Consider the following 113592-nt stretch of genomic DNA (forward strand, 5'->3'; position numbering starts at 1 on the left):
ACCGGCGGCCGCGTCGAAGAATGACCGCGTATCGAGTGGTTAAGAAGAAAAGGGCGCACGGTGGATGCCTTGGCACTAGGAGCCGATGAAGGACGCGACGAACGGCGAAACGCTCCGGGGAGCTGTACGTAAGCTTTGATCCGGAGATGTCCGAATGGGGGAACCCGCCTTCCGTCATGGGAAGGCGTCCGGCCGCTGAACACATAGGCGGCGGACGGTAGACCCGGAGAACTGAAACATCTTAGTACCCGGAGGAAGAGAAAGCAAACGCGATTTCCCGAGTAGCGGCGAGCGAAACGGAATCAGCCCAAACCGGGATGCTTGCATCCCGGGGTTGTAGGACCCCCGCACGGCAGGCGGGGAGGATAGGCGAAGCGGCCTGGAACGGCCCGCCAGAGACGGTAACAGCCCGGTAGCCGGCATCCTCCCCCCGCCGGGGGTATCCTGAGTACGACGGGACACGAGAAATCCCGTCGGAAGCTGGGAGGACCATCTCCCAAGGCTAAATACTCCCTAGTGACCGATAGTGAACCAGTACCGTGAGGGAAAGGTGAAAAGCACCCCGGAAGGGGAGTGAAACAGATCCTGAAACCGTGTGCCTACAAGAAGTCGGAGCCCGTTAAGGGGTGACGGCGTGCCTTTTGTAGAATGAACCGGCGAGTTACGCTCGTCTGCAAGGTTAAGCCGCAAAGGCGGAGCCGCAGCGAAAGCGAGTCTGAAGAGGGCGATCAAGTAGGCGGGCGTAGACCCGAAACCAGGTGATCTACCCATGACCAGGGTGAAGGCCAGGTAACACTGGCTGGAGGCCCGAACCCACGCAAGTTGAAAATTGCGGGGATGAGTCGTGGGTAGCGGTGAAATGCCAATCGAACCTGGAGATAGCTGGTTCTCCCCGAAATAGCTTTAGGGCTAGCCTCGGGTACGAGAGTCCTGGAGGTAGAGCACTGATTGGACGAGGGGTCCTTCCCGGATTACCGAATTCAGTCAAACTCCGAATGCCAGCGACTTGCTGCCCGGGAGTCAGACGGCGAGTGCTAAGATCCGTCGTCGAGAGGGAAACAGCCCAGACCACCGGCTAAGGTCCCTAAGTCTGCGTTAAGTGGAAAAGGATGTGGAGTTGCTTAGACAACTAGGATGTTGGCTTAGAAGCAGCCATCATTGAAAGAGTGCGTAATAGCTCACTAGTCGAGTGACTCTGCGCCGACAATGTACCGGGGCTAAACGCAGCACCGAAGCCGTGGACTCTCCCGCATGGGAGAGATGGTAGGGGAGCGTTCCAGGGGCCCCGAAGCCGGACCGTGAGGACCGGTGGAGCGCCTGGAAGTGAGAATGCCGGTATGAGTAGCGAAAAGAAGGGTGAGAATCCCTTCCGTCGAAAACCCAAGGTTTCCTGAGGAAGGCTCGTCCGCTCAGGGTTAGTCGGGTCCTAAGCCGAGGCCGATAGGCGTAGGCGATGGAAAACAGGTTGATATTCCTGTACCACCTCCGTTCCATTTGAGTGATGGGGGGACGCAGGCAGGCACGGCCGCGCGCTAATGGACATGCGCGTTGAAGCTGGCAAGGCCGGGGGAGCGGCAAATCCCTCCCCCAGACGGCCAAGCGGTGACCAGGAGGGCCCTACGGGGCCCGAAGGGCCGGCACCTACCCTGCCAAGAAAAGCCTCTAGCGAGGAACGTGGTGCCCGTACCGTAAACCGACACAGGTAGGTGGGATGAGTATTCTAAGACGCGCGGGAAAACTCTCGTTAAGGAACTCGGCAAAAGGACCCCGTAACTTCGGGAGAAGGGGTGCTCCCCGGGGTGCATAGCCCCAGGGAGCCGCAGTGAAAGGGCCCAAGCGACTGTTTATCAAAAACACAGGTCTCTGCGAAGCCGTAAGGCGAAGTATAGGGGCTGACACCTGCCCGGTGCTGGAAGGTTAAGAGGAGGCGTTATCCCCCTCCGGGGGGAGAAGCGCCGAATTGAAGCCCCAGTAAACGGCGGCCGTAACTATAACGGTCCTAAGGTAGCGAAATTCCTTGTCGGGTAAGTTCCGACCCGCACGAAAGGTGCAACGACTTGGGCACTGTCTCAACGAGAGACCCGGTGAAATTATAATACCTGTGAAGATGCAGGTTCCCCGCGACAGGACGGAAAGACCCCATGGAGCTTTACTGTAGCTTGACATTGGATGTGGGTACCACTTGTACAGGATAGGTAGGAGCCATCGAATCCGGACCGCCAGGTTCGGAGGAGGCGCTGGTGGGATACTACCCTGGTGGTATCGACATTCTAACCGCAGGCCGTGATCCGGCCTCGGGACCGTGTCAGGTGGGCAGTTTGACTGGGGCGGTCGCCTCCCAAACAGTAACGGAGGCGCCCAATGGTTCCCTCAGAATGGTCGGACATCATTCGCAGAGTGCAAAGGCACAAGGGAGCTTGACTGCGAGACCCACAAGTCGAGCAGGGACGAAAGTCGGGCTTAGTGATCCGGCGGCACCGCATGGAAGGGCCGTCGCTCAACGGATAAAAGCTACCCTGGGGATAACAGGCTAATCTCTCCCAAGAGTTCACATCGACGGGGAGGTTTGGCACCTCGATGTCGGCTCATCGCATCCTGGGGCTGAAGTAGGTCCCAAGGGTTGGGCTGTTCGCCCATTAAAGCGGTACGCGAGCTGGGTTCAGAACGTCGTGAGACAGTTCGGTCCCTATCCGTCGCGGGCGCAGGAAAGGTGAAAGGAGCTGTCCTTAGTACGAGAGGACCGGGATGGACACACCGCTGGTGTACCAGTTGTTCCGCCAGGAGCACTGCTGGGTAGCTACGTGTGGACGGGATAAGTGCTGAAAGCATCTAAGCATGAAGCCCCCCTTAAGATGACCTTTCCCCTCTACGGAGATAAGACCCCTTGGAGATGACGAGGTAGATAGGTCCGGCGTGGACGCATGGCGACATGTGCAGCGGACGGATACTAATCGGTCGAAGTCTTATCCACGCTCAGCACGATACGCGGCGGTGGCCGCGGTCTCGGTATTTGGTTGTCAGGGCCCGACGGGCCGGTCCGGTGGCAACAGCGAAGAGGTCCCACCCGTTCCCATGCCGAACACGGAAGTTAAGCTCTTCAGCGTTGATGATAGCCGGGGGCTCTCCCCCCGTGAAAGTAGATCGCTGCCGGGCGAGCTAAACCGTTTCCCTTTTCGGAGGGGAGCGGTTTTTTTATATGAGAAAGCTTTAAACAAAGCAAAAAAGATAGGATATAATGAAGGAAAGGATGTGACTTAGATGGAGCAGTGGTTGGAATATGAATCAGTCATTATACTAATTCGTTTAATTCTTGCTGCTTTTTTGGCGGGAGTGATAGGAATTGAGCGGGAATCGAAAGGCCATCCAGCTGGTTTTCGAACCCATCTGCTGGTTGGGACCGGTTCCTGTTTGGTGATGCTGCTTGCTTTATTTGGCTTTCAGGACTATTTAAACCAAAACGGGGATCTGGTTGCTTATGATCCTTCGCGTTTGGCTTCTTATGTAATAAGTGGGATTGGCTTCCTCGGTGCTGGTACCATTATAGTTCAGGGAGCTTCTATACGGGGGCTGACTACTGCTGCTTCCATCTGGACAGTCGCTGCTATCGGCCTAACCATAGGGGCAGGAATGTTTTTTGCTGGTATTGCTGCGACGGTCATTGTATTGACAAGTCTTATCTTTCTAAATCACGTAGACAAATGGTTTAAAAACGTTTCTGATACGGACGTATTGTTTATAGCTATGGACAAAAAAGCAAACGAGCTCGGCGAGGCGATTCAGCGTCTCGAAAGCATGGAGGTTCAAGTTCAAAAAATAAAAGGGAAAGAATTCGACGAAGACGAAGCTCTTCTTCATTATTATATTAAACTTCATCTACCAGAGGGTATAGCTGAAACAGAACTGTATCAATCTTTATATAAAGTAGAGAGCATAAAAGAAATAGAATTGAATCCGTCCTATGATTAGCATATCTCAGGGCGGATTTTTCTTTTTGCCCTTCTCTAGCTTGAAAACAATTGAATAATATTATATATTATAGTCAAAGATAGTCAAAATCAATTTTTTGATAATAGCAAGACGAACCGGGGCGGAGAGGAGGTCGCGGGAATGAAAAGCATGTCTGATGTTATTGAAAATTATTTAAAACAAATTTTAACACAGAGTGAACAGGATCTAATTGAAATTAAAAGAAGTGAACTTGCAAAGCGCTTTGAGTGTGTCCCCTCTCAGATTAATTATGTCATAAGCACTCGTTTTACTATTGAAAAAGGCTATGTAGTAGAGAGTAAACGTGGCGGTGGCGGGTATATACGAATTACAAGGGCTAAAATTTCAGATCACGCAGAGCTGCTTCGCCAAGTTTCAGATCTTGTGGGCCACGGTATTGATCAAAGAACGGCAGAGAGTGTTATTATGCGTTTATTTGAGGAAAAAGTGGTGAATAAGCGTGAAGCAAATTTAATGCTTGCGGCAGTTGATAGGTCTATACTGGCTTTGAAGTATCCAGAAGAAAGGGATATTGTTCGTGCGCGGATCATGCAAGCTATGATAGAAAGTCTGCGCTATGAATAAGGGGAGGGAAGAGATATGATCTGTCAGAATTGCGGTCAGCGTCCGGCCTCTTTGCATTACACGAAAATCGTTAATGGAGCTAAAACAGAGCTTCATTTATGCGAAGAGTGTGCAAAAGAACAAGGGGAATCTTCTGAAACGGAGCATTCTTTCATGTCAGCTGCCGGTGGCTATACAATCCAGGACTTGTTATCGGACTTATTAAACATGGATCAGCCTAGTACTACTGGAAACGCCGGGAAGAAACAGCCGAAAAAAGCAAACACAACCCGGCCGCTGACATGTGACAACTGCGGACTGACGTATAAACAGTTCACTCAATCCGGTCGATTGGGTTGTGCTCATTGTTATCACGCGTTTGAATCGAAACTGACACCTGTTTTTCGTCGGGTACACAGCGGCAATACCCATCATACCGGCAAGGTTCCAAAACACAGGCATGAGAAGCTGTATGCCCAAAGGGAGCTGGAGGAGAAAAGACGACAGATTAACATTTTTGTCCAAAATGAAGAGTTTGAAAAAGCTGCGGAATTAAGAGACGAAATCCGTGCCCTTGAAAAGCAGTTTCAAGGAAGGGAGGAAGACAGCTGATGGCATCCGAACAATTTTTTTCAGAAGCGATCAGTCCGTGGATGCAGGAAGGTCCAGGGCCGGAAGGCGATATTGCTCTCAGCACCCGGGTCCGGCTTGCCCGTAACATAGAGCAATATCCCTTCCCTGTTTTTGCTTCAGAAGAAGCAAGTGCAACACTTCTGCGCTATGCTTCTTCCACTCTATTGAATCAATCAAAAGAAGTAGGCTTCCTTGAAGCGTTGAATATGAATGAGCTTCGCCCGAATGAACGGCAGGTACTGGTGGAAAAGCATCTTGTCAGCCCCTATTTAATAAAAAACATGGCACATAGTGCTGTTCTTTTGAATAACGATGAATCAATCAGTATCATGGTTAATGAGGAAGATCATTTACGTCTTCAATGTCTGAGTAACGGCATGCAGCTTGAAGAATGTTACAATGAAGCTGACCGTCTCGATGATTGGGCGGAAGCCAACCTTACCTATGCGTTTGACGAAAGGCTCGGTTACTTAACAAGCTGCCCGACAAATGTAGGAACAGGTATGAGAGCTTCAGTAATGGTACACCTGCCTGCTTTAGTCTGGACCAACCAGCTTAGCCGTATTCTTCCGGCTATTCACCAGATTGGTCTTGTCGTAAGAGGCATTTACGGAGAAGGCAGTGAAGCACTTGGCAACCTTTTTCAAATTTCCAACCAGATGACATTAGGAAAATCTGAAAAAGATATCATTGAAGATCTGCGCGGTGTAGTAATGCAGGTGATTCAAAGAGAACGCCACGCACGCGAGTCTCTGCTCAGCTCTTCAAGAATAAAGCTCGAAGACCGGGTGTTCAGGTCTTACGGCATCCTTGCCTACAGCCGTACGATGACAACCAAAGAAGCTGCCAACCGTTTATCAGACGTTAGGCTTGGTATCGACCTGGATTTAATTAAAGGGATTTCGGGTAATATTTTAAATGAACTTATGTTACTGACTCAGCCTGGTTTTCTTGAGCAGTATGCAGGAGAATCACTGACTCAAGAAGAAGCAGATATAAGACGGGCAAGTGTGATCCGTGAAAGAATAAAACTTGAACTATAGATTTACCAATGCGTAGGAGGTGCATGCAACATGATGTTTGGCCGTTTTACAGAACGAGCGCAAAAAGTATTGGCGCTAGCTCAGGAAGAAGCTATCCGCCTTGGCCATAATAATATAGGAACAGAACACATTCTTCTTGGTTTAGTGCGTGAAGGTGAGGGCATTGCGGCGAAAGCCCTTCAAGCATTGAATTTGGATACAGACCAGATTCAGCAGGAAGTAGAAACCCTTATTGGTACTGGGCAACAGGGATCGAAAACGATTCATTACACTCCACGGGCGAAAAAAGTTATTGAGCTTTCCATGGATGAAGCGAGAAAACTTGGGCATTCCTATGTAGGAACAGAGCACATTCTGCTTGGCTTAATCCGTGAAGGAGAAGGGGTTGCAGCCCGGGTGCTGAATAATCTTGGCGTCAGCCTGAATAAAGCCCGGCAGCAGGTGCTTCAGCTTCTCGGAAGCAATGAAGGTGCTTCGAGTTCTGGAAGCCAGCAGGCTCCTGGAGCAGGGGGAAGCGCCAATACGCCTACCCTGGACAGCTTAGCAAGAGACCTGACGGCAGTAGCTAAAGAAGAAGGCCTCGATCCGGTCATAGGAAGAAGCCAGGAAATTGAACGTGTTATTCAGGTATTAAGCCGCCGGACAAAAAACAACCCGGTTCTTATCGGGGAGCCTGGTGTAGGTAAAACAGCTATCGCTGAAGGCCTGGCATTGTCGATCGTCTCTAATGAAGTTCCAGAAACGCTTCGGAATAAACGGGTCATGACTCTCGATATGGGCACAGTCGTTGCCGGCACGAAATATCGCGGGGAATTTGAAGACCGCTTGAAAAAAGTAATGGAAGAAATCCGCCAGTCTGGAAATGTGCTGCTGTTCATTGACGAACTGCATACCTTAATTGGCGCCGGCGGTGCAGAGGGTGCGATTGACGCATCGAACATTCTGAAGCCGTCCCTTGCGCGTGGAGAGCTGCAGTGCATTGGTGCAACTACACTGGATGAATACCGCAAATATATTGAAAAAGATGCTGCTCTTGAGCGTCGTTTTCAGCCAATTCAAGTAGATGAACCGACCCTCGAGGAATCTATTCAAATTCTCGCGGGGCTGAGAGACCGTTATGAAGCCCACCACCGGGTAACTATCGGGGACGAAGCCATCGAACAGGCAGTTAAATTATCTGACCGGTACATTTCAGACCGTTTCCTGCCGGATAAAGCAATCGATCTAATCGATGAAGCGGGTTCACGGGTGCGTCTGCGTTCCTATACAGCACCACCCAACCTAAAAGAACTTGAACAAAACCTCGAGGAAACACGCAAGGAAAAAGATGCGGCTGTTCAAAGCCAGGAATTTGAAAAAGCGGCTTCCCTTCGTGATTCCGAGCAGCGGCTGCGCGCAGAAGTCGAAGAAATGAAAAATGAATGGAAAGAAAAGCAGGGACAGGAGAACTCTGCGATTACGACAGAGGATATTGCTCAGGTTGTTTCGAGCTGGACAGGCGTACCGGTATCCAAGCTTGCGGAAGAAGAGACGGACCGCCTGCTTCATATGGAAGACATTCTGCATAACCGGGTTGTCGGTCAGGATGAAGCAGTCAATGCTATTTCCAAAGCCGTGCGCCGTGCCCGTGCAGGCTTGAAAGACCCGAAACGGCCGATTGGCTCCTTTATCTTTCTCGGACCTACGGGTGTAGGTAAAACAGAGCTGGCACGTGCTGTAGCGGAAACACTATTTGGAGACGAAGAATCAATTATCCGCATTGATATGTCCGAATATATGGAACGCCACGCAACGAGCCGCCTGGTCGGTTCCCCTCCAGGCTATGTCGGCTATGAAGAAGGCGGCCAGCTGACAGAAAAAGTGCGTCGTAATCCGTACTCCGTTATTTTGCTCGACGAGATTGAAAAGGCGCACCCGGAAGTATTTAACATCCTGCTTCAAGTACTTGAAGATGGGTTTCTCACCGACTCCAAAGGACGCCGGGTCGATTTTAGAAATACAGCATTGATCCTGACATCGAACGTCGGGGCAAGCACTCTCCGCCAAAATAAAAGCGTCGGCTTTGCCGCTCAGTCAACCGAGCAGAAATTCGACGATATGCGTGACAAAATCATGGGCGAGCTGAAAAACACATTCCGTCCTGAATTTATTAACCGCCTGGACGAAATCATTGTCTTCCACAGTTTGGAAAAAGAGCATATCAAAAAGATTGTGCGCTTAATGACCGAACAGCTTAAAAAACGTGTGGAAGAACACGGCATCAGCGTTGAAATTACCGAAGCAGCGCTCGATAAAATTGCTGATGAAGGTTTTGATCCTGAATACGGGGCCCGGCCGCTCAGACGTGCTCTGCAGCGTCACGTGGAAGATCGTTTATCCGATGAGCTCCTCAAAGGCACGCTTCAAGAAGGCAGTACCGCTGTCATTGATGTGAAAGACGATGAGTTCATTGTTGAAACGAAATCAGGCACGGCAAAAGCGCAATAAGGTTATAATCGAAACAGCTGCCTTGTGGCATATTGATGTCAGGGGGCAGCTGTTTTTCTTTTTATGAATACAAATTAGAGTGAAATCGAAACGAAAACGGGTGCTTCCCGTAGTAAAAGAGGAGGATCGTATGGCAAAAACGAAAACAAAATTTGTCTGCCAGGAATGTGGGTATGAAACGCAAAAGTGGATGGGGCGCTGTCCGGCCTGCAACAACTGGAATACGATGGTAGAGGAAAAAGAAGCTCCGGCATCAAAATCAAGCCGCCGCCCGGCGGCAAATGTGTTCAGTGAAGCCGACAAGCCGACACCAATTACCCGGGTAACCGGGGAAAAAGAAAACCGCATTTCAACGTCTGTAGAAGAATTAAACAGAGTATTAGGGGGAGGCATCGTGCCGGGATCGCTAGTACTGGTTGGGGGCGACCCTGGGATCGGAAAGTCGACGCTGCTTCTTCAGGTATCTGCCCTGCTTGCTTCCCAGAAGTATCGTGTGCTTTATGTTTCCGGAGAGGAATCGGTAAAGCAGACAAAAATGAGAGCGGAACGGCTCGGAGTGGAAGCAGATACGCTGTTTGTCTTTACAGAAACAAACATGGAACGGATCGAAGCGGCGATGGAAGAAGTGAAGCCTGACCTTGTAATTATTGATTCGATTCAGACAGTGCACTCGGATGAAATCCAGTCGGCCCCTGGGAGCGTAGCCCAAGTACGTGAATCGACGTCGACATTTATGCATATCGCAAAAAATCAGGGCATTGCTGTATTCGTTGTCGGCCATATGACCAAGCAGGGGTCCATTGCCGGACCGAAAATGCTCGAGCATATGGTAGATTCCGTGCTTTACTTTGAAGGCGAACAGCATAATACGTATCGGATCTTGCGGGCTGTAAAAAACAGGTTCGGCTCGACGAATGAGATCGGTATATTCGAAATGAAGGAAACAGGACTGAAGGAAGTAACAAACCCCTCTGAAATCTTTCTCGAAGAACGAACCGAGGGTACGTCAGGCTCAGCAGTAGTAGCCTCTTTGGAAGGTACCCGGCCGGTGCTTGTGGAACTGCAGGCGCTAATTGCTCCTACGAGCTACGCATACCCGCGCCGGACAGCTACGGGCATCGACCAGAACCGGATTGCACTTCTGATGGCGGTGCTCGAAAAACGCCTCGGTATGCTTCTTCAAAACCAAGATGCTTATATTAATGTTGCCGGGGGAGTGAAGCTCGACGAGCCGGCGGTTGACCTTGGTATTGCGATATGCGTTGCCTCAAGCTTTCGGAATCAATCAACGAATCCGGGAGATATTGTAATGGGGGAAGTCGGGCTGACCGGGGAGATCCGGCGCATTTCCCGGGTGGAGGAACGCGTGAAAGAAGCAGCAAAGCTCGGATTTTCGCGAGCGATTATTCCATCAAAAAATATTGGCGGGTGGACATTTCCGGAAGGCATTCAGGTAATAGGCGTAAAGACGCTTGAAGAAGCACTGGACGCTGCGCTTGATCCGGCCCCGCTCGGATAGATAGGAAGATGAAGGTCCTGTTCGTTTTCCAGGATCTTCTCTATCCTTTTTCCTAATAATTAAGAAAATTCAACAATCTTATGAATATATTGTATCAAATTGTCCAAAGTTGTGATAAATATGGCGTTAGTGGTTTGTACGGAGAGAAAAATGTTTATAATATCCTTAAGGAGGTGCATGGAAAGTGTTGGAAAAGATTGTACAGTTATTTTTTGTTCTTGCCGGTATTACGTTAGGTTTCCTTTATATTCCTGAACTTATCTCATTATTTCCTTTTTATACTTTTCCTGACTGGGTGTATAATGCCTATATCGGTGCAATTGCAGGGGCTATTGTTGTTGGATTTGTGTTTTGGGCTATTAGTTTGTGGGTGGCAAGACCAATTGTCAACGGCATGCGCTTTTTAGAAGAAAAAGTCGTGAAGGCACCTGTTACAGACGTGTTATTCGGGACGCTAGGCCTGATTTTCGGCCTGGTGGTTGCCTTTCTCATTTCTCTTCCGCTTAATTCAATCCGTATTCCAGTAATTGATTCCGTTCTGCCCTTGTTTTTATCCTTTTTCTGTGGCTACTTCGGCTTTCAGATTGGTTTTAAAAAGCGTGATGAACTGCTGGGCCTTTTTTCGACCTCAAAAAACGCTGCTGCGAAGGAAGAAGCAGCGCTGGACGCTGCAGCAACCTCGGAAGAAAATCAGGCGTGGGAGAAACTGCTTGATACGAGCGTAATTATTGACGGGCGCATTGCGGATATTTGTCAGTCAGGGTTTATTGAAGGAAAACTGGTAATTCCGGAATTTGTGCTTGAAGAGCTTCAGCATATTGCGGATTCTTCGGATGTGTTAAAGCGCAACCGGGGCCGGCGGGGTCTTGATATTTTAAATCGCATTCAAAAGGAGCTTCCTATTGAAGTAGAGATTACGGACACCGATTTTGAAGATATTCATGAAGTGGACAGCAAGCTGGTAAAACTCGCGAAAGTGCGGAATGGCATTGTCGTTACCAATGATTTTAATTTAAACAAAGTATGCGACCTCCAAGGCGTTAGTGTGTTAAATATTAATGACCTGGCGAACGCCGTCAAACCAGTCGTTCTTCCCGGCGAAGAAATGCTGGTCCAGGTAATCAAAGACGGAAAAGAACAGAGCCAGGGCATCGGATACTTAGACGATGGCACGATGATTGTAGTCGAAAGCGGCAAAGGCTATATCGGCCAGGAAATAGAAGTGGTAGTTACAAGTGTCCTGCAGACGAGTGCTGGACGGATGATATTTGCCAAACCAAAGGTATCAAAGCGCGAAAAAGCTTTATAAGGAAATGCCCTGTGCCTGCACAGGGTTTTTTTGTGCGGATTTTTCCAGGTTATACAGAACTGTCAGCTTTTCCTTCAGAGAAAGTTTTGGTAAAATTAATGTTTGATAAGCGGTACGGTAGAATAATAAGGGCGTTTTATGGGTACTAGCATATTATTAACAAGCGGACTTTGCTTTAAGAGCGGAGCAAATGCGATACATACACTGGTAACACAATGTCGTGAAATTGGAGAGGTACTATGAACTATGCGGTAGTCATTCCTGCAGCCGGCCAGGGGAAGCGAATGCAGGCGGGCCATAATAAACAGTTTCTCGTTTTAGAAGAACGGCCATTAATAATTCATACTGCATCTGTTTTCGAGCAGGATCCGTGGTGTAAAGAAATTATTGTTGTTGCCAATGCTTCAGAAATTTATGATATGGAAGAGCTTTTTAAGGAGTGGGGCATAAGGAAAGTGAAGCAGGTGGTCGTTGGTGGAAACGAGCGCCAGAACAGTGTACATGAAGGATTGAAATGCCTTATCCCTGAGCATCAGGTCGTTTTGGTCCATGACGGGGCCCGCCCGTTTGTGGAGCAGGCCGATATTCACCGTCTCGTGGAACAGGCAGAGCAGACCGGAGCCGCAGTACTTGGTACAAAAATGAAAGACACCGTTAAACGTACAGATGGAGAGAAAGTGCTTGAGACGATTGACCGCTCGAGTTTATGGGCTGTACAGACTCCGCAGGCGTTTCAGGCTGCAGTGGTGACGGAAGCCTACGATTACGCTGCCGCTCATCAGATTATTGGGACAGACGACACCAGTCTGGTGGAATATATGGGCCGGCCGGTAAAAATTGTCGAGGGGAGCTATGATAATATCAAGCTGACCACCCCTGAAGACATGGTGGTGGCCCGTGCGATTTTGCAGAAGCGAAGAGAGGGAAAAAGGTAATGAGAATAGGACATGGATATGATGTACATCAGCTGCAGGAAGGCCGTCCTTTAATCCTTGGGGGCATAGACATTCCTCATGATAAAGGGCTCCTGGGGCATTCGGATGCAGACGTTTTACTTCATGCAGTGACAGATGCGATACTGGGGGCAGTCGGTCTGGGCGATATCGGCAAGCATTTTCCAGACACAGATCCCGAGTTTAAAGATGCTGATTCCGCGGAGCTGCTTGCGCATGTCTGCAGTCTTGTAAAAGCTAAGGGATGGAAACTGGGAAATGTCGACGCGACCATACTCGCCGAGAAACCAAAAATGGCTCCACATATACCAGAGATGAAAAAGAAGATCAGTAAACTGCTTGAAGCAGAGGCAGACGACCAGGTGAACGTAAAGGCGACTACTACAGAAAAGCTTGGATTTGTCGGCCGAAAAGAAGGCATTGCTGCTCATGCGGTGGTCCTTCTGCAGCCAGCTGATTAAATATATGAAAAAACGTGTGAGATAAAAAGGAATTCTACGGAGGGTGAAGGAAATGAGTGAAAAAGTACGTGTAAGGTTTGCTCCGAGTCCGACTGGCCATCTTCATATTGGCGGGGCGCGCTCGGCACTGTTTAATTATTTATTCGCCAGAAGCCAGGGCGGCGATTTTATTCTACGCATTGAAGACACAGACCAGGAGCGTAATGTGGAAGACGCTACTTCTCGTTTAATGGAAAGCCTGCGCTGGCTGGGAATCGAATGGGATGAAAGCGTAGATGTTGGCGGCCCGCATGCGCCCTATCAGTCGATGGAACGCATTGACCTGTACAAAGAATACGTGCAGCGTCTTCTTGATGAGGGCAAAGCCTATTATGATTATATGACAGAAGAAGAGCTCGCCCAGGAAAGGGAAGAGCAGATGGCCCGCGGCGAAGCCCCGAAATACAGCGGGCGTGACCGCGACCTTACCCCGGAACAGCGAAAAGCATACGAAGACCAGGGGATTAAACCTGTCGTTCGTTTCCGCGTGCCGGAAGGGAAAAGCGTGATTATCGATGATGTTGTCAGAGGAAACGTCATTTTCGACTCTAACGACATCGGAGACTTTGTTATTGCCCGTAAAGACGGCATACCGACCTATAACTTTGCGGTAGTAATTGATGATCATCTGATGGAAATTTCACACGTCATTCGTGCAGAAGAGCATCTTTCCAACACCCCGCGCCAGGCACTGGTCTACGATGCTTTTGATTGGGAAAAGCCACGCTTTGCCCATGCCTCACTGATTTTGAATCCCAACCGCCAAAAAATGAGCAAGCGGGACGGCTCGGTAATCCAATTTGTAGAACAGTACCGTGATCTTGGATACCTGCCGGAAGCCATCGTAAACTTCCTGGCGCTGCTCGGCTGGTCTCCAAAAGGCGAAGAAGAACTGTTTTCTATTGAAGAGTTAAAAGAGCAGTTTTCGCTGGAGCGGGTGTCCAAAGCCCCGGCGGTCTTTGATACGGACAAGCTCGCCTGGATGAACAACCAGTATGTGAAAGAGGCAGATACAGAGCGCCTGACGCTCCTTGCGCTTCCGCACCTGCAGGAAGCAGGAAAGCTGCCGTCAAAGCTGTCGGAAGAACAGTATGAGTGGTTGAAGCAGCTTGTGGGAATCTATCAGGAGCAAATGCACTATGCGGCAGAGATTGTTGAATTGACAGACATGTTCTTTAAAACAGAGATTGACTACACTCAGGAGGCCCAGGAAGTCCTTGAGCAAGAGCACGTAAGCACTGTACTGGAGCAATTCTCGAAAGAGCTTGACGAAGCTTCGGATTTTGAACCGGAGACAGTGAAAAAAGCGGTAAAAGCTACCCAGAAAGCGACAGGCTATAAAGGCAAGCAGCTGTTTATGCCGGTCCGTGTGGCGACGACAGGCCAGACGCATGGACCGGAGCTGCCGGTAGCCATTTCACTTCTTGGAAAGAATGTTGTGCAGGCAAGGCTGCAGCAGGTACTATCTTCATAAAATAAATATCGTTAAAACTATGACAGGAAGAAGTAAAAAACAAAAAGCTTTATACAGAGATGCTCTCCAGTGGCTGAGAGAGAGCATAGAGCTGGTTTTTGAAATGCCTCCTGGAGCCCGCTGCTGAACATAGTAGGCAGCGGCGGTGTGCCCCGTTACGGCAGAAAAGAGAAGTGCCGGCTCCGGCGCTTAAGCAGAGTGGAAACGCGCTTTAAAAGCGTCTCTGTGCGAATTCGCACAGAGATGCTTTTTTTATTGATATACTAAGCATATAAATATGAGAGCTTGAGAGCAGGCATAGAAAGTGGGGAAGCACCATGTGGAAAACGCTGAAAAATGATTTGGACGTCGTGTTTGACCAGGATCCGGCGGCACGGAACCGTCTCGAAGTGGTCTTCACGTATGCAGGCGTACACGCTGTATGGTCTCATCGTTTCGCCCATTGGCTGTGGAAGAAAAAAATGTTTTTCTTTTCACGTGTAATTTCACAGCTCAGCCGTTTTATCACCGGGATCGAAATTCATCCTGGCGCTGTGGTTGGTGAACGGCTGTTTATCGACCATGGCATGGGGGTCGTGATCGGAGAAACGTGTGAAATTGGTGATAACGTCACGATTTTCCAGGGCGTCACTTTAGGCGGTACGGGCAAGGAAAAAGGCAAACGGCACCCGACGATTGAAGACCATGTATTGATCGCAAGCGGCGCCAAGGTGCTCGGTTCCATGACGATTGGAAAACACTCCCGCATCGGCGCAGGCTCGGTCGTATTAAACGAAGTGCCGCCAAATTCAACGGTTGTTGGCATTCCAGGGAAGGTGGTTGTTCAGGACGGGGTCAAAATCAACAGAAACTCCCTGGACCATCAGAATCTTCCGGACCCGGTGGCAGACAAGATTCGTTCACTCGAAGCGGAAATCGAAATGCTGAAAGAACGACTCCCGGAACACGAAAATGCAGACAATGAACAATCGGTGAAAGGAAGAGAGCAGTAATGGCCATTCATATATACAATTCATTAACCAATAAAAAAGAGCCGTTTCAGCCGATAGACCCGGACCGGATTACGATGTACGTTTGCGGGCCGACCGTGTACAACTACATTCATATCGGTAATGCACGTCCTGCTATTGTTTTTGATGCCGTCCGCCGCTATTTGATCTACCGTGGTTACAACGTGTACTATGTGTCGAACTTTACTGACGTGGACGACAAGATTATTAAAGCTGCCCAGGAAATGAATGAAGAAGTACCGACGCTTGCTAACCGTTTTATCGATACGTACCTTGAAGACATCGAATCACTCGGAGTGGAAAAAGCGGATCTTCATCCACGGGCAACTGAAACCGTAGAAGAAATGGTTGAATTCATCGAACAGCTGATCGCAAAAGGATTTGCTTATGAATCAAACGGTGATGTGTATTATCGTACGAAGAAATTCAAGGAATACGGGAAGCTTTCCTCGCAGTCTGTCGGAGATCTGCAGATGGGTGCGCGGATTGAAATAGGCGAGCAGAAAGAGGACCCGATGGACTTCACGCTTTGGAAAAAAGCGAAAGAAAACGAAATTGCCTGGGACAGCCCGTGGGGTGAAGGGCGCCCGGGTTGGCATATTGAATGCTCTGCAATGGTGAAAAAGTATATGGGAGACACTATCGATATCCATGCCGGCGGCCAGGACTTAAAATTCCCCCATCATGAAAATGAAATTGCCCAGACTGAAGCATTAACCGGAAAACCGATGGCTCACTACTGGATGCATAACGGCTATATCAATATTAATAACGAAAAGATGTCGAAGTCGCTCGGTAATTTCGTGCTTGTGCATGACATGATTCAACAGCATGACCCGGAAGTAATCCGCTTTTTCATGATGCAGGCTCACTACCGCAATCCTATTAACTTTGATAACGATCTGCTTGAATCAGCAAGAGCCGGGTTGGAACGGCTGCGTTCAACGCTTGAAAATGTTAAACACCGCCGGAGCGAAAGCGTAAACGGGGGCAGCAGTGCAGGACAGGAAGCAGCCGAACGGGCCAAGGCTCGTTTTCTGGAGGAAATGGACGATGATTTCAACACAGCGAACGCTATCAGCGTGCTGTTTGATCTGGCCCGTGAAGCAAACAAATATATGCAGCAGCCACAGACGAGTATTGCTTCGCTGGACGCGATTGTTGAAACGATGACAGACATGGGGAGCGTGCTGGGCGTTTCGTTGGAAAGAGAAGAAGTAATGCTCGATGAAGATATCGAGAAGCTTCTCGAAGAGCGGGTGGCAGCAAGGAAAAATAAAAACTTTGCCCGTGCCGATGAAATCCGGGACCAGCTCGAGAATGATGGAATTTTATTAGAAGATACACCGCAGGGGACACGGTGGAAGAGGAAATAACATGATAAACTATAGTAAAGTAGACGAAAAACAGTTGAACGCTTTGGCGCTTGCATATATGGGAGATGCAGTGCTCGAAACCCATATCCGCCATTATTTAATTTCGGAAGGGAAAGTGCGACCGCAGGAGCTGCATAAGCAGGCCACCTCCTACGTATCAGCTCAGGCCCAGGCGGAAGTGCTTCGGGCCATTTGGGACGAAGGGTATTTAACTGAAGAGGAAACAGCAGTTGCCAGGCGGGGACGAAATGCAAAATCCGGAAGCCTGCCCAAGAATGCGGATCTCGCCACCTATCGTATGAGTACTGCGTTTGAAGCGGTGCTTGGGTATCTATATTTTGCCGGCAGGCAGGAACGGGTAAGTGAAATCATTGCATTTGCGATAGACAAAATACAAGAAAGAGGCCGGTCATTATGAGCCAGGAATGGATTGCCGGGAAAAATCCTGTTATAGAAGCATTAAAAGCCGAACGGAAAATCGAAAAAATTATGATTGCAGACACCTCCAAAAAAGGGGCAGCACAGGAAATTCGTGCTCTGGCAGGAAAAAAGGGGATAACGGTTCAGGAAGTTTCAAAGAAAAAACTCGATGAGCTTGATGCAGGCGTCCATCAGGGAGTAGCGGCTGCGGTCCCTGCTTACCAGTATGCAGGACTGGATGATTTGTTCCGTACAGCAGAAAAGCAGAACGAGGATCCATTTTTTCTCGTGTTGGACGGTGTGGAAGATCCTCACAATCTGGGCTCCATGATACGGACAGCAAACGCCTCCGGTGTACATGGCGTCATCATTCCGAAAAGACGTGCGGCCGGCGTGACCCAGACCGTGGTAAAAACATCGGCGGGAGCAGTAGAGTATGTGCCGGTAGTCCGGGTGACAAACATCAATAAAACACTCGATGAATTAAAGGATAAAGGTCTCTGGGTAGCCGGGACGGGGACAGAAAATGCTTCTGATTACAGGGAGATGCAGGCGGAGATGCCGCTTGCGCTGGTCATTGGAAATGAAGGAAAGGGGCTGAGCCGGCTCGTAAAGGAATCCTGCGACTTCCTGATCCAGATCCCGATGCACGGTCCGGTTACTTCCTTGAACGCTTCCGTTGCCGGAGGTATTCTAATGTATGAAGTGCTGCGCAAGCGCCAGGAGAAGGGAAGGCATACACCATGAAGGACATTCTTCTCGTAGATGGGTACAATGTGATTGGCGACTGGCCGGAGCTGAAGCCGCTCCGTGCCGGACACCTGGAAGAAGCACGGGACCGCCTCATTGATGTGATGGCGGAGTACCAGGCGTATAAAGGATGGAGAGTTATCATTGTTTTTGATGCCCATATGGTCCCCGGAATCGGAAAAAACTATCAGCTGAAGCGCGTAGAAGTCGTATACACGAAGGAACACGAGACGGCCGACGAACGTATTGAAAAATTAGTCGGAGAGTTAAAAAACGTGGAAACAAGAGTGCACGTAGCCACCTCGGATTATGCGGAGCAATCAATGACGTTTGGGAGCGGAGCCTTAAGAAAATCAGCAAGGGAGCTCCGGCATGAAGCGAAGCTTGTCGAAAAGGGCATTGAAGAACAGCTTGCAAATCAAAAAAAAGCAATTCATAAGACTACTCTTCCTATCACGGAAGAAATGGCAGAAATTTTCGACAAATGGCGCAAAAGGGATCTGTAGGCAGTTGACGCTCTTATGAACACTCCGATATAATGGTTCCTATATTTATACTACTACGCGCATGGGCGGAGGGATTGTATTGAGTACAGACCTCAAGAAACCGGAACCACGTCAAACTACCCGAACCGAAGATGAAATACTGATTGAATTTGCACGTGCAGGCGATAACCAGGCATTAGAACGACTGATTGAGAAGTACCGGCATCTAGTGCGGGCGAAATCGCGATCGTATTTTCTCATCGGGGGAGATTATGAAGATATCATACAAGAAGGAATGATCGGGCTGTACAAAGCTGTACGAGATTTCCGGGGAGACAAATTATCCTCATTCCGTGCCTTTGCTGAACTATGCATTACAAGGCAGATCATTACAGCTATAAAGACGGCGACGAGACAGAAGCATTCGCCGCTGAACTCATATATCTCCCTGGATAAACCAGTGTATGAAGAAGACTCGGAACGCCCTCTGCTCGATATCTTAGTAGAGACCCACGCCAAAAGTCCGGAAGATTTGCTGATCATCCGGGAAAAGCATGAGGATATGGAAACGAAAATTGGCAGCGTGCTGAGCGAACTGGAGCAGCAGGTGCTGCAGCTTTACATCGATGGCCGTTCCTATCAGGAAATGTCCGGACTGCTTGGAAGAAGGAACAAATCGATCGATAATGCCCTTCAGCGAATCAAGCGAAAACTCGAAAATTGTGAAGAATGGAATGCGTTAATCTCTTGAAAGACGGGTTTTAAACGCTTTTTAATTTCAGAAAAGTCAAAAATAATTATGTGACAAGTTATTGACAGCGTTTTCTCACGGTGGTAAGATTTATTTAAGTTAATACGTTAGGTTGAGTATATGAAAGCCGCACACCATTCATTCCATTGGGATACGTGTGCGGCTTTTTGTAGGCTTTCCTGGTTACTTCCGAGGATTCATGCTACTTTTTATCCGTTGTTATGAAAGCGTTTTTCTGGAAAGTGACCAGGATTAAAGGTCTGGGTCTTGTGGCGCCGTAACAAATAATAAGACGAACCGCCTAACGTTATGACGATAAGTAAGCTTTAATAAAAAAGGAGGAAGAAGAATGTCTGTTTATTTAGCGGAGCTTATCGGTACGATGATTCTTATTATCTTTGGCGGCGGCGTAGTCGCAAACGTAAGTCTGAATAAATCCAAAGCTCAGGGTGCTGGTTGGATTGTTGTAGCACTTGGCTGGGGGTTTGCAGTGGCAATGGCCATCTATGCAGTAGGACAGTTCTCCGGGGCGCACATTAATCCAGCGGTAACGCTTGGCCTCGCTTCTGTTGGAGAGTTTGCGTGGGCACAGGTCCCGGGCTACATTATTGCTCAATTAATTGGTGCTGCATTAGGTGGCGTGGTAGTTTATCTTCACTTTCTCGGTCACTGGAAGGAAACAGAGGATTCGAATACAAAGCTTGGAGTGTTTTCGACCGACCCTGCTGTTCCGAACCGGTTTAACAATTTCCTGAGCGAGTTTATCGGTACAGCTGTTCTTGTCGGAGGTATTTTAGGTATTGGGGCCAACCAGTTCACAGAAGGATTAAATCCACTGATTGTCGGCTTTCTGATTCTCGCTATCGGCCTCTCTCTTGGTGGTACCACAGGATATGCCATCAACCCGGCCCGTGACCTTGGTCCTCGTATCGCACATGCGCTGCTGCCAATTCCGGGTAAAAGAGATTCCAACTGGTCCTATGCCTGGATCCCGGTAGTAGCCCCGGCTGCCGGTGGCGTGTTCGGTGCGATGGTTTACCGTTCATTCTTCTTGGGAGAAGGCGCAATGGCATTAATGATTTACTCGGTTGTCGTAGCCGTTTTCCTTGGAAGTTTGTACTACATGGGCAAACGCTCTGCGAAATCGATCATGTCCAACCCTGAAGTGAAAAACTAATACAACTTATATATGAAAAAGGAGATGAAGCGGATGGAGAAGAAATACATTCTAGCAATTGATCAGGGAACAACGAGCTCGCGTGCCATTATTTTTAACAAAGAAGGAGAAATAGTAGGCACGGCGCAGAGAGAGTTTAAGCAGTACTTTCCGAAGTCTGGCTGGGTAGAGCACAACGCCCAGGAAATTTGGACATCTGTACTAGCGGTGCTTGCAGAAGTGCTTGGGGAAAATGATATCCAGGCTGAAGAAATTAACGCAATTGGGATCACAAATCAGCGTGAGACAGCGGTAGTATGGGACAAACACACCGGGCGTCCTGTCTATAATGCAATTGTATGGCAGTCCCGCCAGACAATGGATATATGCAACGAGCTAAACGAGCAGGGATACGGGGAAATGTTCCGAAATAAAACCGGTCTTCTGATTGACGCGTACTTCTCGGGAACGAAAGTAAAGTGGATACTTGATAATGTAGAAGGCGCACGGGAAAAAGCAGACAATGGAGATCTTCTATTTGGCACCATCGATACGTGGCTGATCTGGAAGCTCTCTGGGGGAAAAGCGCATGTAACGGACTATACGAACGCCGGGCGGACGCTTATGTACAACATTTATGATCTGCAGTGGGATGATGAGCTGCTTGACGTCCTTACCGTACCGAAGAGCATGCTTCCGGAAGTGCGTTCTTCTTCCGAGGTATATGCCAATACAGTAGATTACCACTTCTTCGGCCAGGAAGTTCCGATTGCAGGGGTAGCGGGAGACCAGCACGCTGCCCTGTTCGGCCAGGCCTGCTTTGAAAAAGGGATGGCAAAGAACACGTATGGCACCGGCTGCTTTATGCTGATGCATACTGGAGATAAGCCAGTGCCATCAAATAACGGACTCCTGACTACAATTGCCTGGGGAATTGACGGCAAAGTTGAATACGCTCTTGAAGGAAGCATTTTCGTAGCCGGCTCGGCTATTCAGTGGCTCCGGGATGGCCTGCGTATGTTTACAAACTCGCCGGACAGCCAGAAATACGCTGAGCGTGTAGATGATACGAACGGCGTGTATTTTGTACCGGCCTTCGTAGGACTTGGAGCCCCTTACTGGGATAGTGAAGCGCGCGGAGCCATCTTTGGCCTGAGCCGTGGAACGGAAAAAGAGCATTTTGTACGGGCAACGCTGGAGTCGCTTGCGTACCAGACAAAAGACGTGCTCGGAGCAATGGAAACGGATTCGGGTATTGAAGTGAAGTCTCTTCGTGTCGACGGCGGAGCGGTTTCAAATGATTTTCTGATGCAGTTCCAAAGTGATATTGTCGGCGTTCCTGTAGAGCGTCCGGCTGTGATCGAAACAACTGCGATGGGCGCAGCTTATTTAGCGGGGATCGCCACTGGCTTCTGGAGCAGTAAAGAAGAAGTGAAAAAGCAGTGGAAAAAAGAAAAGCAATTTGAGCCGCAGATTAATGAAGATACAAGAACAGAATTGTACGACGGCTGGAAAGAAGCGGTGGATGCCACAAGGGCATTCAAGCCGGGAAAAAAGAAAACCACAGCCCAGTCAGCTAATTAAAAATCATGAAAGGACCGGTGCTCCTCAGGGGCGCCGGTTTTTATATGCCTGTTAATTTCTCCTTGATTATAGCGCAGAAGTTGTTTATGATTGATATTGGTAGAAATATATGTGCGCCTAAAGCAAACAGACCGCAGAGCCCTTAGGAGCGGCTGTTTTTTTAATGGTTGAAAACAAGCAGGACGGAAGAAGCCTGATGGTACATGTGATACAGAAACAGATGCAGATACATTTTTCTTCATATGAGACTTCATACTAATAATTTTATGACCGTTAACACCGGTTGATGGAGGTGGCTGCATGGCTGGGGGTACGAAAAAAAGCCCTATCCGCTTTCTCAAAGAAGTAGGACAGGAAATGAAGCGTGTTACATGGCCGACACGCAAAGAGCTAACGAAATATACAATTGTCACGGTGCTGACTGTCATCTTTTTTGTTATCTATTTTGCTGTTATCGATTTAGGGCTTTCTGAGCTTGTTCGTATATTTTTGGAGTAGCAACGGTTGAACGTTTGGAATAAAGGAGGGAAGGGGCTTAGTTCCCACTCTAGATATGGAAAAAAGCTGGTATGTAGTCCATACTTATTCGGGCTATGAAAACAAAGTAAAAACGAACCTGGAAAAACGGGTGGAATCCATGGGGATGACGGATAAAATTTTCCGTGTACTGGTGCCGGTGGAAGAAGAAACGGAAACCAAAAACGGAAAAAGCAAGACGGTCTCCAAAAAGGTTTTCCCCGGGTATGTCATCGTTGAAATGGTAATGACAGATGACTCCTGGTACGTAGTCCGCAACACCCCGGGAGTAACTGGGTTTATCGGCTCTACGGGAGCTGGCTCGAAGCCAACGCCGCTTTTGCCGGACGAAGTAGATACCATTCTCGGCCAAATGGGCGAGAAAGAACCGAAGGCTGAAGTTGATTTTGAACTTAAAGAAGCGGTGAAGGTAACTGAAGGGCCGTTTGCCGACTTCACGGGAACGGTGGAAGAAATCAATGCCGAGAAACAGAAGGTCAAAGTTTATGTAAATATGTTCGGCCGCGAAACTCCGGTTGAGCTGGAATTTACCCAAGTAGAAAAAATATAAGTCCGGCTTGTATTTTCTCTTTCTCATGAATTGACCATTGCTTATTTTGGCTTCAGGTGATAAAATCATCCTGTTTGGTATTGAAAGATATCATAGCCTAAAGCACATGGTGTTTTAGAATGAGTGGGAGGATGCATTGTATCCGGCTACCACATCACGGACGAAGGAGGTGTGTCGCGTGGCTAAAAGAGTCGAGAAGGTTGTTAAACTTCAAATTCCGGCTGGTAAAGCGAACCCGGCACCACCGGTAGGCCCAGCGCTTGGTCAAGCCGGTGTGAATATCATGGGATTCTGTAAAGAATTCAACGCTCGTACACAAGAGCAGACAGGAACAATCATTCCTGTAGAAATCAGTGTCTATGAAGACCGTTCGTTCACTTTTATTACGAAAACTCCGCCAGCCCCTGTACTTCTTAAAGAAGCAGCAGGCATTAAAGGCGGTTCCGGTGAGCCTAACCGTAACAAAGTTGGTTCAGTAACCCGGGATCAGGTTCGTGAAATTGCTGAGACGAAAATGCAGGATTTAAACGCATCTGACGTTGAATCAGCAATGCGTATGGTTGAAGGAACAGCCCGCAGCATGGGCTTAAACGTTGAAGACTAATTGAAAGATTTGCCTTGCTGAAGGTTGTGTGGACGCCTCTGACGCTTTTGCCGAAGGGACGGCTCGCAACCTTTACTAGTGGGAGGTCTTACCGTTAAACCACAACAAGGAGGAAAAACAATGCCTAAAAGAGGTAAAAAATACCGCGAGGCGGCGCAGCTCATCGACCAGGAGCAGCAGTACAATGCTGAAGAGGCGATTGAACTTGCGAAGAAAACATCGATCGTAAATTTTGATGCAACGGTAGAAGTAGCGTTTCGTCTTGGAATTGACCCGCGTAAAAACGATCAGCAGATCCGTGGCGCGATCGTCCTTCCAAACGGAACAGGAAAAAGCCAGCGCGTGCTCGTTTTTGCTAAAGGCGAAAAAGCTCAGGAAGCAGAAGCGGCCGGCGCTGATTATGTAGGAGAAGAAGATCTGGTGAACCGTGTGCAGCAAGGATGGTTTGACTTTGATGCAGTAGTAGCCACTCCGGACATGATGGCCCAGGTAGGTAAATTGGGCCGTACCCTTGGACCGAAAGGCCTTATGCCTAATCCAAAAACCGGTACGGTGACAATGGACGTTACAAAAGCTGTTGAAGAAATTAAAGCAGGTAAAGTGGAATACCGTGTCGATAAGTCCGGTAATATCCATGCGCCAATTGGCAAAGTATCTTTTGATACTGCAAGCCTGGTGGAAAACTTCAACACAGTTGCCGACGCGCTTCAAAAAGCAAAGCCGGCAGCAGCTAAAGGAACGTACATGAGAGGCGTTGCTGTAACGACTTCCATGGGTCCTGGCGTGAAAGTAAGCACTTCTTCGTTAAAATTCGCATAAATTAAACAGCAATATTTTTGTTTGCCGGCAGCGCCCGGGTGATCTTGAAAAAGCTCTTGACCCGGACGCTGCTTCCATTTATACTAAATGACGGATCAGCCAACAATTTTATATTGTTGCCGCAGACAGCAGGAGTGCACTGCACTTAAATTATCCTGCCGAGGTACCATTCCTATACATTGGACGCCTTAGAGCGTTTTACGGGAGTAGTGTCTTCGTGTCTGCTAATTTAGACAGGAAGATTTTTTAATGTCTGCGGTCGCGGACGGCAAACAATAAAGAATGGCAGGAGGTGGAACGGATGAGCAAAGTTATCGAACAAAAACAGGCGGTTGTTGATGAAATCGCAGCAAAGCTGAAAGACAGCGTGTCGACCGTATTGGTAGACTATCGCGGCCTGGACGTGTCGGAAATTACGGAATTACGTGCGCAGCTTCGTGAAGCAGACGTTGATTTCAAAGTGTATAAAAACACAATGGCGCGTCGTGCGGCAGAAGACGTGAATCTGAAAGACGAGTTGAACGAATACCTGGTAGGCCCTACAGCTATTGCAACAAGCACAGAGGACGCAGTAGCACCGGCAAAAGTATTGTACAATTTCGCTAAAGATCACGAAGCGCTGGAGATTAAAACGGGTGTCATTGAAGGCAGCGTTGTTTCCCAGGAGCAGATCAAGGAATTGGCAAGCCTTCCATCCCACGATGGACTTGTGGCTATGCTGCTTAGCGTTATGCAGGCGCCAATCCGTAACTTCGCACTGGTTACAAAAGCAGTGGCAGAGCAAAAAGAAGAAGAGAGCGCCTAACAATTTAGGGCTTTTGACAGGTTAAACATTAATACTAAGAGGAGGATTATCCATGAGTAATCAAGAAATGATTGATGCAATTAAGGAAATGTCCGTTCTGGAATTGAACGAATTAGTAAAAGCAATTGAAGAAGAATTCGGCGTAACAGCAGCTGCACCAGTAGCAGCTGGCGGTGGCGGCGGTGAAGTCGTTGAGGAAGAGCAAACAGAATTCGACGTAGTACTCGAAAGCGCTGGTTCTTCTAAAATCAACGTCATCAAAGTTGTCCGTGAAATTACCGGTCTTGGCTTGAAAGAAGCTAAAGCACTAGTAGACGGAGCACCTGAAACATTAAAAGAAGGCGTATCTAAAGAAGACGCTGAAGAAATGAAAGGTCAACTCGAAGAAGCAGGCGCTTCTATCGAATTGAAGTAAGGGTTCGATCAACTCATCCGCACAGCTGCGGATGAGTTTTTTGTTGCAACAAATGTCTGGATCCTGCTATGATAATATTCCAATAACTAGAACGGAGCGATGCTATGAGCGGTGAACAATATTTTCATGCAAGTCCAAGTGCGGCAAGTGATGAAAAAGTTATCCAAGCAAAGCTTAGGGGCAGAGACTGGTCATTCGTGACAGACAGCGGAGTCTTCTCGAAACAAACAGTGGATTTTGGTACAGAAACGCTGCTCGAAGCCTTTGAATGGCCGGATGTAGATGGAGACATTGTAGACATTGGCTGCGGTTACGGTGTAGTGGGAGTAACTCTTGCTAAGGAAACGGCTCGAAATGTGCTGCTTTTTGACATCAATCAACGCGCGGTAGAATTGGCAAAAAGAAACATTCAGCGGCATCAGGCTGAAAATGCCGAAGCCGCAGAAAGCGATCTATTCAATGCCTATGAAGGCAGGGCAGCAGCGATTTTGACAAACCCACCTATCAGAGCTGGAAAGAAAGTGGTGCACCAGCTGTTCGAGGAAGCTTTTGAAGCATTGAGGCCGGGTGGTGAATGTTGGATTGTCATCCAGAAAAAGCAGGGGGCTCCTTCAGCGAAAGAAAAACTTAACGAACTGTTTCCGGTTGTGAAAAATGTAAAAAAAAATAAAGGATATTATATTTTCCGTGCGCGTAAATAAACAGCACCATCAGAAGTTGACGGTGCTGTTTTGATATGGTATTATAATTTAATGCGTATAAGTATCCATTAGTACCAAACTACATGCAATATTCTACTTATTAAATCAGGTGATACCGTAAGAAGTATCATCCATTTCTTTTCTATATGCCACTTCACGGCTGAGCTGGATTACGGTTGCAGCAAGCTTATCCATTAAAATGAGAACGTTTGTGCTTTTGATTCCTTCTTATTCTAACACATTCGAATAAGAAATGGGAGAATCGATCGTAATAAGTATTAGGAAAAACAATTTCATTTAAGATGAACAACATGAGTCAGGGAGAAGCGGTCATCGTTCTCAAGCTGGCTATTCGGTTTGTGAAAAAATTACATCGACGGCGTTTGTGTACGCGGACTGTTCTCTGTGTTCTGATACGCTGAAGAATTCATCAGAGCAGAAAGAGCCGTCCGTCTACACGACGACGCGTCTCTGCATTTATCACTATTTAGCTATATTACCGATAATTGCCTTGGAAAAACGCTTGTTTTAAAACGAGCGGATATCATGCGAGATTTGAGGGGTGAATCTGTTGTCAAGTCAACTTATTCAATTTGGACGTCACCGCCAGCGGAGAAGCTATGCCCGAATCAATGAAGTATTGGACCTTCCCAACCTCATTGAGATTCAGACGGCTTCTTATCAATGGTTTCTAGATGAAGGGATTCGCGAAATGTTTCAGGACATCTCGCCGATTGAAGATTTTACCGGAAACTTGGTGCTAGAATTCATCGATTACAATTTGGGAGAACCAAAATATCCAATCGATGAATCAAAAGAACGTGATGCCACATACTCTGCACCACTTCGCGTCAAGGTCCGCCTGATGAACAAGGAGACTGGCGAAGTAAAAGAGCAGGAAGTATTTATGGGCGATTTCCCGCTTATGACCGACACAGGTACATTTGTAATAAACGGGGCTGAGCGTGTTATCGTATCCCAGCTCGTACGTTCACCAAGCGTATATTTTAACAATAAAGTAGACAAAAACGGCAAGCGTGGCTACACTGCGACTGTTATTCCGAATCGCGGTGCATGGCTCGAGCTTGAAACAGATGCGAAAGACGTCGTTCACGTTCGTATTGACCGTACCCGGAAAATCCCGGTTACCGTGCTTCTTCGCGCACTTGGCTTTGGTTCCGACCAAGAGATTATCGATCTTTTGGGCGAAGATCAATACCTGCGGAATACGCTCGAAAAAGACAATACTGAAGGCAGCGAAAAAGCCCTTCTCGAAATTTATGAACGTCTCCGCCCTGGGGAACCGCCAACGGTGGATAGCGCGAAAAGCTTATTAAACACGCGCTTTTTTGATCCGAAACGGTATGATCTCGCAAATGTCGGACGTTATAAAATGAATAAAAAGCTCCATATCCAAAATCGTTTATTCAATCAGCGTTTAGCAGAAACGCTTGCTGATCCAGAAACGGGAGAAGTCATTGCTGAGGCTGGCACGATGCTCGACCGCCGGGCACTGGACCGTCTCATGCCGTATCTGGAAAATAACCTTGGATTTAAACGGTACACCGTTTCCGGTGGAGTGGTGGAAGATGCAGATTTGGACGTACAATCTATTAAGATTTATGCAGATGACGGTCAAGGCGAAGACCGTGAAATTAACGTAATCAGTAATGGGAACATTGATCTTGAAACGAAGAATATTACGCCTGAAGACATGATTGCTTCGGTAAACTATTTCTTCAACCTTCTTCACGGCGTCGGCCGGACTGATGACATTGACCATTTGGGTAATCGTCGTCTCCGTTCTGTCGGGGAGCTGCTTCAAAACCAGTTCCGTATCGGACTTTCCCGTATGGAGCGTGTGGTACGTGAGCGCATGTCTATCCAGGACCCAAGCTCCATCACGCCGCAGGCGCTTATCAATATTCGTCCGGTAATCGCTTCTATTAAAGAGTTCTTTGGCAGCTCGCAGCTGTCCCAGTTTATGGACCAGACAAATCCTTTGGCTGAACTGACGCACAAACGCCGTCTGTCAGCGCTCGGACCGGGCGGACTGACCCGTGAACGTGCCGGTTTTGAAGTCCGTGACGTGCACTACTCCCACTACGGGCGTATGTGCCCGATTGAAACGCCGGAAGGACCGAACATCGGCCTGATTAACTCTTTATCAAGCTACGCCAAGGTAAATAAGTTCGGCTTTATCGAAACAGCTTACCGCCGTGTAGACCCGGATACGGGAGTGGTCACCGAGCAGTGTGATTATCTTACTGCTGATGAAGAAGATAACTACGTAGTCGCTCAGGCGAACGCTTCACTTGCTGAAGACGGCACATTTGCCGACGATGAAGTTATCGCCCGTTTCCGAGGAGACAACACCATCGTGCCGAAAGAAAAAATCGACTATATGGACGTTTCACCGAAGCAGGCAGTTTCTGCTGCAACGGCGTGTATTCCATTCCTCGAAAATGACGACTCCAACCGGGCATTGATGGGAGCGAACATGCAGCGTCAGGCAGTGCCGCTTCTTGAGCCGGAAGCACCTCTTGTAGGTACCGGCATGGAATACGTTTCAGCAAAGGATTCAGGGGCTGCCATCATCGCCCGTCACAAAGGCGTAGTTGAGCGGGCATCCGCACGTGAAATCTGGATCCGCCGCATTGAAGATGTGGACGGAGAAGAAGTAGAAACAGATATCGATAAATATCGTATGATGAAATACGTTCGTTCCAACCAGGGAACAAGCTATAACCAGCGTCCGATCGTTAAAGACGGGGACCGTATAGAAAAAGGCGAAGTCCTTGCAGACGGTCCATCGATGGATAACGGGGAAATGGCATTGGGGCGTAACGTCTTAACTGCCTTTATGACCTGGGACGGCTATAACTATGAAGACGCCGTTATCCTGAGTGAACGGGTAGTAAAAGACGATGTCTACACTTCCATTCACGTAGATGAATACGAGTCAGAAGCCCGCGATACCAAGCTCGGACCGGAGGAAATCACCCGCGATATTCCAAACGTTGGTGAAGAAGCGCTGAAGGACCTCGATGACCGCGGTATTATCCGCGTCGGTGCGGAAGTGAAGGATGGCGACATTCTTGTCGGAAAAGTAACGCCGAAAGGCATGACAGAGCTTTCCGCAGAAGAGCGCCTGCTTCATGCGATCTTCGGGGAAAAAGCCCGTGAAGTACGGGACACTTCGCTTCGTGTTCCACACGGGGCAGACGGCATTGTACTCGACGTAAAAATCTTTAACCGTGAAGACGGAGATGAACTTCCACCGGGAGTGAATCAGCTTGTCCGGGTATATCTCGTGCAGAAGCGTAAGATTCATGAAGGGGATAAAATGGCCGGTCGTCACGGAAACAAAGGTGTTATTTCCCGTATTCTTCCAGAGGAAGATATGCCTTACCTGCCGGACGGAACACCGATTGATCTTATGCTGAACCCTCTCGGGGTGCCTTCGCGTATGAATATCGGACAGGTGCTTGAAATGCACCTGGGCATGGCGGCCCGTTCCCTGAACCTTCACATGGCAACACCGGTATTTGACGGTGCCCGTGAAGAAGATGTTTGGGAAACGATTCAGGAAGCCGGTCTCGCCCGGGACGGAAAGACCGTATTGTATGACGGGCGTACAGGGGAAACCTTTGACAACCGTATTTCAGTCGGGGTCATGTATATGATCAAACTGGCCCACATGGTGGACGACAAGCTTCACGCCCGTTCGACCGGACCTTACTCTCTTGTTACCCAGCAGCCGCTTGGTGGTAAAGCGCAGTTCGGCGGCCAGCGTTTCGGGGAAATGGAAGTATGGGCTCTTGAAGCGTACGGAGCAGCTTATACGCTGCAGGAAATTCTTACGGTGAAATCCGACGACGTTGTCGGCCGTGTGAAAACGTACGAAGCGATTGTTAAAGGGGAAAATGTGCCGGAGCCTGGCGTTCCCGAGTCATTTAAAGTTCTGATTAAAGAGCTTCAAAGCCTTGGCATGGACGTGAAAATGCTTTCGAGCAATGAAGAGGAAATCGAAATGAAAGAGCTCGATGATGAAGATGAACAACCCGGAGATAACTTGAATCTTAGAATCGAGTCCACGGAAAACGCATAAGGTCTCATCGGTAAAACGGAGAAGACGGGGTGTCTAATTAAAAGCTATATGGCTTTTGTAGGCACCTCTTGTCCCTCTTTCAGCCATGCCACCTTTAAAGATTGAAAGGGAGGTCGACCTCTTGATAGACGTCAATAACTTTGAATATATGAAAATTGGACTTGCCTCTCCGGAAAAAATTCGTTCCTGGACACACGGTGAAGTGAAAAAGCCAGAAACGATTAACTACCGGACGTTAAAACCGGAAAAAGACGGACTGTTCTGTGAGCGTATTTTTGGTCCGACAAAAGACTGGGAATGCCACTGCGGTAAATACAAGCGTATTCGCTATAAAGGCGTAGTCTGCGACAGGTGCGGGGTAGAAGTCACTCGTTCAAAAGTGCGCCGGGAACGCATGGGCCATATTGAACTTGCAGCCCCTGTATCTCACATTTGGTACTTTAAAGGTATCCCAAGCCGTATGGGACTGGTCCTTGATATGTCCCCGCGTTCCCTCGAAGAAGTTATTTACTTTGCTTCCTATACAGTAACGGAGCCGGGGGAAACGCCGCTTGAATACAAACAGCTGCTTTCCGAAAGAGAATACCGGGCATATTACGATAAGTACGGCAAAACCTTCTCCGCTCAGATGGGTGCAGAAGCCATCCGCAAGCTTCTTCAGGATATTGATCTTGAAAAAGAAGTGCACGGCTTAAAAGGCGAACTTGAAACAGCGCAGGGCCAACGCCGTACTCGGGCGATCAAGCGCCTGGAAGTGCTTGAAGCGTTCCGTCACTCCGGCAACCATCCAGCATGGATGATCCTTGACGTTCTCCCGGTTGTTCCTCCGGAAATTCGTCCAATGGTTCAGTTGGACGGCGGCCGGTTTGCCACCTCTGACCTGAACGATTTGTATCGCCGTGTTATTAACCGGAACAACCGTTTAAAACGTCTTCTTGATCTGGGAGCACCGAGCATCATTGTGCAAAACGAAAAGCGTATGCTTCAGGAAGCTGTCGATGCTTTAATTGACAACGGCCGCCGCGGCCGTCCGGTCACAGGTCCAGGCAACCGTCCGCTAAAATCTCTTTCTCATATGCTGAAAGGGAAACAGGGCCGGTTCCGTCAGAACCTTCTCGGCAAACGTGTCGACTATTCCGGACGTTCGGTTATTGTGGTTGGGCCGAGCCTGAAAATGTATCAGTGCGGACTTCCAAAAGAAATGGCGCTTGAGCTGTTCAAGCCATTTGTAATGAAAGAGCTCGTAAACCGAAGCCTCGCGCACAACATTAAAAGTGCGAAACGGAAAGTAGAGCGTGTGCATCCGGAAGTCTGGGATGTGCTTGAGGACGTTATCCGTGAACATCCAGTTCTTTTGAACCGTGCACCGACGCTTCACCGTCTCGGTATTCAGGCATTCGAACCGACGCTGGTTGAGGGTCGTGCCATTAAGCTCCACCCGCTCGTTTGTACAGCGTACAACGCCGACTTTGACGGGGACCAGATGGCTGTGCACGTTCCGCTTTCAGCAGAAGCGCAGGCAGAAGCCCGCGTGCTTATGCTTGCAGCGCAGAATATCTTGAACCCTAAGGATGGTAAACCAGTTGTTACACCATCCCAGGACATGGTACTTGGAAACTACTACCTGACGCTTGAACGTGAAAACGCCATGGGTGAAGGCTCTATCTTTAACGATATAAAAGAAGTGCTCACTGCTTATCAAAATGGCTATGTGCACCTGCATACCCGTATTGCTTTGCCGGTTCGTGCGTTAAATAAAACTAACTTCAGTGAAGAAGAGATGAGTAAGCTCGTCTTAACGACACCAGGAAAGCTTATATTTAATGAAATTCTTCCAACGTCCTTCCCTTACGTGAACGAGCCGACAGCATTGAACCTGGAAGAAGAGCTTCCGGAAAAATATGTAGTGCCAAGCACGACAGATGTTAAAGAAGAATTTAAAAACCGAGAACTCATTCCGCCGTTTAAAAAAGGCTTTTTGGGTGACATCATTGCAGCGGTGTTTAAAAACTTCCAGATTATCGAAACATCGAAAATGCTTGACCGCATGAAGGATCTCGGTTTCCATTACTCTACAAAAGCAGGGATTACGGTTGGGATTTCCGACATTGTTGTACTTCCGGACAAGCAGGACGTACTAGAGGATTCTGAAGAACAGGTCTCGAAGGTAATGAAGCAATTCCGGCGCGGTTTGATTACCGAAGAGGAACGCTATGACAAAATTATCAGCATCTGGGGCGGCGCTAAGGATGTTATCCAGGACAAGCTTATGGGTACGCTTGATATACGGAACCCTATATTTATGATGAGTGACTCTGGTGCGCGTGGTAACGCCTCGAACTTCACGCAGCTTGCTGGGATGCGCGGACTGATGGCCAATCCATCCGGGCGCATCATCGAACTCCCGATCAAATCAAGTTTCCGTGAGGGGCTTACGGTGCTTGAATACTTTATTTCCACGCACGGTGCCCGTAAAGGTCTGGCCGACACAGCGCTTAAAACTGCCGATTCGGGTTATCTGACCCGTCGTCTTGTGGACGTGGCCCAGGACGTTATCATCCGTGAAGACGACTGCGGCACTGACCGCGGGCTTTCGGTAGCGACGCTCCGTGAAGGTAATGAAATCATTGAAAAACTTCAGGACCGCCTGATCGGCCGGGTAGCCTTTGAAACAGTGCGCCATCCTGAAACAGACGAAGTATTGGCTCAAAAGGGCGAGCTTCTAAATGAAGATTCGGCCCGTATTATCGAAGAGGCCGGTGTCGAAAAAGTTGTTATCCGCTCTGTCTTTACGTGCGATACGCACCACGGCGTCTGCAAAAAATGCTACGGCCGTAATCTTGCTACAGGAGCCGACGTTGAAGTGGGCGAAGCAGTAGGGATCATTGCTGCCCAGTCTATCGGTGAGCCGGGCACACAGCTTACCATGCGTACGTTCCATACAGGCGGCGTAGCCGGGGACGACATCACCCAGGGTCTTCCTCGTATTCAGGAGCTTGTTGAAGCCCGTAATCCTAAAGGGCAGGCTGTCATTTCTGAACTCTCCGGCGAAATTGTCGATGTGAAAGATCTGACGGATAAGAAAGAAGTGACGGTGCAGGGGCCGCTTGAAAGCCGTTCCTACACTACTCCATATGGCGCCCGTCTTCGGGTGGGAGTAGGCGACCAAGTGGAAGTAGGGCAGGCTCTTACAGAAGGTTCTATCGATCCGAAAGAGCTGTTGAAAGTAACCGGGCTCGACCAGGTGCAGCAGTATCTTCTGAAAGAAGTGCAGAAGGTATACAGCATGCAGGGCGTGGAAATTGGCGACAAGCACATCGAAGTGATGGTTCGTCAAATGTTCCGTAAAATCCGGATTACCGACTCTGGTAATACAGATGCTCTGCCTGGCAGTCTGGTAGAGGTGCATGCGTTTGAAAAAGCTAATCGCGAAGCACTTCAAAAACACCATCAGCCAGCCGTTGGCCAGCCGGTCATTCTTGGTATTACGAAAGCATCGCTTGAAACGGATTCCTTCCTTTCAGCTGCTTCGTTCCAGGAAACCACAAGAATTCTTACGGACGCGGCAATTCGTGGCAAGCGCGACGAGCTGTTAGGCTTAAAAGAGAACGTTATTATCGGGAAATTAGTTCCAGCGGGTACCGGTATGCAGCGTTACCGCAGCCTCGAACAGGTTGTCCCGGAAGAAGCTGTGCAGGAAATGCAGGAATCAGGCGAAGAAGTATATTCGTCGGAATGAAATAGTGTTGACATCGCAAAAACGCGGTGATATGCTATCTAAGGTGCGTTAAGCTCCTGTGCTTTGGAGGATGAATGATGTCTTATGAAAAAGTAACACAGGCTGACGAAGTTTTAATTGGAACTAAACAAACGCTTAAAGCGATTGAACATGGCACAGCTTCCGAAATCATTGTGGCAGCAGATGCAGCTGTAGAAATTCAGCAGCGCATTCTTAAAGCGGCAAATGAAAGCAGTGTTTCCATCCAGTTTGTCGATTCGATGAAAAAACTTGGAAAAGCTTGCGGAATTGATGTAGGAGCGGCTACGATCGCTTTAAAAAAGCAATAACGAGTTTTTGCTGGTGGGGTTTTCGGGCCTCATTGGCAAAAACTTTCATTTTGCTTATCAATGAACCACCTGGAACGGTGGTCTTGAAATAACTTAGTCGGAAAGGAGGAAAACAACTATGCCAACTATTAATCAGCTGGTTCGTAAAGGCCGTCAGATGAAGACTAAAAAGACTGATTCTCCGGCGTTGAACCGAGGTTACAATAGCTTGCGTAAAGTCCCAACAGATCAAAATGCTCCGCAAAAACGTGGTGTATGTACTCGTGTAGGCACACTTACCCCGAAGAAGCCAAACTCGGCTCTTCGTAAGTATGCACGTGTTCGCCTGACTAACCAAATCGAGGTTACAGCATACATTCCTGGTATTGGCCACAATCTCCAGGAGCACAGTGTAGTATTGATCCGTGGAGGCCGTGTTAAGGACCTTCCTGGTGTGCGTTATCACGTTGTTCGTGGCGCCCTTGATACTGCCGGCGTACAAAACCGCATGCAAAGCCGTTCCAAATACGGAACTAAGCGCGGGAAGAAAAAGAAATAATAACAGCTAATTCATAATATAAAGAAAGGAGGAGGATTTATGTCTCGTAAAGGACCAGCACCACGCCGTGATGTTCTGCCTGATCCTATTTATAACTCCAAGCTTGTTACTCGTATGATCAACCGTGTAATGAATGATGGTAAAAAAGGAAAAGCGCAAAATATCCTATACAGAGCATTTAACCTCGTACAGGAGCGTTCCGGTCAGGATCCGATGGAAGTTTTCGATCAGGCCATGAAAAACGTTATGCCTGTATTGGAAGTAAAAGCCCGCCGCGTAGGGGGAGCTAACTATCAAGTACCAATCGAAGTTAAACCAGACCGTCGTACCACTCTGGCACTTCGTTGGATCGTAAGCTACGCCCGTCTTCGTGGAGAGAAAACCATGGAAGAGCGTCTTGCAAATGAAATTCTTGATGCTTCCAACAACACAGGATCTGCTGTTAAGCGTCGTGAAGATACTCATCGTATGGCTGAAGCAAACAAAGCGTTTGCTCACTACCGCTGGTAAGCAATACTGCGGAAAATACTACTTTGATGAATGGAAGGAGAAAGAAAGTCCATGGCACGTGAATTCTCCTTGGAAAAGACCCGTAATATCGGGATCATGGCTCACATTGATGCTGGGAAAACAACAGCAACAGAGCGTATCCTTTATTACACGGGTCGTATCCATAAAATTGGTGAAACCCATGAAGGTGCTTCTCAAATGGACTGGATGTCGCAGGAACAAGAGCGTGGTATTACTATTACCTCCGCTGCGACGACAGCCCAATGGAAAAATCACCGCATCAATATTATCGACACTCCAGGTCACGTAGACTTCACCGTAGAGGTGGAACGTTCCCTGCGTGTGCTTGACGGAGCTGTTGCGGTATTGGATGCTCAGTCTGGCGTGGAGCCGCAGACAGAAACTGTATGGCGCCAGGCGACTACTTACCATGTTCCACGTATTGTTTTTGTTAACAAGATGGACAAGGTAGGGGCGGATTTCGTTTATTCCTTGAGCACACTGACAGAACGTCTCGGAGCGAATGCTCAGGCAATTCAGCTTCCGATCGGTGCTGAAGATGATTTTGAAGGAATTATTGATTTAATCGAGATGCAGGCTTACTACTACCTCGATGACCTTGGAACCCGTGCGGAAGCCCGTGAAATACCGGAAGAATATCAGGCTCAAGCGCAGGAATACCGCCAGAAGCTGGTAGAAGCTGTATCCGAGCTTGATGAAGAGCTTATGATGAAATACCTTGAAGAGGAAGAAATTACAAATGAAGAACTCAAGCTGGCTATCCGTAAAGGAACGCTGAACGTTGAGTTTTATCCAGTACTTTGTGGTTCTGCCTTTAAAAACAAAGGTGTGCAGCTCATGATCGACGCTGTGCTCGATTATCTTCCATCTCCATTGGATGTTCCTGCAATTAAAGGGAAATATCCGGATTCGGAAGAAGAGGAAGAGCGCCCGGCAGACGACAACGGAAAATTCTCTGCGCTGGCATTTAAAGTGGCCACAGACCCTTATGTCGGCAAGTTGACTTTCTTCCGTGTATACTCGGGTACACTCACTTCCGGCTCGTACGTCAGAAACTCCACCAAGGACAAACGTGAACGCGTGGGCCGTATTCTTCAAATGCACGCAAACTCCCGTGAAGAAATTTCAACGGTATATGCCGGTGATATTGCAGCGGGTGTCGGCTTGAAGGATACGAGCACCGGGGACACTTTGGTGGCAGAGAAAGACAACATCGTGCTTGAATCGATGGACTTCCCGGAACCGGTTATTTCCTTGTCTGTTGAGCCGAAGTCGAAGGCGGACCATGATAAAATGAGTATCGCCCTCGGAAAGCTTGCAGAAGAGGATCCTACTTTCCAGACGGAAACAGACGAAGAAACCGGACAAACGATCATCAAAGGTATGGGTGAGCTTCACCTTGATATCATCGTTGACCGTTTAAAACGGGAATTCAAAGTAGAAGCGACCGTAGGTGCCCCTCAGGTATCCTATCGTGAAACAATCCGCCAGGAAGCTAACTGCGAAGGTAAATTCGTACGTCAGTCCGGTGGTCGCGGGCAGTACGGACACGTTTGGGTCAAATTTGAGCCAAACGAAGAAGGCGCCGGCTTTGAATTTGTAAACAAAATTGTCGGTGGTGTGGTACCTCGTGAATACGTACCTTCCGTGCAGGCCGGTATTGAAGATTCTCTTCAAAGCGGAATGCTCGCCGGTTATCCGGTAATCGACGTAAAAGCTACTTTATTTGATGGTTCCTACCACGATGTCGACTCTAACGAGATGGCATTTAAGGTAGCAGCTTCCATGGCTCTGCGTGAAGCAAAGCAAAAATGTAAGCCGGTACTGCTGGAACCATTGATGAAAGTAGATATCGTGGTTCCAGAAGAATACATGGGCGACGTGATGGGCGATGTAACATCCCGCCGTGGCCGTGTGGACGGTATGGAAGCACGAGGCAATTCTCAGGTTATCCGGTCGTTCGTACCGCTTGCTGAGATGTTTGGCTACGCCACGACTCTTCGTTCCAACACGCAGGGCCGCGGAACGTATTCCATGTTCTTCGATCATTACGAAGAAGTGCCAAAAAGTGTTTCTGAAGATGTTATCAAGCAGGCAACAGGACAGTAAAAATCCGGCAGCTTGATGATTGTATGCACGACCGATTTATTGTAAGCTAAGGTAGGGCGTTTACTGATAGCAGCGCCCGCCTGGCTGCTATACAACATTAATTACCTGAAATAAAGGGAGGACAATTATAATGGCAAAAGAAAAATTTGACCGTTCGAAAACGCATGCGAACATTGGTACTATCGGTCACGTTGACCATGGTAAAACAACTTTGACTGCTGCGATCACAACAGTACTTCACAAAAAATATTCCCGCGGAACGGCTATGGCTTATGACGCAATCGACGGTGCACCTGAAGAGCGTGAGCGTGGGATTACGATCTCTACTGCACACGTAGAGTACGAAACTGATTCCCGTCACTATGCACACGTAGACTGCCCAGGTCACGCGGACTATGTTAAAAACATGATCACCGGTGCAGCTCAAATGGACGGAGCGATTCTCGTTGTTTCCGCAGCTGACGGCCCAATGCCTCAGACTCGTGAGCACATCCTGCTTTCCCGTCAGGTTGGTGTACCATCCATCGTTGTTTTCTTAAACAAAGTTGACATGGTAGACGATGAAGAGCTTCTCGAACTCGTTGAAATGGAAGTTCGTGACCTCTTGTCTGAATATGACTTCCCTGGCGACGATGTACCAATCATCAGCGGTTCTGCTCTGAAAGCCCTTGAAGGCGATCAAGAGTACGAAAACAAAATTCTTGAACTGATGGAAGCTGTAGACAACTACATTCCAACTCCAGACCGCGACAAAGACAAGCCGTTCATGATGCCTGTAGAGGACGTATTCTCTATCACAGGCCGTGGTACAGTTGCAACTGGCCGTGTTGAACGTGGCGTTCTTAACGTTGGGGATGAAATTGAAATCATCGGTATCGATGAAGACTCCCGTAAATCCACGGTTACTGGTGTGGAAATGTTCCGTAAGCTTCTTGACTATGCAGAAGCTGGCGACAACATTGGCGCGCTTCTCCGCGGTGTGTCCCGTGATGACATCAAACGTGGCCAAGTTCTTGCAAAGCCAGGTTCGATTACTCCACACACTAACTTCAAAGCAGAAGTTTATGTACTTTCCAAAGACGAAGGTGGACGTCATACTCCATTCTTCTCTAACTATCGCCCGCAGTTCTACTTCCGTACGACGGACGTAACTGGCATCATCCAGCTGCCTGAAGGCGTTGAAATGGTAATGCCTGGCGATAACGTAGAAATGACAGTTGAGCTTATCAACCCAATCGCTATCGAAGAAGGAACCAAGTTCTCTATTCGTGAAGGCGGCCGTACAGTTGGCGCCGGCGTTGTTTCTACCATTCAAAAATAATCACCGGTTATTCTCCCCTAATGCTGAAAAGCATTAGGGGTTTTTTATTTCTTCTATATAAATACTCTGAAAGCTGAAAAAGAAAAAGGGGGAGGCCGGAAAAGATTTTTTGAAAAAACCCTTGCGTAAAAGGCGAACGATCACTATAATAGATGAAGTGTGACCATGGGAGACATAGAAATACTTCTATATTCATCCACGGTCAGGCGATGATGCGGAAGGTTGCTGACACACCCGGGTCCATTGCCATGATCAGGTGTGAGGAAATTTTCGCGGAGTATGTCTGTAAAATCGGACGAGAAGGAGGGCTTTTAATGGCAGCTAATGAAAAAATTCGTATTCGTTTAAAAGCGTATGATCACAGAGTGTTGGATCAATCCGCTGAAAAGATTGTAGACACGGCAAAACGTTCTGGTGCAGGTGTTTCTGGACCGATTCCATTGCCAACAGAGAAATCTGTTTATACAATCCTTCGTGCTACGCACAAATTTAAAGATGCTCGTGAGCAATTTGAAATGCGTACACATAAACGTTTAATCGACATTTTGACGCCAACGCCGCAAACGGTAGATTCGCTTATGCGTTTAGATTTACCGTCAGGTGTAGATATCGAAATCAAATTATAATAACAAATATATGAAAACTAAAATTTATTAGGAGGTGTGACTCATGGCCAAAGGAATCTTGGGTAAAAAACTCGGCATGACGCAATTGTTTAAAGAAAACGGCGAACTGCTTCCAGTTACGGTCATTGAAGCAGAACCAAACGTTGTGCTTCAAAAGAAAACTACTGAGTCCGATGGATACGAAGCTATTCAGCTAGGTTTCCACGACAAAAAAGAAGCACGCGCAATCAAACCGGAAAAAGGACATGCTGAGAAAGCAAATACGACCCCCAAGCGCTTCGTTAGAGAAATCCGCGGGACAAACCCAGAGGATTACGAGGTTGGTCAAGAGGTCAGTGTAGCAACATTTGCAGAAGGAGACATCGTAGACGTCACAGGAAAATCCAAAGGGAAAGGCTTCCAAGGTGCTATTAAGCGCCACAACCAATCCCGCGGACCAATGACGCACGGCTCCCGTTTCCACCGTGCCCCAGGTGCTATGGGTGTTATCGACCCTAACCACGTATTGAAAGGCAAAAAGCTCCCTGGACGTATGGGTAACAACACAGTTACTGTACAAAATCTGGAGATTGTTAAAGTAGATACCGAACGTAACGTACTTTTAGTTAAGGGCAACGTTCCTGGTGCGAAACGCAGTTATGTAACAGTACAAAACGCTGTAAAAGCAAACACTGAAAAAGCATAATAGAAAGGAGGGCGCAAGATGCCAACAGTAGATTTACTAAACCAAACCGGTTCCCGCGTAGGAGATATCGAACTGGCAGACACTGTATTCGGTATTGAACCAAATGAGCATGTTCTGTATGACGCAGTAATCATGCAGCAAGCATCGTTACGACAAGGAACGCACAAGGTAAAAAATCGTTCCGAACGTCGCGGCGGCGGACGCAAGCCGTGGCGCCAAAAAGGCACAGGCCGGGCCCGCCAAGGTTCCATCCGTTCCCCGCAATGGGTGAAAGGTGGTATCGTATTCGGGCCGACGCCAAGATCCTACGGCTATAAACTTCCAAAGAAAGTTCGCCGTCTGGCTATCAAATCAGCACTCGCAAGCAAAGCACAGGAAAATGACCTTGTCGTACTTGATGAGCTGAAATTTGAGGCTCCAAAAACGAAAGAGATGGTTAAAGTACTTTCTTCTCTTTCCATTGATACCAAGGTATTGATTGTTACCGGCGACGACGATGAAACCGTCGGATTGTCCGCGCGCAATCTTCCTAATGTAACATTCCTCACGGCAGGCAGTTTAAACGTCCTAGACGTTGTTAAACATGACAAATTGGTTATTACACAGGACGCCGTGAAGAAAGTAGAGGAGGTGTTCGCATAATGGAAGCACGTGACGTGATTAAAAAACCCGTTATTACAGAACGCTCCGCTGACTTGATGGATGAAAAGAAATACACGTTTGAAGTAGACGTGAAAGCTAATAAATTCCAAATCAAAAACGCGGTTGAAGAAATCTTTGATGTTCAGGTAGAACAGGTAAATACAATGAACAAAAAAGGTAAATTCCGTCGTTTTGGCCGTCATGAAGGGTATAAACCAAACCGTAAAAAAGCGATCGTGACGCTTACAGCTGATAGCGAAGATATTGAATTCTTCGAAGGTGCTTAATTAACAAATAGATACGAAGGAGGGAAATGAGCATGGCTATCCAAAAGTATAAACCGACCACAAACGGCCGCCGTCACATGTCGGTAAACAAGCACAGCGAAGTCACTTCAGAAACACCAGAGCGTTCGCTGCTTGAGCCGCTTCACAAAAAAGGCGGCCGTAATAACCAGGGTCGTATGACCAGTCGTCACCAGGGCGGCGGGCATAAACGTCAATACCGCGTTATTGACTTTAAACGTAATAAAAATGACGTACCAGGTAAAGTTGCTGAAATCGAGTATGATCCAAACCGTTCAGCAAATATTGCGCTTATCAACTACGTTGATGGCGAAAAACGGTACATCCTTGCTCCAAAAGGGCTGAAAATCGGCCAGGAAATCATGGCTGGTTCGAATGCAGATATTAAACTTGGTAACGCACTTGATCTTCGTGATATCCCAGTAGGTACTGTTATTCACAACATCGAATTGAAGCCGGGCCGCGGCGGACAGCTCGTTCGTTCTGCTGGTGCTGAAGCACAGGTTCTCGGTAAAGAAGGTAAGTACGTACTTGTGCGTCTTCGTTCCGGAGAAACTCGCTTAATCCTCGCCTCCTGCCGCGCAACTGTCGGCCAGGTTGGCAACGTAGAGCATGAACTGGTGAACATCGGTAAAGCCGGTCGTTCCCGTTGGTTAAACAAACGTCCACACGTTCGTGGTTCCGCAATGAACCCTAGCGATCACCCACACGGTGGTGGTGAAGGCCGTGCACCAATCGGACGCGTTGCACCTGTATCCCCTTGGGGTCAGCCAGCAGTTGGCTATAAAACAAGAAAACGCAATAAAGATTCTAATAAATATATCGTACGGGGCCGTCGCCGTAAGAAAAAATAATAAAAAGATGAAGCTGCGGTTCTCCGGAATCGCAGGTTAATCGCGAAAGGAGGTTCTCTCATGGGTCGTAGTTTAAAAAAAGGACCTTTCGTCGACTTGCACTTGATGAATAAAATCGAGAGACTGAACGAATCGGACAATAAAGAAGTTATTCGTACCTGGTCGCGCCGTTCCACAGTATTTCCGGAATTTGTCGGCCACACGATTGCAGTGTACGACGGACGCAAGCACGTACCTGTTTATGTATCTGAAGATATGGTAGGCCATAAACTTGGTGAATTCGCACCAACGAGAACATTTAAAGGCCATAAAAATGACGATAGAAAAACGAAAAGATAAGACCTGAGGGGAGGTAAAGAAACATGGAAGCAAAAGCAGTAGCAAAGCAGATCCGTATCGCCCCCCGCAAGGCTCGTCTTGTGATAGACCTAGTCCGGGGAAGATCCGTCGGAGAAGCTATTGCCATCCTTAAGAACACGCCAAAGTCGGCGTCTCCGATTGTTGAGAAAGTTATTAACTCTGCCATCGCCAACGCAGAGCACAACTATGAGATGGAACCAGAAAATCTTTACATCAGCCAAGCATTCGTAGACGAAGGAGTAACACTCAAACGTTTCCGCCCACGGGCAATGGGACGCGCAAGCCGCATTAACAAACGTACGAGCCACATTACTGTAATCGTCGAAGAAAAAAAGGAGGGATAACGCGTGGGACAAAAAGTTAATCCTATCGGACTTCGTGTTGGAGTCATCCGTGATTGGGAATCGAAATGGTATTCGGAAAAAGAATACGCGAATTTGCTTCATGAAGACTACAGAGTACGCCGCCACATCGAAACGAAGCTCGTGGACGCTTCAATTTCCACAGTAGAAATTGAACGTGCGGCAAACCGTGTAAACATTACGATCCACACTGCGAAACCAGGCATGGTTATCGGCCGTGGAGGTTCAGAAGTAGAGTCGCTTCGTAAAGAATTGAATAACTTGACTGGCAAGCGAGTACACATTAACATCGCAGAAGTAAAACAGGCAGATATGGATGCCCGTCTCGTAGCGGCAAACATTGCCCGCCAGCTTGAAAACCGCATTTCTTTCCGTCGTGCTATGAAACAATCCATTCAGCGTACGATGCGCGCAGGAGCAAAAGGGATCCGTACAGAAGTAAACGGACGCTTAGGCGGCGCTGACATCGCCCGCTCTGAAAGATACAGTGAAGGAACAGTACCTCTCCATACGTTGCGTGCTGACATTGATTACGGCACTGCAGAAGCAGACACAACGTACGGTAAACTAGGTGTGAAAATCTGGATTTATCGCGGAGAAGTCCTTCCAACGAAAGGAACGAATCAAGAGGAAGGAGGCAAATAATATGTTATTGCCAAAACGCGTAAAATATCGTCGCGAACACCGTGGCAAAATGAGAGGCCGTGCAAAAGGCGGCAAAGAGATCACTTTTGGTGAATACGGACTGCAGGCAGTCGAAGCTTCCTGGATTACGAACCGCCAGATTGAATCTGCACGTATTGCTATGACCCGTTATATGAAACGTGGCGGTAAAGTCTGGATTAAAATTTTCCCGGATAAGCCATACACAGCTAAACCCCTTGAAGTCCGCATGGGTTCCGGTAAAGGTTCTCCTGAAGGCTGGGTAGCAGTTGTAAAACCAGGGAAAATCATGTTTGAAATTGCCGGGGTTAACGAAGAGGTTGCCCGTGAGGCATTGAGACTTGCAGCTCACAAGTTACCGGTCAAAACGAAATTTGTGAAACGCGAAGAAGTGGGTGGTGAGGCAAATGAGAGCTAATGAATTGAGAGATCTAACCACAACTGAAATCGAAGATCAGACGAAAAGCCTGAAAGAAGAACTTTTTAACCTTCGTTTTCAATTAGCAACCGGTCAGTTGGAAAATCCCGCCCGCATCCGTACCGTAAGAAAAGATATTGCACGTGCCAAAACCGTTTTGCGTGAACGTGAACTCGGGATGAACAAAGGCTAAAAGGAAAAGGAGGTTAAACCAATATGGCTGAAGAACGTAACAACCGTAAGGTTTATAACGGTCGCGTGACATCCGATAAAATGGATAAAACGATTGCCGTTGTTGTTGAAACGTATAAAAAAGACCCGTTGTACGGCAAACGTGTCAGAGACTCCAAAAAGTTTAAAGCCCACGATGAAGAAAACATTGCAAAAGTTGGCGATATCGTCCAAATCATGGAAACCCGCCCATTGTCGAAAGACAAGCGTTTTCGTCTCGTGAAAGTAATAGAAGAATCAGTTATTCTTTAAATCGTTTTTAAAGAAAGGAGGTACCGTGACCTATGATCCAACAAGAATCACGCTTAAGAGTAGCGGATAACTCTGGTGCCCGCGAAGTCCAGTGTATAAAAGTTCTAGGCGGTTCCGGCCGTAAAACTGCTAACATCGGTGACATGATTACGTGCTCTGTCAAACAAGCAACACCAGGGGGCGTTGTCAAAAAAGGCGAGATTGTCCAGGCAGTTATTGTACGTTCCCGCAGCGGCGTCCGCCGTCCAGACGGTTCTTACATTCGCTTTGACGAAAACGCAGCCGTAATCGTACGTACGGACAAAGGACCACGTGGAACACGTATCTTTGGTCCAGTAGCAAGAGAGCTTCGTGACGAGCAGTATATGAAAATTATCTCCCTTGCACCGGAAGTGCTGTAATACAAATATCATGCGAAGTCGTGATGTCCCGTTAAGGAGGTGCGAAAATGGCCCAAAATAAGCTTCATGTTAAACAGGGTGAAAAAGTAAAAGTAATCAGCGGCAAGGATAAAGGCAAAGAAGGCGTAATCCTTAAAGCAATGCCTGCGCAGGAGCGTGTAATCGTTGAAGGTGTGAACATCGTGAAAAAACATGCGAAGCCTTCCCAGGAAAACCCACAAGGCGGTATCTTAAACCAAGAAGCTGCCATTCACGTATCAAACGTTATGCCGCTTGATCCGAAATCCGGCGAACCAACACGGGTTGGTCACAAGGTAGAGAACGGCAAAAAAGTACGTGTCGCCAAAAAATCAGGTGAAGCCCTGAACTAAGTAAGACAAAGGACGAGAGGAGGTCACACGAATGAACGCTTTAAAAGAAAAGTATCAAACATCAATCGTACCGAGTCTGCACGAGAAATTCGACTATTCTTCCGTAATGGGAGTACCGAAGGTTGATAAAATTGTTATTAACATGGGTGTCGGGGAAGCAGTACAAAACCCTCGCTCATTGGATAAAGCAGTAGAAGAGCTGGAAGCAATCAGCGGGCAGAAGCCTTTGATTACAAAAGCAAAACGTTCTATTGCAGGATTTAAACTTCGTGAAGGTATGCCAATCGGTGCAAAGGTAACTTTGCGCGGAGCACGTATGTATGACTTCCTGGAAAAATTAATCCACGTCACGCTTCCACGTGTCCGTGACTTCCGCGGGGTGTCAAACAAAGCATTTGACGGCCGTGGTAACTACACACTCGGTGTACGTGAACAATTGATCTTCCCGGAAATTTCCTACGATCAGGTAGAAAAAGTACGCGGAATGGATATCGTTATCGTTACTACTGCTTCGACTGATGAAGAATCTTACGAACTGCTCAATCAAATGGGCATGCCGTTTCAAAAATAAATTATTCACGTAAACGCCGGCAGCAGCCGGCGCACGACCCCGTAACTGGGAGGGAGGTATTCAAATGGTCATGACAGATCCGATTGCTGATATGCTGACTCGTATCCGCAACGCAAACATGGTGAACCACGAGAAAGTAGAATTTCCTGCATCGAACCTGAAAAAAGAAATCGCTGAAATCCTCAAGCTGGAAGGTTTCATTCGCGACGTTGAATATGTCGATGATAAAAAACAGGGAATGATCCGCTTATTCTTAAAAACTGGTACAGAAAACAAAAAAGTTATTTCTGGTATCAAACGTATCAGTAAACCAGGTCTCCGTGTTTATGCAGGATCCAACGAGGTTCCTAAAGTGCTGGGCGGACTTGGTATCGCAGTAATTTCTACATCTAAAGGCGTTATGTCTGATAAAGAAGCAAGAAAGCAAAACGTGGGCGGCGAAGTTCTCGCATACGTTTGGTAATAAAATCGTTATAAAGAACGGAGGTGTGCAGTATGTCTCGTATTGGCCTGAAACCAATCGAAATTCCAGAAGGCGTGACAATCGCTAAAGATGGAAATACAGTTACAGTCAAAGGACCAAAAGGTGAATTGAGCCGTGAACTTCACCCGGTTATCACTGTGAATCTTGGAGAGTCGGAAGTAACTTTCGAACGCCATTCTGATAATAAAGAGCACCGCTCGCTCCACGGTACGACCCGAAGCCTTGTAAACAACATGGTAGAAGGCGTAACAAAAGGTTATGAAAAGAATCTTGAGCTCGTCGGTGTAGGTTATCGTGCGCAGAAATCCGGTGAAAAGCTGGTACTAAACGTTGGTTACTCCCACCCGGTAGAATTCGTTTCCGAGGAAGGAATCGATATTGAAGTGCCTTCTAACACAAAAGTGACCGTTCGCGGTATTGATAAAGAACGCGTTGGTGCTGTAGCGTCCAACATTCGCTCTGTACGTCTTCCTGAACCATATAAAGGCAAAGGAATCCGCTACGAAGGAGAAGAAGTTCGCCGTAAAGAAGGTAAGACGGGTAAATAATTGTTAATTAACATCGTAACAAGCACGAAAGGAGGAACTGTACGATGGCTCAAGCAACAAGCTATGAAAAACGCAAAAAACGCCATATGAGTATCCGCCGTAAAATCAGCGGTACACCAGAACGCCCTCGCCTGAACGTTTTCCGTTCTGCAAAGCATATCTATGCGCAGCTGATCGACGACGAAGCAGGGGTGACACTGGTAGCAGCTTCGACAATGGAAAGAAATTCCGGAATCGAAAATGGCGGCAATAAAGAGGCAGCCCGTAAAATCGGGGAAACTCTCGCCAAGCGTGCTACGGAAAAAGGCTATGATACAGTCGTTTTTGACCGGGGTGGATTTGTTTATCACGGCCGTGTTCAAGAACTCGCTGAAGCAGCCCGGGAAAACGGACTAAAATTCTAAAAAGCAAGGGAGGGACAAGAATGCAAGGTATTGATCCGAACAAACTGGAACTTGAAGAACGCGTTGTAACTATCAATCGTGTGGCAAAAGTGGTAAAAGGTGGACGTAACTTCCGCTTTGCAGCACTCGTAGTAGTTGGAGACCGTAACGGCCATGTCGGCTTTGGCCAGGGGAAAGCTCTCGAAGTACCGGAAGCAATCCGTAAAGCGGTAGAAAATGCTAAAAAGGACCTTGTGCAAATTCCTATCGTAGGAACAACTATTCCACACGAAATCACTGGTCACTTTGGCGCAGGCAACGTTCTGTTGAAGCCTGCATCTGAAGGTACCGGAGTGATCGCTGGCGGACCAGTACGTGCCATCTTAGAGCTTGGCGGCGTACAGGACATTCTGTCGAAATCTCTTGGTTCCAACAATCCTATTAACATGGTTCGCGCTACTATCGACGGATTAACTTCTTTGAAAACAGCAGAAGAAGTAGCTAAATTGCGTGGTAAGAGCGTCGAAGAATTGTTAGGATAAGGGGGGAAAGCAAATGGCCAAACAATTGGAAATTACCCTTAGCCGCAGCATGATCGGACGTCCGGAAGATCAGCGCGTAACAGTCCGTACACTTGGTTTGCATAAAATAAACCGTACGGTAGTAAAAGAAGACAATCCTGCAATCCGCGGTATGGTGAATAAAGTGTCTCACTTGCTGACGGTAAAAGAACTGGACCAATAAATCTCATTCCTAAATGACAGGGAGGTGGCATCATGAAACTCCACGAACTTCAGCCTGCAAAAGGCAAAAACAAACAGCGTAACCGTGTTGGCCGGGGACCGGCTTCCGGCAACGGCAAAACTTCCGGCCGCGGACATAAAGGACAGAACGCTCGTTCCGGCGGTGGTGTACGTCCAGGTTTTGAAGGTGGGCAAAACCCTATCTTCAAGCGTCTGCCAAAACGCGGCTTTACGAACATTAATCGTAAAGACTATGCTATTGTAAATGTGGAAACGCTCAACAGCTTCGACAATGGTACAACAATTACTCCAGAGACGTTGCTTGAAAAAGGCGTAATCAGCAAATACAAAGATGGCGTGAAAATTCTAGGCAACGGCAAGTTGGAGAAAGAGCTTCAAGTGCACGCGAACAAGTTCTCTGCTTCAGCAGTGCAAGCAATTGAAGCAGCGGGCGGAAAAACCGAGGTGGTCTAATGTTCCGCACGATTATCAACATGTTTCGTGTGAGTGACATTCGAAACAAGGTGTTGTTCACCTTAGTCATGTTGATTATATTTCGGATCGGAAGTTTTATTCCGGTGCCTGGGACAAACCGTCAGGTGCTGAATTTCTCTGATGAAGCAAGTGCATTTGGCTTTTTGAACACGTTTGGAGGCGGGGCGCTGTCGCAGTATTCCATATTTGCGATGGGCGTCATGCCATACATTACCGCTTCAATTGTGGTACAATTGCTTCGTATGGACGTTGTGCCTAAATTTTCGGAATGGGCAAAACAGGGGGAAACAGGAAGACGGAAACTGAATCAGTTCACCCGTTATTTCACTATTGTTCTTGCATTTGTTCAGGGACTTGGAATGTCTGTTGGGTTTAACAACTATTTTCCAGGCCTTATTCCGAACCCAAATGTTGCTAAATATATATTTATTGCGTTGATAATGACAGCCGGCACGGCTTTTTTAATGTGGCTTGGTGAGCAAATCACTGCAAAAGGTGTGGGGAACGGTATCTCTATCCTGATCTTTGCCGGTATTGCGGCGGGTATTCCTAATGGGATCAACCAAATTTATGCAACGCAGATCCAGGATGCTGGCGGAGAGTTATATATAGGCATTATCACTATAGCGCTTCTGGCAGTAGCAGTTCTTGCTATTATTGTAGGCGTCATTTTTGTACAGCAGGCGCTGCGCAAAATTCCTATTCAATATGCAAAACGAACTGTTGGACGGAGCCCGGTTGGCGGACAGTCCACACACCTTCCTTTAAAAGTGAACGCTGCAGGGGTTATCCCGGTTATTTTTGCGTTGGCATTATTTATTTTTCCGCCGACAGCAGCAAGCTTTATTGGTGAGGAAAATGCGATTGCCAACTGGATTGTAAATAACTTTGATTATACGCAGCCTATAGGAATGGTCGTATATGCAGCTTTAATCATTGCGTTTACGTACTTTTATGCCTTTGTCCAGGTGAATCCCGAACAAATGACGGAGAACCTGAAAAAGCAGGGTGGCTACATTCCTGGCATACGCCCAGGGTTTGCCACTGAAAAGTACATCCGGCGGACGCTTTACAGGCTTACATTTGTCGGAGCCCTGTTTTTAACCGTGGTTGCCATCATTCCAGTCTTTTTCATCACACAGATGGGTCTCCCACAGTCGATTCAAATTGGCGGCACAGGCCTTCTAATCGTTGTAGGGGTAGCTTTGGAAACGATGAAGCAAGTAGAAAGCCAGTTAGTTAAACGGAACTATCGCGGTTTCATTAAATAGAATTGGCCTCGAAGATGAAGCTCGCCTATGCCGCTTCCCTTCGGGTAAAATAGTCGTTGGAGGAGATAGCGTGAATCTGATATTGATGGGGCTGCCGGGTGCTGGAAAAGGCACGCAGGCTGCAACAATTAGTGAAGAATACAATATTCCCCACATTTCTACTGGGGACATGTTCCGCACAGCCATTAAAGAAGAGACCGAGCTTGGCAGACAGGCAAAGTCTTACATGGATGCTGGTGATTTAGTTCCAGATGAAGTCACAAACGGTATTGTTGAAGAACGTTTGCAAAAAGAAGACTGCCGGAACGGATTCTTGCTCGATGGTTTTCCTAGAACTCCGGCACAAGCCGGGGCATTGGAAAAAATGCTTTCGGATATGGGCAGGCAGCTTGACTACGTACTGAACATTGATGTTCCAAAAGAAAAACTTGAAGAACGTCTTACCGGCCGTCGCGTTTCCCCTTCCTCCGGCAGAACGTATCATGTTATTTACAACCCGCCGAAGCAGGAAGGCGTTGATGATGTAGATGGAAGTGAACTTGTTCAGCGCGATGATGATAAACCAGAAACGGTTAAGCGCCGTTTGGAAGTAAACATTGAACAACAGCAGCCGTTGATTGATTTCTATAAAGAAAAAGGATATCTCCGTAACATCGATGGAGATCAGGATATAGATAACGTATTTCATGACATTGAAGCACTCTTGAAAGACCTTCGTGCATGATTGTTTGTAAAAAGGGTCGGAAACTCGTTATAATACGGGAAGTGCGATGTGGCAGCAACGTTTCATGATTAACTATGAAACTGCTTATCGGATGCGATCCGGGAACATGATGCAATACCATCATTTTAGGGGTACACTGAATTTGCCTAGAGCAAACACGTATACACCCTCTCCGATGGTTGGACAGCCCAGGCCGTGTAAAACAGCAGCCAGGTTGCTAAATCCTAACGAAGCCTAAGGAAAAGAGGATGCATGCATGAAAGATTCGGAGTCAAGGCGACCCGATCTGGGACAAATCGTTCGAGTGACCCGGGGGCGTGAAGCTGGTCAGTACGCGGTAGTAATTGACGTGCTGGACGATAAGTTTCTCATGTTGGCTGACGGGGAAAGACGAAAGTTCGATCGGGGAAAGAAGAAAAACACGTCCCACGTAGAATTACTTTCGTATATTTCGCCGGAAGTACAGTCAAGTTTAACTGAGACCGGCCGAGTGACTAACGCGAAAATCCGGCACGCTCTTTACACCTTTTTTGAACAAGAAGCCTTATTTGAAAAGGAGAATTAATTCATGGCCAAAGATGATGTTATTGAAATGGAAGGCACGGTCATTGAACCTCTTCCAAACGCTATGTTTCGTGTTGAGCTTGAAAATGGACACAAAATTTTAGCGCATGTTTCCGGCAAAATCCGTATGCATTTCATCCGGATTCTCCCGGGTGATAAAGTAACTGTAGAAATTTCACCGTACGATCTTTCCCGCGGGCGTATTACGTACCGCTATAAATAGACCCGCAGAGTTATTCTTGAGCACTCTTACCAATGCATGGCATGTATGCAGTGAAGGAGGTAAATGGAAATGAAAGTAAGACCTTCCGTTAAAAAGATTTGTGACAATTGTAAAGTTATTCGCCGTAAAGGTTCGGTAATGGTAATTTGCTCGAACCCGAAGCATAAACAAAGACAAGGATAATAAAAAGGAGGTGCCCGCATGGCACGTGTTGCAGGAGTAGATATTCCGCGCGATAAGCGTATTGCTATTTCACTCACTTACGTATACGGCATTGGCAAGTCGCTTGCAGTGACAGTTCTGAACGAAGCTGATGTTGACCAGAACACCCGCGTACGTGATTTAACAGAAGACGAGCTGGCCCGTATCCGTACGGCTATTGATAACAATCATACGGTAGAAGGGGATCTTCGCCGTGAAACTTCCCTCGATATCAAACGCTTGATGGAAATCGGAAGCTATCGTGGAATTCGTCACCGCCGTGGGCTGCCGCTTCGCGGACAAAACACGAAAAACAATTCCCGTACCCGTAAAGGCCCGCGTCGTACAGTAGCAAACAAACGCAAATAATTTATTTATAAAGGAGGTTACCTATTATGGCAAAAACAAAGTCGAACGCACCACGTAAACGCCGCCAGCGCAAGAATATAGAGTCGGGTGTGGCTCATATCCGCTCGACGTTTAACAACACGATTGTAAACATTACGGACGTGCAGGGAAACACACTTGCATGGGCAAGCGCTGGAGTGCTTGGTTTCAAAGGCTCCCGTAAGTCCACTCCGTTCGCAGCTCAAATGACTGCAGAGACAGCAACAAAAGCTGCGATGGAACACGGATTGAAAAGCGTAGAAGTTACAGTGAAGGGTCCAGGAGCTGGACGTGAAGCTGCAATTCGTTCTCTTCAGGCAACCGGGGTAGAAGTTACGGTCATTCGTGATGTAACGCCAGTCCCTCATAACGGGTGCCGCCCGCCAAAACGTCCACGTGCATAACTGAAAGCGAACATGACTATTGCAAAGGATGCAGGTTAGAAGGAGTGCTTTTGCAGTCCGCTTTCCTGTTTTCCTTATTTCCGGCACCGGCTGCCGGATGTACGACGTTTGAAGGAGGGTACGCAAACAAATGATCGAAATTGAAAAGCCTAACATTGAAGCGGTCGAAGTGAGCGAGGATGCCAAGTTTGGCAAATTTGTTGTTGAACCATTGGAACGTGGTTATGGTACTACCCTGGGGAATTCCCTGCGTCGTATTCTCTTATCTTCGTTACCGGGAGCAGCAGTTTCTACGGTTCAGATCGATGGAGTTCTTCATGAGTTTTCTACGATTGAAGGCGTACTTGAAGACGTAACAACCATTATTTTGAATTTGAAAAAGCTTGCTTTAAAAGTGTACTCTGATGATGAAAAAGTGCTCGAGGTGGACGTGCAGGGAGAAGGTACAGTAACTGCTCGTGACATTACGCATGACAGCGACGTGGAAATCCTGAATCCGGATCTTCACATTGCCACATTATCAAAAAACGCCAATTTGCATATGCGCCTTACCGCTCATCGCGGGCGCGGCTATGTCCCGGCTGAAGGAAACAACAGCGACGACCTTCCAATTGGTGTTATTCCTATTGATTCTATTTATACGCCAGTAGAGCGTGTGAATTACCAGGTGGAGAATACTCGTGTCGGACAAATTACCAACTATGATAAGTTAACGTTGGACGTTTGGACAGACGGAAGCATCCGTCCCGAAGAGGCAGTATCGCTTGGGGCAAAAATTATGAATGAGCATTTGAATATCTTTATCGGGTTGACCGACCAGGCACAGAATGCGGAAATTATGGTGGAAAAAGAGGAAGACCAAAAAGAAAAAGTACTTGAAATGACGATTGAAGAACTTGATCTTTCGGTGCGTTCCTACAACTGCCTGAAACGCGCTGGTATCAATACTGTGCAGGAACTGACGCAAAAGTCAGAGGAAGATATGATGAAAGTCCGCAACCTCGGGCGCAAATCGCTGGAAGAAGTTCAGGAAAAATTAGGTGAACTCGGCCTCGGTTTACGCGAAGAGGACTAAGCATAAATACTTGTTTGATTAAAGGAGGGAATTGTAATGCCATACTCAAAGCTTGGACGCGACACGTCGGCAAGAAAAGCACTTTTTCGTGATTTGACGACCGACCTTATTATTAACGGCCGGATTGAAACTACTCACGCTAAAGCAAAAGAGGTACAGCCGATCGCAGAAAAAATTATTACTCTCGGAAAACGTGGAGATTTGCACGCCCGCCGTCAGGCCGCTGCATTTGTCCGCAAGGAGACAGCTAATGAAGAAGGACAGGATGCTGTTCAAAAATTGTTCTCTGAAATTGGCCCTCGTTATGAAGACCGTCAAGGCGGCTACACGCGCGTACTGAAACTTGGACCGCGCCGTGGGGATGCTGCTGAAATGGCTATCATCGAACTTGTATAAACGGGAAGTCCTCGTTTATACATTTCTTTCATTTGCAAATGAAGGTTATAGGTAAAAGAGGCAGGACGATGTCTGTAAAGACTGCGTCTTGCTTTTTTTCTATGTAAAAATTGAACATTAAAGGGAGGGGAGAGGGCGTGGCAATTATTGAACTCCGGGAGCTCGAGTATCAATACGAAGAGAGTGATGAAAAGGTATTAAAAGGATTAACCAAAGATGTCCATCGCGGGGAATGGCTTTCAATTATAGGAGCTAACGGTTCTGGAAAATCAACACTCTCCCGTCTTTTTAATGGCCTGTCTCAGCCAACAGAGGGCTCAGTGCATGTGTTAGGAAAAAACACCGCGGATGATAAGGCTTTGCAAATGATTCGGCAGGAGGTTGGGATGGTTTTTCAAAACCCGGAGCACCAGTTTGTGGCGCCGACAGTGCGTGACGATATTGCTTTTGGCATGGAAAACGCTGGTGTTCCGCGTGAAGTGATGCTTGAACGAATTAAGGAAGTCAGCCAATGGGTAAACATTGAACACATTTTACATATGGAGCCGCACCGTCTGTCCGGAGGCCAGAAGCAACGGGCAGCGATAGCTGGGATCCTTGCTTTGCGACCGCAGGTAATGGTGTTTGATGAATCAACCTCGATGCTTGATCCAAACGGCAGAAAAGAAATTTTGGAAACAATGAGCCGGCTGTGCCGTGAATCAGGTATTACTATTATCTCCATTACGCATTATCTCGAAGAAGCTTTTAAGTCTGATCGTATTTGGTTCATGAAAGCAGGGCGTATCGAAAAAGATATTACGACAAAAAACATTCCAGATCAGCTGGAATGGATGGAAGCGGAAGGGATGCCACTTCCCTATAAATACCAGCTCTATCAGGAAGCAAAGAAGCGGAGAATCGATATGCGAACGCTCCGTACCATGGTTGAAGGAGAGTAGCAGCATGGATGTGAATTTTCAGGACGTAAGCCATGTGTACATGCAAAAAACGCCTTTTGAAACATTGGCACTCAAAAACGTAAATGCGTATTTTCGTGCTTCTTCAGTAACAGCTGTAATAGGGCGTACAGGATCGGGGAAATCGACGCTCGTGCAGCATATCAATGGGCTGTTGAAGCCTTCCGCAGGAGTGGTGAGCGTAGGAGAACATCATCTCGAAGCCAAAACAAAACGGAAAACAGTCAAAGCGGTGCGGAGTCATGTCGGCATGGTATTTCAGTATCCTGAACATCAGCTGTTCGAGGAAACGGTGGAAAAGGATTTGTTGTTTGGGCCGAAAAATAAAGGGATGGATGTAGCGGAAATCCAAAAGAAGCTTCCAGAGCTACTGCAGCAGGTGGGGCTCAGTGAGTCACTGCTCAAGCGCTCCCCGTTCGAGCTGAGCGGGGGCCAGATGCGGCGGGTCGCAATTGCTGGAGTGCTTGCCACCAATCCGGATATTCTTATTTTGGATGAACCAACTGCGGGGCTCGATCCCCAGGGACAAAAAGAAATCCTGAAACTGTTTATGAATTGGCAGCGTACGTATCAGCCGACCACAATCATGATTACACATCAAATGGAAGAAGCGGCCGCCTTTGCTGAGTATATGTACGTGATGGAGGATGCAGAGATCAAAATGCAGGGAGAGCCCGAAACTATTTATGCCCAGCGGAAAAAGCTGCAGGAGATGGATCTGGATATTCCGGAACAGGTACAGGTGCTCCAACAAATTGAACAGGACAGCGGCATCCGTTTTCCGCATTATCAGCTTTCTCCGGCCGAAGCTGCTGACTATTGGCGGCGGGCGGTTCAGAATGGAGGGGTGCCGCGTGTTTGAAAATGTTATTATTGGCCAGTACCTGCCCGGGCGCTCCTATCTCCATCACATGGACCCCCGGGCGAAAATTGCCGCCGTTGTTTTTTTAATTATTGTTATTTTTCTTGTGAACAGCTGGCACGGGTACGCGCTTTTTGGAGGTGCAGCGATAGCCGTTTATTTTCTCTCGGGGGTGCCGTTTCGGTATATTCGCAAGGGGATGTTTCCTGTATTCATTTTAGTAATATTAACTTTCTTTCTGCATGCTTTTTTCACAAGAGACGGCGAGGTGCTTTTTTCTATTGGTATGTTTTCTTTTTATGAGGAAGGCATCCGTCAGGGATTGTTTATTTCTCTACGTCTGCTGCTGCTCGTATACTTTACATCGCTCTTAACGCTGACGACAAGCCCGATTGACCTTACAGATGCACTGGAGCAAATGTTCTCCCCACTCGAGCGCTTTAAGTTTCCCGCCTACGATGTAGCGATGATGATGTCGATTGCGATCCGGTTTATTCCTACGCTGCTGCAGGAAACAGAAAAAATTATTAAAGCCCAGACGGCCCGCGGTGCTGACTTCAACAAAGGCTCCATGCGGGACCGGATGCAGGCGTTTGTTTCACTTTTGGTGCCGTTATTTGTACGTGCTTTCCGCCGGGCGGAAGATTTAGCCTATGCTATGGAGGCCCGCGGCTATAACGGAGGCGAAGGACGCACCAAACTTCGTCTGCTCGTGTGGGGATGGCGGGATACTTTGTGTTGTTGCCTGATCGCGGTGTTTGGAGTTATTTTATTGTTTTTACGCCAGTAATTGAAAGGAGGAGAGCCCGGTGCCGAGAGTGAAAGCAACAGTGGCGTATGATGGTACGTTTTTTGAAGGCTGGCAGGTGCAGCCGGGACGCCGGACCGTCCAGCGAGAAATCGAAGAGGCGCTGCAGAAAATGCATAAAGAAGTTCACGTGCCAATTCATGCTTCGGGAAGGACGGACTCAGGCGTGCACGCAAAAGGCCAGGTCTTCCACTTCGATTCTCCGCTGCAGCTGCCGGAGCATAAATGGGGGAAGGCCCTCGAAACTTTTCTGCCAAAAGATATCCACGTCTGGCACTCTGTGTATGCCGATGACGATTTTCACGCACGTTTTGACGCGGTGGAAAAAGAGTACCGGTACTGTGTGCTGCTACGTAAAGAAAGGGACGTCTTCCGCCGGAACCATGCTTTTTATTACCCTTATCCTACAGATGTGGAAGCCGTGCAGAGGGCTGCCTACTACATTAAAGGAGAGCACGACTTTTCTTCCTTTTGTGCTTCCAATACTGATGTAACAGAGAAAACCCGGACAGTGTATGAAGCCGAGGCCAGGCTTGAGGGAGACGAGCTGTGGTTTACGTTCCGCGGGTCAGGCTTTTTGTACAATATGATTCGTATTGCTGTAGGGACGCTTCTTGAGGTGGGGAAAGGGAATCGCCACCCAGAGGAAATAAAAACTATTATTGAATCAAAAGAGCGTGCGGCTGCGGGTAACACGGCCCCCGGCCATGGGCTGTATCTATGGAGGGTGAACTACTGACTTACAGTTTTGGTTGAAAATAAGGGAGCTGAAGTAATGACATTTGTTAGTTTTCTGTTTGTTCTTGTTTTTGCTGCTATCCACGTGGCTGTGAAGTTTGTTGGTTATATATCTAATGCAAGCCGCCGTAAGCTGATTTCAATCTCTGGCGGGGTAGCTATCGCGTACGTTTTTTCTATTACTTTGCCAAACTTAAGCACGACTCAAAAGCAGATCGACAGCGAAACGAGTACTGCTTTTTTAGAAACGGTAAATAATGATGCTTACCTGGTGGCTATGGCCGGGATGCTTTTAACCTATGGACTGGGAAAGGTGGCTCACTCATTTCATAGGGAAGGCAGCGTCAGAAACCGTCTTCGAAGCGGAAACTTATATTTTTTGATTCCACTTACGTTCTATACATTGTTTAATCTGGTTGTGGGTTATTTGCTGCTTCATGGGCAAATGGGGACAGCGAAGGAAACTGTTTTTTATTTCGCAGCGCTTTCGGTCTATCTGCTAACCTCAGATATCAGCATGCGCTCCATTAACCATCGTCTCTTTGATAAATTTGGCCGGTGGTTTTTAGTAACGGGGGTTTTGGTGGGCTGGCTTTTCGGCTTGCTCGTTGACTTAAAGGACGAGTGGGTGTCAATTATCTATGCGTTTATTTCCGGGGGGATTATTTATCAAGTGATGCAAGAAGAGATACCGCAGCACAGAAAGAGCACTTTTCGTTATTTTGCCGCTGGCTGTGCTCTGTACACAGTACTTTGGTTACTCGTGCGTTAACAGTCTTTTTAGGTCAGTTGAAAGCTTATTTGGCTCTGGAGGAAATTGACTACAAAAAAACAACGTTTCCTGGTGTTTTAACATTGACATTTGGTCCCTGTTATTATACGATGTTATTTGGCATTTCACGTCCCACTGCCCCGGGATACGGAATGATGAGCGTAAATAAGACAAGTGATCGATGATATAATCGGCAGAGAATTGATTTAGGAGGGAAACAACTATGCGTACGACATACATGGCTAAGCCAGGCGAGGTAGAACGCAAATGGTACGTAGTAGACGCACAAGGCCAGACACTCGGACGTCTTGCCAGTGAAGTCGCTGCAATCCTTCGCGGTAAAACTAAGCCACAATACACCCCGCACATTGACGTTGGCGATAATGTAATTATCATTAATGCAGAGAAAATTCACCTTACCGGGAAAAAGCTTTCTCAAAAGTATTATCACCGCCACAGCGGTTATCCGGGTGGACTGAGATCTACACGCGCAGACGACATGCGCCGTGAGAAACCAGAAAAAATGCTCGAAATTGCTATTAAAGGCATGCTTCCGAAAAACACTCTTGGCCGTGAACAAGGCAAGAAGTTATTCGTATACGAAGGTCCAGAGCACAAACATCACGCACAACAACCAGAAGAACTGCAACTGCGCGGTTAAAATAAAAGGAGGGACTACATTTGGCACAAGTACAATACTACGGTACTGGACGCCGGAAAAACTCATCGGCTAGAGTTTTTCTTGAGCCAGGCGATGGAAAAATCACTGTAAACGACCGTGAACTCGACGAGTATTTCAACCTTGAAACATTGAAACTCGTTGTAAAGCAGCCACTCGCTGCTACTGGCACGGAAGGTTCTTATGACATTAAAGTCACTGTAAGAGGCGGCGGCTTCACCGGCCAGGCTGGTGCGATCCGTCACGGAGTAGCACGCGCCCTCTTGAAAGTAGACCCGGATTTCCGTCCTACACTGAAATCTGAAGGCTACCTGACTCGTGATGCACGTATGAAAGAACGTAAAAAATACGGTCTCAAAGCAGCACGTCGTGCGCCACAGTTCTCGAAGCGTTAATTTCATCTCTTCACTCAAAAACTCCTTCTGCATTCAGCAGAGGGAGTTTTTTTACCTGATTTGTTTATATGTAGAGAAAAGCGGCAGGTTATAGTTGTAAACGTTTGAAATCTGCTTCTTAAAAACGGTATGCTAGATACGGAATGTTTCCAATAGTTACAGTTATAGTCTAGAGAAGGAAGGTGTGCAATGTGATTACAGAAGAACAGGTGCGCGAAGCACTTCAGTCCATAGAAGATCCTGATTTGGGCAAGCCGATCGCTGAAACCGGTGGTATTCGCAGTATCAGTGTAAAAGAAGACAGCAAAGTGCGTTTAAAGATAGCATTGGCGAAAACAGGTACGCCTGAACAGATGCAGATGCAGCAGCAGGTGGTGGATACGATCAAAGAGGCTGGTGCTGACTCAGTAGGGCTCCGTTTTGAAACCCTTGAGCCCGAAGAAGTAGAAAAAGCCGGGGGTCTCAAAGGTGAAGAAGGGCCGAAGATTTTATCTGAGGATAATAAAACCCAGTTTATTACGATTGCCAGCGGAAAAGGCGGCGTTGGTAAATCTACGGTTACAGTAAACACTGCTGTAGCACTGGCTCGTGCCGGAAAAAAAGTGGGTATTATCGACGCAGACATTTACGGGTTCAGCGTACCGGACATGATGGGCATTGAAGAACGCCCGAAAGTTCAAGACGAGCGGATCTATCCGGTAGAACGTTTTGGAGTTAAAGTTATATCGATGGGATTCTTTGTGGAGGACAACGCTCCGGTGGTCTGGAGAGGCCCTATGCTTGGAAAAATGCTCAATAATTTCTTTAATGAAGTAGAGTGGGGCGATCTCGATTATCTATTGCTGGATCTTCCACCAGGCACAGGAGATGTGGCACTCGATGTTCACACTACCCTGCCTGAAAGCCAGGAAATCATTGTTACTACTCCGCATCCGACTGCAGCATTTGTAGCGGCCCGTGCCGGAGCGATGGCGATTAAAACCAACCACCGTGTATTAGGGATCATTGAGAATATGGCCTATTATGAAAGCCGCAGCGGTGAGAAAGAGTACGTCTTTGGCGAAGGCGGGGCAGACCGTTTGGCTGAAGAGTTAAAAGTCGGTATCCTAAGCCGGGTTCCCCTCGGGCAGCCGCTTGAAGACGATAGCGTGTTCGCTCCGTCAGTATATCAGCTGGAACACCCAATTGGTGAGCTGTATGATGAACTGGCATCGACTATTATGAAGAAAGTGCCGACTGAATAAAAGTTAATTGAAAAGAAGCCGCCTGCAGAAATTTGCAGGCGGCTTCTTTTTCTTTCTATTTATTATATTGAATAAGCTCTTCCATCGGCTGCTGGAGAGAAGGGACCGTATAAACATACTTAGAAGAAAACTCAGTTAACGGACTGATATGAATGCTTTCAATTCCAAGGAGAACCCCGGGCATCACATCATTCATCAGGTTATCTCCGATGACCATTGTTTCCTGGGGATTCACCCGGTATTCTTCCATTAGCTGTTTGTAATGATCCTTCGTTTCTGCCGGCTTATTGGCGGAGGTAATTCTAGTGTAAGGAGGCAGCAGGTCTTGAAGATTTAATTGCTGCAAAATGGCTTCTGCATCTTCATCATCACTATTGGTAACTAACACCATCTGCTTACCGTTAGATTGGAGCCATTGCAGGCCGGATCGGAGTGAAGGCGTGTGGGACAACTGGAAAGCTTCAGATGACATATATGTTTTAGTTTCTACGTAAGCAGCATAGGCTTCTTCCTTCGAAACGCCAAAATGCCTGGCAGTAGCGTGGGGCGTCCACCATCCATCCCCAATAGCTATTTTTTTATCAAAATCGAATGGAAAGCCTGCATACTCTTTTTTCCATATAGAAGGGTCCATTTCTTTTCCGGACCAACTGACCACTTTGATTGGCTGGGCAGACACTGGATCGAGATAGAGCACCCGGTCTTTTTCTGCATCGTAAGCTGTACCTATCTGCAGAGCCCGTTCACCTTTTTGAACAGCGTCGTATTCGGTAAAAAACGTGATCCTCTTTTTTTCTGGAATAAAAGCACCCAGTCGTTCAGCATAGTAGTCAAAGTGTTCAGTATCTTCATATAGCGTGCCATCCAGATCAAAGATTAATAATTCTTTATCGTTCCAGTGGATATCAGCCAATGGTCAATTCTCTCCTTTCTCCCTTACATACCACTAGAATAGCATAAAATCCGGCGCAATTAGTAATCAGAATAAAAAGGAAAGACCTATAAAAAAGGAGAGAAGGTAATAGATAATTGTACTTTAATTTATTTTTAAATTTTTTTAAAGAAATTATTAAAAATTGTTGACCGCTTAGAGCCACGGTGATATATTTATACATGCGCTTCCGAGAGAAGTGGAAAGCAACAACCGGAAATAATAAAATTTATAAATTGTTGTTGACTTTCATTTGCCTACTTGGTATGATATTAATTGTCGCTTTGAGCGGCAGATCGTTCTTTGAAAAGGAAAGACAAGCCAGAGCCCCAATCAAAAGCAACACTTTTTTAGGGCATCACTGATGCCACAGCATCAAACTTTTTACGGAGAGTTTGATCCTGGCTCAGGACGAACGCTGGCGGCGTGCCTAATACATGCAAGTCGAGCGCGGGAAGCCGGCGGACTCCTTCGGGAGGAAACCGGTGGAACGAGCGGCGGACGGGTGAGTAACACGTGGGCAACCTGCCGGACTGATGGGAATAACCCCGGGAAACCGGGGCTAATGCCCAATACGCCCTGACCTCGCCTGAGGTCAGCGGCAAAGCAGGGATCTTCGGATCCTTGCGCAGTCCGATGGGCCCGCGGCGCATTAGCTAGTTGGAGAGGTAAGGGCTCCCCAAGGCGACGATGCGTAGCCGACCTGAGAGGGTGATCGGCCACACTGGGACTGAGACACGGCCCAGACTCCTACGGGAGGCAGCAGTAGGGAATCATCCGCAATGGGCGAAAGCCTGACGGTGCAACGCCGCGTGAGTGATGAAGGTTTTCGGATCGTAAAGCTCTGTTGACAGGGAAGAACCCACGCCAGTCGAACAGGCTGGCGTGCTGACGGTACCTGTCCAGAAAGCCCCGGCTAACTACGTGCCAGCAGCCGCGGTAATACGTAGGGGGCAAGCGTTGTCCGGAATTATTGGGCGTAAAGGGCACGCAGGCGGTTTCGTCAGTCCGATGTGACAGGCCACGGCTCAACCGTGGAAGGCCATTGGAAACTGCGAAACTTGAGGACAGAAGAGGAGAGTGGAATTCCACGTGTAGCGGTGAAATGCGTAGATATGTGGAGGAACACCAGTGGCGAAGGCGACTCTCTGGTCTGTACCTGACGCTGAGGTGCGAAAGCATGGGGAGCAAACAGGATTAGATACCCTGGTAGTCCATGCCGTAAACGCTGAGTGCTAGGTGTTAGGGGTTTCGATACCCGTAGTGCCGAAGCTAACGCATTAAGCACTCCGCCTGGGGAGTACGACCGCAAGGTTGAAACTCAAAGGAATTGACGGGGGCCCGCACAAGCGGTGGAGCATGTGGTTTAATTCGACGCAACGCGAAGAACCTTACCAGATCTTGACATCTTCCGCTACGCCTCGAGAGAGGCGGTTCCCCTTCGGGGGACGGAATGACAGGTGGTGCATGGTTGTCGTCAGCTCGTGTCGTGAGATGTTGGGTTAAGTCCCGCAACGAGCGCAACCCCTAATCTTAGTTGCCAGCATTCAGTTGGGCACTCTAAGGTGACTGCCGGTGACAAACCGGAGGAAGGTGGGGATGACGTCAAATCATCATGCCCCTTATGATCTGGGCTACACACGTGCTACAATGGATGGTACAACGGGAAGCGAACCCGCGAGGGGGAGCCAATCCAGAAAAGCCATTCTCAGTTCGGATTGCAGGCTGCAACTCGCCTGCATGAAGCCGGAATCGCTAGTAATCGCGGATCAGCATGCCGCGGTGAATACGTTCCCGGGCCTTGTACACACCGCCCGTCACACCACGAGAGTTTGCAACACCCGAAGTCGGTGAGGGAACCCTGCTGGGACCCAGCCGCCGAAGGTGGGGCAGATGATTGGGGTGAAGTCGTAACAAGGTATCCCTACCGGAAGGTGGGGATGGATCACCTCCTTTCTATGGAGCATGACCCCGGTCCCGCAGGGACCGGGCAGGGGCCTGGCTTGGCTTTCCTTTTGAGAGACACGATCTCTCTATTTGTTTTTGGCACGTGGGACCTTGACAACCGAATACCGAGACCAACACACAAGCAACACAAGGCGGCCGGTTTACGAACCGGCGGCCGCGTCGAAGAATGACCGCGTATCGAGTGGTTAAGAAGAAAAGGGCGCACGGTGGATGCCTTGGCACTAGGAGCCGATGAAGGACGCGACGAACGGCGAAACGCTCCGGGGAGCTGTACGTAAGCTTTGATCCGGAGATGTCCGAATGGGGGAACCCGCCTTCCGTCATGGGAAGGCGTCCGGCCGCTGAACACATAGGCGGCGGACGGTAGACCCGGAGAACTGAAACATCTTAGTACCCGGAGGAAGAGAAAGCAAACGCGATTTCCCGAGTAGCGGCGAGCGAAACGGAATCAGCCCAAACCGGGATGCTTGCATCCCGGGGTTGTAGGACCCCCGCACGGCAGGCGGGGAGGATAGGCGAAGCGGCCTGGAACGGCCCGCCAGAGACGGTAACAGCCCGGTAGCCGGCATCCTCCCCCCGCCGGGGGTATCCTGAGTACGACGGGACACGAGAAATCCCGTCGGAAGCTGGGAGGACCATCTCCCAAGGCTAAATACTCCCTAGTGACCGATAGTGAACCAGTACCGTGAGGGAAAGGTGAAAAGCACCCCGGAAGGGGAGTGAAACAGATCCTGAAACCGTGTGCCTACAAGAAGTCGGAGCCCGTTAAGGGGTGACGGCGTGCCTTTTGTAGAATGAACCGGCGAGTTACGCTCGTCTGCAAGGTTAAGCCGCAAAGGCGGAGCCGCAGCGAAAGCGAGTCTGAAGAGGGCGATCAAGTAGGCGGGCGTAGACCCGAAACCAGGTGATCTACCCATGACCAGGGTGAAGGCCAGGTAACACTGGCTGGAGGCCCGAACCCACGCAAGTTGAAAATTGCGGGGATGAGTCGTGGGTAGCGGTGAAATGCCAATCGAACCTGGAGATAGCTGGTTCTCCCCGAAATAGCTTTAGGGCTAGCCTCGGGTACGAGAGTCCTGGAGGTAGAGCACTGATTGGACGAGGGGTCCTTCCCGGATTACCGAATTCAGTCAAACTCCGAATGCCAGTGACTTGCTGCCCGGGAGTCAGACGGCGAGTGCTAAGATCCGTCGTCGAGAGGGAAACAGCCCAGACCACCGGCTAAGGTCCCTAAGTCTGCGTTAAGTGGAAAAGGATGTGGAGTTGCTTAGACAACTAGGATGTTGGCTTAGAAGCAGCCATCATTGAAAGAGTGCGTAATAGCTCACTAGTCGAGTGACTCTGCGCCGACAATGTACCGGGGCTAAACGCAGCACCGAAGCCGTGGACTCTCCCGCATGGGAGAGATGGTAGGGGAGCGTTCCAGGGGCCCCGAAGCCGGACCGTGAGGACCGGTGGAGCGCCTGGAAGTGAGAATGCCGGTATGAGTAGCGAAAAGAAGGGTGAGAATCCCTTCCGTCGAAAACCCAAGGTTTCCTGAGGAAGGCTCGTCCGCTCAGGGTTAGTCGGGTCCTAAGCCGAGGCCGATAGGCGTAGGCGATGGAAAACAGGTTGATATTCCTGTACCACCTCCGTTCCATTTGAGTGATGGGGGGACGCAGGCAGGCACGGCCGCGCGCTAATGGACATGCGCGTTGAAGCTGGCAAGGCCGGGGGAGCGGCAAATCCCTCCCCCAGACGGCCAAGCGGTGACCAGGAGGGCCCTACGGGGCCCGAAGGGCCGGCACCTACCCTGCCAAGAAAAGCCTCTAGCGAGGAACGTGGTGCCCGTACCGTAAACCGACACAGGTAGGTGGGATGAGTATTCTAAGACGCGCGGGAAAACTCTCGTTAAGGAACTCGGCAAAAGGACCCCGTAACTTCGGGAGAAGGGGTGCTCCCCGGGGTGCATAGCCCCAGGGAGCCGCAGTGAAAGGGCCCAAGCGACTGTTTATCAAAAACACAGGTCTCTGCGAAGCCGTAAGGCGAAGTATAGGGGCTGACACCTGCCCGGTGCTGGAAGGTTAAGAGGAGGCGTTATCCCCCTCCGGGGGGAGAAGCGCCGAATTGAAGCCCCAGTAAACGGCGGCCGTAACTATAACGGTCCTAAGGTAGCGAAATTCCTTGTCGGGTAAGTTCCGACCCGCACGAAAGGTGCAACGACTTGGGCACTGTCTCAACGAGAGACCCGGTGAAATTATAATACCTGTGAAGATGCAGGTTCCCCGCGACAGGACGGAAAGACCCCATGGAGCTTTACTGTAGCTTGACATTGGATGTGGGTACCACTTGTACAGGATAGGTAGGAGCCATCGAATCCGGACCGCCAGGTTCGGAGGAGGCGCTGGTGGGATACTACCCTGGTGGTATCGACATTCTAACCGCAGGCCGTGATCCGGCCTCGGGACCGTGTCAGGTGGGCAGTTTGACTGGGGCGGTCGCCTCCCAAACAGTAACGGAGGCGCCCAATGGTTCCCTCAGAATGGTCGGACATCATTCGCAGAGTGCAAAGGCACAAGGGAGCTTGACTGCGAGACCCACAAGTCGAGCAGGGACGAAAGTCGGGCTTAGTGATCCGGCGGCACCGCATGGAAGGGCCGTCGCTCAACGGATAAAAGCTACCCTGGGGATAACAGGCTAATCTCTCCCAAGAGTTCACATCGACGGGGAGGTTTGGCACCTCGATGTCGGCTCATCGCATCCTGGGGCTGAAGTAGGTCCCAAGGGTTGGGCTGTTCGCCCATTAAAGCGGTACGCGAGCTGGGTTCAGAACGTCGTGAGACAGTTCGGTCCCTATCCGTCGCGGGCGCAGGAAAGGTGAAAGGAGCTGTCCTTAGTACGAGAGGACCGGGATGGACACACCGCTGGTGTACCAGTTGTTCCGCCAGGAGCACTGCTGGGTAGCTACGTGTGGACGGGATAAGTGCTGAAAGCATCTAAGCATGAAGCCCCCCTTAAGATGACCTTTCCCCTCTACGGAGATAAGACCCCTTGGAGATGACGAGGTAGATAGGTCCGGCGTGGACGCATGGCGACATGTGCAGCGGACGGATACTAATCGGTCGAAGTCTTATCCACGCTCAGCACGATACGCGGCGGTGGCCGCGGTCTCGGTATTTGGTTGTCAGGGCCCGACGGGCCGGTCCGGTGGCAACAGCGAAGAGGCCCCACCCGTTCCCATGCCGAACACGGAAGTTAAGCTCTTCAGCGTTGATGATAGCCGGGGGCTCTCCCCCCGTGAAAGTAGATCGCTGCCGGGCACCAAAGCCTTTTTCTCTTACTGGAGAGAAAGGCTTTTATCATATGAAATGATTTAATAAATAAGGTTGACTATGGCCTCAAAGCTCTTTACAATAGTATTTGTGTCTGCTCCGGACATGCAGGAGTGTACATATAATTAGAATATTTTATTTGCTTCCTTAGCTCAGCAGGTAGAGCGCATCCATGGTAAGGATGAGGTCACCGGTTCGAATCCGGTAGGAAGCTCCATTAACTCAATAACAACGCCAGTCCGCCATGCGGGCTGGTTTTTTTATTTTGAATAGTTTCGACACATGTTATTTTAAAAAACGCGAGAATAGGGTAAACTATATTCGTTCCGGAAAAGGAACGGTTACTGTTAAAGAAGCGGTGGTGAAAGTTAAATGAGGAAAAAGAAGTACGCTGATTATACTGAGTTACAAGCCTCTGAATTAGAAGGCCGGGATTATGAAATACGTGTGCTGCCAGGAAAAAATAACTCTCTAGCGGCCCTGGCTCCACATGGAGGAGCGATTGAAGCAGGGACCAGCGAACTGGTCGAAGAGCTTCATTGCAGCTATTACTTTTCGGGATATGATTTTCGTGCTAAAAAGCGTACTGATAACAGAACTCTGCACCTCCGTTCGACACATTTCGATGAACCAAGAGCTCTCTGCTTTGCTGCTGAGGCGTTATTTACAGTTACTCTTCATGGGTACCGGGACCAGGAAGAAAAAACTTATATAGGCGGGCTGGATACATTTACCGCGGGATTCATAGGTGCCGAACTGACCGTTGCAGGTTTTAATGTGGATTTTGAGCCGCCCTCGGCAATAAAAGGAAAGTACAGTGGGAATATTTGTAACAAAAACGGGAGAAATCAAGGCGTCCAGCTTGAGATCAGCTCTGCCCAGCGCCGTGCTTTTTTTGTTAATAATGATTTTCGCAGTGCAAATAGAGGTAACCGCCTTCCGGCTTTTTATGCGTATGCTGAAGCGATTGGAAAAGCTATGATGCAGGCACAAAACGCTATTCGTACGAGAGAAGTCCAGGTGTCTAAATAAATAACAACCAGGCTGGCTTAACAGCCCGGTTATTTACATAAAAAACTGATAAAAAGCAATACCTGCGTTTACAGCGAATAAAATACCGAAAAGACCTCCACCCAGTAATGCTGCTGTATTGACTCTTGTCCGTGGATCACGGATTGTGATAGCTGCAGCAAAAGATAAAGTAATAAACGCTGAAAGGTAAAAGCCAAAGCGAAGTATTTCATGAGCCCGGTCGCCGAGTTCCCATGTCAGGGCTTGATAGACCACCCCCATTCCAAATACAAGCATAACTATAAAGCAAATAACACCAATGCGTCGCAGGCCAGGCAGTGTGAGCACCTCCCTTATTTGTTAACTATAGATGATTTTAAGAGTTTAAAAATAAACTGGAGCACGGGCGGCAGTTACAAGCACAAAAATTTTTTGCCTTTGCGTTTTTGACAGCCGGAAATGGCGTCGGGGACGCTCGGGGGGCCCCCGCTTTTTCAAAAGTCCGGTAATTTTGATCCTGGAGCCAGTATAACGCACAGGCAGTAACTTTTATAATAAAAGGGGGAAAGAGAGGAGGTTTTTATGTTTACATATCAAATTTACGAAGAGCTTTATTTAAAATTACTCGAGCCATCGGACGCTCCGGCTATTTTTTCGCTGACAGACAACTCCCGGGAACATCTAAAAGAGTGGCTGCCGTGGGTGGATCACACTAACGAAGAGAAGGACACAAGAGCATTCATTCATGAGGCACGCTTGGGCTGGGCGGAGCAAAAAGCGGTTTCTGATGCTATTGTGTTTCGAGAAAGCATTATCGGAGTAGCTGGTTTTAACCGTCTCGACCAACAAAACAATCTCGGGGAAATCGGTTACTGGCTCGGGAAAGATTATCAGGGGAAAGGCATTATTACGGCGGTCACAGGCGCCTTGATTTCTTATGGATTTGACCAGCTTGGATTAAATAAAATCGTTATTAAAGTTGCTGCCGCCAATGCGAAAAGCCGTGCCTGAGAGATTGGGGTTCAAACAGGAAGGGGTACTGCGCCAGGAACACTGGCTGCGGGACCGGTACGTGGATATTGTAGTGTACAGCCTGCTGAACGAAGAATGGAAAAATTAAATGGTCGCCACCGCGCGATGAAGTATATTATAATAGTGCAATGTGTGCAAATCCATAATTAGATTGAGGGGTTATTTTTGGTGATTGTTGTAAGCGGAATGATTGGAATTGGCAAAACGAGTGTCGCCCAGATACTCGGAGATGGCTTGGATTCGAAAGTGTACTATGAGCATGTATCAGAAAATCCGATTCTTCCTCTGTTTTACAAGGCGGATCAACAAGAAATTAATGAAAAGCGGTACCCATTCCTGCTCCAGCTCTATTTTCTCCGGACGAGATTCCAATCGATCAAACAGGCGTATAAGGATGATGATGCGATTTTAGATCGCAGTATTTATGAAGACTGGTATTTTACGAAAATTAATCGTGATCTTGGAAACATTAATGACATGGAATTTTCTGTTTACGAAGGCCTGCTTGAAGAAATGATGAAGGAAATTGACGGCCTTCCTTACAAAAAAGCTCCAGATCTTAATGTGTATCTGCGTGGCTCTTTTGAAACAGTCATGGATCGGATTTTTAAGCGTGGACGGGATTTTGAACAGGACGAAGAGCTGGTGGAGTATTACCGGAAGCTCTGGGAAGGCTACGACGACTGGCTGGAAAATTACTACAGTGCTAGTGATACTTTAATTGTAGATATGGATAAGACGGACGTTGTGCATAATCCGCAGGATGCAGAAGCCCTAGTGGAACAGGTAAAAGATCTGTTGCAAGCTAAAAACAAAATATAAAAAATGAAAACTCCCGGGAATAAAGTCTCCGGGAGCTATTTCTTATATAATTAGAAAAATATGAAGGAAAAGTATGGAAAAGGATAAATATTGAATATTATTGCATGACAATCATTGCACTCATATTTCAAAAAATTGTAATAGTTTACAGTTTTCTAACAACAATATGTAAGACCTTGTAGGGTTGAAAGCCGCTGCGTATACTAAGCCGTAAGTAACACATAACAAACAAAAAACTAGGAGGTGACAGCGTTACTTATTAACAGGGAGAATTTATACATATAAGAACCATCAACGTGCCTAAAGGCAATACTGTTAATAATCCAACGCGCACTATATATGAAAAAGTTTGTAATGAGTTCAGCAGTAGCGGCTGCAATTTTATTTGCCCCCTCTGTAGCAGATGCTTCGATTGGGGATCAGAACCTTAAATCGGGAATGGAAGATTCAGATGTCTCAGAGCTACAACAATGGCTAAATGATAAAGGCTACGAAGCAGGCCCCGTAGATGGTATTTTTGGCCCGCTGACAAAGCAGGGCGTGGAATCCTTTCAGGCAGCACAAAGTATATCTGTAGATGGCGTTGCTGGTCCTGAAACGTTTGGGGAAATGGATTTAGGCGAATCGAGTACAGGGGAAAGCAGTTCTGAAGAGTCAGATAATAAGGCAGTAGCCGCAGAGTCTACATATAACAGTTCTGGATTTGCGCTTCCGGCTTCCGGCCCTGTAACATCTGAGTACGGGCAACGCGGCAGCGGGACCCATAACGGAATTGACATTGGGTATGGCGGCAGTCCCAGTATTTCTGCTTCTGCTGCCGGCACAGTAACATATGCCGGTACAATGAATGGCTACGGCAATACGATTATCTTAGAGCATACTTTGAACGGCCAAACGTATAACACGCTTTATGCACATTTAAATTCGATTCATGTCTCGAATGGGGAAGCGGTATCCCAGGGAGAAAGTATCGGTGTTATGGGGAACACTGGCCGAAGCACGGGCAGACATCTGCATTTTGAAGTACATGAAGGTGCATGGAACGGCGCAAAATCAAACGCTGTTAATCCGCGTTCCTACGTTTCTTTCTAAAAGGAGTTCAAGCACAGCGCATCCTCTGGACAAGAGGATGCGCTGTTTTGATTATATAAAAAAGCCCCGGCTTTGCGGCCGGGACTTAAAATCAGTTACTCTTCAGAATTACTATTTCCTTCTGATTCGGAAGCAACGTTGTTTTCGATTTCTGCATCTTCACGCAGCTGATCGGTGTATTCCTGCTGTTGCTCAGAGCGTTTTTGAGATTGAAGCTGCTGTTCGATCTGCGGACGCAGGTCTTCAAGAGAGCCAGCATCTTCGCCCTGGCCTTGAGTCATCTGGTTGTACATTTCTTCTACTTCTTCATCGGTAACTTCAACATCTTCAAGCTCTTCATCTAAAAGAGCCTGTATCTGAAGGGAGGTGCGTGCTTCCTCGCGTAATTCTTCTTCTGTGTACCCCTGCTCTTCAAGGGCTTGCTGATATTCTTCATCAGATTCAAACTGTTCTTTGATAGAGCTTATCTGCTCCTCTACATCTTCTTCACTAACCTCATAATCCCCTGCTTCAGCTTCCTGTACTAAAAGTTCCTGGTTAATAAGGGATTCAGCTGTTTGTTCTTTCAGGGTTGATTGGAGCTCTTCATTACTTTGGTTACCGGATGCAGCAGCTTGCGCAGCATACTGCTCGTAGTTAGTAGTAAAGATCGGCTCGAATTCCTCTTTGGTGATTTCTTCTCCATTCACGGTAGCGACTACATCAGGCACATCGCTTAAATCCGGTTCAGGTAAGTCTTCAGACTGCTGTTCATTGGAGTTCTGATTGTTACCAGAGTCTTGGTTATTGCCGGAAGCTTGTTGATCAGAGGATCCTTCGCCTGATTCTTCCTGCTGGTTGTTATCATTGTTGTTATTGGAGCTTTCCTCTGACTGTTGTTCTTCGTTTCCGTTATTATTATCAGAGGAATTTTCCCCGCCGTCGCCGTTGCTGCAGGCGCCAATAATTGCCACCGACAAGGCGAGGCCTGTGCTCAGAATCCATTTTTTGCTCACTCTGATTTCTCCTCTCCATTGTATGCTCTCCGGGCATTGTAACACACGCCGTTACTCCTGTATGCTTTAACAGTCTATAAAAATGTATAATTATTATGAAAACTTGTAAAAGAAGAAAAAAGTATTGAAAGTTACGAAAGAATGTCGGCAAATCTCAAAATTCCTGATAAATAGCTGGAATAGTACGGTTGAAAGAGGAGGACAAACACATGGCTGCGTATTTTATGCTTATTATGGTGGTATTTTTTTATTCTGGAAATATTTTGGTAGGAAAGGCCATAAATGATCTCCCACCTTTTACAATAGCTTTCTTTCGGCTGCTGATTGCTTTTTTGTGCATTGTTCCCCTGGGCTGGAAAAGCGCCTGGAGGGCACGAAATGTATTTTGGGAGCATAAGCTGCCGTTGTTGCTGTTAACTGTGACAGGTGTAACGTTTTTTAATACATTCATCTATGGTGCGCTTCAATTTACTTCTTCTACTAACGTTTCTGTATTGGAAACAATAATCCCGGCAGTAACTGTTTTATTAAGTACATATATTTTAAAAGAAAGGCTTCGCTATATTCAATGGATTGGCGTCGTGCTCTCGATTACAGGGGCACTATGGGTGGTGATGAACGGCAGATTATTTGCTATAACAGAAATGAACTGGAACGCCGGCGACGGTATTATGATAGGGGCCGTCGCCTGCTGGTCCATTTATTCCATCGCTGTGAAGCGCTATATGCACCTGTTTCCACCTTACGGCGTGCTGCTTGTAATGACAGGAGCATCGGTTGTAATTTTAGTTCCTTTTATTACTATGGAGTGGCTTCTTCTCGGCGTGCCTTCGTTCGCCTTAGGCGAGCAGCTGCCAAGCCTGATGTATCTGGGCCTCTTTCCGGGCTTCATTGCCCTGTTGTTTTATAATCGGGCCGTCGATCAGCTCGGGGCCTCAAAGGCTTCAGTTTTCCTGAATTTCCTACCGGTAGTAACGATGGCAGGGGCGGTGCTCTGGCTCGGGGAAACACTAACACCGGCCAAAGTGATTGGAGCACTGATTGTTATAGCCGGAGTTCTGCTCACCACGCAGGGAAGACCGAAACGGTTTCCGGAAGGAAAGAAGAAAAGAAGACTGTAAAAAGCTGCTTCCCCCGTATCGGGAGAGGCAGCGGTTAATGCTCTACGGGCGCTTCTGGTCCCGATAGAGCACGTTGGTAAAAAACAAGGTCAAGCCAGCGTTCAAACTTATATCCGGCTTTTTTGACCGTGCCGACGTATTCAAAAGCTTCAGTTTCATGCAGATAGATGCTGCCCGGGTTGGAAGAATCGATGCCGGCGATCATAGTAGCGAACCCTTCCTTTTCCGCATGGTCGATCAATGTGCGAAGCAGGGTGCGGCCGACCCCGGCCCCGCGGGACTCGGGGTGGACATATACCGAATGCTCAATAGAGTATTTGAAAGCTGCCCAGGGGCGGAACGGGCCGTAAGTAGCATATCCCTGTATTTTTCCATTTTGTTCATAAACAAAAACTGGGAGGTCCTGCTGTTTTTTTGTACGGAGCCACTCCAGCCGGTTTTCTGTCGAATAGGGATGGTAATCGTAGACAGCAGTTGTGTTCAGGATAGCATCATTGTATATTTCGGTAATCGTATGAATATCGGCTTCTTTAGCTGGACGAATGCTCATAGAAAATCTCCTTTCCCTGCTTAAAAGTAATACAATTTCAGTCTTTTCGCAATCATAATGTATAAAGAACGGAAGTGCCGGGAATATATCTGGAAGATCATAAAGAGAATAGCCGAAGAGGTTAAAACAGGAGGGAGAGTAAAGCATGACACTAAAAGTAGTTTTTGATTCCGGGATCGCCGGCAGCGACCGTATCCAGGTGAATGATGAAATCACGTTAAAGTACAGGTGTGAGCATTATGAACCAATAGACGGCTCTCCTTATTTTAAAGTAGATTTTGAAACAAAGGATCCTTTTGAACCACAAGAAGGAACAGTTTATTTTAATGGTACGAATTCCAGAGTGGATAAGTACGGTCACGTATTTTATTTATTATAAAAAGAAGCTGCCCCGGCGGCGGCTTCTTCGTACATAAGAATAAATGGGAGTGCGGATCATGTGGTTTATTTTAGCGCTGTTAAGTGCCGTTGTATTTGGTTTTTCTTCTTTTTTCATGAAGGTTAATTCTTTTTGGCAGCTGCCGTTAATGCCATTTTTGACAGGGCTCTATACGAGTGGGAGCCTCGGTTTTTTCGGTTATGCCCTAATGGAGGGGACACTGCATTTGAGTCTAGCAGTGCTTCTCGGCGGGGTGATGGTGGGAGCTGGATCCGCTTTTGGCAACCTTCTATACATGAAAGCTTTAAATGTTGGTCCCGCCAGCCTGTCTTCTCCGCTGGTGAATACAAATATTCTGCTGATTGTTCTTTTAGGCTTATTTGTCTATGGAGAGCAGATCGGGGCAGTTCAGTACGCAGGCATTGGTTTAATTATGGCAGCTATCGCGATACTGCCTTTGGATCCCAAAGAAGACTTTTCGATAAAGAGCAGAGCATGGTATGGCTTTATTTTAACTGCGACATTGTTCATGTTTTTTCGTAACGGAGGACTGAAAATCACAGAAGAAGCCGGCCTTGAGAATACCCCGGTGTTGCTTGCAGGCTATCTGCTTGGCATGGTTTACTCGTTATACGGATGGCACCGCAAAAAGCAGCAGCGAGCTCGTTCCGGTGCTCCTGTACATACGGGAAAGGCATTTAGCTGGGGACTGGTTACAGGCATTTTTTCATTTGGGGGGATGCAGCTGTACGCTGCAGCTCTCCGGGAAGGGCCGGCAAGTATTGTTTCACCTTTATTTGCAGCCCACGCGCTGTTAGTAGCGGTGCTTTCGATGTTATATCTACAGGAGCGTATTACGAGGTACCAGGCGGTAATACTTGCAGTTGTCCTTATTGGGATTGTTTTTCTTCGTCTATAATAAAAAATCCGCCGTTTTCCGGCGGATTTTTTACTGGCGTTCGCCAACAACTGCGAAGCGCTGGTTTTCGTGAACGGGGGATTCTATTTCATCGACAACTGCCACAGCGTAATCTGCATAGCTGAGATAGCTTTCTTTGTCGCTGTTAAGCGGCAGAACATCCTGGGAAGTAGAGTAGGAACCAGTACGCCTGCCTTCTACGTCAAAGTTTACAGCCGGGCTGATAAACGTCCAGCGTATGCCGGTTGCCTGCTGCAGCTCCTGTAAGTTGCGGCTCTGCCCGTTAGCTGTCGGTTTTACAGCCTCGGGAAATTCCGGTGTCTCTACCACCTGGGTCGTTTTTCCGTTATCTGTAAACAGGCTGCCGGCACCACCTACCACGATTAAACGGGTATCAGGAGCTTCCTGGATGATAGAAATGAGGTGATGACCTGCTTCTACGTGGGCTTCTTCTTCTCCGAGTCCGGCTCCGAACGCATTCACCAGCACATCAAAATCTTTTATGTCAGAAGCCGTTAAAGAAAAAAGGTCTTTTTCTATTAAACGCATGCTGTGGCCGGAAAGCTTCGAGGCGTCCCGCACAATAGCTGTGACCTCTATGCCCCGGGCTTCTGCTTCTTTTAAAATGCGGCTTCCGGCTTTTCCGGAAGCACCAATAATGCCTGCTTTCATCAATCAATCACTCCTTTTATTTATAGTTTTAGCCTTTGCATCCACGACAAGAAAACATCTCTTTATATATTATACAAAGAGATGTGCTGTCACATCTGCCAGGGTTTGCTTTTGCAGTTCTGCTTCCATGGCATTTTGGGCCCTCTTAAATGATTGATCGAGGGTGTTTTGAATATTTCGGCCAACAGGGCAGTCAGGATTGGGGCTGCTGTGTGTGGAAAACAGTAAGTCCTCCTGCTGTACCGCCCGGTAAATATCAAGAAGCGTAATGTCCTCCGGACTTCTGGAGATTAAAGCACCAGAGACGCCGGGCTTTGTCTGCAGCAGGCCTGCCTGCTTTAACATGCCTGAAATCCTGCGGATAACGACAGGGTTTGTATTAACGCTTGCTGCCATATAACTGGAGCTAAGTCTTTGATCCGGCTTAGTCGCAAGCAGCGAAAGAATATGGACAGCGACAGAGAATCGTGTATTTATCATTGCTGATCACCACCTGTAACTTTAATGGTTACAAAACGATCATAGAATAACTATTTATAAAAGTTCAGCACCATTTATTATTTGGTTTTATTGCTTCCATATGAGTCAGGGCTGGCTAAGGGCTTTTTATCTATACCCAATTTTAGCAGTAATAGAACCGGAAATTGGAGCGGGGAGCATTTCTGGGCGGAAAAGGAGTTAGTGCTCGGCATTCTCCGGCTCTACGTGCACATGTACGTCATGAACGCCGTGCTGTTCAATTAAGGCGTACTCCACTTTCGTAGCTGTATTGTGTGCTTCCTGGATATCGAGTGAAGGATCTACTAGAATCGTAATATCAACAACGGTGTTATTCCCGTAATTCCTTGCTTTTATATTCTGGACTTTTTGGACGTCGTACAGCTCAGAGATTGTTTCCCGGTAATCTTCAATTTTATTCTCATCGAAACCATCTGTGAGCTGCAGTGCTGCTCCCCGGAAAACGTCCCAGCCAGTTTTAATAATTAATAAACCTACGAGAGCAGCTGTCAGTGGGTCCAGCCAGTACAATTGAAATTGAGCACCGATGATGCCGATAACGGTACCAATGCTCACCATGGCATCGCTCCAGTTATCTTTAGCCGCAGCCATGATAGAGGGACTGTTAATTTTTTTGGACAACTTTTTGTTATAGGTGTAAACACCAAACATGCATACGGCAGCGAAGGCGCCGACAAAAGCGGAAATTAAGCCGGGAGGCCCGGATGGCCCATCAAGGATAGACTGAACAGCGCTCACAAATACCTGGAGCCCGACCGCAAGCATAATAAAGGAAGTGAACAAAGAAGCAACCATTTCGGCTTTCCAATGGCCGTAAGGGTGGTCAGCGTCCGGCGGTTTCTGGGAATAGCGGAGCCCAAACAGCACAGCGATCGACGCAATGGTATCAGTTAAGTTATTTAGCCCGTCAGCACGTAGTGCAGCTGAATTGGCCAGCTGGCCGACGGTGAGCTTTAGAGCAGATAGAAACAAATAAGCGAAGATGCTGATAATAGCTCCCCGCTCTCCTCGTTTTAAATTACGTATACGTTCATCATTCATAAGACCAGGGCCTCCTGCGCAAGTGATCGACCTATAGAGTAGCAGGAAAGTTCTCATTGAGTCTACAGCAATGTTTTTCCACGGCGGTATAAAAATGATTGACAGGAAAGAAATTTGCACTACGGCAAAGTTCGTAATAATGTATAAAGTACAAGCTTTTTGTTCCCAATCGTCTGTAATATTTGTTATACTAAACCCATCAACCAGTTATATAACAATGAACCATTCGTTGTGCTTTAATGGACCGGGGGGAGACCTGCCTGAGGCAACGGATGGCATCAGCTATCAAGGAGGCCAATAGAATGGTTGAAAGAAATGCAGACGTAGAAGAATTTTTAAATTCGCTCCCGGAACAGCAAAGCTCGGTATTCCGCTACATGCGAGATGAGTATGAAGCCTTGGCAGAGCGGGGGGAGCGGTTTGACGAAGCTAAGAATGACGAACACGTTGAAATTCTGGCCAGTAAAAAATTCGACGTCTCTCCTTTAGAAGCTGGAAACATTTACGCGACGGTAGAATCGCGTATCAACGCTTTTGAAGCCCTGCGTTCTTCGTAAAAACTCTCAGGAAGACTAACTATGTAGAAAAGCCCTGCTGAATCAGCAGGGCTTTTCTTATGGGAAGCGGAAAATTTAATACTGCATAAATAATTCCTTGGCTCAGGGTCCGCGTTGTAGAAATAACTGTTAAGGAGAACGATCTATCTGATACAATATATCCGTACCTTTCATTAGAGGCGGAGGGCCAAAGCATGAAAAAGATCTTTTACAGTCTGCTTTTTGTTATAGGGGCAGTTTTGTTAATTAATGCATCATTTTTTGCACTTCCGCAAAAAACTGTCGCATCCCTTTTAACGCACCAGGACGAACCTCAAAATGCCGATGTTATTATTGCTCTCAGCGGCGATTTTGAGCGCTTATATACAGTAGCTGATTTGATAGAAAAAGGCTACGCGGATAAAGTGATCTTAACCAACGGGGAAGATGGCAGCTTTAATGAGAATCTGGCAGTGCGGGCAGGCATACCTGAAGAAGCGATTATTATGGAGAATCAGGCCTCCAGCACCCATGAAAATGCTGTGTATTCAAAAACGATTATGCAGAAGCGAAATTTTGATTCAGCCCTGGTGGTAACAAGTGATTATCATATGAAGCGAACAAAAATTCAATTTGATGACGTGATGACAGACACTGGTATTGCTCTGGATTATGTTCCTCATGTGCATGCAGAAGAAGCCTGGGGGCCTAAGCATGTCCAGCTTTGGAAGGAGTTTTATAAACTCACGGGCACAATAGGGATCGAATCATGGGAGCGAATGTCATAAAAAAACGAGCAGAGTGCCTCTGCTCGTTTTTTATTTATTTACGACCGGACAGAACCATGCGGGTCAATAACGAATTTCTTCGCAGCCCCTTTGTCGAAATCCTGATAGCCCTTAGGTGCATCATCCAATGAAATCAGCGTTGCGTTTACGGCTTTTGCAATTTGTGCTTTATCACTTAGAATCAGTTTTAATAAATTGCGGTGATACTGCATCACTGGCGTCTGGCCGGTAACGAACGTATGGGCCTTCGCCCAGCCCAGGCCGATACGGATTTTCAGGGAGCCCTGCTTGGCGTCATCATCGGAGGCGCCAGGATCTTCGGTCACGTAAAGACCTGGGATACCCAGCCGTCCGCCAGCCTCAGTCACTGACATGATTGAGTTCAGTACAGTAGCCGGAGCTTCTTTCGCCTCGGGCCCGTGGCCGGAGGCTTCAAAACCAACAGCGTCAACCGCGCAGTCCACTTCAGGTACGCCGAGAATCTGCTCAATCTGTTCTCCAAGGCTGTCGTGCTTTGTTAAGTTCACGGTTTCGCAGCCAAAGCTTTCTGCCTGCTTAAGACGCTGTTCATTAAGGTCACCTACAATAACGACCGAAGCCCCGAGAAGCTGGGCGGAGTGAGCAGCAGCAAGTCCTACCGGGCCGGCACCGGCGACGTATACGGTAGAACCAGGGCGAACGCCCGCAGAAGCGGCCCCGTGAAAGCCGGTGGGGAAAATGTCCGAAAGCATCGTCAGATCCATGATTTTTTCCATGGCCTGCTCTTTATCCGGGAAGGCAAGCAGCTGGAAGTCTGCATAAGGAACCATCACATATTCAGACTGTCCGCCTACCCAGCCGCCCATATCTACGTAGCCGTAAGCTCCGCCCGGCCGTTCAGGGTTTACATTTAAGCATATATGAGTTTTTTGTTCTTTGCATAGCTTACATCTGCCGCATGCTACGTTAAACGGCACAGAAACGAGGTCGCCTTTTTTGATGAATTCTACGTCACGCCCTACTTCAACTACCTCGCCAGTAATTTCGTGGCCAAGTGCCAATCCTTTTGGAGCGGTGGTTCTTCCGCGGACCATATGCTGGTCACTTCCGCAAATGTTAGTCGTTACAATTTTGAGAATAACACCGTGCTCACATTTTCGTCCTGCGTTAGACGGCGGAACACCTGGACCTTCATGAAGTACTAAATCAGGATAGCCAATGTCTTGAACCTCGACTTTACCAGGACCTTGATAAACGACTGCTTTGTTGCTCATCCTTTAATTCCTCCTCATGGTAATGAAGTAGGAGCGCTTACGCCCTACGTACAGTGTATTTGATAAATGATTTTCAAGGAAGAACGCACTTTCTTGTTCATTGCTTACCGCTATGATACTATGTATAAAAAAGGGAGCGCTTTCATATGATGGATCCATTCCAGGCACATTGTAAGATGGAAGTGACGCTGGCTGTGATCAGTGGCAAATGGAAAGCAGATATTGTACAGATGCTTTCCGATGGGAGTCCCCGAAGATATGGATTTTTCCAGAAAAATCTTCCCGAGGTCACTCCGAAAATATTGACGAATCAGTTGCGCGAGCTCGAAAACGCAGGTATTTTGACCCGGGTCATTTATCCGGAGGTGCCGGTGCGGGTCGAATATCAGCTCACGGAAGCCGGGCTGGACCTTCTCCCAATTTTAGAAGCAATGGAAAGATGGGCGTTAAGCTATATCGAAAAAATTCAACAGCGTGGTTGTGAAATGTAATTCTGGATCCCCTTTTATATATAGAAGCCGCAATATAACGGCTGACTATATGAAAAAGGGGATGTTTTAATGTTTCAACAACTACCTCAGCTCGTCGATGTACGGGGAAGCGTGAAAAGAAATGGCTCTTATCAAAAAAGATCATTATCACAAATTACTGGGATCGCAAGGCACCACTCAGCAACGACAAGCGGAGATGCTTTTTCTTTTGCCAATTATCATGTGGATACGCTTGGCTGGCCAAGCGTTGGCTATCATTTTGTTATTACAAAAGACGGAACGATTCAATGGGCCAATGGGATTGACCGGATTTCATACCATGTAGGAAACAACAATACTCCGTTGATAGGTGTATGCCTTGTTGGAAACAGCTCGTTTACCGAAGCTCAGGAACGTTCATTTTTTGATCTCCAGGCGGCGCTTCGGGGCACAGCCGGAGTCGATGTTTCGATCGCTGATGTTAAAGGTCACCGGGAATATCCCGGACATTCGTCAAACACATGCCCTGGTATTGACATGGATACGGTGCGGGGAGCGGTGCGCGATGGCCGTCCGGTAGGAGAGGATTTAAATCCAACCCTTCGTCCCGGTGACAATGGCCCGAGTGTCGCGCGAATGCAGCAGATGCTTCTTGATGCAGGAGAGAAACTGCCGTTGTACGGCACAGACGGAGATTTTGGAAAGGAAACGGAAAACGCGGTCCGTTCCTTCCAGGAGTCACAAAATTTAACTGTAGACGGCATTGTTGGCCCGAACACCTGGGAAGCTCTTGAAGCCTCTGCAGTGAAAGGAAAGCTCGCAGTAGTACTGGCCGAATTACTGAATGTGCGCTCCCGCCCTTCTTTTGATGCCGATGCGGTAGTAGGCACAGTCAGCCGGGGAGAAGCATTTACCATTATGGAAAAAGTGAATGTTGAAGGAAGCAGCACCGAAATGTTTCAGTTAAAATCAGGTCTTTATATCACGGCTCATCCAAGTTATGTTCAAGTAAAATAAAATGTTCAGGAGACGGGCGCTAGCGCCCGTCTTTTTTCCTATTTTTTTCTCTTTTATAATATTTATCCAAATAAATGGTTTTTTTCTATATAATGAGCATATGTAGTGTTAAAACTCAGAATATTCCAACCAAATTTTAGTGCTGCATACATATTTATTGAAAGGAGGGGGACTATGCCTTTAAGGAAAAAAATTGGACTGATTCTAGGACCGGCGTTGTTTGCTTTATTATTTTTTCTCCCTTCGCTTACCGGTCTTGAGAGCGAACCGAGAGCAGTGCTTGCCGTTACGGCCTGGGTAGCTTCATGGTGGATCACAGAAGCACTGCCCATACCAGCTACGTCGTTGCTTCCTATCTTTTTGCTCCCTATTACTGGAGGGGCGGATGAAGAAACAGCAACAATGGCCTATGCCGACCCCATCGTTTTTATGTATATGGGCGGCTTCACCATTGCTCTTGCGATTGAAAAATGGAACCTACATAAACGAATTGCGATGACAATTATTTCATTTGTCGGCACGGGGAGCCAGCGCATTGTTCTAGGCGTTATATTGGCGACAGCCCTGCTGTCCATGTGGATTTCAAATGCAGCTACCGCGTTAATGATGCTGCCTATTGCACTAGCGTTAATAAAAGAGGTGAAGGATAAAGATTTCTTTGATGAAGTATCCTTGAACCGTTTTGCCAAGGGGCTGCTGCTGTCAGTAGCCTATTCAGCCTCTATCGGCGGGCTGGCTACATTAATAGGCTCAGTGCCCAACGCTGCTTTTGCAGCTGTGGCTTCGTCCAATCTGGACCGGACGGTTACTTTTGCAGAATGGTTTTTATTTGGCTTTCCTTTAACGCTTATTCTTCTTACGGGGCTTTATTTTTATTTAACGAAAATTCAGTTCCGTGTGGCAGCGCAAAAGGATATTTCCACTGATTTTGCAAGAAACCAGCTGAAAGAGCTGGGGCCTATGTCTTTTGAAGAAAAATCGGTGCTGACCATCTTTACCGTTGTCGGTTTTCTTTGGATTACAAGCGGATTTATCCCGGAAGCCTATCGTCTGTCGGATACTTCTATATCCATTATCGGGGCTACTTCGATGTTTTTGCTTCCTGCTAAACAGGAAAGGGGCGGGCTCATGGTATGGCAGGATATGAAAGAGCTGCCCTGGGGGCTGCTGTTACTTTTCGGGGGCGGGCTGTCTCTTGCGGCAGCATTTGAATCTTCGAATTTAACAGGATGGTTTGGCGAGCTTTTGGGGGGACTTGAGGTACTTCCTTTTGTCTTAATTTTAATTGTACTTGCTGCCATAGTATTGTTTATGACAGAAATTATGTCCAATACGGCAGTGTCGAACATGCTGATGCCGATCAGCATCGGTCTTGCGCTTGGAATAGGAGTAGACCCTTACGCGATTATGGGGATCGTAGCTTTAACAGCCAGTTGTGCCTTTATGCTGCCAATATCCACTCCGCCCAACGCTGCAGTTTTTAGTTCAGATTATTTAACCATTGATGACATGGTGAAAGCCGGATTCTGGATGAATATTGTCGCTATCTTCGTCATCGTTGCGTTTGTTTACTTCTGGCAGCCAGTTGTATTGAATTATTAAGTGTATAAAACCTGCCCGGCCTTTGAGAAGAGATAAAAAAAGATTGTTTTATGCGGAAAGGATTATTTTATGTACACCTATACGATGGGAGAAGGTGAGATATTATTTTCGTTTATTGCGATACTTGCAGTTTGGTTTGTATTCGATGGGCTTTTGCGTCTAAAAACCAGACACCCCTATAGGAGTGAACCAAAACGGAAAAGAAGCAAGCCCATAATTATGCTGGAACGATCTTTAGAATGGACGGGAGCTGCCATCGCGTTTCTTTTGACTGCCTATTCCGGAACGTTTCCGCTGTGGAGTCTGGTGTCGCCAGTAGCAGCGCTTGCTGTAGTTCAATTAATTCAAGGGATGGAGCGGCTGGGGAATGTGCCCGAAGCGAAAGCTCATTGGCATTCGTTTTTAGGAGCGGTATTAACTGCCTCTGTATTGTGTCTGGGACTGGCGGTGTTGATATAGAAGCTTTGAACCACGAGCAAGTTTATTAAAAAACGCCCCCTGCAAACAAGCAGAGAGGCGGTTATTAAAAGATGTAGGAATTAATCGATCGTCTTTGCACCAATATAATGTTCTTCCCAGTAATCGCTGTTCGTGTCAGCGACTTCGACACCGCTTGAGCCAGAATGGATCATTTGCCCGTCTCCAATGTATATACCGCTGTGCGAAGCGCCTTCTGTGTCATACGTACCCTCATAAAAAACAACGTCGCCCACGTTTGGTTCTTCCACGAATTCACCGTTGTTCTGCCAGATGCCTTCATGGGTTCTTGAAACGTCTGTACCATTTTCCTCAAACACGTAGTTGATAAAGCCGCTGCTGTCCAGACCGCTTGCGGTAGTTCCCCCCCATTCATAAGGAGTGCCTAGTACGCTTTCCGCAGAATCAACAAGTCCGGAATCAGACGTGTTGGATGATGTGCTTTCAGTGGAAGGCTCCGAAGATTCTCCAGAGGATGCAGAAGCGACTTCTTCGTTTTCTTCATTATTTTCGCTGCTTTCATTGCTGCTCTCTTCTGTTTCATCACGAGCCTCGGAGGAGTCTTCTGTTTCATCCAATGCCCCCATGGTTTCAGGGCCGGCGATACCGTCTATGCTTAAGTTATTTTCTGTTTGAAATGCTTCTACAGCTTCTACAGTTTCTTCATCATAAGTACCATCAATTTCGGAATTGTAGTAATCAAGATCGCTTAACGTCGATTGAAGAGCTTCTACGCTGGCGCCTGAGTCACCAAGATAAAGAAGAGTGTCGTCAGCAGATTCAGATTTGTTCGCTGTCTCGGCAGAGTCTTCTTGGCTGGAGCTGGTGCTTGCGCTTGAATCAGAATCAGCGAACGCAGCTGCATTTCCACTTAAAGCCGGAGTTAAAGCTAAAGCCGTAACGACGGCAGAGGATAATATATACTTTGGTGCTTTTCTGTTAGATTTAAACATTTATGTTCCTCCTCATGATGTAAATCAATTTATCAAACTGTGAGTAAGTGTAACAAATAGAATGATTCGGGAGGTTTCAGCCAGATTACGTTTTAATAACGCTGAGTATAAAATAGGAAATAATTAATGATCAATTTCTCATCAAATAAAGTGTAAAATGCGAAATGAAAGGAAAAGCGCCCAAATATTATCTGTAATATTTTTAATATAAAAAATATTTTGTTTATTTAATGATTAATTTTCTGAAGGGGGAGTATGAATGGTAAAGGCAGAAAAGAAACCGTTACGAGAAAGAGTGAAGGTGGTTGGCCCGGGGGTGATTGTAGCTGCTTCATTTATTGGGCCGGGGACAGTTACTACAGCTACCGGGGCAGGAGCTTCTTTTGGGTTCGCCCTGCTTTGGGCCGTCATTTTTTCAATTGTCACGACTATTATACTTCAGGAAATGTGTTCGCGGCTCGGAATAATTACTGGAAAAGGCCTGGGGGCAGCGATAAGAGATCAATTTACAAACCCACTGCTGAAATACGGGTCCATGTGGCTTATGATTATTGCTATTGTATTTGGGTGTGCTGCTTACATTGCCGGCGACTTGCTTGGTACTTCATTAGGATTAACGACACTGACGGGTGTTTCTGAAAATACCATAGGCCCTGTCGTAGGCATAATTATTTTATTGCTTGGGCTTAGCGGAAGCTATAAGTTAATTGAACGGGTAATGATAGTACTGATTTCGGTCATGAGTGTAACATTTGTGACCACAATGGTAACTGCCCAGCCGGATCCCGCGGAATTGTTTCAAGGAGCTTTTATTCCCTCGATTCCACCGGAAGCTATAATTACAGTGATAGCAATTGTTGGTACTACGGTTGTTCCGTACAATTTATTTCTCCATTCAGAGAATGTAAAAGAACGCTGGAGCGAGCCAGGGCATTTGAAAGAAGCACGTCTGGACGTATTTTTATCGATCGGCTTGGGGGGATTAATTACAGCAGCCATTTTAATTACGTCGGGGGCTACCATACGTGGACTTGAAGTAGAATCCGTCGCAGACCTTGCATTGCAGCTTGAGCCACTGCTGGGCAGTTGGGCCACCGCCTTTATCAGCATTGGTTTATTTGCTGCAGGTTTTTCTTCCGCGCTTGCATCGCCACTTGGAGCAGCGGTTACCGTCAGCAGCGTATTAAAATGGAAACGGGGCATGAAAAATATCCGATTTAAACTGGTATTCCTATCCGTGATGGTCATTGGGATTGTTTTCTCCGGACTTGGGTTTGAACCTCTAGATGTTTTGCTTTTTGCTCAAGCATTAAACGGTCTTATTCTGCCTTTTGTCTCAATTATGCTTCTAGTTATTATGAATAACAAAAACCGCCTCGGCCATTACGTGAATCATTGGAAGATGAATCTGGTGGGAGGAGTTATCGTACTGGTTTGCATGTTTCTCGGTGGCTACAGCATTGTGGATGCGATTATGGCCTTTACTTCATAAACCGTCTAGTTTCTTCTAGGGAAATATAAAAGAAAAAGCATAGGAATGATAAGAAAGGGAATAAATACTACTAATTGAATCAATGTTTTAACCCGAAGGTGTACGCGGAAACCAAAATGTAAAATCGAGCTGGCAGTGAAGGGAGGAGCGTTTCATGAATCATCATGATTATGAAAAAAGACTTGCTTTGCATGAGCTGTCTCCGGGAGAGCTTCGTTCAGAGTTTGATGCTGAAACCTTTTCGTTTGAAACGACCGAAGATATGGGTGCTTTTCCATATGAAATGATTGGGCAGGAACGTGCTGAACGGGCTATGGAGTTCGGTCTTTCGGTAAAACAGACGGGATACAACTTATTTGTCGTGGGGCCGACAGGGACGGGAAGAATGACTTATACTCAGCACAGTGTGGAGAATTTGGCCCGAACTCAGGAAAGGCCCGACGATTGGTGCTACGTGCACAATTTTGACGACCCAGACCGGCCGGAAGTGCTCTCCTTTAAAGCCGGGGAAGGCCAGCGTTTTCGACGGGAAATAGAACAGCTGCTGCTGGACATTGAGCGTGAATTAAGGACAGCATTTTCAAGCGATAGTCATGAAAGGCAAAAGCGGGAAATGTTTGAACGCCTTCGTGCAGAAATGGACGAGCTGTGGAAAGAAACTGACCAATTTGCCGTACAGCATCACTTTAAGCTCGAACGCATGCAGAACGGCATTAATAAAATCCCCCTTCAACGCGGCCAGCCAATGAACAGGGAAACCTACCAGCATTTACTTGAAGCAGAAAAAGAGCATTTGCGGGTAAATGAGAAGCTTGTAGAAGAAAAAGTTCAGGACGCTCTGCGCCGTATTGCGAGGATGGAAGAGAATTTTCGCAAAGAAGTACAGGTGTTTATGGCAGATACGGCTTCAGCTGCAGTACAAAAGTTATTTGAGCCGCTCCACAGGCAGTACGGCCATATGCCGAAGGTTACGGATTATTTAACTGCGTATGAACAGGATGTCGTGGAGCATTTTTACTTTTTCGCCGCGGCCCAGGGGCAGGAAAGTTCAGCAGGAGCAATTGAGACAATGAAAGAAAAACAGTATCAGCGGTATGTGGTGAATCTGCTTGTAAACAACAGGCATTTAGATGGAGCGCCAGTCGTATATGAATCTAATCCAACGTATCATAATTTGTTTGGTAAGGTAGAGTATCAGGGGCAGATCGGCAGCCTGGTGACGAACTTCACATTCATTAAACCAGGAGCTGTGCATCTGGCCAACGGAGGATACTTGATCCTTCAAGCCGCAGATCTGCTGCAGCACCCGGGCTCGTGGCCGGGATTAAAACGGATGCTTCAGACCGGCCATGTGCATATCGAAAACTCCTACGAAGAGCGGGGACTGCTGCCAGCGAGTGCTCTTAAGCCAGAGCCGATTCCTTTCCGGACCAAAGTCATCATTATCGGCTCCTATTATATTTATGATCTGCTTTCGAGACTCGATGAAGAGTTTGATAAGCTGTTTAAAGTGAAGGTGGAGTTCGATACCGTTATGGCAAAAAGCGATGAAAACAGCTGGAAAATGGCTGGATTTGTGAAAAATTATATTCAGGAAGAAGGACTGCTGCCATTTCACCGGGAAGCTGTGGCCCGGGTGATTGACTATAGTTCGCGGTTAGTAGATGAGCAGGGTAAAATGACTACGAGGTTTCAGGATATTACAAAGCTGCTCGTAGAATCCAGTCACTACGCGCTGCAGGAAAGGGAGGCCTGTGTCAAAGCGGCACACGTTTTCCGGGCGCTCGAGGAAAAATACAGGCGCTCAAGTCATATTCCCGAACAATACAGAGAAAGAATTTATGATGAAACGATTATGATTCAAACGGAAGGCTACCGGGTCGGCCAGATAAATGGACTGGCCGTTATGGGCACAAGAGATTCCATGTTCGGTATTCCGACAAAAATTACGGCTCAAACGTACGTCGGGAAAAGCGGGTTGATGAATATTGAGCGGGAGACCTCTCTTAGCGGCCAGATTCATCATAAGGGGATGATGATTTTAACCGGGTTTCTATCCGGGCAGTTTGCTAAAAACCGTCCCATTCCTTTATCGGCGAGCATCACGTTTGAACAGACCTATAATTTGATCGACGGCGACAGTGCTTCGAGTACAGAGCTGTATGTGCTGCTTTCCTCTCTGGCCGAGGTGCCTATTTACCAGGGGATAGCAGTAACCGGGTCAGTAAATCAATGGGGAGAAATTCAGCCGATTGGGGGCGTGAATGAAAAGATCGAGGGGTTCTTTCAGATCTGCCGGGAAAAAGGATTGAACGGCCGGCAGGGCGTAATTATTCCGAAGCAGAACGCCCGTAATTTAATGCTCGACCCGGAAGTAGTAGAAGCAGCGGAAGCAGGAAGTTTTCACGTGTGGGCGGTCGGCCATATTTCCGAGGGGATGGAAATTCTGACTGGTGAACGGGCAGGAGCCGTACGCCGGGAAGACGGCACGTACCCGGAAGGCTCAGTGTTTGCCCGCACAGAAGCCCGTTTTAACCGGATGTATGAAGTAGATCTGAGGCAGCAGAAAATAGAATAAAAAATGAACAATACAGTCTGTAGAGAGAGGCTGTATTGTTATGAATACGAATAAAATTTTGCTTGACTTTTTATGTATGCGATTTCATAATTGAAACAAGTTACCATGAATACGTATTCAGCAGGAGTTAAAAAATGATTTCTTCCAAAGAAGTTGCCAAAGAAGCAGGAGTTTCACAATCAACAGTTTCCAGAGTGCTGAATAATTCAGACAAGGTCAGCAAAGAAAACGTAGCTAAAGTTACAGAAGCAATGAGAAAGTTAAATTACCGGCCAAATGCCATAGCCAGATCTTTAGTCAGCAAGCGCTCCAAAACGATAGCGCTCATATCCGGACCGTTGCATAACCCCTTCTTTGTGGAGACCACTTCATCCATTGTGAATTACGCTAAAGAAAGGGGCTATAATACCAACGTTTTCTTTGAGAACAACGGAGACAACATGACTGTATATGAAACGGTGCTTTCTATGCAGGTGGATGGTATCATATTGTCTTCCGTGTTTATGGATGACCCCATCCTGAAGGAATTGCAGGCGTCCCAAATACCGTACGTGATGTTTAACCGTAAGCATAACGAAGGCGGAAACTTTGTGGAAATAAATAATTACGAGGCTGGAAAAATGGCGGCGAACCATTTGTACCAGCTCGGGCATGAGAATTTTGGATTCATCGGAGGGCCAATGTATACTTCCACTTTTTATGGAAGATATCTGGGCTTTACAGAAGGAATAGCAGAGCAAACTATGGAAACCGGGAAAGTATTTTTAAACGAAACTGATACGAGTGAGGAAGCGATAGCAGATGCCATTTTCAAAATGATGGGGCGGAAAAATCGTCCTACAGCAGTTTTTGCCGCTACGGATGCCATAGCTATCACTGCCATGGATACACTTCTGGAGCTTGGATACCGGATTCCTCAGGATATTAGTATTTGTGGAGTGGACAACGTACGAATGGCCCGGCATCATGCATTCGAATTAACCACAATTGGCGCTCAGTCCAACAAGAATTTAGGAAGACTCGGAATTGAACATCTCATCAATTCGATTGAAGCTGGAAAGGAAAACATGTCTCCGATCCAAGTTACGCTCGAACCTGCATTGTACCAAAGGAAAACGACAGGGCCTATTAAACCAGGCTCAGTATGAACTGAGCGGTTTAATTTTGGTTCTGAGAATACGTATTCACAGAAAATATTGGGAGGCAGAAGGATGAAAAAAGGATGGTTTTTACTAGGGAAAACCCAAGCTGCTGCAAATTACTATCAGGTTTTCAACCCCCACACAGAGAATTTAATTGGAGAAGCAGCTGAAAGCACTCCAGCCGAGATGCATGAAGCAATCAAAGAAGCAAATGAAGCTTACGAAAAAATGAAAACGTTAACATCTAATGAAAGGGCTGTAATTCTTTTTCGGGCGGCAGAAATCTTACAGAACAGAAAAGAAGACGGGGCGCGAATTATTTCCCAGGAAGCATGCAAGCCGGTAACTGCTGCCCGTACCGAGGTGCAACGAACTATTCAGACCCTGCAGTTTTCCGGTGAAGAAGCAAAAAGAATGAACGGGGAATATATACAACTAGACGCTGCAGAAGGCGGCGAAGGCCGGGATGCTTATACAATTCATGAACCTATTGGAGTAGTTGGAGCCATTACTCCTTTTAATTTCCCTTTAAACCTCGTGACCCATAAAGTCGGCCCGGCGATAGCGGCAGGAAACACTATTGTAGTTAAACCAGCAGAGCAGACTCCTTTTTCAAGCTTGTTACTGGCAGAAATATTAACTGAAGCAGGCCTTCCTTCCGGAGCAATCGCAATAGTTCCCGGAGACGGAAAATCATTAGGAGAAGTAATGCTTCATGACGAGCGGGTGAAAAAAATATCTTTCACTGGCAGCCCCGAAATAGGAAAGCTGTTAAAAGCAAAAGCAGGATTGAAAAAAATGACGCTTGAGTTAGGGAGCAACTCGCCGATGTACATCGACCAGTCGTGCTGTGAAGAAATTAATGAAGTAGCTGAAAAGGCAGTCAAAGGGGCGTTTGCATATAATGGACAGGTTTGTTTAAGTACACAGCGTATTTATGTCCATGCAGAAGTTTTTCAAGATTTTGTACGCAGATGCTCAGAAAAAACTGCTCTTCTTCAGTTCGGGGACCCCTTAGAAGAAAGCACGGAAGTTTCCAGTTTAATTAATAAAAAATCGCAGCAGCGTTTATATGAATGGGTGAAAGAAGCAGAAACCGAGGGGGCTGAAATCCTGGCGGGAGGAAAAAAGACTGGTAATGGTTTAGAGCCGACTATTTTGCTGAATGTTCCTTCCTCATCTTCTATTTCCTGCAAGGAAGCTTTTGGTCCGGTAGTTATTATCAATAAAGTACAAGACTCGGAAGAAGCTTTGGAACAAATGAACAACAGCCGGTTTGGCTTGAACGCGGGAGTGTTTACGAATGACCTGAAGCAGGCTTTGGATATGGCACACCGGATAGAAGCCGGCCAGGTTCTTGTTAATGACGTGCCTACTTTGCGTTTTGATCATATGCCCTATGGGGGAGTGAAGGATTCTGGATATGGAAGGGAGGGAGTAAAATACGCCATCGAAGAAATGACTGAATTGAAAATGATAAGCCTTAAATATCGTTAAGGGGAGAGCGGCATGCAAATACAAACAATGCCCGGGAGGGAGAAAGAGCATTTGTTTACTTGTTATTACCCCCAGTACGCAGCTGAGTGGGCAGTAACTTTTCAAACCTTGTTTGGTGAACGTAAAGAAAAAATTATTACTGTTGGAGACGGTATAACGAACCGGCAGAGTATTATAGATCATCTTCCAGTTTACACAACTACTGAAGTAAAGAGGGAAACAGTTATTCCTTATGAAATAGAAAGGAATGCCTTCCAGGAGCAGGGGAAGGAAATATTAAGAAAGTATTTTCTCTACCAGCGCAGGTCATGGAAGGTACCAGTGGTGCAATGGGAGCAAACTTATGTTATTTACGCACCCTACCAGATCGAAGACGTTAGAAAGGGTGCTGGCAATAAGATGAAAACCATGCTGTATGAAGTGAGTTCAGGATCCTACGATAAATTAGAAAAATTTCCTATTATTCAGCAGTTTTATCAAGAAAGGGGAGAATAAAATGAACTTTCTGATAATTATGGCCATTTGTATACTTGGCACCTGGGTGGGGATGGCATTGACACTTTGGAAAACAAACATTGTAAAGGAAAAAGAATAGGGGGGTTCTATGAATACACAAATCGTAACCTATTCCTGGATTTTCATGGGCTTATTTATACTAATGATGCTGTATTTCGGCTGGGTCGGAATGAAAAGAACTAAAACTTCGGAGGATTTTGCTACTGCACGATCAAGTTATAGTCCCTTAGTGATTGCCTTAGTAATCGCAGCGGGAATATCGAGTGGTTCAACGTTTATGGGAATGCCGGGGCTTGCATACAGTATCGGAACACCGAGTCTCTGGTATCCGCTGCTTTATCCTATAGCTACCGTTATTGGCATGCTTTTTGTAGCCAAGGTTATAAAGAAATATGGTGATGATTTTGGTACAAGAACGATTCCAGAATTTATTGGAGAAAGATACAAAAGTGATTTTTTGCGGATTGCGTTAACGATTATTTCTATTTTGCTCATTTTTTACGTAGTTTCTCAATTTGTTGCTGCTGCGACAATGTTTCAGACGATGATGGGTGTGAATTATGAGATTGGCTTAATCATCACGGCAGCGGTACTGGCTGTTTATGTATTTATGGGCGGTTCCCACTCAGACATCATTACAGATGCCGTGCAGGGATTTTTAATGCTGATCGTAGCAATTACAGTATTTGTTTGTTTTATGACGAGCGTTGGTGTCAATGGCGGTTTCACAAATATGCTTGAAACAGTAAGTAATGAAAATCCTCAGGGCGGCTTTAATCAGTTATTTCTTCCTGGAGATAACACGTACGGAGCATTTTGGCTGGTGGCCTTATTGTTTGTAGCCCACCTTCCTTTCTCAGTGCAGCCGCATCTTGGCAATAAATTTATGGCAGTTAAAGGCAGCAAAGACATCAGAAAGCTGATTATGTATTGCACGATCTTTGCTACAATTCTTCCTTTGATGGCTTTGGGTGGAATGCTTGGAATAGCGGTAGTCGGCTCGGATGCAGGTATCAGCCCGGATCAAATAATTCCGGTGCTGTTCAGTGAAATATTCCCGCCGGTGATTGCAGCCTTTCTGGCAATAGCTGTGCTTTCCGCCGTAATGTCTACGTCCGACGGTTTGATAGTATCACTTACTCAGCTGCTTGCTAATGACTTGTACCGCAAAACGATTGTACCTAAAATCAATATTTCGAAAGAAAAAGCGGAGCGGAACGAATTGATTATCAGCCGTTACAGCACATTTGTAGTAATAATCGCAGCCATCTTTTTTGCCTGGTCCCCGCCAGAGTTCTTAGCGGTCTTTATGTGGATTGGCATCGGAGGCATCATGGCAGCTACTGCAGGCCCTATTGTAGTTGGTGGTGTATGGGACCGTGCCAATAAAACAGCAGCCATATCTTCTTTAATAGCAGCGACAGTTGTGTATTGGTTCGTTTATCTGCCAATCGGCCTTAACTTCTCGAATCCATTCGGGGCTGCTGGTATTGGAGTTATTGTCGGGATGCTCACGATGTATATTGTGACGATAGCTACTACTGAATCTTCAAAAGAAAGTGGTTTAGATATAAAGCAGAAACCAAACGCAAGGAGTGGGAAAAATGTATAAACCGTTTGTATCGCCTATTAGAATTATTTCTGGTGAAGGAGCAATAAATGAAACACCGGCTTTGCTGCAGGCCCATCAGGCAAAACGGGTAATGGTATTTGCGGATCCGGGGGTAGTCGATGCCGGCCTCGCAGCCCCTTTAGAGGAGCAATTAAAAAAAGCCGGGGTGGTGTATGAAATATATTCAGACTTAAAACCGGAGCCGCCTGTAGAAATCGGGAAGAATGCTTTGCAGGCACTGAAGTCATTCGATGCAGATTTTGTTATCGGAATCGGGGGCGGCAGCTCTTTGGATATCGCAAAGGCCGTTTCGGTATTGCATGGCAACGAAGGCTCCATCGAAAATTATTTAAATCTTTCCGGCGACAAAACCCTTAAAAGCAAAGGCCTGCCAAAGCTTTTAATACCAACTACGGCTGGTACAGGGGCAGAGGTGACTGATATCAGTGTGTTCTCACTTGAGGGCACTAAAGACGTTATCACCCATGAGTTTTTATTGGCAGACGTTGCTGTAGTAGATCCCGAGCTCACGATGACGGTGCCGCCTAAGATCACTGCGGCTACAGGAGTGGATGCTCTTACTCATGCAGTAGAAGCATACATCTCTGTTAACAGCACTCCCCTGACCGATGCTCTCGCTTTGGATGCAATGGAAAGAATAGCGAAAAATATTCGTACGGCGGTATGGAATGGAAATAATAAAGAGGCGCGTGTGCAGATGAGCTGGGGGAGCATGACGGCAGGGCTCAGCTTTTACAACGCAGGGGTTGCCGGCGTCCACGCTTTAGCCTATCCGTTAGGAGGATTATTTAAAATTTCCCATGGTGAATCCAACGCTGTGCTTCTTCCTTACATTTTCGATTACATCTGGCCTTCCTGCATGGAAAAAATGGGGACGATAGCAGAACGAATAGGGGCTAATACAAAAGGGTTGTCGAAAAGGGAAGCTGCAATAGCAGGTGTCCGGGAGTTAAAGAATATTGTTGAAGATGTTGGCATTCCTTCGACATTGGAGCAGTTTGGAATTGAAAAAAGTGATCTTGTGAAGCTGGCAGAAAGCGGAGAAAAACAGACAAGGCTTTTAGCAAGAAGTCCTAAATCTTATTCTTACCAGGATATTTTAGAAAGATATGAAGCAGCTTTTGCAGGTACTTTGGAAATTAACAAATAGTTAAAAAAAGGCCCGTTCTTTTAATAGAATACGGGCCTTTATTATTTTATTCCCCGGTGATTTTTTCGACTGAATCATTTAGCTGGTACTCACGGCCAAGCAGCGTGAAGTCGCTCCATTTTGTATTATTTACATAGTAATACTGGTCGTTTTGAACGGCTTCGGTATCAGCAAGCAGATCATCCACCAGTTCCTGGGACTGCTCTGTCGGCTCTCCCTGGTCGGTTAGAATAAACAGATAGTCTGCGCCCTCCACATAGTCAGGCACAGTTTCAAGAGAAATTGCCTGAGTTTCTGTGTTTTCAGTTACGCCTTCTGTCGGTTCGAGCCCGGCGCCTTCATACAATCCGGCAAAAACAGATTGATCATGTACGTAAACTTCCTTACCGATAAACTGGACGACAGCCGCAGTTGCATCTTCCGGTATATTATTGTCTGCAAGTGTTTGTTTTGCTTCCTCGGCTTGTTGTTCGTATTCATTCAGCCATTCTTCGCTGGCGTCTTCTTTGTTTAATGCATCAGCAGTGTTTTTCAGCTGCTCTTCCGGTGTATCTCCAAAAGAAGTCATGTAGACCGGTGCGATTTGCTCGAGCTGCTCGAGAGAGTCAGACTGATAATCCGATAAAAGAATCATATCTGGGTTAAGCTCATTGATCTGTTCGACGTTAGGCGTATCTCCGCCCACGCTTTCCACTCCTTCAAGCCTGTCACCGTATGTGTCAAGATAATAGTCAGAGGTGCCTGCCGGCTGCTCGCCCAGGATCAGCATGTCTGCTACGTTCTGCAGGGCTACCACATTCTGGGGATCTGCCGGAATTTCTACTTCCCGGCCGGTCGGATCGGTAACGGTTCTCATTTCAGCTTCTGCGTTTTCCCCGCCGTTTTCCCCTTCCCCGGAATCTCCTGAAGAATCATTGCCGCAGGCGGCAAGGACAAATAAAAGTGCAAAACCGACTGCAAATAAAGAAAACCACTTTTTAAACATATATGTAATCCTCCTAGTTGATAATAATAATCATTTGCATGACTATTATATGGTATTCATTTTATAATTACAATGTAAACCTTTGGAACTATGCAAAAAATGTCGTGTGCCGATAGTTTTTAATAAAATGTAAGGGCTGTGCTTTTGTTTTTTTAACGTTACACTAAAAAAAGCCTGCTTTTATGATTGTAAAACATATGAAGAAAAATCTGCCTACAGGAGGAAATGTTATGCGTTTTGAACCGTCTGAACAAATCGACCGACTGCCGGAACAGTTCTTTGCTTCGCTTTCAAGGAAAGTGCAGGAGCTTAAGGAAGAAGGCAGGGATTTAATTAACCTGGGCCAGGGTAATCCTGACCGGCCGACGCCGGGCCCAATTGTTGAAAAAATGCAGAAAGCTGCCGAAAACCCCGAATATCATAAATATTCCCCGTTCCGGGGGTATGCTTTTTTGAAAGAGGCGGCAGCTGATTTTTATCAGAGGGAATACGGGGTGACGCTGGATCCAAAAACGGAGGTGGCGGTTTTGTTTGGGGCAAAAACCGGTCTGGTGGAGATCAGCCAGTGCCTTCTTAATCCCGGGGATACGGCGCTGCTTCCTGATCCGGGGTACCCTGATTATCTTTCCGGAACGGCCCTGGCAGGTGCAGAAACAGTATTTATGCCGTTAAAAGAAGAAAATGAGTTCCGCCCTGATTTTCGCGAAATTGAAGCAGATGTGCTGACCCGGGCGAAAATGATGTTTTTAAATTATCCCAACAATCCAACGGCGGGAATCGCTACGGCGGATTTTTTTGAAGAAACGGTCCAGACTGCTGTACAGCATCACATTTGTGTCGTGCATGACTTTGCCTATGGATCACTCGGCTATGACGGCGAAAAACCGCCGAGCTTTCTTCAGACTCCCGGGGCCAGGGAAGTGGGCGTAGAAATGTATACACTGTCGAAAACGTTTAACATGGCCGGATGGCGAGCAGCTGTGGCGGTAGGAAATGCTTCGGTAATAGAGATGATTAATAAAATGCAGGATCATTTGTATGTAAGTTTGTTTGGGGCGGTGCAGGAAACCGCAGCGTATGCGTTTGACCACGGGGCAGGCATGGCTGAAGATATACTGAATGTTTACGAAAGCAGAAGAAACGTATTTATTCAGGCACTACGCGCTCAGGGCGCAGAGGTACAGGCGCCCCGGGGTTCTTTTTTTGTATGGATGAAAGTGCCAAACGGCTACACCTCCGCTTCGTTCACCGAAAAGCTACTTGAGAAAGCAGGTGTAGTAGTAGCCCCAGGCCATGGCTTTGGCAGTATGGGAGAAGGATACGTCCGCATCGGCCTGCTTGAAGAGGAAGAACGGTTGAAAGAAGCGGCTGTAAGAATCGCCGGTGTAGCAGCGGAGGGGAAGTGAAGCATAGCTTTAACATGTTTTCGTTCACCCATACTTATTTTGGTGCTCTTTTTTCCATGCCAGGTAAGTTTCGTCCTCCCGGGCCTGTATCCATTTTTCTTCAAAAATCCGGGCTGATTCGGCTTTTTCTTCATTGATCTGCCGCTCGTTCACATTTCCGTCTTTGTCATATTTTTTGCCTCCTTTATAATTGGCATACCGGCGCGAGCGGGTATAGCCCATCTGCAGAAATTTTCTTGCCATGTCCATACCGACAAAGTCCTTCTGTTTTTTATATTCCAAAAATAATTCATAAATCTGTCCGGAGGATTCTTTAGCAATGTCGGGTGTTTTGAATCTCCAGTGCGGCAAAATTTCACTCTTGTATGGCTCCACCATTAAAACGCCCTGTTCTCCTCGCCCTACGCGGTATTTCTCGGGTTGTTCACGAAAATTAATGCTGTCAAAATCCTCTTCATAATTAAAACTCATTTGCGTTCTCTCCTTTTTTGTCTTTATCTTCTTTGCCCGGAAATGAAGAGATGTATGTGTAAAAATTTGTAGCCATACAGGATTTATCTTTCCTAAAAAGGGGAATAAACGGGATGCATAGAATAAAGAAGGATTATCGAAGATATACATCGAATCCTTGTGGTAGATGGAGGTTTTAAGATGGAATATATTGAAAATGTACGCAGCCAGCTTCTGGAGGAAGTCGAACCAGTTCCGGAAGCAGATTGGAACATAAAAACGGACGCTACGGATTGGAGCGTTGCTCAGGTAGTAGAGCACCTCCGGCTATTTGAAGCCTTTGTAGGAAGAAGCATGAAAAGCGCCCTGGAAACAGAACCTACCACAAGGGCGGAAGAAAAGCCGATTCAAATGATGAAATACCGCCGCCGTCCGGCGGAAGCGCCGCAGGAACTCCAGCCTGAGGATATGGAATTTAACAAACAGACCCTGCTTGAAGAATTGCAGGAAACGAGAAACTATATCCGTCACCTTGAAGAAAGGCACACCAGTGAGGACTTAGCAGCACGTTCCATTTCGCATCCCAATTTTGGGCCTATGCCTCTTCATCAGTGGCTGGAGATGATCGGCCTCCATGAAGAACGGCATATCGCTCAAATCCAAGATATAAAAGCAAAACTATAGACTGAGGGAGGAAAAGAAATGAAGAAGCTCATTAATGGTGTGGATCAGATCGTTTCTGAAATGGTGGAAGGACTGGTGGCTGCTCATCCCGACAAGCTCCGGGCGATTGAAAATACGAATGTGATTGTGCGGGCCGACGCGCCAGTGCAAGGTAAAGTAGCTTTGATCAGCGGAGGGGGCAGCGGGCACGAACCTGCTCACGCCGGATATGTCGGGGAAGGGCTTCTCGATGCAGCAGTGAGCGGGGAAGTATTCACCTCGCCGACCCCTGACCAGGTGCTTGAAGCCATTAAAGCCGTGGACAGCGGAGCCGGAGTTCTTTTAATCGTAAAGAACTACAGCGGGGATGTAATGAACTTCGATATGGCTGCCGATCTCGCAGAAGCAGAAGATATTACGGTCAAGCAGGTCGTTATACGGGACGATGTAGCGATTTCGAATCCCGACGATCGGCGTGGCGTAGCGGGAACGACTCTTGTGCATATGATTGCCGGGGCAGCAGCAGCTGAGGGAAAAAGCCTGGACGAGGTGGAAGCAATTGCACAGGGCGTTGCTGACAATGTTCGCTCGATGGGCGTTTCCCTCGCACCTTGTACGGTTCCGGCGTCCGGAAAGCCCGGATTTACTCTTGAAGAGAACGAGATGGAGATTGGAACCGGCATTCACGGCGAACAGGGCGTGGAGCGCCGTGAGCTGATGCAGGCCGACGCCGTTACGGAAGAACTGGTTCAGCATGTGCTTGACGATATGCATCTAAATGACGGCAGCGAAGTGGCATTAATGATTAATGGGCAGGGAGCCACACCGTTGATGGAGTTGTATATTGTGGCAAGAAAAGCTATTCAGCTGTTAAAAGACCGTGGTATTCACGTAAAGAAAACCTTTGTGGGAGAGTATATGACGTCGCTTGAAATGACGGGATGCTCGGTAACGATTTTAAATTTGGATGAGGAACGTAAACGGTTGCTACTATCCGGCAGGGAGTGAAGTTTTCATGGAACTAAGCGCAGCAGTAATGAAGCAATGGGCACTACGAATCAACGAAAAAATGCAGGAGCATAAGGATAAGCTTTCCGAGCTCGACCAGGCCATCGGAGACGGCGATCACGGACACAATATGGCCCGGGGGTTTCAGGAGGCAGCAAATAAAGTAAACGATTCTTCCTATGACGACATCGGCACGATGTATAAAGATATAGCTTCAACACTTATTTCGAAAGTGGGCGGGGCTTCAGGGCCTTTATACGGAACAGCTTTTCTTAAAGCCGCCAATGCATGGAAGGGAAGAGATGTACTCGACAGCGAAGCCTTTACCGAAGGCATCGAGGCTGCCGTCGGTGGTATTGAAACGAGAGGCAAAGCTTCTTTTGGAGACAAGACAATGCTCGATGTATGGATTCCTGTCCGGGATGAAATGAAAGAGCGCGGAGTGGATACAGAACAGGCAAACAAAACAGCTGCGAAAGAAGCAGAAGCTACTATTGACCGGGTCGCAAAAAAAGGAAGGGCTTCCTATTTAGGCGAGCGCTCGAAAGGCCATATGGACCCGGGCGCCTTTTCATCGCAGCTCGTTTTCGAAGCTCTGGCAGAAGTTTATAAGGAGGGGGCCTCTTAATGGCGAAAGTCAGCATCATTGTTATTTCCCACAGCAAAGAACTCGCCGATGGAATCGTGGATCTCGTATCCCAGACGAAACAGGAGGACGTTGCGATCGCCGCAGCCGGTGGCACTGAAGAGGGAGAAATCGGCACGAGCGTTGACCGGATTACCGGGGCCGTAGAGTCGGTTACGACTGAGGAAGGTGTGCTGCTTCTGTTTGATATTGGCAGTGCGTTAATGAATGCAGAAATGGCTCTTGAAATGCTTCCCGAGCTTGAAGGCCGTATTACTATCGCTGATGCCCCGCTTGTAGAAGGAGCCTATATTGCTGCAGTTGAGGCAGGAATGGGAAAAACACTCGAGGAAGTGAAAAAGGCAGCAGAATCGGCAAAGGAATGGAAAAAAATCGAGGATTAATGAGAAAACCCTGAAACCTTGCGACGGTTTCAGGGTTTTTTGGCTGGAATAGAGTGCCTTACAAAAAGCTGTAAAATCATATGCTCCCAGCTTTTCAGGTTACGAGCTCGTTTTCGGTTTTGCGTTTTTATAATAAGCTTTCCGGGAGGCTTCCTCTTTTTGGACAGAAGATGTTTTTGACGCTCTCGCCAGCAACACATAGCTGAGCACGGCCGCAGCATCTGCTGCAAAAATCACAATGCCCATCGGTACCGCTGTATGCTCTCCGGCAATGCCGACCAGCGGAGCCGAAGCTGCCCCGAATAGAAATGGGAGCAGACCGATCAGCGCAGAGGCGCTGCCGGCCCGGTGCCCTTGTTCTTCCATCGCAAGGGAAAACGAGGCAGTGTTTACAAGTCCAAGGCTTGAAACAACGAAAAACATCGGGATCACAATAGAGGCAAGCGGTGCTTGAATTATGGTCATTATTAACAGGACGGAACTTGAAACGATGGTCAGCCCGAGGCCAAACGTGAGTATTTTTCGTTCGGGCACAATGCCGGCAAGCCGTCCGGTTGTCTGGGAGCCGATAATAATACCAATGCCGTTAAGCGCGAATAAAAAGCCGAAAACTTGCGGTGAAGCTCCGTAAATGCCCTGATACACAAATGGGGTGCCGGACACATAAGCAAAAATGCCGGCCATCTTTAATCCTTGGGCAAGAGCGTAGCCCATAAACGAACGGTCTTTTAGCAAGCTGCCGAAAGTCTTTACCGTTTCTTTTATGTCGCTGTCTGAACGGTTCGTCTCCCGAAGGGTCTCCGGGAGCAGGGATAAAACAATAATGAAAATAGTGACGCCTATCGCGCTCAGAACAGCAAATACGCCGTTCCACGTGGTGAAATTAAGGATGGCTCCGCCAAGCACTGGGGCAAGTATCGGAGCAAGTCCATTTACAAGCATCAACAGCGAAAAGAACTTCGTTAGTTCTTTTCCGGAATACATGTCCCGGACAATTGCCCGGGAAATAACAATACCGGCCGAAGCGGAAAATCCCTGCAGAAAACGGCAAGCAATCAAAATCCAAATGGTTGGAGCGAATATACATAAAATAGAGGCGGCTATATAAATAAACAGGAAAATAGATAACGGTTTTTTTCTTCCATTCACATCACTCATAGGCCCTACGATTAATTGGCCAAAGGCGAGACCGAGCAGGCAGGCTGTTAAACTGAGCTGTACCAGCGAAGCGCTCGTATCAAGGTCCTGGGCAATAGAAGGAAAACTGGGTAAATACATGTCGATAGTCAGTGCGCCGAACGCAGCCAGCGAACCTAGCAGAATAGCCAGGCCGATCCGTTTTTTAGACGATACCGCCTGTGTGGAACTCATGATAAAATCTACTCCCTTGTTGAAATATGAATCACGGGACACGTTGTTTTTTAAGCACAAGAAAGGATTCTAACATAAGCCATATAAAAAGAAAAGTCCGCTGTTTTAAGCCGGACTTTTCTTAGTTTTTGTTTCGAGAGCCGCAAACAACAGATGCCAGCACTCTGCACTAAGCGCGAAAAACAGGATAATAAGCGTGCCGGCCCATTCCTGAAAAAAGGCGACAGCGATAATTCCATACCATGCGCAGCGAAGCAGGTGCTCGAGCGAAGGCATCCATAAAAAGCACAAAGGCCGCAACAGAATAAAAAAGATGAAGCTGAAAAGGAAAAACACATATTCCTGCGTCAAAGCTACGGAAAATACAGCACTTAATCCTTCATTTACTAAGGAAAAAAAGAATAGGTTCATCACCTGCTGCTACTCCTCGGTATCTGCCGGGAAGTGGACGCCGGTCTGAGCACGTATTTCATCAAGGACTTGAAGCACCTGGATGGAGCGTTCGATCGAAATATGAGGCACATCTTCACCGGCACAAAGGCGAATGAAGGCTTGTATTTCATGGACCATGGAATCCTCCTGGCTGTTTTCCCAAAGGATAGTCGTTTCATCTTTTTTTGTGAGGGTCACCCGGTGCATATGATTGATGTGATCGATGGTGATCGTGCCGTCTTCTCCCTGCAGCTCGACTGGCTGAGTCGAAGAAGAGATTTTAGAATAGCTGATGACTGCCTGGGCTTCCGGATATCCAAGAAGAGCAGCTGCCTGGCCATCAGCACCGGTTTCAAGCAGGTAACCATGTGCCTGTACGGTATGCGGCATGCCGAGAAGCTCAAGAGCCGGGTGGAGGCAGTAGATGCCAATATCCATTGAGGCCCCATTGGAAAGCTCCGGTTTAAAAGCATTGAGTACAGTTCCCTCGCGGTAAGCGTCGTACCGGCTCGAATACTGGCAGTAGGAAATCGATGCCCGGCGGAGCTTGCCGATTTCGTCAAGGTGATCGGTCACAGCAGTCCAAGCCGGGAAATACATATTTTTAATCGCTTCCATAATCGTAACGCCGTATTCGGAAGCGGCAGCGAGCAGCCGCTTTGCTTCTTCAGCATTAGAGCACATTGGCTTTTCACAGATGATGTGCTTTCCGTGCTGTATGCCGGCCATGGCGATGGAAAAATGATATCTGGTAGGGCTTGCAATATACAGCGCCTCCACATTTGTATCCCGGCAAAGCTGTTCTAAATCATTATAAGCCGAAGGCGCGTCATATTGGTCCGCCAGAGCTTGAGCCCGTTCGAGATTCCGGGAATACACAGCCTGCAGCTGAAAATCCTCAAGCGTTCTGCCAGCCTGAATGAAAGCTTCGGTAATCCAGTTCGTTCCCACAGTGGCAAAATTCATTATGTAAAACCTCCTTAAGTATCAGCTGTGTCTATGAATTTCCTTTCCTTTTCCGGCTCGATCGTGTTTTTGTTTCTGCCTTAGAGATAGAAGCCCTCCGTTTTCGTTCCTCAAAAAATAGAAAAAACTGATCATATGCTTCTACAGCAGCAGCAAAGCCAAGAATGAAGTAAATGGAGCCGGCTTCCTGCAGCAGGACAAAACCGAGGGCCACGTACCACAGCATTTTTAGCAGCCGGGAAGCCGCCGGTTTCCATAAGAAGAAAATGGGGCGCAGTAAAAAATACAATAAAATAGCCAAAACAAATACAGCGATATTTTCACTGAAGGTACCGGGCACCCGGGAAATAATTTGATCGATGATTTGTCCGAATTCCGCTAAGCGTTCTTCCATTAGCTGCAGCTCCTTTGATTAGTTTAGATACAAGTACTCATAATTGTATCGTAGCGGTTTTAGCATCAAATGAACAGCCTTGAATCAAAAAAGGAAAGGTGATAAAAAACCCTCTTCCCGAAAAAGAAGAGAGTTTGGGACGAAAAGATATACAAATGAGTAATTACGGCCGGACTGGCCGCAGGTCTTCATTTTCCTTGAGTGAGCAGATGTATTCGACTAATAGTCCGATAACATTTTCAATATCATCCATGCTCGCTGTCTCCACTGGGGCATGCATGTACCGAAGAGGAAGGGACACGTTGACGCTTGGAATGCCGGCGCCAGCCAGACGCAGCCGGTCAGCATCAGTGCCGGTCACTCTTGGCGTGAGCTCGTACTGCACGGAGAGGCCGGCTTTTTTTGCGGCCTGCTCGAGTCCTTCATTAGCCGTCGGATGGATCGGAGCTCCCTTGGCAAGTACTGGACCCCCGCCGAGAGTTACTTCTGTCTCCTGATTTGGATTGGACCCGGGGTAATCATATGCAAATGTAACGTCCAGGGCAATTGCTAAATCAGGCCGCAGAGCGGCTCCGGCAAAATGAGCGCCTCCCATGTTTGTTTCTTCGTTGACCGTGCTGACGCCGTATACACCTACCGCCGGACGCCTGTCCTGTAGCCGCCGCAGGACTTCTGCAGTAATGAAAGCACCTGTGCGGTTGTCGAGTCCACGACCACTGAAGCGATTATTCAACAGCTTTTCGGGAGTGCGCTCGTAAACTCCTGCATCGCCGACAGAAAGATATTCTTCCATTTCCGCTTTGCTTTCAGCTCCGAAATCTATGTATAAATCAGAAAAAGCAAAGTCTTTTTTGCTGCCGCCTTTGTGTTCCGCATTAACGCCTGTGACACCTGTGATAGGCCCTTTTCTGCCCTGGAAAGTTACTTTCATTCCAAGAGCTGGGGCCTGGCTGATACCCCCGAGCTTTTCTACCCGTACGAAGCCGCTGCTGTCGATAGACTTTACGAGAAAACCGATTTCATCGCAGTGGCCGGCTAAAAGGACATGAAATGAGGCTTCGGGGTTAATGACACCCCAGGCATTGCCGATTGTATCTGTGTGAACTTCATCCGCATACGGAGAGACGTACTGAAGCCACTTACGCTGGATGGCCATTTCATTCCCGGATGGAGAGGGGGTTTGTAGCAGGCCATATAAAAATTGTTCAGATGATTCCTTCATGGGCGTTTCCTCCTTGGAAGTACAATTTATTACAGCATCCCGTTTTTTGTCTTTGCCGTCAACTCATGCACCTAAAACTGCCGGCGTTTACTTGTAGTGACCCCCGATTTTTTCCGCCCGGGTCAGGGCCTGGCCGCCCGGAAGAAGGGAGGAGGCCTGGAGCACGGCCGCCGGTCCGTACCGTTCCTTAAGAGTATCGATTGTTCTGTTTAAGTCCTCACGATACTCTTTTTCAGAAAACAAATCCAACTGCACAGATTGATCACTTTCGAGCTGCTGGAGGCTGAGGCTCAGGCCGCGGACCGGATAAAAGTTCCAATGCTTAAGAAAGAGGGAAGCAGCAGCTTTATAGAGGGCTTTACCGTCATTAATCGGTGCCGCCTGGGCGGCCTGCCGATGGAAATGAAAAGGTCTTTCGTTATCACGGCCTTCGGCTCCGACAGTGACTGTCCAACCGCTGAAGCCTTCAACCCGTGCCCGGCGCCCAACTTCTTCGCTCAGCTCGCGCAGCACCACCCGGATATCATCCCAGCTGGAGTAGTCACGTGGAAGCGTCATATGGTGGCCGACAGCCTTTCGGTGCGTATGAGTTCCGGGACTGACTGGGGAAGGGTCAATGCCGTGAGCTGTCTGCCAGAGCAGTTCACCGTTCAGTCCGAAACGGTGCCGCAGTTCTTCCACTGGATAGGCAGCGAGGTGGCCAGCCTTTCGAATGCCCATTTGGCGCAGGTGTTTTTCCATTCGCCGGCCAACACCAAACAGATGATTCACAGGGAGCGGCCAAAGCGTTGAAGCCAGCTGATCCTGGCTCAGGGTGAAAATTCCTTCTTCGGATTTTTTGGCAAAATGATCACAGGCCATTTTGGCCAGAACCTTGGTCGGTCCGATGCCAATGCGGGGGTAGACGCCGAACGCCCGAAGCAGGTGGCGGTTGATAAAAAGAGCCGCCTGCTCCGGGGTAGAGGCCGTATGCCTGTATGTATGCGTCATATCTGCAAAAAGCTCATCTACACTGTAAGGTTCTATCTTATCTGTGTACGCTTCAAGCGCCGCTGCAATTTGTACCGAAATTTTTAAATACAGCTCCATGCGTGGAGGGATAACAACGAGCGCAGGACATTTTTGCTGGGCCTGGCTGAGTGTTTCGGCCGTTTTTACACCTTCGCGTTTGGCGACAGGGCAGGCAGCCAAAATAACGCCGCTCCGGATCGACGGGTCGCCGGCTACAGCTGTTGGTTTATGCTGCAGATGGGAATAGTACAACTTTTCAACACTGGCGTAAAACGACTGCATATCGATTAGAAAAATAATCCGCTCCACAGCCCTTCCCTCCTTTGGTTGATAAAGCTATTTCTTCTTTTCCCTAAATTATACCTCAAAATATATATTTTAAACGAACAAATGTTCTGTTTAAGGTGAAAAAAACCGGAGCCCCGTTTAGCTCCGGCTTCTTGATTATGACGAGGGGAGGCCCCTTTTCTGTACGAGGGTGTTATTGAAACGCTCGAGCAGCTGGGCGAATTGATCGCGATCTTCCTTCTCCCAGTCGGCCAATAGGTTAGCATACATATGGATCCGTTCCTGCTTCAGTGTATTAATCGCCTCGATCCCTTCCCCTGTAATAAAAATCTGGTTGACCCGCTTATCGTGATGATCGGGACGGCGGGAAACGAGGCCCTTTTTCTCCAGGGAGTGGATCTGGCGGCTGAGTGTAGAGATATCAAGGAGAAAGTGATCAGCGAGTTCGCGAGCAGAACGGGGGCTCTGCTGGTGCAGTACTTGAAGAATCAAATAGGCAGAACGGTCCAGGCTGTTTGCCTGGCTGTCGAGTGTTCTTTTAAAATCTGCCCGGCGCATTAACGTTACCACGCCGGTCTCAATTAGTTCTAGCATTTCCTTGTCATGTTTATTCATCGGAGCCCCTCCAATTCCAATCGGTCTTTTTCTCTATTGTAATATAGATTAGGAGCGAAAAAAGAGATAAGCGCAAAACGAGTGTATATAAAACATAAATATTATGCGTTCTTTTCTAATCGGCCCGCTGCATAGCCCTTCTTTCAGCGTATTCAAGGCATTTTTCACAGACAAATACTTTTTCACCCTGCTTTGTGAAGTATGGACGCATATAGGAGGTCTTCGATCTGCAGTAGTAGCAGCGTTTTGAGAAAGAGAGGCTTCTTATCCATTGCTTTAGCAACAACATTTCCTCCTTTTGCAGTGATATATAGTTTCACGATAAGAGAAGGAGGGGATGAATGCGAACAATATGCTTATTAAAAACGAATGCCGTGATTTATATGTATTTATATAGTAATTCAATAAAATAATACTTTAATTCGTGAATGAAACCATCCATTTTCGGGAAAGAAACAATAAATGAAGACTAAGAAGAAGGTGATCAGCTTGGCAAAAAGACTAGACCGTGAACAATGGAGTGTATTTCAAAGCGAGCTTTATCAAACAAACACGACTGTCGTAGTGACAGATGATTTGATATTAATCACAGATCCTACGTGGCTTCCAGCTGAAATTGAAGAGATAAGGGAGTTTGTGGAGGAGCGGAGAAGTAATCAGCCTGTATATCTGCTGCTGACCCATTCAGATTTCGATCATGTTATTGGAGCCGGAGCGTTCCCCGAAGCGACTATTATTGCTTCCCGTGGATTTAACGCCAGATCGGATAAAGAAAACATTGTGCAGGAAATGAAAGAGTTTGACGAAACGTACTACATTCACCGCAATTACGATACCTCTTACCCGGACCCGGATATTATCGTTGACTCCGATGAGCAGGTGCTTGAGGAAGGAGAAACCAAAATTACTTTCTATCTGGCACCCGGCCACACTGTGGATGGGCTGGCGGCGGTCATAGAGCCTCTTGGTCTCTGTATTGCCGGAGACTATTTAAGCAATGTAGAGATCCCGATTATTGAATATCACAGCGAATCCTATCAATTTACGTTAAAGAAGCTGGATGAACTTTGGAATGACGGAAAGTACAGTACTGTAGTGCCGGGGCACGGGCTGGTGGCTTCGAAGCCCGAAGAAATAGAAAAACGACTCCGGGATTCAGAATGGTATATTGAAAAAACGAAAACATCGCTGGAAGACCCGTACGTAGAAAGCGCCATTTTTGCATTTATTGACCGCCACAAATTTGAAGCTCCGTTAAAGCAGGTGCATGAAAGTAATAAAGAACAATTAAAAACGGAAAGATAAAAAACTGGCTGCTCCGGGCAAGGGCAGCCAGTTTTCGTTTGAATTTTTTTATTCGGAGGACTCAGTTTGATTACGTGGAAGGATTAATACCTCTACACGCCTGTTTTGGGCCCGGCCTTCTGCAGTGTCATTCGAAGCAACCGGCTCAAACTCTCCAAACCCCTTGGCACTGAAATCTCTTGGATCTAGGTCGGGATTTTCGAGCACAATTTCCATGAAATGCACCGCTCTCATCACGCTGAGTTCCCAGTTTGTATTGAAGTCTGCATTTGCAATAGGAGTATCGTCCGTATGACCGCTGATAATAATATTGCGCGGGGGGTTTAGTACAAGCAATTCAGACATGTCCTCGGCCGTTTGAAGAGCTTCATCGCGTATTTCTGCTTCACCGACCTCGAATAAAATATTGTCCTTGATGGAAAGAAGCAGGCCGTCGTCGGAGAGCCGGGTCGTAAACTGGCCTTCAAGGCCGCGTTCATCAATAAATCCTTCGACCCTCTCCTGAAGCTCGGCAAGTTCGTTTTGATCTTCTGCTTCTTCGGTAACGGTGGGCGGGCTTTCATCAACGTTATCTTCGGCATTCAGCTCTTCGACAGAGCTTCCGGATTCATTAATGCCGCTTCCTCCAGTGAAAACAGAGTTAAACGATTCGGAGATTTGGTCAAATTTCCTGGCATCTACTTCGCTTGAGGCAAACAAAACAATAAAGAGGGCAAGCAGCAGGGTCAGCAGGTCTGCGTAGGGAAGAAGCCATGCTTCGCTGACATGCTCCTCCTCTTCTTTTTTCCGCTGCCGCCGCCTAGCCATTTTCGGTGCCTTCCTTCCACTCTGTTTCCTGGGCCGCTTCCATAATTTTTTCACGATCCTTTGCCGGAACATACATTAGAAGTTTTTGTTCAATCGTTTTTGGAGGCTGTCCTTCCTGAACCGATAATACGCCTTCGATCATGACACTGCGCACATGGATTTCATGCTTGGATTTACGCTTAAGTTTATTGGCAAAAGGGTGCCAGAGGACGTAGCCGGTGAAAATACCAAGAAGAGTGGCGACGAAGGCAGCACTGATCGCCTCTCCGAGTTTATCGATATCGGACATATCAGCTAGCGCCGCAATAAGGCCGACCACAGCGCCCAGAACGCCAAGTGTGGGAGCGTAGGTTCCTGCCTGGGTGAAAATGGACACCCCAGTTTGATGACGGGATTCGATTGCTTCAAGCTCTTCACTCATGATGTCACGGATGAAATCTGAGTTCTGGCCGTCCACAGCCATTGTCATACCATTACGAAGAAAGGGATCCTGGATGTCCTGAACATCGCCTTCGAGGGCCAAAAGACCTTCTTTTCTAGCTGTTTGGGCCCAGCTGGAGAACATAGGGACAAGCTGAGCGACATTCCATTCACTCTGATTTTTAAATAAAACGCCGAAAAGCTTCGGCACGTTTTTTAATTCGTCACCAGGGAAAGCAATCACTACGGTAGCAATCGTGCCTCCGAAAATAATTAATAAAGCGGCCGGGTTAAGCAAAGAAACGAGCTCCATCCCTTTAATGGCAATACCGCTCATAATAGCTGCAAAGGCTATAATAATACCAATGATTGATGCTTTATCCATACGTATCAATCCTTTATGTTTGATTCTACTGTTTATATCGGCACTCGGGATGCTAACATAAAGAAGGAAAGAAAAATCGTGAGGAAGTAAGGAATAATTAACTAGACGTGCAGTTTCATAAATACTAAAAGCATGAACGCTGTCCTAAACGGCAGGAGAGGGAGGCGCACAATGAAAAAATGGATGATCGCTGCTGGAACGCTGGGGCTGCTGGTCAGCGCAGGCTGTGCAAATAATGAGAGCGGGGAGAACGGGGCTGGTGGAAATGAGGAGTCCTCTTCAGGCTCCTCAGAGGAAAATACCGAAGAAAGTCAGGAAGATCCAGAAAACGGTTCAGAAGAAACGACAGATGCAAATAAAAATGACGGTCAGACAGAGCCAGGAGAGGCTCCGCCGGAGACGAGTGAAGAGGGGGATTTGAAGAATCCTTCGGCTATCGACGCATTAATCAACCGGGAGTATCACCTGCCGGCAGACTATGAACCAGAAAACTTAGTCATACCGGATGTAGCTTTCCCATTTGAGGGAGATCTTCAGAAAAAATACATGAGAGAGGAAGCGGCAGCGCAGCTTGAAAGCATGTTCGCAGAGGCTGAAGAGGAAGAAATTGAGCTTTCTGCTGTGTCGGGCTATCGTTCGTATGACCGGCAGGCAAGCATATTCGCAGCTAACGCGGAGGAAGACGGAGAAGAAGAAGCAAACAAATATAGTGCCAGAGCGGGGGAAAGTGAGCATCAGAGCGGCCTGGCGATGGATGTGAGTGCGTCCTCTGTCGGTTATTCGTTAACGACGGAACTTGGGGACACAGAAGAAGGAAAGTGGCTTGAGGAAAACGCCCATGAATACGGTTTTGTAGTTCGCTACCCAGAGGACAAAACGGAGATTACCGGCTACCAGTATGAACCGTGGCACGTGAGGTATGTGGGAGAAGACCTGGCTGAAAAGCTGCACGAAAATGATTTAGTAATGGAAGAGTATTACAGGGAAAACAAGTAAAGCCCGGGCGCCCCGGGCTTTATTTTTAATCTTCATCGATTGTCGGTAGTTCTGTTTTTGCGATCTTTTCATCAAGAGCTTCGTAATCGTAATAAGAAATGGTCCGGTACAGCTCTTCGCGTGTCTGCATATCTTCGAGCATAGCCTTCTGGGTACCTTTATCGTGAATTTCCTGAAATACCCGTTCAACGGCTTTGGCGGCGGCCCGCATTGAGGTAACCGGATAAATGATCATATTAAATCCCCATGATTCAAACTGATCCGCGTGGTAATACGGGGTGCGGCCAAACTCGGTCATGTTCGCAAGCAGCGGTGTACCAGAGAGGCTGTTCCCGGCACGGCGGAAGTCCTCCTCTGTGGAAAGTGCTTCTGGGAAAATGCCGTCTGCGCCGGCTTCCCGGTAAAGTGCCGCCCGTTCCATAGCTGCTTCTATACCTTCTACGCCCTTGGCGTCGGTGCGGGCAATAACGGCGAGCGTAGGGGCGACTTCTTTAATAACTTTAATTTTCTGCACCATTTCTTCGGCGGGGACTAATTTTTTTCCGTTTAGATGGCCGCATTTCTTGGGGAGGTCCTGATCTTCAATCTGGACAGCGGCCACTCCGGCTTCGGTCATTTCCCTAGCGGTTCGCGCCACGTCAAGCACGCCGCCAAAGCCGGTATCGATATCAACAAGCAGAGGAAGCTTCGCTGCACGGACAATATCCCGGGCCCGTTCGGCAACCTCATGAGAATGAATAATACCAAGGTCCGGAAGCCCCCGGCTCGCTGTATAGGCAGCTCCGGATAAATATAAAATATCAAAGCCGGTGTTTCTGGCGAGGAGCGCAGACATGCTGTCGTGGACGCCTGGGATTTTCACCGCCGGTCTCTGCTGAATGCGGTCGTGAAATAATCGGGCGAGTTCTTTTTGGGAGACGGGTTCTTCGGTTAACCAGCTCAATGTATTTCCTCCTTTTAGTAAACCCAGGCTGACATAAAATGATGAACAGGAGTTTCTGCCAGCTGGGCATGATCAAGCATTTGTTCAAGAAGCAGGGATGCCTGCTTCGGTGGATAATGAGCATTCAAGTTCTGCCGGCATTTTTCGATAATCTGCGGCTTGGCCTCTTCCCGGCGGCGCTGATGGCCTAGCGGGTACTCGACTTCTACGGGATCCGTGCTTGTGCCGTCCATAAAGCGGACCTGCACCTGGTTGGGAATCGAGCGCTTGGATGGGTCCAGATAATCCTCGGTGTACTGTTTATTTTCTTTAACGATCATCTTGTTCCGGAGCTGATCAATGACAGGGTTTGCGGCAGCGGAATCTTCATAGTGATCAGCGTCAAGCCGGCCGAAGATCAAGCCGATGGCTGTCATATACTGAAGACAATGATCGCGATCCGCAGGGTTTTGCAGCGGGCCTGTTTTATCGATAATGCGAATGGCAGCTTCATGAGTAACAATATCGATGCGTTCAATATCCTGAAGCCGTGCTTTCACGTCTCCGTGCAGCTCGATGGCCGCTTCGACAGCGGTTTGGGCGTGAAATTCAGCCGGGAAAGAAACTTTAAATAAGACGTGTTCCATCACATAGGAATCCATTTTCGGCACAGAAAGCTCTTCCCCATTCATCATCACGTCCTGAAAGCCCCAGCCTTTCGCAGAAAGAGCTGTAGCATAGCCCATTTCTCCCCGGACAGCCATTAAAGCAAGGCGGACGCCGCGGCTGGTAGCGTCGCCAGCAGCCCAGGATTTACGGGAGCCGGCATTTGGGTAGTGACGGTAGGTACGGAGACTCGAGTTGTCCACCCAGGCGTTGGAAACCGCGTTGATCATTTCCTGCCTGCTTCCACCGAGCATATGGGTCACTACCGCTGTTGTAGCCACTTTTACAAGAAGCACGTGATCGAGCCCCACCCGGTTAAAACTGTGATTTAAAGCGATGGATCCTTGAATTTCATGGGCTTTGACCATAGCAGTTAACACGTCGTACATCGTTAAAGGTTTTCTTCCTTCCGCCACGCGCTGCCGGCTTAGATAGTCAGCGGTCGCAAGAATGCCCCCGAGATTATCAGAAGGGTGCCCCCATTCTTTGGCAAGCCAGGTATCATTATAATCGAGCCAGCGGATCGCGCATCCGATATTGAAAGCAGCGTGCACAGGGTCGAGCTCGAACTGGGTGCCAGGCATGCGTGCGCCGTTTGGAACGACTGTGCCCGGGACGATCGGCCCCAGGTGCTTGGTGCACTCCGGATACCGTAAAGCGAGAATGCCAGCCCCTAACGTATCCATTAATACATAGCGGGCGGTCTCATACGCCTCGTCGCTTGAAATGTCATGGCCATATACATAGTCTGCAATGTCGGTCAGTAAAGCATCTGTCTGCTGCATCGTTTGATTCATTCTTATTTCCTCCTCTAGGTTAACGTAATACCTCGTGGGCCGGTGTAGTCGACCCGGGGGCGGAATAACCGGTTATTGCTGTGTTGTTCGATTACATGAGCTCCGAGTCCGGCGGCCCGCGATGCAAAAAAGATAGGCGTATACAGATCGATCGGGATACCGAGCAGATAATACACCGGCGCTGCGTAGTAGTCGAGGTTCGGATGCAGTCCTTTCTCTTCTGCAATCAGCTCTTCCCCGCGCACGCACATGTCATACAGGTCCATGCGATCCTGCTTTTCCGCGAGTCGGTGCAGCGATTTTTTCATCAGCTGGGCACGCGGGTCCATCTTTTTCATATACACCCGGTGGCCAAAACCCATGATTCTTTCTTTGTTGGCCAGCTTTTCCCGGAAGAGCCGCTCAACTCCGTCCGGAGTGCCGGCTTCCAGCAGCAGATGCATAACAGCTTCATTGGCGCCCCCGTGCAGCGGTCCTTTCAGAGAAGCCACTGCGCCCGTAAAGGCACCATACATATCGGCCTGCGTGGAGGCAATCACCCGGGCTGCAAAGGTAGAGTTTGGCATTTCATGCTCAATATAAGCCACAAGCGACTGATCAAACACCTCTGTTTCCAGAACGCCAGGTTTTTTCCCGGTGAGCATATAGAGCATGTTAGCGCTAAAGGACATTGAAGGGTCCGGGGAAACCAGTGATTCGTTTTGCTGCGTACGGTAGCTGCCGGCCATAATAGCCGGTATCGCTCCTAGCAGATTGACTGCTTTCTTCTGGTTGGCTTCCGCCGAAAGGTCATGCATGTTTGTTTCCGAACCGGCAAGCAGAGAGATACCTGTACGGAGCATATCCATCGCACTCATCGAAGCAGGAAACAACGAAAAGGAAGTAGTCAGGACTTCCGGCAGCTCCAGTTGTTGGTAAAGACGATGATGAAACGATTCCTTCTCAGCAGCGTCCGGAAGGGAGCCGTAAAGAAGCAGATAAGCAACGTCTAAAAAGTGTCGATTTTCCGCTAATTCGATAAGATCGTATCCGCGTATAACAATTTGCTCCTGCTCGACATCAAGGTAGGAAATCGATGTTTCGGCAGCAATGATTCCTTCAAGGCCAGGACTGTACTCTTTTTTTGCAGACATGCTGATGCCTCCTTTATTTTTAAAGCGTTTTCAAAAACGGTTAAAAATATAAGTTCTTTCTTTGTATAATTGTATACATTTTTTTGGGAAAAGGCAAAACCCTTTTACTGTTACGCTAGAAAGAAGAGATATGAAGCTCGAGGGTTTCCTTTGTTGACGCCAGGCTCCGGCGGATGTGGGCACGCATGTAATGCTCGGCTGCTGGTCCGTCTTTACGTTCGATAGCGGATAGAATTTTTTCGTGCTCAGATAACGGGGTGGCGATCGTATAATCAGGGTGCCGGTAGCCACTAAGGCGGCGGTATCTTTCGAGCCGGGTGTTCAACTGGTTTAAAAATTGGACGGCTGTAGGGGAGGCATGCTCATACAATAAATGATGAAAGCGGCTGCCATACGTAATGGAAGTAAACCGTTCACCTGCTTCAGCCATGTGCAAAAGGGCCTCTTTCATCTCCGCTGTCGCTTCAGGTGAGGCCCGCACTGCTGCTTCTTTAGCGACAAGCCCCTCGAGCGCTTCCCGTACGGTAAAAATATCGACGGCTTCTTCGATACTGAGTTTCTGGACCTCCATGCGGCCGTTTGCTTTCTTTACAATCAGTCCTTCGAGCTCGAGACGGTAAAGCGCCTGGCGAAGCGGTGTGCGGCTTA

The 113592-nt window shown here is 47.6% G+C and carries 121 protein-coding genes, 1 tRNA gene, 5 rRNA genes and 2 other annotated features (1 of these 129 only partly in view); of the genes, 103 read left to right on the plus strand and 24 right to left on the minus strand.

All coding sequences use genetic code 11. From position 1 onward, the window contains the following. Positions 1–37 precede the first annotated feature (37 nt). The 71 genes from B5066_RS06055 to B5066_RS06405 all read left to right on the plus strand — a co-directional run bounded on the left by B5066_RS06055 (position 38) and on the right by B5066_RS06405 (position 60206). Positions 38–2971, plus strand: a 23S ribosomal RNA gene (locus B5066_RS06055). 65 nt (positions 2972–3036) lie between these two features. Beyond that, positions 3037–3153: ribosomal RNA gene (gene rrf / locus B5066_RS06060) — 5S ribosomal RNA — on the plus strand. Between the two features lie 105 nt (positions 3154–3258). After that, the gene (locus B5066_RS06065; protein ID WP_079475077.1) at positions 3259–3966 is read left to right on the plus strand and encodes an MgtC/SapB family protein; all 708 of its coding nucleotides are present in this window, start codon (positions 3259–3261) and stop codon (positions 3964–3966) included. A gap of 141 nt (positions 3967–4107) precedes the next feature. Next, a complete protein-coding gene (locus tag B5066_RS06070; RefSeq protein ID WP_079475078.1) occupies positions 4108–4572 on the plus strand; it encodes a CtsR family transcriptional regulator in 465 nt (154 codons plus the stop codon). Positions 4573–4587: 15 nt separating this feature from the next. After that, on the plus strand, positions 4588–5163 hold the full coding sequence (mcsA, locus tag B5066_RS06075; RefSeq protein ID WP_079475079.1) for a protein-arginine kinase activator protein McsA: 576 nt from the start codon (positions 4588–4590) through the stop codon (positions 5161–5163). Next, positions 5163–6227, plus strand: a complete 1065-nt coding sequence (gene mcsB / locus B5066_RS06080; RefSeq protein WP_079475080.1) for a protein-arginine kinase McsB — start codon at positions 5163–5165, stop codon at positions 6225–6227. Before mcsA ends, mcsB begins: the two co-directional genes overlap by 1 nt. 30 nt (positions 6228–6257) lie before the next feature. Then, positions 6258–8714 carry an ATP-dependent protease ATP-binding subunit ClpC gene (clpC, locus tag B5066_RS06085; RefSeq protein WP_079475081.1) on the plus strand — a complete coding sequence of 819 codons (2457 nt, stop codon included), beginning with the start codon at positions 6258–6260 and terminating at the stop codon, positions 8712–8714. Positions 8715–8844: 130 nt separating this feature from the next. Continuing rightward, positions 8845–10233: a DNA repair protein RadA gene (radA, locus tag B5066_RS06090; protein ID WP_079475082.1), complete on the plus strand. Its 1389-nt coding sequence runs from the start codon at positions 8845–8847 to the stop codon at positions 10231–10233. Between the two features lie 184 nt (positions 10234–10417). Further along, complete coding sequence (locus tag B5066_RS06095; RefSeq protein ID WP_079475083.1) at positions 10418–11542, plus strand: PIN/TRAM domain-containing protein; 1125 nt, start codon at positions 10418–10420, stop codon at positions 11540–11542. Positions 11543–11781: 239 nt separating this feature from the next. Beyond that, on the plus strand, positions 11782–12477 hold the full coding sequence (gene ispD, locus B5066_RS06100) for a 2-C-methyl-D-erythritol 4-phosphate cytidylyltransferase (RefSeq protein WP_079475084.1): 696 nt from the start codon (positions 11782–11784) through the stop codon (positions 12475–12477). Beyond that, positions 12477–12956, plus strand: a complete 480-nt coding sequence (gene ispF, locus B5066_RS06105) for a 2-C-methyl-D-erythritol 2,4-cyclodiphosphate synthase (protein ID WP_079475085.1) — start codon at positions 12477–12479, stop codon at positions 12954–12956. Before ispD ends, ispF begins: the two co-directional genes overlap by 1 nt. A 52-nt stretch (positions 12957–13008) precedes the next feature. Next, complete coding sequence (gltX, locus tag B5066_RS06110; RefSeq protein ID WP_079475086.1) at positions 13009–14469, plus strand: glutamate--tRNA ligase; 1461 nt, start codon at positions 13009–13011, stop codon at positions 14467–14469. A 10-nt stretch (positions 14470–14479) separates the two neighbouring features. Next, positions 14480–14697, plus strand: a binding site (T-box leader). 89 nt (positions 14698–14786) lie between these two features. Then, the gene (epsC, locus tag B5066_RS06115; RefSeq protein ID WP_079475087.1) at positions 14787–15461 is read left to right on the plus strand and encodes a serine O-acetyltransferase EpsC; all 675 of its coding nucleotides are present in this window, start codon (positions 14787–14789) and stop codon (positions 15459–15461) included. Continuing rightward, a complete protein-coding gene (gene cysS, locus B5066_RS06120) occupies positions 15461–16855 on the plus strand; it encodes a cysteine--tRNA ligase (protein WP_079475088.1) in 1395 nt (464 codons plus the stop codon). The genes epsC and cysS overlap by 1 nt, the downstream gene beginning before the upstream one ends. 1 nt (position 16856) lies before the next feature. Further along, the gene (locus B5066_RS06125; protein WP_079475089.1) at positions 16857–17273 is read left to right on the plus strand and encodes a Mini-ribonuclease 3; all 417 of its coding nucleotides are present in this window, start codon (positions 16857–16859) and stop codon (positions 17271–17273) included. Further along, on the plus strand, positions 17270–18022 hold the full coding sequence (gene rlmB, locus B5066_RS06130) for a 23S rRNA (guanosine(2251)-2'-O)-methyltransferase RlmB (protein ID WP_079475090.1): 753 nt from the start codon (positions 17270–17272) through the stop codon (positions 18020–18022). The genes B5066_RS06125 and rlmB overlap by 4 nt, the downstream gene beginning before the upstream one ends. Next, positions 18019–18531 (plus strand): NYN domain-containing protein, encoded by a 513-nt coding sequence (locus B5066_RS06135; RefSeq protein WP_079475091.1) that lies wholly within the window; start codon positions 18019–18021, stop codon positions 18529–18531. The genes rlmB and B5066_RS06135 overlap by 4 nt, the downstream gene beginning before the upstream one ends. Positions 18532–18610: 79 nt before the next feature. Beyond that, positions 18611–19261, plus strand: coding sequence for an RNA polymerase sporulation sigma factor SigH (sigH, locus tag B5066_RS06140; protein ID WP_371862279.1), 651 nt, complete (start codon positions 18611–18613; stop codon positions 19259–19261). A gap of 349 nt (positions 19262–19610) precedes the next feature. After that, positions 19611–20438 (plus strand): MIP/aquaporin family protein, encoded by an 828-nt coding sequence (locus tag B5066_RS06145; RefSeq protein ID WP_079475093.1) that lies wholly within the window; start codon positions 19611–19613, stop codon positions 20436–20438. Positions 20439–20471: 33 nt separating this feature from the next. Then, positions 20472–22001 carry a glycerol kinase GlpK gene (glpK, locus tag B5066_RS06150; RefSeq protein WP_079475094.1) on the plus strand — a complete coding sequence of 510 codons (1530 nt, stop codon included), beginning with the start codon at positions 20472–20474 and terminating at the stop codon, positions 21999–22001. Positions 22002–22301: 300 nt separating this feature from the next. Continuing rightward, entirely contained in the window at positions 22302–22499 is a 198-nt protein-coding gene (gene secE / locus B5066_RS06155; protein WP_022794453.1) for a preprotein translocase subunit SecE, read from the plus strand. Between the two features lie 55 nt (positions 22500–22554). Next, entirely contained in the window at positions 22555–23088 is a 534-nt protein-coding gene (nusG, locus tag B5066_RS06160) for a transcription termination/antitermination protein NusG (RefSeq protein ID WP_022794454.1), read from the plus strand. A gap of 178 nt (positions 23089–23266) precedes the next feature. Continuing rightward, on the plus strand, positions 23267–23692 hold the full coding sequence (gene rplK / locus B5066_RS06165; protein ID WP_079475095.1) for a 50S ribosomal protein L11: 426 nt from the start codon (positions 23267–23269) through the stop codon (positions 23690–23692). A 120-nt stretch (positions 23693–23812) separates the two neighbouring features. Next, entirely contained in the window at positions 23813–24511 is a 699-nt protein-coding gene (gene rplA / locus B5066_RS06170; RefSeq protein WP_022794456.1) for a 50S ribosomal protein L1, read from the plus strand. 101 nt (positions 24512–24612) lie between these two features. After that, positions 24613–24768, plus strand: a sequence feature (ribosomal protein L10 leader region). A 44-nt stretch (positions 24769–24812) separates the two neighbouring features. Continuing rightward, positions 24813–25316: a 50S ribosomal protein L10 gene (gene rplJ, locus B5066_RS06175; RefSeq protein ID WP_079475096.1), complete on the plus strand. Its 504-nt coding sequence runs from the start codon at positions 24813–24815 to the stop codon at positions 25314–25316. 52 nt (positions 25317–25368) lie between these two features. Then, on the plus strand, positions 25369–25731 hold the full coding sequence (gene rplL, locus B5066_RS06180; protein WP_079475097.1) for a 50S ribosomal protein L7/L12: 363 nt from the start codon (positions 25369–25371) through the stop codon (positions 25729–25731). Between the two features lie 104 nt (positions 25732–25835). After that, a complete protein-coding gene (locus B5066_RS06185) occupies positions 25836–26432 on the plus strand; it encodes a class I SAM-dependent methyltransferase (protein ID WP_079475098.1) in 597 nt (198 codons plus the stop codon). 571 nt (positions 26433–27003) lie between these two features. After that, a complete protein-coding gene (rpoB, locus tag B5066_RS06190) occupies positions 27004–30543 on the plus strand; it encodes a DNA-directed RNA polymerase subunit beta (RefSeq protein WP_079475099.1) in 3540 nt (1179 codons plus the stop codon). 121 nt (positions 30544–30664) lie between these two features. Further along, entirely contained in the window at positions 30665–34282 is a 3618-nt protein-coding gene (gene rpoC / locus B5066_RS06195; protein WP_079475100.1) for a DNA-directed RNA polymerase subunit beta', read from the plus strand. 77 nt (positions 34283–34359) lie between these two features. Next, on the plus strand, positions 34360–34611 hold the full coding sequence (locus B5066_RS06200) for a 50S ribosomal protein L7ae-like protein (protein WP_079475101.1): 252 nt from the start codon (positions 34360–34362) through the stop codon (positions 34609–34611). Between the two features lie 118 nt (positions 34612–34729). After that, a complete protein-coding gene (gene rpsL / locus B5066_RS06205) occupies positions 34730–35149 on the plus strand; it encodes a 30S ribosomal protein S12 (protein WP_022794463.1) in 420 nt (139 codons plus the stop codon). Between the two features lie 39 nt (positions 35150–35188). After that, positions 35189–35659 (plus strand): 30S ribosomal protein S7, encoded by a 471-nt coding sequence (rpsG, locus tag B5066_RS06210; RefSeq protein ID WP_079475102.1) that lies wholly within the window; start codon positions 35189–35191, stop codon positions 35657–35659. Positions 35660–35710: 51 nt separating this feature from the next. Then, positions 35711–37789, plus strand: coding sequence for an elongation factor G (gene fusA, locus B5066_RS06215; protein ID WP_079475103.1), 2079 nt, complete (start codon positions 35711–35713; stop codon positions 37787–37789). Positions 37790–37919: 130 nt separating this feature from the next. After that, a complete protein-coding gene (gene tuf, locus B5066_RS06220) occupies positions 37920–39110 on the plus strand; it encodes an elongation factor Tu (RefSeq protein WP_079475104.1) in 1191 nt (396 codons plus the stop codon). Between the two features lie 314 nt (positions 39111–39424). Then, positions 39425–39736, plus strand: coding sequence for a 30S ribosomal protein S10 (gene rpsJ, locus B5066_RS06225; protein WP_027847395.1), 312 nt, complete (start codon positions 39425–39427; stop codon positions 39734–39736). Between the two features lie 43 nt (positions 39737–39779). After that, the gene (rplC, locus tag B5066_RS06230; protein ID WP_079475105.1) at positions 39780–40421 is read left to right on the plus strand and encodes a 50S ribosomal protein L3; all 642 of its coding nucleotides are present in this window, start codon (positions 39780–39782) and stop codon (positions 40419–40421) included. Between the two features lie 18 nt (positions 40422–40439). Continuing rightward, positions 40440–41063 (plus strand): 50S ribosomal protein L4, encoded by a 624-nt coding sequence (gene rplD, locus B5066_RS06235; RefSeq protein WP_079475106.1) that lies wholly within the window; start codon positions 40440–40442, stop codon positions 41061–41063. Further along, positions 41063–41350 carry a 50S ribosomal protein L23 gene (gene rplW, locus B5066_RS06240; protein ID WP_079475107.1) on the plus strand — a complete coding sequence of 96 codons (288 nt, stop codon included), beginning with the start codon at positions 41063–41065 and terminating at the stop codon, positions 41348–41350. The genes rplD and rplW overlap by 1 nt, the downstream gene beginning before the upstream one ends. A 32-nt stretch (positions 41351–41382) precedes the next feature. Then, entirely contained in the window at positions 41383–42222 is an 840-nt protein-coding gene (gene rplB, locus B5066_RS06245) for a 50S ribosomal protein L2 (protein WP_079475108.1), read from the plus strand. Between the two features lie 60 nt (positions 42223–42282). Then, a complete protein-coding gene (gene rpsS / locus B5066_RS06250) occupies positions 42283–42561 on the plus strand; it encodes a 30S ribosomal protein S19 (protein WP_079475109.1) in 279 nt (92 codons plus the stop codon). Between the two features lie 23 nt (positions 42562–42584). After that, the gene (rplV, locus tag B5066_RS06255; RefSeq protein WP_022794473.1) at positions 42585–42926 is read left to right on the plus strand and encodes a 50S ribosomal protein L22; all 342 of its coding nucleotides are present in this window, start codon (positions 42585–42587) and stop codon (positions 42924–42926) included. A 3-nt stretch (positions 42927–42929) separates the two neighbouring features. After that, positions 42930–43589: a 30S ribosomal protein S3 gene (gene rpsC / locus B5066_RS06260; RefSeq protein WP_079475110.1), complete on the plus strand. Its 660-nt coding sequence runs from the start codon at positions 42930–42932 to the stop codon at positions 43587–43589. A 1-nt stretch (position 43590) separates the two neighbouring features. Continuing rightward, positions 43591–44025 (plus strand): 50S ribosomal protein L16, encoded by a 435-nt coding sequence (gene rplP, locus B5066_RS06265; RefSeq protein WP_079475111.1) that lies wholly within the window; start codon positions 43591–43593, stop codon positions 44023–44025. Continuing rightward, on the plus strand, positions 44015–44218 hold the full coding sequence (rpmC, locus tag B5066_RS06270) for a 50S ribosomal protein L29 (protein WP_079475112.1): 204 nt from the start codon (positions 44015–44017) through the stop codon (positions 44216–44218). Before rplP ends, rpmC begins: the two co-directional genes overlap by 11 nt. 23 nt (positions 44219–44241) lie before the next feature. After that, positions 44242–44508 (plus strand): 30S ribosomal protein S17, encoded by a 267-nt coding sequence (gene rpsQ / locus B5066_RS06275; RefSeq protein ID WP_079475113.1) that lies wholly within the window; start codon positions 44242–44244, stop codon positions 44506–44508. 32 nt (positions 44509–44540) lie between these two features. Then, on the plus strand, positions 44541–44909 hold the full coding sequence (gene rplN / locus B5066_RS06280; protein WP_079475114.1) for a 50S ribosomal protein L14: 369 nt from the start codon (positions 44541–44543) through the stop codon (positions 44907–44909). A 47-nt stretch (positions 44910–44956) separates the two neighbouring features. Beyond that, a complete protein-coding gene (rplX, locus tag B5066_RS06285) occupies positions 44957–45280 on the plus strand; it encodes a 50S ribosomal protein L24 (RefSeq protein WP_079475115.1) in 324 nt (107 codons plus the stop codon). A 31-nt stretch (positions 45281–45311) separates the two neighbouring features. After that, positions 45312–45851 (plus strand): 50S ribosomal protein L5, encoded by a 540-nt coding sequence (rplE, locus tag B5066_RS06290; protein WP_079475116.1) that lies wholly within the window; start codon positions 45312–45314, stop codon positions 45849–45851. A gap of 64 nt (positions 45852–45915) precedes the next feature. Further along, a complete protein-coding gene (rpsH, locus tag B5066_RS06295) occupies positions 45916–46314 on the plus strand; it encodes a 30S ribosomal protein S8 (protein ID WP_079475117.1) in 399 nt (132 codons plus the stop codon). 32 nt (positions 46315–46346) lie between these two features. Then, entirely contained in the window at positions 46347–46883 is a 537-nt protein-coding gene (gene rplF, locus B5066_RS06300) for a 50S ribosomal protein L6 (RefSeq protein ID WP_079475118.1), read from the plus strand. Positions 46884–46927: 44 nt separating this feature from the next. Then, the gene (gene rplR / locus B5066_RS06305; protein WP_079475119.1) at positions 46928–47287 is read left to right on the plus strand and encodes a 50S ribosomal protein L18; all 360 of its coding nucleotides are present in this window, start codon (positions 46928–46930) and stop codon (positions 47285–47287) included. A gap of 20 nt (positions 47288–47307) precedes the next feature. Beyond that, the gene (rpsE, locus tag B5066_RS06310; RefSeq protein WP_079475120.1) at positions 47308–47808 is read left to right on the plus strand and encodes a 30S ribosomal protein S5; all 501 of its coding nucleotides are present in this window, start codon (positions 47308–47310) and stop codon (positions 47806–47808) included. Positions 47809–47821: 13 nt separating this feature from the next. After that, positions 47822–48010: a 50S ribosomal protein L30 gene (rpmD, locus tag B5066_RS06315; protein WP_079475121.1), complete on the plus strand. Its 189-nt coding sequence runs from the start codon at positions 47822–47824 to the stop codon at positions 48008–48010. A 32-nt stretch (positions 48011–48042) separates the two neighbouring features. Then, entirely contained in the window at positions 48043–48483 is a 441-nt protein-coding gene (gene rplO, locus B5066_RS06320; RefSeq protein WP_079475122.1) for a 50S ribosomal protein L15, read from the plus strand. Next, the gene (gene secY / locus B5066_RS06325; protein ID WP_079475123.1) at positions 48483–49775 is read left to right on the plus strand and encodes a preprotein translocase subunit SecY; all 1293 of its coding nucleotides are present in this window, start codon (positions 48483–48485) and stop codon (positions 49773–49775) included. The genes rplO and secY overlap by 1 nt, the downstream gene beginning before the upstream one ends. Before the next feature lie 70 nt (positions 49776–49845). Then, positions 49846–50499 (plus strand): adenylate kinase, encoded by a 654-nt coding sequence (locus tag B5066_RS06330; protein ID WP_079475124.1) that lies wholly within the window; start codon positions 49846–49848, stop codon positions 50497–50499. Between the two features lie 256 nt (positions 50500–50755). After that, a complete protein-coding gene (locus B5066_RS06335) occupies positions 50756–51064 on the plus strand; it encodes a KOW domain-containing RNA-binding protein (protein ID WP_143745403.1) in 309 nt (102 codons plus the stop codon). Between the two features lie 3 nt (positions 51065–51067). Beyond that, complete coding sequence (gene infA, locus B5066_RS06340) at positions 51068–51286, plus strand: translation initiation factor IF-1 (protein WP_026702375.1); 219 nt, start codon at positions 51068–51070, stop codon at positions 51284–51286. Between the two features lie 69 nt (positions 51287–51355). Next, positions 51356–51469, plus strand: coding sequence for a 50S ribosomal protein L36 (gene rpmJ, locus B5066_RS06345; RefSeq protein WP_079475125.1), 114 nt, complete (start codon positions 51356–51358; stop codon positions 51467–51469). A gap of 18 nt (positions 51470–51487) precedes the next feature. Beyond that, positions 51488–51856: a 30S ribosomal protein S13 gene (rpsM, locus tag B5066_RS06350; protein ID WP_079475126.1), complete on the plus strand. Its 369-nt coding sequence runs from the start codon at positions 51488–51490 to the stop codon at positions 51854–51856. Between the two features lie 26 nt (positions 51857–51882). Then, the gene (gene rpsK, locus B5066_RS06355; protein ID WP_079475127.1) at positions 51883–52278 is read left to right on the plus strand and encodes a 30S ribosomal protein S11; all 396 of its coding nucleotides are present in this window, start codon (positions 51883–51885) and stop codon (positions 52276–52278) included. 130 nt (positions 52279–52408) lie between these two features. Next, positions 52409–53353 (plus strand): DNA-directed RNA polymerase subunit alpha, encoded by a 945-nt coding sequence (locus B5066_RS06360; RefSeq protein WP_079475128.1) that lies wholly within the window; start codon positions 52409–52411, stop codon positions 53351–53353. A gap of 36 nt (positions 53354–53389) precedes the next feature. Next, on the plus strand, positions 53390–53749 hold the full coding sequence (rplQ, locus tag B5066_RS06365) for a 50S ribosomal protein L17 (protein ID WP_022794495.1): 360 nt from the start codon (positions 53390–53392) through the stop codon (positions 53747–53749). 137 nt (positions 53750–53886) lie between these two features. Next, on the plus strand, positions 53887–54690 hold the full coding sequence (locus B5066_RS06370) for an energy-coupling factor transporter ATPase (protein WP_179124045.1): 804 nt from the start codon (positions 53887–53889) through the stop codon (positions 54688–54690). 4 nt (positions 54691–54694) lie between these two features. Beyond that, on the plus strand, positions 54695–55570 hold the full coding sequence (locus B5066_RS06375; RefSeq protein ID WP_079475130.1) for an energy-coupling factor transporter ATPase: 876 nt from the start codon (positions 54695–54697) through the stop codon (positions 55568–55570). Continuing rightward, a complete protein-coding gene (locus tag B5066_RS06380; protein ID WP_079475131.1) occupies positions 55563–56360 on the plus strand; it encodes an energy-coupling factor transporter transmembrane component T family protein in 798 nt (265 codons plus the stop codon). The genes B5066_RS06375 and B5066_RS06380 overlap by 8 nt, the downstream gene beginning before the upstream one ends. 19 nt (positions 56361–56379) lie before the next feature. Next, entirely contained in the window at positions 56380–57117 is a 738-nt protein-coding gene (gene truA / locus B5066_RS06385; protein ID WP_079475132.1) for a tRNA pseudouridine(38-40) synthase TruA, read from the plus strand. Positions 57118–57153: 36 nt separating this feature from the next. Beyond that, entirely contained in the window at positions 57154–57888 is a 735-nt protein-coding gene (locus tag B5066_RS06390) for a hypothetical protein (RefSeq protein ID WP_079475133.1), read from the plus strand. A 223-nt stretch (positions 57889–58111) separates the two neighbouring features. Then, entirely contained in the window at positions 58112–58549 is a 438-nt protein-coding gene (gene rplM / locus B5066_RS06395; RefSeq protein ID WP_079475134.1) for a 50S ribosomal protein L13, read from the plus strand. 20 nt (positions 58550–58569) lie between these two features. Then, positions 58570–58962, plus strand: a complete 393-nt coding sequence (gene rpsI, locus B5066_RS06400; RefSeq protein WP_022794501.1) for a 30S ribosomal protein S9 — start codon at positions 58570–58572, stop codon at positions 58960–58962. 191 nt (positions 58963–59153) lie between these two features. Further along, a complete protein-coding gene (locus tag B5066_RS06405) occupies positions 59154–60206 on the plus strand; it encodes a P-loop NTPase (RefSeq protein ID WP_079475135.1) in 1053 nt (350 codons plus the stop codon). Positions 60207–60261: 55 nt separating this feature from the next. Here B5066_RS06405 and B5066_RS06410 read toward each other — a convergent pair whose 3' ends face one another. Then, positions 60262–61119, minus strand: coding sequence for an HAD family hydrolase (locus tag B5066_RS06410; RefSeq protein WP_079475136.1), 858 nt, complete (start codon positions 61117–61119; stop codon positions 60262–60264). 401 nt (positions 61120–61520) lie between these two features. Between B5066_RS06410 and B5066_RS06415 the strand changes: the two genes are divergently transcribed. The 5 genes from B5066_RS06415 (at position 61521) to B5066_RS06435 (ending at position 67448) form a co-directional block, all read left to right on the plus strand. Next, positions 61521–63093 (plus strand): 16S ribosomal RNA (locus B5066_RS06415). A 195-nt stretch (positions 63094–63288) separates the two neighbouring features. Next, positions 63289–66222: ribosomal RNA gene (locus B5066_RS06420) — 23S ribosomal RNA — on the plus strand. A gap of 65 nt (positions 66223–66287) precedes the next feature. After that, positions 66288–66404: ribosomal RNA gene (rrf, locus tag B5066_RS06425) — 5S ribosomal RNA — on the plus strand. The 16S, 23S and 5S rRNA genes sit together here with 1 tRNA gene alongside, the layout of an rRNA operon. A 153-nt stretch (positions 66405–66557) precedes the next feature. Further along, positions 66558–66633: transfer RNA gene (locus B5066_RS06430), tRNA-Thr, on the plus strand. A gap of 155 nt (positions 66634–66788) precedes the next feature. Further along, positions 66789–67448 (plus strand): poly-gamma-glutamate hydrolase family protein, encoded by a 660-nt coding sequence (locus tag B5066_RS06435; protein WP_079475137.1) that lies wholly within the window; start codon positions 66789–66791, stop codon positions 67446–67448. A gap of 33 nt (positions 67449–67481) precedes the next feature. Here the strand turns inward: B5066_RS06435 and B5066_RS06440 are convergent, their stop codons facing one another. After that, the gene (locus tag B5066_RS06440; RefSeq protein WP_143745404.1) at positions 67482–67775 is read right to left on the minus strand and encodes a hypothetical protein; all 294 of its coding nucleotides are present in this window, start codon (positions 67773–67775) and stop codon (positions 67482–67484) included. A 234-nt stretch (positions 67776–68009) separates the two neighbouring features. On the opposite strand from B5066_RS06440, the gene B5066_RS06445 reads away from it, so the two are divergent. From B5066_RS06445 to B5066_RS06455, 4 genes are all read left to right on the plus strand, one after another. Beyond that, a complete protein-coding gene (locus B5066_RS06445; RefSeq protein ID WP_244897355.1) occupies positions 68010–68438 on the plus strand; it encodes a GNAT family N-acetyltransferase in 429 nt (142 codons plus the stop codon). Further along, on the plus strand, positions 68431–68547 hold the full coding sequence (locus B5066_RS16935) for a GNAT family N-acetyltransferase (RefSeq protein ID WP_244897356.1): 117 nt from the start codon (positions 68431–68433) through the stop codon (positions 68545–68547). Before B5066_RS06445 ends, B5066_RS16935 begins: the two co-directional genes overlap by 8 nt. Positions 68548–68627: 80 nt before the next feature. Next, positions 68628–69281: a deoxynucleoside kinase gene (locus B5066_RS06450; RefSeq protein ID WP_079475139.1), complete on the plus strand. Its 654-nt coding sequence runs from the start codon at positions 68628–68630 to the stop codon at positions 69279–69281. Between the two features lie 339 nt (positions 69282–69620). After that, positions 69621–70373 (plus strand): peptidoglycan DD-metalloendopeptidase family protein, encoded by a 753-nt coding sequence (locus tag B5066_RS06455; RefSeq protein ID WP_079475140.1) that lies wholly within the window; start codon positions 69621–69623, stop codon positions 70371–70373. A 95-nt stretch (positions 70374–70468) separates the two neighbouring features. Here the strand turns inward: B5066_RS06455 and B5066_RS06460 are convergent, their stop codons facing one another. After that, positions 70469–71368 carry a SurA N-terminal domain-containing protein gene (locus tag B5066_RS06460; protein WP_158219215.1) on the minus strand — a complete coding sequence of 300 codons (900 nt, stop codon included), beginning with the start codon at positions 71366–71368 and terminating at the stop codon, positions 70469–70471. A 209-nt stretch (positions 71369–71577) separates the two neighbouring features. Here B5066_RS06460 and B5066_RS06465 point away from each other — a divergent pair, with 209 nt between their 5' ends. Next, positions 71578–72489 (plus strand): DMT family transporter, encoded by a 912-nt coding sequence (locus B5066_RS06465; RefSeq protein WP_079475142.1) that lies wholly within the window; start codon positions 71578–71580, stop codon positions 72487–72489. Between the two features lie 34 nt (positions 72490–72523). Here the strand turns inward: B5066_RS06465 and B5066_RS06470 are convergent, their stop codons facing one another. Beyond that, on the minus strand, positions 72524–73039 hold the full coding sequence (locus B5066_RS06470) for a GNAT family N-acetyltransferase (protein ID WP_079475143.1): 516 nt from the start codon (positions 73037–73039) through the stop codon (positions 72524–72526). A 145-nt stretch (positions 73040–73184) separates the two neighbouring features. On the opposite strand from B5066_RS06470, the gene B5066_RS06475 reads away from it, so the two are divergent. Together B5066_RS06475 and B5066_RS06480 are read left to right on the plus strand one after the other, a co-directional pair. After that, complete coding sequence (locus tag B5066_RS06475; RefSeq protein WP_079475144.1) at positions 73185–73418, plus strand: hypothetical protein; 234 nt, start codon at positions 73185–73187, stop codon at positions 73416–73418. 58 nt (positions 73419–73476) lie between these two features. Next, positions 73477–74337, plus strand: a complete 861-nt coding sequence (locus B5066_RS06480) for a DMT family transporter (RefSeq protein ID WP_179124046.1) — start codon at positions 73477–73479, stop codon at positions 74335–74337. Positions 74338–74367: 30 nt separating this feature from the next. Here the strand turns inward: B5066_RS06480 and B5066_RS06485 are convergent, their stop codons facing one another. From B5066_RS06485 to B5066_RS06495, 3 genes are all read right to left on the minus strand, one after another. Next, positions 74368–75009 carry an NAD(P)-dependent oxidoreductase gene (locus tag B5066_RS06485; protein ID WP_079475146.1) on the minus strand — a complete coding sequence of 214 codons (642 nt, stop codon included), beginning with the start codon at positions 75007–75009 and terminating at the stop codon, positions 74368–74370. A gap of 69 nt (positions 75010–75078) precedes the next feature. After that, positions 75079–75489 (minus strand): Rrf2 family transcriptional regulator, encoded by a 411-nt coding sequence (locus B5066_RS06490; RefSeq protein WP_079475147.1) that lies wholly within the window; start codon positions 75487–75489, stop codon positions 75079–75081. Between the two features lie 198 nt (positions 75490–75687). Then, positions 75688–76569: a cation diffusion facilitator family transporter gene (locus B5066_RS06495; protein ID WP_079475148.1), complete on the minus strand. Its 882-nt coding sequence runs from the start codon at positions 76567–76569 to the stop codon at positions 75688–75690. A 302-nt stretch (positions 76570–76871) separates the two neighbouring features. Between B5066_RS06495 and B5066_RS06500 the strand changes: the two genes are divergently transcribed. Both B5066_RS06500 and B5066_RS06505 read left to right on the plus strand, forming a co-directional pair. Next, on the plus strand, positions 76872–77126 hold the full coding sequence (locus tag B5066_RS06500; protein ID WP_079475149.1) for a hypothetical protein: 255 nt from the start codon (positions 76872–76874) through the stop codon (positions 77124–77126). Between the two features lie 194 nt (positions 77127–77320). Beyond that, positions 77321–77893, plus strand: coding sequence for a YdcF family protein (locus B5066_RS06505; RefSeq protein ID WP_079475150.1), 573 nt, complete (start codon positions 77321–77323; stop codon positions 77891–77893). Between the two features lie 38 nt (positions 77894–77931). Here B5066_RS06505 and fdhA read toward each other — a convergent pair whose 3' ends face one another. Next, complete coding sequence (gene fdhA / locus B5066_RS06510; RefSeq protein ID WP_079475151.1) at positions 77932–79146, minus strand: formaldehyde dehydrogenase, glutathione-independent; 1215 nt, start codon at positions 79144–79146, stop codon at positions 77932–77934. Positions 79147–79292: 146 nt separating this feature from the next. On the opposite strand from fdhA, the gene B5066_RS06515 reads away from it, so the two are divergent. The 4 genes from B5066_RS06515 to B5066_RS16560 all read left to right on the plus strand — a co-directional run bounded on the left by B5066_RS06515 (position 79293) and on the right by B5066_RS16560 (position 82694). Beyond that, the gene (locus tag B5066_RS06515) at positions 79293–79637 is read left to right on the plus strand and encodes a winged helix-turn-helix transcriptional regulator (RefSeq protein WP_094909019.1); all 345 of its coding nucleotides are present in this window, start codon (positions 79293–79295) and stop codon (positions 79635–79637) included. 69 nt (positions 79638–79706) lie between these two features. After that, a complete protein-coding gene (locus tag B5066_RS06520; RefSeq protein ID WP_079475152.1) occupies positions 79707–80633 on the plus strand; it encodes a peptidoglycan-binding protein in 927 nt (308 codons plus the stop codon). Positions 80634–80807: 174 nt separating this feature from the next. Beyond that, the gene (locus tag B5066_RS06525) at positions 80808–82235 is read left to right on the plus strand and encodes an SLC13 family permease (RefSeq protein ID WP_079475153.1); all 1428 of its coding nucleotides are present in this window, start codon (positions 80808–80810) and stop codon (positions 82233–82235) included. Between the two features lie 219 nt (positions 82236–82454). Next, positions 82455–82694: a hypothetical protein gene (locus tag B5066_RS16560; RefSeq protein WP_143745405.1), complete on the plus strand. Its 240-nt coding sequence runs from the start codon at positions 82455–82457 to the stop codon at positions 82692–82694. 80 nt (positions 82695–82774) lie between these two features. Here the strand turns inward: B5066_RS16560 and B5066_RS06535 are convergent, their stop codons facing one another. Continuing rightward, a complete protein-coding gene (locus B5066_RS06535; protein ID WP_079475155.1) occupies positions 82775–83665 on the minus strand; it encodes a C40 family peptidase in 891 nt (296 codons plus the stop codon). A 259-nt stretch (positions 83666–83924) separates the two neighbouring features. On the opposite strand from B5066_RS06535, the gene B5066_RS06540 reads away from it, so the two are divergent. The 7 genes from B5066_RS06540 (at position 83925) to B5066_RS06570 (ending at position 93673) form a co-directional block, all read left to right on the plus strand. Further along, positions 83925–85157, plus strand: a complete 1233-nt coding sequence (locus B5066_RS06540; protein WP_079475156.1) for an Nramp family divalent metal transporter — start codon at positions 83925–83927, stop codon at positions 85155–85157. 154 nt (positions 85158–85311) lie between these two features. Continuing rightward, the gene (locus B5066_RS06545; protein ID WP_079475157.1) at positions 85312–87735 is read left to right on the plus strand and encodes a Lon protease family protein; all 2424 of its coding nucleotides are present in this window, start codon (positions 85312–85314) and stop codon (positions 87733–87735) included. Between the two features lie 134 nt (positions 87736–87869). After that, positions 87870–88883, plus strand: coding sequence for a LacI family DNA-binding transcriptional regulator (locus B5066_RS06550; protein ID WP_079475158.1), 1014 nt, complete (start codon positions 87870–87872; stop codon positions 88881–88883). Positions 88884–88946: 63 nt separating this feature from the next. Then, positions 88947–90374 (plus strand): aldehyde dehydrogenase family protein, encoded by a 1428-nt coding sequence (locus tag B5066_RS06555; protein WP_079475159.1) that lies wholly within the window; start codon positions 88947–88949, stop codon positions 90372–90374. A 12-nt stretch (positions 90375–90386) separates the two neighbouring features. Then, positions 90387–90869 carry a hypothetical protein gene (locus B5066_RS06560; RefSeq protein WP_079475160.1) on the plus strand — a complete coding sequence of 161 codons (483 nt, stop codon included), beginning with the start codon at positions 90387–90389 and terminating at the stop codon, positions 90867–90869. A gap of 109 nt (positions 90870–90978) precedes the next feature. Then, positions 90979–92502, plus strand: a complete 1524-nt coding sequence (locus tag B5066_RS06565; RefSeq protein ID WP_079475161.1) for a sodium:solute symporter family protein — start codon at positions 90979–90981, stop codon at positions 92500–92502. Further along, positions 92495–93673, plus strand: coding sequence for an iron-containing alcohol dehydrogenase (locus B5066_RS06570; protein WP_079475162.1), 1179 nt, complete (start codon positions 92495–92497; stop codon positions 93671–93673). The genes B5066_RS06565 and B5066_RS06570 overlap by 8 nt, the downstream gene beginning before the upstream one ends. A gap of 46 nt (positions 93674–93719) precedes the next feature. On the opposite strand, the gene B5066_RS06575 is transcribed toward B5066_RS06570, so the two are convergent. After that, the gene (locus B5066_RS06575; RefSeq protein WP_079475163.1) at positions 93720–94658 is read right to left on the minus strand and encodes an ABC transporter substrate-binding protein; all 939 of its coding nucleotides are present in this window, start codon (positions 94656–94658) and stop codon (positions 93720–93722) included. A 230-nt stretch (positions 94659–94888) separates the two neighbouring features. Here B5066_RS06575 and B5066_RS06580 point away from each other — a divergent pair, with 230 nt between their 5' ends. Next, positions 94889–96064: a pyridoxal phosphate-dependent aminotransferase gene (locus B5066_RS06580; RefSeq protein ID WP_158219200.1), complete on the plus strand. Its 1176-nt coding sequence runs from the start codon at positions 94889–94891 to the stop codon at positions 96062–96064. 24 nt (positions 96065–96088) lie between these two features. On the opposite strand, the gene B5066_RS06585 is transcribed toward B5066_RS06580, so the two are convergent. Further along, positions 96089–96535: a DUF4385 domain-containing protein gene (locus tag B5066_RS06585; protein ID WP_079475164.1), complete on the minus strand. Its 447-nt coding sequence runs from the start codon at positions 96533–96535 to the stop codon at positions 96089–96091. Between the two features lie 180 nt (positions 96536–96715). Between B5066_RS06585 and B5066_RS06590 the strand changes: the two genes are divergently transcribed. Genes B5066_RS06590 through dhaM form a run of 4 tightly spaced genes read left to right on the plus strand, consistent with a single transcriptional unit; the run spans position 96716 to position 99214 of the window. Further along, positions 96716–97198: a DinB family protein gene (locus tag B5066_RS06590; RefSeq protein ID WP_079475165.1), complete on the plus strand. Its 483-nt coding sequence runs from the start codon at positions 96716–96718 to the stop codon at positions 97196–97198. A gap of 18 nt (positions 97199–97216) precedes the next feature. Next, a complete protein-coding gene (gene dhaK / locus B5066_RS06595; RefSeq protein ID WP_079475166.1) occupies positions 97217–98185 on the plus strand; it encodes a dihydroxyacetone kinase subunit DhaK in 969 nt (322 codons plus the stop codon). A 7-nt stretch (positions 98186–98192) separates the two neighbouring features. Next, the gene (dhaL, locus tag B5066_RS06600) at positions 98193–98813 is read left to right on the plus strand and encodes a dihydroxyacetone kinase subunit DhaL (protein WP_079475167.1); all 621 of its coding nucleotides are present in this window, start codon (positions 98193–98195) and stop codon (positions 98811–98813) included. Beyond that, positions 98813–99214 carry a dihydroxyacetone kinase phosphoryl donor subunit DhaM gene (gene dhaM, locus B5066_RS06605; protein ID WP_022794265.1) on the plus strand — a complete coding sequence of 134 codons (402 nt, stop codon included), beginning with the start codon at positions 98813–98815 and terminating at the stop codon, positions 99212–99214. Before dhaL ends, dhaM begins: the two co-directional genes overlap by 1 nt. A 99-nt stretch (positions 99215–99313) precedes the next feature. On the opposite strand, the gene B5066_RS06610 is transcribed toward dhaM, so the two are convergent. The 7 genes from B5066_RS06610 to B5066_RS06640 form a co-directional block, all read right to left on the minus strand. Beyond that, complete coding sequence (locus tag B5066_RS06610) at positions 99314–100585, minus strand: multidrug effflux MFS transporter (RefSeq protein ID WP_079475168.1); 1272 nt, start codon at positions 100583–100585, stop codon at positions 99314–99316. Between the two features lie 105 nt (positions 100586–100690). Next, complete coding sequence (locus B5066_RS06615; RefSeq protein WP_143745406.1) at positions 100691–100999, minus strand: hypothetical protein; 309 nt, start codon at positions 100997–100999, stop codon at positions 100691–100693. Between the two features lie 6 nt (positions 101000–101005). Next, a complete protein-coding gene (locus B5066_RS06620; protein WP_233133488.1) occupies positions 101006–101983 on the minus strand; it encodes a Gfo/Idh/MocA family protein in 978 nt (325 codons plus the stop codon). A gap of 31 nt (positions 101984–102014) precedes the next feature. Then, positions 102015–102377 carry a hypothetical protein gene (locus tag B5066_RS06625; RefSeq protein ID WP_079475171.1) on the minus strand — a complete coding sequence of 121 codons (363 nt, stop codon included), beginning with the start codon at positions 102375–102377 and terminating at the stop codon, positions 102015–102017. A gap of 163 nt (positions 102378–102540) precedes the next feature. Continuing rightward, positions 102541–103599, minus strand: a complete 1059-nt coding sequence (locus tag B5066_RS06630) for a zinc-binding metallopeptidase family protein (RefSeq protein WP_079475172.1) — start codon at positions 103597–103599, stop codon at positions 102541–102543. Between the two features lie 87 nt (positions 103600–103686). Beyond that, complete coding sequence (locus B5066_RS06635; protein WP_079475173.1) at positions 103687–104919, minus strand: DNA polymerase IV; 1233 nt, start codon at positions 104917–104919, stop codon at positions 103687–103689. A 135-nt stretch (positions 104920–105054) separates the two neighbouring features. Beyond that, positions 105055–105513 carry a MarR family winged helix-turn-helix transcriptional regulator gene (locus tag B5066_RS06640; protein WP_079475174.1) on the minus strand — a complete coding sequence of 153 codons (459 nt, stop codon included), beginning with the start codon at positions 105511–105513 and terminating at the stop codon, positions 105055–105057. A gap of 489 nt (positions 105514–106002) precedes the next feature. Between B5066_RS06640 and B5066_RS06645 the strand changes: the two genes are divergently transcribed. Next, positions 106003–106818, plus strand: a complete 816-nt coding sequence (locus tag B5066_RS06645; RefSeq protein WP_158219205.1) for an MBL fold metallo-hydrolase — start codon at positions 106003–106005, stop codon at positions 106816–106818. A gap of 48 nt (positions 106819–106866) precedes the next feature. Here the strand turns inward: B5066_RS06645 and motB are convergent, their stop codons facing one another. Beyond that, positions 106867–107625, minus strand: coding sequence for a flagellar motor protein MotB (gene motB / locus B5066_RS06650; RefSeq protein ID WP_079475176.1), 759 nt, complete (start codon positions 107623–107625; stop codon positions 106867–106869). Further along, on the minus strand, positions 107618–108430 hold the full coding sequence (gene motA / locus B5066_RS06655) for a flagellar motor stator protein MotA (RefSeq protein WP_079475177.1): 813 nt from the start codon (positions 108428–108430) through the stop codon (positions 107618–107620). Before motA ends, motB begins: the two co-directional genes overlap by 8 nt. 171 nt (positions 108431–108601) lie before the next feature. On the opposite strand from motA, the gene B5066_RS06660 reads away from it, so the two are divergent. Continuing rightward, entirely contained in the window at positions 108602–109426 is an 825-nt protein-coding gene (locus B5066_RS06660) for a M15 family metallopeptidase (protein ID WP_233133493.1), read from the plus strand. Between the two features lie 25 nt (positions 109427–109451). On the opposite strand, the gene prpB is transcribed toward B5066_RS06660, so the two are convergent. The 4 genes from prpB to B5066_RS06680 all read right to left on the minus strand — a co-directional run. After that, a complete protein-coding gene (prpB, locus tag B5066_RS06665; protein ID WP_079475179.1) occupies positions 109452–110369 on the minus strand; it encodes a methylisocitrate lyase in 918 nt (305 codons plus the stop codon). 14 nt (positions 110370–110383) lie between these two features. Then, positions 110384–111811 (minus strand): bifunctional 2-methylcitrate dehydratase/aconitate hydratase, encoded by a 1428-nt coding sequence (locus B5066_RS06670; RefSeq protein WP_079475180.1) that lies wholly within the window; start codon positions 111809–111811, stop codon positions 110384–110386. A gap of 14 nt (positions 111812–111825) precedes the next feature. Further along, complete coding sequence (gene mmgD / locus B5066_RS06675; RefSeq protein ID WP_079475181.1) at positions 111826–112944, minus strand: citrate synthase; 1119 nt, start codon at positions 112942–112944, stop codon at positions 111826–111828. 115 nt (positions 112945–113059) lie between these two features. Beyond that, positions 113060–113592 carry the 3' portion of a GntR family transcriptional regulator gene (locus B5066_RS06680; RefSeq protein ID WP_079475182.1) on the minus strand. The gene runs 124 nt beyond the window's last position, so only the last 533 of its 657 coding nucleotides appear in the window; its start codon lies beyond the right edge, outside the window — the gene reads right to left on this strand; its stop codon occupies positions 113060–113062.

The organism is Marinococcus halophilus (genome assembly GCF_900166605.1).
Taxonomy (GTDB): domain Bacteria; phylum Bacillota; class Bacilli; order Bacillales; family Marinococcaceae; genus Marinococcus; species Marinococcus halophilus.

What these genes read in the sequence shown, in the direction of transcription:
- B5066_RS06065 (WP_079475077.1), top strand. Translation starts at nt 3,259, where the DNA reads ATGGAGCAGTGGTTGGAATATGAATCAGTCATTATACTAATTCGTTTA.
- B5066_RS06070 (WP_079475078.1), top strand. Translation starts at nt 4,108, where the DNA reads ATGAAAAGCATGTCTGATGTTATTGAAAATTATTTAAAACAAATTTTA.
- mcsA (WP_079475079.1), top strand. Translation starts at nt 4,588, where the DNA reads ATGATCTGTCAGAATTGCGGTCAGCGTCCGGCCTCTTTGCATTACACG.
- mcsB (WP_079475080.1), top strand. Translation starts at nt 5,163, where the DNA reads ATGGCATCCGAACAATTTTTTTCAGAAGCGATCAGTCCGTGGATGCAG.
- clpC (WP_079475081.1), top strand. Translation starts at nt 6,258, where the DNA reads ATGATGTTTGGCCGTTTTACAGAACGAGCGCAAAAAGTATTGGCGCTA.
- radA (WP_079475082.1), top strand. Translation starts at nt 8,845, where the DNA reads ATGGCAAAAACGAAAACAAAATTTGTCTGCCAGGAATGTGGGTATGAA.
- ispD (WP_079475084.1), top strand. Translation starts at nt 11,782, where the DNA reads ATGAACTATGCGGTAGTCATTCCTGCAGCCGGCCAGGGGAAGCGAATG.
- ispF (WP_079475085.1), top strand. Translation starts at nt 12,477, where the DNA reads ATGAGAATAGGACATGGATATGATGTACATCAGCTGCAGGAAGGCCGT.
- gltX (WP_079475086.1), top strand. Translation starts at nt 13,009, where the DNA reads ATGAGTGAAAAAGTACGTGTAAGGTTTGCTCCGAGTCCGACTGGCCAT.
- epsC (WP_079475087.1), top strand. Translation starts at nt 14,787, where the DNA reads ATGTGGAAAACGCTGAAAAATGATTTGGACGTCGTGTTTGACCAGGAT.
- cysS (WP_079475088.1), top strand. Translation starts at nt 15,461, where the DNA reads ATGGCCATTCATATATACAATTCATTAACCAATAAAAAAGAGCCGTTT.
- B5066_RS06125 (WP_079475089.1), top strand. Translation starts at nt 16,857, where the DNA reads ATGATAAACTATAGTAAAGTAGACGAAAAACAGTTGAACGCTTTGGCG.
- rlmB (WP_079475090.1), top strand. Translation starts at nt 17,270, where the DNA reads ATGAGCCAGGAATGGATTGCCGGGAAAAATCCTGTTATAGAAGCATTA.
- B5066_RS06135 (WP_079475091.1), top strand. Translation starts at nt 18,019, where the DNA reads ATGAAGGACATTCTTCTCGTAGATGGGTACAATGTGATTGGCGACTGG.
- B5066_RS06145 (WP_079475093.1), top strand. Translation starts at nt 19,611, where the DNA reads ATGTCTGTTTATTTAGCGGAGCTTATCGGTACGATGATTCTTATTATC.
- glpK (WP_079475094.1), top strand. Translation starts at nt 20,472, where the DNA reads ATGGAGAAGAAATACATTCTAGCAATTGATCAGGGAACAACGAGCTCG.
- secE (WP_022794453.1), top strand. Translation starts at nt 22,302, where the DNA reads ATGGCTGGGGGTACGAAAAAAAGCCCTATCCGCTTTCTCAAAGAAGTA.
- nusG (WP_022794454.1), top strand. Translation starts at nt 22,555, where the DNA reads ATGGAAAAAAGCTGGTATGTAGTCCATACTTATTCGGGCTATGAAAAC.
- rplA (WP_022794456.1), top strand. Translation starts at nt 23,813, where the DNA reads ATGCCTAAAAGAGGTAAAAAATACCGCGAGGCGGCGCAGCTCATCGAC.
- rplJ (WP_079475096.1), top strand. Translation starts at nt 24,813, where the DNA reads ATGAGCAAAGTTATCGAACAAAAACAGGCGGTTGTTGATGAAATCGCA.
- rplL (WP_079475097.1), top strand. Translation starts at nt 25,369, where the DNA reads ATGAGTAATCAAGAAATGATTGATGCAATTAAGGAAATGTCCGTTCTG.
- B5066_RS06185 (WP_079475098.1), top strand. Translation starts at nt 25,836, where the DNA reads ATGAGCGGTGAACAATATTTTCATGCAAGTCCAAGTGCGGCAAGTGAT.
- B5066_RS06200 (WP_079475101.1), top strand. Translation starts at nt 34,360, where the DNA reads ATGTCTTATGAAAAAGTAACACAGGCTGACGAAGTTTTAATTGGAACT.
- rpsL (WP_022794463.1), top strand. Translation starts at nt 34,730, where the DNA reads ATGCCAACTATTAATCAGCTGGTTCGTAAAGGCCGTCAGATGAAGACT.
- rpsG (WP_079475102.1), top strand. Translation starts at nt 35,189, where the DNA reads ATGTCTCGTAAAGGACCAGCACCACGCCGTGATGTTCTGCCTGATCCT.
- fusA (WP_079475103.1), top strand. Translation starts at nt 35,711, where the DNA reads ATGGCACGTGAATTCTCCTTGGAAAAGACCCGTAATATCGGGATCATG.
- tuf (WP_079475104.1), top strand. Translation starts at nt 37,920, where the DNA reads ATGGCAAAAGAAAAATTTGACCGTTCGAAAACGCATGCGAACATTGGT.
- rpsJ (WP_027847395.1), top strand. Translation starts at nt 39,425, where the DNA reads ATGGCAGCTAATGAAAAAATTCGTATTCGTTTAAAAGCGTATGATCAC.
- rplC (WP_079475105.1), top strand. Translation starts at nt 39,780, where the DNA reads ATGGCCAAAGGAATCTTGGGTAAAAAACTCGGCATGACGCAATTGTTT.
- rplD (WP_079475106.1), top strand. Translation starts at nt 40,440, where the DNA reads ATGCCAACAGTAGATTTACTAAACCAAACCGGTTCCCGCGTAGGAGAT.
- rplW (WP_079475107.1), top strand. Translation starts at nt 41,063, where the DNA reads ATGGAAGCACGTGACGTGATTAAAAAACCCGTTATTACAGAACGCTCC.
- rplB (WP_079475108.1), top strand. Translation starts at nt 41,383, where the DNA reads ATGGCTATCCAAAAGTATAAACCGACCACAAACGGCCGCCGTCACATG.
- rpsS (WP_079475109.1), top strand. Translation starts at nt 42,283, where the DNA reads ATGGGTCGTAGTTTAAAAAAAGGACCTTTCGTCGACTTGCACTTGATG.
- rplV (WP_022794473.1), top strand. Translation starts at nt 42,585, where the DNA reads ATGGAAGCAAAAGCAGTAGCAAAGCAGATCCGTATCGCCCCCCGCAAG.
- rplP (WP_079475111.1), top strand. Translation starts at nt 43,591, where the DNA reads ATGTTATTGCCAAAACGCGTAAAATATCGTCGCGAACACCGTGGCAAA.
- rpmC (WP_079475112.1), top strand. Translation starts at nt 44,015, where the DNA reads ATGAGAGCTAATGAATTGAGAGATCTAACCACAACTGAAATCGAAGAT.
- rpsQ (WP_079475113.1), top strand. Translation starts at nt 44,242, where the DNA reads ATGGCTGAAGAACGTAACAACCGTAAGGTTTATAACGGTCGCGTGACA.
- rplN (WP_079475114.1), top strand. Translation starts at nt 44,541, where the DNA reads ATGATCCAACAAGAATCACGCTTAAGAGTAGCGGATAACTCTGGTGCC.
- rplX (WP_079475115.1), top strand. Translation starts at nt 44,957, where the DNA reads ATGGCCCAAAATAAGCTTCATGTTAAACAGGGTGAAAAAGTAAAAGTA.
- rplE (WP_079475116.1), top strand. Translation starts at nt 45,312, where the DNA reads ATGAACGCTTTAAAAGAAAAGTATCAAACATCAATCGTACCGAGTCTG.
- rpsH (WP_079475117.1), top strand. Translation starts at nt 45,916, where the DNA reads ATGGTCATGACAGATCCGATTGCTGATATGCTGACTCGTATCCGCAAC.
- rplF (WP_079475118.1), top strand. Translation starts at nt 46,347, where the DNA reads ATGTCTCGTATTGGCCTGAAACCAATCGAAATTCCAGAAGGCGTGACA.
- rplR (WP_079475119.1), top strand. Translation starts at nt 46,928, where the DNA reads ATGGCTCAAGCAACAAGCTATGAAAAACGCAAAAAACGCCATATGAGT.
- rpsE (WP_079475120.1), top strand. Translation starts at nt 47,308, where the DNA reads ATGCAAGGTATTGATCCGAACAAACTGGAACTTGAAGAACGCGTTGTA.
- rpmD (WP_079475121.1), top strand. Translation starts at nt 47,822, where the DNA reads ATGGCCAAACAATTGGAAATTACCCTTAGCCGCAGCATGATCGGACGT.
- rplO (WP_079475122.1), top strand. Translation starts at nt 48,043, where the DNA reads ATGAAACTCCACGAACTTCAGCCTGCAAAAGGCAAAAACAAACAGCGT.
- secY (WP_079475123.1), top strand. Translation starts at nt 48,483, where the DNA reads ATGTTCCGCACGATTATCAACATGTTTCGTGTGAGTGACATTCGAAAC.
- B5066_RS06335 (WP_143745403.1), top strand. Translation starts at nt 50,756, where the DNA reads ATGAAAGATTCGGAGTCAAGGCGACCCGATCTGGGACAAATCGTTCGA.
- infA (WP_026702375.1), top strand. Translation starts at nt 51,068, where the DNA reads ATGGCCAAAGATGATGTTATTGAAATGGAAGGCACGGTCATTGAACCT.
- rpmJ (WP_079475125.1), top strand. Translation starts at nt 51,356, where the DNA reads ATGAAAGTAAGACCTTCCGTTAAAAAGATTTGTGACAATTGTAAAGTT.
- rpsM (WP_079475126.1), top strand. Translation starts at nt 51,488, where the DNA reads ATGGCACGTGTTGCAGGAGTAGATATTCCGCGCGATAAGCGTATTGCT.
- rpsK (WP_079475127.1), top strand. Translation starts at nt 51,883, where the DNA reads ATGGCAAAAACAAAGTCGAACGCACCACGTAAACGCCGCCAGCGCAAG.
- B5066_RS06360 (WP_079475128.1), top strand. Translation starts at nt 52,409, where the DNA reads ATGATCGAAATTGAAAAGCCTAACATTGAAGCGGTCGAAGTGAGCGAG.
- rplQ (WP_022794495.1), top strand. Translation starts at nt 53,390, where the DNA reads ATGCCATACTCAAAGCTTGGACGCGACACGTCGGCAAGAAAAGCACTT.
- B5066_RS06375 (WP_079475130.1), top strand. Translation starts at nt 54,695, where the DNA reads ATGGATGTGAATTTTCAGGACGTAAGCCATGTGTACATGCAAAAAACG.
- B5066_RS06390 (WP_079475133.1), top strand. Translation starts at nt 57,154, where the DNA reads ATGACATTTGTTAGTTTTCTGTTTGTTCTTGTTTTTGCTGCTATCCAC.
- rplM (WP_079475134.1), top strand. Translation starts at nt 58,112, where the DNA reads ATGCGTACGACATACATGGCTAAGCCAGGCGAGGTAGAACGCAAATGG.
- B5066_RS06435 (WP_079475137.1), top strand. Translation starts at nt 66,789, where the DNA reads ATGAGGAAAAAGAAGTACGCTGATTATACTGAGTTACAAGCCTCTGAA.
- B5066_RS06445 (WP_244897355.1), top strand. Translation starts at nt 68,010, where the DNA reads ATGTTTACATATCAAATTTACGAAGAGCTTTATTTAAAATTACTCGAG.
- B5066_RS06455 (WP_079475140.1), top strand. Translation starts at nt 69,621, where the DNA reads ATGAAAAAGTTTGTAATGAGTTCAGCAGTAGCGGCTGCAATTTTATTT.
- B5066_RS06465 (WP_079475142.1), top strand. Translation starts at nt 71,578, where the DNA reads ATGGCTGCGTATTTTATGCTTATTATGGTGGTATTTTTTTATTCTGGA.
- B5066_RS06470 (WP_079475143.1), bottom strand. Translation starts at nt 73,039, where the DNA reads ATGAGCATTCGTCCAGCTAAAGAAGCCGATATTCATACGATTACCGAA.
- B5066_RS06475 (WP_079475144.1), top strand. Translation starts at nt 73,185, where the DNA reads ATGACACTAAAAGTAGTTTTTGATTCCGGGATCGCCGGCAGCGACCGT.
- B5066_RS06480 (WP_179124046.1), top strand. Translation starts at nt 73,477, where the DNA reads ATGTGGTTTATTTTAGCGCTGTTAAGTGCCGTTGTATTTGGTTTTTCT.
- B5066_RS06485 (WP_079475146.1), bottom strand. Translation starts at nt 75,009, where the DNA reads ATGAAAGCAGGCATTATTGGTGCTTCCGGAAAAGCCGGAAGCCGCATT.
- B5066_RS06490 (WP_079475147.1), bottom strand. Translation starts at nt 75,489, where the DNA reads ATGATAAATACACGATTCTCTGTCGCTGTCCATATTCTTTCGCTGCTT.
- B5066_RS06495 (WP_079475148.1), bottom strand. Translation starts at nt 76,569, where the DNA reads ATGAATGATGAACGTATACGTAATTTAAAACGAGGAGAGCGGGGAGCT.
- B5066_RS06500 (WP_079475149.1), top strand. Translation starts at nt 76,872, where the DNA reads ATGGTTGAAAGAAATGCAGACGTAGAAGAATTTTTAAATTCGCTCCCG.
- B5066_RS06505 (WP_079475150.1), top strand. Translation starts at nt 77,321, where the DNA reads ATGAAAAAGATCTTTTACAGTCTGCTTTTTGTTATAGGGGCAGTTTTG.
- fdhA (WP_079475151.1), bottom strand. Translation starts at nt 79,146, where the DNA reads ATGAGCAACAAAGCAGTCGTTTATCAAGGTCCTGGTAAAGTCGAGGTT.
- B5066_RS06515 (WP_094909019.1), top strand. Translation starts at nt 79,293, where the DNA reads ATGATGGATCCATTCCAGGCACATTGTAAGATGGAAGTGACGCTGGCT.
- B5066_RS06520 (WP_079475152.1), top strand. Translation starts at nt 79,707, where the DNA reads ATGTTTCAACAACTACCTCAGCTCGTCGATGTACGGGGAAGCGTGAAA.
- B5066_RS06525 (WP_079475153.1), top strand. Translation starts at nt 80,808, where the DNA reads ATGCCTTTAAGGAAAAAAATTGGACTGATTCTAGGACCGGCGTTGTTT.
- B5066_RS16560 (WP_143745405.1), top strand. Translation starts at nt 82,455, where the DNA reads ATGCTGGAACGATCTTTAGAATGGACGGGAGCTGCCATCGCGTTTCTT.
- B5066_RS06535 (WP_079475155.1), bottom strand. Translation starts at nt 83,665, where the DNA reads ATGTTTAAATCTAACAGAAAAGCACCAAAGTATATATTATCCTCTGCC.
- B5066_RS06540 (WP_079475156.1), top strand. Translation starts at nt 83,925, where the DNA reads ATGGTAAAGGCAGAAAAGAAACCGTTACGAGAAAGAGTGAAGGTGGTT.
- B5066_RS06545 (WP_079475157.1), top strand. Translation starts at nt 85,312, where the DNA reads ATGAATCATCATGATTATGAAAAAAGACTTGCTTTGCATGAGCTGTCT.
- B5066_RS06550 (WP_079475158.1), top strand. Translation starts at nt 87,870, where the DNA reads ATGATTTCTTCCAAAGAAGTTGCCAAAGAAGCAGGAGTTTCACAATCA.
- B5066_RS06555 (WP_079475159.1), top strand. Translation starts at nt 88,947, where the DNA reads ATGAAAAAAGGATGGTTTTTACTAGGGAAAACCCAAGCTGCTGCAAAT.
- B5066_RS06560 (WP_079475160.1), top strand. Translation starts at nt 90,387, where the DNA reads ATGCAAATACAAACAATGCCCGGGAGGGAGAAAGAGCATTTGTTTACT.
- B5066_RS06565 (WP_079475161.1), top strand. Translation starts at nt 90,979, where the DNA reads ATGAATACACAAATCGTAACCTATTCCTGGATTTTCATGGGCTTATTT.
- B5066_RS06570 (WP_079475162.1), top strand. Translation starts at nt 92,495, where the DNA reads ATGTATAAACCGTTTGTATCGCCTATTAGAATTATTTCTGGTGAAGGA.
- B5066_RS06575 (WP_079475163.1), bottom strand. Translation starts at nt 94,658, where the DNA reads ATGTTTAAAAAGTGGTTTTCTTTATTTGCAGTCGGTTTTGCACTTTTA.
- B5066_RS06580 (WP_158219200.1), top strand. Translation starts at nt 94,889, where the DNA reads ATGCGTTTTGAACCGTCTGAACAAATCGACCGACTGCCGGAACAGTTC.
- B5066_RS06585 (WP_079475164.1), bottom strand. Translation starts at nt 96,535, where the DNA reads ATGAGTTTTAATTATGAAGAGGATTTTGACAGCATTAATTTTCGTGAA.
- B5066_RS06590 (WP_079475165.1), top strand. Translation starts at nt 96,716, where the DNA reads ATGGAATATATTGAAAATGTACGCAGCCAGCTTCTGGAGGAAGTCGAA.
- dhaK (WP_079475166.1), top strand. Translation starts at nt 97,217, where the DNA reads ATGAAGAAGCTCATTAATGGTGTGGATCAGATCGTTTCTGAAATGGTG.
- dhaL (WP_079475167.1), top strand. Translation starts at nt 98,193, where the DNA reads ATGGAACTAAGCGCAGCAGTAATGAAGCAATGGGCACTACGAATCAAC.
- dhaM (WP_022794265.1), top strand. Translation starts at nt 98,813, where the DNA reads ATGGCGAAAGTCAGCATCATTGTTATTTCCCACAGCAAAGAACTCGCC.
- B5066_RS06610 (WP_079475168.1), bottom strand. Translation starts at nt 100,585, where the DNA reads ATGAGTTCCACACAGGCGGTATCGTCTAAAAAACGGATCGGCCTGGCT.
- B5066_RS06620 (WP_233133488.1), bottom strand. Translation starts at nt 101,983, where the DNA reads ATGAATTTTGCCACTGTGGGAACGAACTGGATTACCGAAGCTTTCATT.
- B5066_RS06625 (WP_079475171.1), bottom strand. Translation starts at nt 102,377, where the DNA reads ATGGAAGAACGCTTAGCGGAATTCGGACAAATCATCGATCAAATTATT.
- B5066_RS06630 (WP_079475172.1), bottom strand. Translation starts at nt 103,599, where the DNA reads ATGAAGGAATCATCTGAACAATTTTTATATGGCCTGCTACAAACCCCC.
- B5066_RS06640 (WP_079475174.1), bottom strand. Translation starts at nt 105,513, where the DNA reads ATGAATAAACATGACAAGGAAATGCTAGAACTAATTGAGACCGGCGTG.
- motB (WP_079475176.1), bottom strand. Translation starts at nt 107,625, where the DNA reads ATGGCTAGGCGGCGGCAGCGGAAAAAAGAAGAGGAGGAGCATGTCAGC.
- motA (WP_079475177.1), bottom strand. Translation starts at nt 108,430, where the DNA reads ATGGATAAAGCATCAATCATTGGTATTATTATAGCCTTTGCAGCTATT.
- B5066_RS06660 (WP_233133493.1), top strand. Translation starts at nt 108,602, where the DNA reads ATGAAAAAATGGATGATCGCTGCTGGAACGCTGGGGCTGCTGGTCAGC.
- B5066_RS06670 (WP_079475180.1), bottom strand. Translation starts at nt 111,811, where the DNA reads ATGAATCAAACGATGCAGCAGACAGATGCTTTACTGACCGACATTGCA.
- mmgD (WP_079475181.1), bottom strand. Translation starts at nt 112,944, where the DNA reads ATGTCTGCAAAAAAAGAGTACAGTCCTGGCCTTGAAGGAATCATTGCT.